A 111880-nucleotide genomic window follows, 5' to 3' on the forward strand; every position below is an offset into this window, starting at 1 on the left:
TTGTGTTCAACGGCTGTTTGCATGGTTCATTTTCCTTTCCAGGACACGGGCGCAGAGACTGATCGGGAAGCACAGCGCGAAGTACATCAACGCCAGGCAGCTGTACACGACGAAGGGTTTGAAGGTGGCGTTCGAAATCATGCTGCCGGCCTTGGTCAGCTCGACGAAACCGATGACCGAAGCCAGCGCGGTGCCCTTGACCACTTGCACCAGGAACCCGACGGTCGGCGCGACCGCCAGCCGTGACGCCTGCGGCAGGATGATGTGGCGCAGTTGTTCGCCGAATGACATCGCCAGGCTGCCGGAGGCTTCCCACTGGCCTTTTGGCACTGCCTCGACGCAGCCGCGCCAGATGTCGGTGAGGTAGGCGCTGGTGTAGAGCGTGAGCGCCATGGCGGCCGACACCCACGGCGAGGTGTCGATACCGAACAGCGCCAGTCCGAAATAGGCCAGGAACAACTGCATCAGCAGGGGGGTGCCCTGAAAAAGCTGCACGTAGCCGATGACGAAGCGGCGTGCATATTTGCCGCGTGCCAGGCGCAGCACCAGCAAGGCCATGCCGACGATGCCGCCGCCGATGAAGGCGACCAGCGACAGGGCGATGGTCCAGCGCGCTGCCAGCAGCAGGTTGCGAAGAATGTCCCAGATGGTGAATTCGATCACGGGGTGTCTCCTTAGCGGCCGAAGATGAGCCGCGGACCGGCCCAGTTGAGCAATTTGCGCAGCGATATCGCCAACACCAGGTAGACCAGCGTGGCCACGATCGACGATTCGAAGGAGCGGAAGTTGCGGCTCTGGATCAGGTTGGCGGCATAGCTCAGCTCGGGCACCGATATCTGGCCGCAGACGGCCGATCCCAGCATCACGATGATGATCTGGCCGGTCATCGAAGGCCAGACCTTGGCCAGCGCTGGCGGCAGCACCACACGGGTGAAGATCTGCATGCGGCCCATGGCCAGGCTTTGTGCGGCCTCGATCTGTCCCTTGGGCGTGGCGGTGATGCCGGCGCGGATGATTTCGGTGGCGTAGGCGCTGAGGTTGATCACCATCGCGATGACCGCCGCCGTCTCGGGCGTCAGCTTGACGCCGGCGGCCGGCAGCCCGAAGAAGATGAAGAACAGCTGCACGATGAAGGGCGTGTTGCGGATCAGCTCCACATAGGTGCCGACCACCGCTTTCAGCCACATCGGCCCGCTGGCACGCGACCACGCGAAGGCGACGCCCAGCAGCAGCCCGATGAGGGTGGCGACGGCCGTCAGGCCGATCGTCCAAGCCACGCCGGTCAGCAGCAGCGGCCATTCGGCCAGCACCGCTGGAAAATCCAGTTGAATACGCATGCGCCCTCCCTCGGGTCTGTCGTTGTCGAGTTTGCAGACAGCCCCCGCAGGGGCGTGGATTCAAACGATCAGAGCGGCAGGTCGCCGACCGGACGGCCGAGCCACTTCCTGGACATCTTGTCGAGCGTGCCATCGGCCTTGGCCGCCAGGATGACTTCGTTGACCTTGGCCTTGAGTGCGTCCTCGCCCTTGTTCATGCCGACGAAACACGGACTGTCTTTCAGCAGCAGCTTGTATTCGGCACCGATCTTGGGGTTCTTGGCGATCATGTTGCCGGCCACCGATGCGCTGGTGGCGATGGCCTGGGTCTGGCCGGCCACGTAGGCCGCGATGGTCGCGTTGTTGTCCTCGAAGCGGCGCACGTCCACGCCGGTCGGGATCATCTTGTTGAGTTCCTGGTCTTCCATGGCGCCACGGGTCACCGCTACGGTCTTGCCGCTCAGGTCGGCGAAGGTCTTGACGTTCATGCTCTTCGGCGCGAACACGGCCTGGAAGAAGGGCGCGTAGGCAGCGCTGAAGTCCAGCACTTTTTCGCGCTCGGGGTTCTTGCCCAGGGTGGAGATCACCAGGTCGGCCTTGCCGGTCTGCAGGTAGGGAATGCGGTTGGCGCTGCTGACCGGAATCAGTTCGACCTTGACGCCCAGCTTGGCGGCGATCAGGCGGGCCATCTCGATGTCCAGCCCTTGCGGCGCCATGTCGGGGCCGACGAAACCGTAGGGTGGGTAGTCGGTCGGGATGGCGACCTTGAGGGTCCTGGACTTCATCACGTTGTCCAGCGCGGCCTGTGCGTGGGCGCCGGTGACACACAGCACCGATGCGGCAGCGATCAGGCCAAGAACGAGGGGACGGCGGGCGAAAGTCATAACAAAGCTCCCAGGTAGGTGGAGGGGGGATCGGAAAGAGGGACCTCGTCCGCCTTCCTGGCGGACGAGGTCTTGGGTGACTTGAGCGAGGAGGTGGCCAGCGGCGCCAGCGCGTCGCGCAGGCCGCTCAGCGGGTCCTCTTCGGGCGCGGCGGGTTGCAGGCGCAGGGCGTCCTTCACCGAGCCGATGTGGGCGGCCATCAGGCGGGCGGCCTCGGCACTGTCGCCGGCTTCGAGGGCGGCGACGATCTGCACATGGTCCTCGCAGGACTGCACCGCGTCGTGGGACGACTGGTAGAGCATGGCGATCAGCGTTGTGCGAGCGGTGAAGTCGCGCAGCGTGTCGGCCAGCAGGTGGTTGCCCAGGCATTCGGCCAGGCACACATGGAAGTCGCCCAGCAGGAAACTGCGGGCGCCGACATCGGTGCCGCGCACCGCGGCTTTTTCACGCTGCAGGTGCTGCCTGAGCTGCTTGATGGCGGGTTTGCCCATGGCGGGCATTTCTCGGATCAGGCCGACCTCGATCACCCGGCGGGCCTCGAAGGCCTCGCGGGCCTCGTCACGCGAAGGCTCGACCACGAACCAGCCGCGACGGGCGCTGACGGTGACGATGCCGCGGGTGGCCAGCCGTGTCAGCGCCTCGCGCACGATGGTGCGGCTGCAGTCGAACAGCATGGCCAGTTGCTGCTCGCCGAGACGGGTGCCGGGGGCGAGTTTCTGGGCCATGACGGCTTCGATGATTCGGCTGCTGATGTCGGCTGCTGAGGGCATGCAACTGATGAGCAGAAACCGTGCCACTGGTATACAAGACCTGTGCACCGGATGCGGGCTGCTTGATGCACCAAGGCCGGTGATCGTTCGGCCCGGTGCACCAAAACCAGAAAAAGCAAAGGCGCCGGAGCGCCTTTTTCAGTGTGAGCGGATACGTCCAGTCCGATCAGTCCAGCCGGGCGCCGGATTCCTTCACCGCCTTTTTCCAGCGCGGTGTCTCAGCTGCCAGGAACTTGCCGAAATCAGCACTGCCCATGAAGGCCGGATCTGCGCCCTGGGCAATCATCCGGGCTTTCAAGTCCGGCTGCGACATCACCTGGCCGAAGGCGTCGCTCAGTTTGGCCACGACGTCGGGCGGCGTTGCGGCCGGAGCCATGAATCCGTAGAAACCCACGACCTCGAAGCCTTTCAGGCCGGCCTCCTGTGCGGTCGGAACCTCGGGCAGGGCCGGATTGCGTTCGCGGCTGGTGACGGCCAGCGCTCGCACCTTGCCCTGCCTGGCATAGGACGCCGCCTGCGGAATGGATTCGGCCATGAACTGCACCTGGCCGCCGATCAGGTCGGTGAAGGCCGGCGCGCTGCCGCGATACGGGATATGCACCATGAACAGGCCGGTGGCGTTCTTGAACATCTCCGGGACGAGGTGCGAGATGCCGCCGTTGCCAGCCGAACCGTAATTGACCTTGCCCGGTTCCTTGCGGGCATAGGCGATGAATTCTCCGAGCGTCTTCGCCGGCACTGCGTTGTTGACCAGCAGTGCGAGCGGTTGTTGAGCGGTGCGGGCAATGGGCACGAAGTCGCGCAGCGTGTCGTACGAAGGTTTCTGGTAAAGGGCACCGTTGATGACCAGCACGCCGGTGTTGGCCAGCATCAGGGTGTAGCCGTCGGCCGGGCTGCGGGCGACCGTTTCTGCGCCGACCGAACCGCCGGCGCCGGGTTTGTAGTCCACGATGATCGGTTGGCCCAGCACCGCCTGCAGCCGGTCGGACAGCAGCCGCACATGCTGGTCGAGCGGCCCGCCCGCAGGGAAGCCCATGATCACCTTGATCGGTTTTTCCGGGAACGCGGCCTGGGCCTGCAGGCCGCAGGCCATCAGCGCGGCGCAGGCGAGCGCCTGCAGGGTGCGGGAAATCTTCATGTCTGCCTCGTGTTGTTATCGACGATGCAGATGATAAGAAATCACCCGTTCTGCGTTGGCGGCTTTTCGGACGGGGTCCGCTGGTGGCCGGGCGCCGGATGCTGAACGCCGACCACGATGCGCGCAGCCCGCTGGAACTGGAAATAGGCCGAAGCCCAGTCCAGCAACACGCCGATGCGGTTGCGGAAGCCGATCAAAAAGTAGATGTGGGCGAACAGCCAGAACAACCAGGCCGAGGTGCCCGAAAAACGCAGCGGCCCCCAGGGCGCCGCCAGGTCGACGACGGCCGCGCGGCGGCCGACGGTCGCCAGGTTGCCGTAATCGGCGTAGTGGAAGGGCAGGGTGGGTTTGCCTTCCAGTCGGCGCAGCAGGTTGGCGGCGGCAGCGCGGCCCATCTGCTTGGCACCGGGCGAAACGCCGGGCACCGGTTTCGGGGTTTCCCCATCCTTGTGGCTGAGGGCCGCGGCCATGTCGCCGACTACCGATATTTCCGGGTGGCCCGGCAGCGAAAGATCGGGCTCGACCGCCACCCGGCCGGCACGGTCCACCGTGGCGCCGGTCGCCGTGCCCAACAGCCGCGCCAGGGGCGAAGCCGCCACGCCCGCAGCCCATACCATGCAGCGGCTGGGAATCCGATAAGTGCTCCCGTCAGGCGCAGTGACTTCCAGGCCGTTGCGGTCGATGTGGGTCACGCGGGTGCCGGTCCGCACCTCGACGCCCAGGTGCACCAGTTGCAGCCGGGCTTTTTCGGACAGCTCTTCCGGAAAGCTTGCCAGCACCCGGGGTCCGCCTTCGATCAGCAGCACCTGTGCCGAGGCGGGGTCGATGTTGCGGAACTCGCCGGGCAGCGTGAGCCGGGCGATCTCGGTCAGCGTGCCGGCCATTTCGACACCGGTCGGGCCGGCGCCGATCACCACGAAGGTCAGCAGCGCCTTGCGGGCAACCGGGTCGGTTTCGCGCTCGGCGGCTTCATAGGCCAGCAGCACGCGGCGGCGGATCTTGAAGGCGTCGTCCAGCGTCTTGAGGCCGGGTGCGTAGGCGGCCCATTCGTCGCGGCCGAAATAACCGTGGCCCGCGCCGGCCGCCACGATCAGCTGGTCGTAGTGCAGCGAGGTGTTGTCGGCCAGCGAAACGGTGCGTTTGTCCGCATCGATCCCGGTGGCTTCGGCCAGCAGCACGGTGACGTTGGGCTGGTGGCGGAACAGGTTGCGGATGGGCGCCGAAATCGAAGGTGCCGCCAGTCCGGCGGTGGCCACCTGGTAGAGCAGGGGCTGGAACAGGTGGTGGTTGGCGCGGTCGATCAGGGTGACGTCGACAGGTGCGTCGCGCAGGGCCCGGGCGGCCTCGAGGCCGCCGAAACCGCATCCGATGATCACCACGTGCGGCCTTGACGGCGCCGACCTGACCAGGGCGGTGGATGCGGAAGACGAATTAGGGTTTACGTTAGCTTGCATTTTGTCCTGGATGGTGCCACTGCTGATGACGCACTGCAACATGACGTTTTGTCTCACCCCATCGCTGTATGCTGCTGCGCCTTCGAATAAATAGAGACTGTCTTGAACCCGCCCACCGTACCCAGTCCCGCGCCCAGGTCGATGCGCCGGGTGTTCTGCCTCGACGACCTGGAGGCGGAAGCCCGCCGTTTCCTGCCTCCCGCCATTTTTTCGTATGTGGTGAGCCCGGCCGAAACCGGCGCCACGCTGGACGACAACCGCCGGGTGTTCGACGAAATCCGTTTTGTGCCCAGAGTGTTGCGCAACGTGGCCGAACGTTCCATCTCCACCACACTGATGGGGCAGGAATACGCCGCTCCGTTCGGCATTGCGCCGATGGGTGTCAGCGCCCTCACCGCCTACCGCGGCGATGTAGTGCTGGCCGAATCCGCGGCGCGGGCCGGCATCCCGATGGTGATGAGCGGATCGTCGCTGACCCGCATGGAAGACGTGGCCCGCGCCGCACCCGGGAGCTGGTTCCAGGCCTATCTGCCGCCTACACCCGAACGCATCGCCGCACTGGTCGACCGCGCGGCGCGTGCAGGTTTCGGCACTCTGGTGGTGACGGTCGACGTGGCGGTCCGCGGCAGCACCGAACACTACGAACGTGCCGGTTTCAGCAGTCCGCTCAAACCCGATCTTTCCTTGCTGTGGGGCGGCATCACCCATCCACGCTGGGCGCTGGGCACGTTCGTGCGTACCGTGCTGACCAGCGGTCTGCCGCATTTCGAGAACAGCGACAGCGACAAACGCATCGCCGTGATGGCGCGCAATGTCGTGCGTGAATTCAGCGGTCGCGCGCATCTCGACTGGACGGCCATGCGGCGCATCCGCGAACAGTGGAAGGGCAAGCTGGTCATCAAGGGAGTGCTGCACCCCGACGACGCGGTGACGGCGCGCAACGAAGGCATGGACGCCATCGTGCTGTCCAACCACGGCGGCCGGCAGCTGGACGGGGCGACCTCGCCGATGCGGGTGCTGCCGGCGGTGCGTGCCGCCGTCGGGCCGCAGATGCCGCTGCTGGTGGACAGCGGTTTCCGGCGCGGCACCGATGTGCTGAAGGCGCTGGCACTCGGCGCCGATTTCGTGCTGGTCGGCCGGCCCTTCAACTATGCCGCGACTGTCGGCGGAGCGGCCGGCGTGGCGCATGCGGCCGGCCTGCTGGCGCGTGAGGTCGACATGGCGCTGGGCATGCTCGGTGTCAACCGGCTCGCCGAGTTGTCTGCACAATCGCTGATGCTGCAGCCGGACACCTTCTACCGGACGCACCCAGCCTGAACGTTTTCCGCTTTCGATATTTGCCATGTCCAACACTTTCTCGCCTCCCTGGACGCCGCTGGAGCGGCTCGATTCACAACTGAAGGAGCGCGGTTTCGCGGTACTCGGGCCGGCAGATGTATCTGCATGGGCGGGCGTCGACATGGCGGGGCTCGAAGCATTACGCGCAGACTGGTCCGAACTGCCGCCCGACGAGTACCTGAAGGACGGCGGCAACTACCGCCGACGCCGGCATGCGTGTTTTGTGGTGGACGGCGCCCGCATCGAACAGACGCCGCCGCGCCCGCACTGGCAGCCGGTCGAATACAACGCGCTGCACGGCGGCATGCAGCGCTGGTTCGCGCCGATGATCGACGCCACGGTGGTCCAGCCGGCCTGGCGCGGCCTGCTGCAAGCGATGGCCCGGGCCGCGACGGCCCTGCGCGGCGCACAGCCGTGGTTCCTGGAGGCGCATCAGTTCCGCATCGACACCACCGACGGCATCGGCCGCCCGACACCCGAAGGCGCGCATCGCGACGGTGTGGACCTGGTGGCGGTTTTTCTGGTGTCACGTCACGGCATCAAGGGCGGCGAAACCCGCGTGTTCGAGGCCGACGGCCCGGCCGGCCTGCGTTTCACGCTATCCGAACCCTGGTCGCTGCTGCTGCTGGACGACCCGCGCATGATCCATGAATCGACACCGATCCAGCCGCTGGATGCCGGCGGCGGCTGGCGCGACACCCTGGTCCTGACCTGCCGGGCGCACGGCTTCCAGGGCGACTGAGCGGGGGAGAGGCAGGGAAATCACCGGTGGGGTTGTCAAAACCGCTTACGTCCGCCGGCGGGGCAGGGCGCATAAAGTGGGCTCGCATCAATCACAAGAAGGAGTTCCGCCATGTTCAAGAAAATCCTCGTGCCGATCGACGGTTCCGACACCTCCATCGCAGCCCTGCGCCGGGCGATCCGGCTGGCCAAGCTGACCGACGGTTCGGTGACCGCGGTTTCGGTGATCGATCCCTATCCCTTCACCGGTGTCGGCACCGACATGGCTTATGGCCAGGAGCAATACCTGGTGGCGGCCAACAACGAAGCCAGCGCGGCCCTGGACCAGGCGCACGCATCGGCGGAAGCGCTGGGATTCGAACTCGAAACCGTGGTGGTCGAGGGCCATGCGATTCACCGCGGCATCGTCGAGACGGCGGACAGCATCGAGGCCGACCTGATCGTGATCGGCTCGCACGGCCGGCGCGGGCTCGAAAAACTGGTGCTGGGCAGTGTCACCCAGCGGGTGCTGGGCGACGCCACCATCCCGGTGCTGGTGACACGCAACTGAGCCGCGCAGCCGGAGTTCAGCCCCGCACGTCGGCCAGCGGTTCGGCGCCGAAGTCGGGGCGCTGCAGATAGGCCAGAACCGCGCGCGCGGCGTCGGCCGGTGAGGCCAGGCTGCCGGACGCGTGCAGGCCGGCAAAACGGCCGATGTCCGGGAACGCCGCTGCATCGGCTCCACGCAGTTGCTGCTGCATTCCGGTGTCGATCACGCCCGGCGCCAGCGAGCAGAGTTGCGCTCCGTTAGGCAAGGTGGCTTCGTCCAGCGCAGCACAACGGGTGAACATGTCCATGCCGGCTTTCATCGTGCAATAGGCCGATTGCGAGGCCATCGGCCGCCGTCCGAGTCCGGACGAGATATTGAGCACCTTGCGCGGCATCTGCCAGTCTCGTGTGGCCGACAGGAAGGCCGATGTCAGCAGCATCGGCGCTTCGAGTCCGACCCGCATCGCCGTCACGATGTCGGCAGCGGACGCATCGCGCAGCGGTACCAGCGGCGGCATCAGCGCTGCGTTGTTGATGAGCGTGACGCTGGCGAAGCGGGCTGCGTCCTGTTCGCCCAGCCACTGTGAAAGGCGAGCCGCGGCGCCAGCGCCGTCCGCCAGATCCACCGGCCATTGCGCGACGGCGAAGCTGTTCCTGAGGGCTGCTTCTTCCAGGCTGGCGTCGGTGCCGCGGGACATGCAGACCAGTGTATGGCCCGCCTGCAGCAACTGGTGCGCCATGGCCTGGCCCATGCCTTTCGAAGCGCCGGTCAGGATAAAAAGATGGGTGGTTTCGGTCATGTTCCAGCTCTTGGTTCAGAAGGGCGGTTCGGCATCGAAGCGCAGTGGTTCACGGGTGATGGGATGCGCCAGCGCCAGTGTCTGCGCATGCAGCAGCAGGCGCGGCGCGCGGGCAGCCACGTCGGGTTCGGCGTATAGCGCATCACCGACGATGGCATGGCCCTGGGCCAGCAGGTGCACCCGCAGCTGGTGGGTGCGGCCGGTCAGCGGCTGCAGCCAGACGCGTGTGGTGCCGGCCTGCGGGTCGTGCGCCAGCACCCGCCATCGCGTGCTGCTGGGTTTGCCTTCGGCCGCGTCGACCTTCTGCAGCGGCCGGCGTGGCCAGTCGGCCGCCAGCGGGAGGTCGATCATCGACCAGCCTTCGTCGTCCAGCGTGTCTTCCGCCTGCCGCAGCCGGCCGTCGACCACCGCCACATAACGCTTGAAGACCCTGCGTGCGGCGAACTGCCGGCCGAGCGCCGCCTGCGTCGCGGCATCGCGCGCGAAGATCATCAGGCCGGACGTCGCCATGTCCAGCCGGTGCACCAGCAGCGTTTCGGGTCGGTCGATGTGAAGGCGGGCGATCAGGCAGTCCTGCTTGTCCTCGCCCCGGCCGGGCACGGCCAGCAGGCCGGCGGGCTTGTCGACCACGAGCAGGTGGTCGTCCACGAACAGCGGCGTCAAGAATGTTCGCCCTGCACCAGGCGTTGCACGGTGGCGCACAACTCTTCGACGTCGTTCGGCTTGTGGATCAGCGCGCGTGCGCCTTCCTGCCTGGCCGCCGCCTCGATCTCGGCGGTGACGTAACCCGAAGCCAGCGCGACCGGCAGGTCGGCGCGGATCATCCGGGCCTCGCGGGCCAGGTCCAGACCGCTGTAACCGGGCATGTTGTAGTCGGTCACCAGCAGGTCGAATGCGGCGGGGTCGGCCCGGAGTGCGGCTTCGGCGGTGCGCGGATCCGAGAAACCGCTGACCCGGAAACCGCGTCGCCGCAACAGGCGTTCGACCAGGAACACCAGGGCCTTGTCGTCGTCCACGTACATGACGTGTCGGCCGTGGCCTTCGGCGACCGGCGACGGGTCGATCCGGCGTTCGGCCTTGCCGGTGGGCGCTCCGTCGGCCGCCATCGCCGCCGGGAAATAGAGGGTGAAGGTGCTGCCCTGTCCGGGCACGCTGCGCACGTCCGTGGCGCCCTGGTGAGTCCGCATCACGCCATGCACCACGGACAGCCCGAGGCCGGTGCCCTGGCCCACTACCTTGGTGGTGAAGAAAGGTTCGAAGATGCGCTCGAGGGTGGCCTTGTCGATCCCGCTGCCGCTGTCGCTGACCATCAGCGCCTCGTAGGCGCCGGGCGCCAGGCCCAGCCTTTCGCAGGTGCGCTGGTCGGGATGGGCCATGTCCAGCCGCACGGTGACCGAACCGCGGGCGTCGCCCACGGCGTGGATGGCGTTGGTGCACAGGTTGAGCAATGCCTGCTCGACCTGGGTGGCGTCGGCCATCACCGGGGGCAGGTTGCCGGCGAGGTCCAGCCGCAGTTCGACGGTCGGCGGCAGCGTGACCCGCAGCAGGCGTTCGGTTTCGTGCACCACCTCCGACAGCGACACCGGCGCGCGCTGCGTGGGTTCGTTGCGGCTGAACGTGAGGATCTGCCGCACCAGGTCGCGTGCACGTCGGCCGGCCTTGCCGATTTCCTGGAGGCTTTCCTGTGCGGGCGCGCCTTCCGGCAGGTCGGCTCCGGCCAGTTCGACATTACCGAGGATGGCCGCCAGGATGTTGTTGAAATCGTGCGCGATGCCGCCGGCCAGCGTGCCCATGGCCTGCATCTTCTGCGACTCGCGCAACTGCGCTTCCAGCACCGCCCGGTGCGCCTCGGCCTTCTTGCGGCCGGTCAGGTCTCGGGCGAACACGGTGGTGCTTTCGCCGGCCGCGTGGCGCTCGAAAGACACGCTGATCTCCACCGACAGTTCACGCCCTGAAGCGGTGCGGGCGGTGCGTTCGCCCAGCATGGCCTGGGTGGAGATCTGGGCAAATGCCAGGGCCTGGGCGGCGTCGGGCAGGAAACGCTCCAGCGGGCTGCCCAGCGCGTTGCCGGCGCTGCACTGGAACAGCGCGGCGGCGGTCGGGTTGAAGACGGTGATGCGGCTGTTCTGGTCGACGCAGATGATGGCGTCCAGCGCGGAATTGATCACCGCCTCGAGCCGGCGTTCGCCCAGGAAAAGCTGCTCGTTGCGCTCCTGCAGCGCCATGGCGCTCTGCTGCAGCGCGCGCCGCTCCGCCAGCAGCGGGCCCTGGTCCACCACCGCGCAGATGAATTGCACCACCGGCTCGCCGTCTTCCTGGAGGGTTTCGATGCGGCGGATGTGCAGGTCGCCGGTCAGCGTGGCGTGGTCGCCGATGGAAAACACCACCTCCGACGTTTCGCTGTGGCCGTTGCGCAGGGCCTCGCGGAAACCCTGCATCACCTTGGACACATGTCCGACGCTAACAAAAGGCATCAGCGACACCAACGGGCGGTCGCGTTCGGAGGGCTGGAAGAGCCGGTGCGCCATGGCATTGCCCTGGACCACCATGTCGTGCTCGTCGACCACCATCAGTGCCAGCGGCACGCTGGCAAAAAGCGTCTCGAATCGCTCCGAGGCGCTTTCGGCGGCCGCGTTGCTGTAGCGCAGAACCTTGTTCTGGGCTTCCAGCTCCGCCACCCGGCGCTCCAGCGTTTGAATGCTGGAAGCGGACGGCTGACCCCGTCGGCGTGGCTCTTGAGGTTTGCGTTTGGAGGCTTTGGCCATTCTGGGCATGCATTCTGCCTGCGCCTTCGCCGGCCAGCCAGCGGCACTCGCCGAATCCCGCGGCGCGGAACCCGCTTTCCGCGGTACAGGCGACCCGGGAATCGGTAACACCATGGAAACGAGCCGCTTGTTCATGAACAATCCTCGAAGTGACTGCCGATACGGCGGTGATCACCAAGGAGTCAATATGTTCGAAGGATTTGCCACCCACGATGTGGCGGTCGACGGGGCGACCATTCATGCCCTGGTAGGCGGCCACGGGCCTGCCGTGCTGCTGCTGCACGGCCATCCGCAGAACCACACCATGTGGCATCGGGTGGCCGAAGGGTTGTCGATGCGTTTCACCGTGGTGGTGGCCGACCTGCGTGGTTACGGCGATTCGTCACGGCCCGAGGCCGGCATCAACAACACGGCTTATTCGAAGCGGGTCATGGCGCAGGACATGGTCCAGCTGATGTCGCACCTGGGGTTCGAGCGTTTTCTGCTGGGCGCGCATGACCGTGGCGCACGGGTGGCGCACCGGCTGGCGCTCGATCATCCGGAGCGTGTCGAAAAACTCATGCTGCTCGATATCGCGCCCACGCTGGACATGTACGCCGGCACCAATGAGGACTTCGCCAAGGCCTACTGGCACTGGTTCTTCCTGATCCAGCCGGCCCCTTTGCCCGAACGCCTGATCGAGGCCGACCCGGTCGCATACGTGCGTGAGGTGATGGGCCGGCGCCATGCCGGCCTGGCTCCGTTCGCTCCGGCCGCCATGGCCGACTACGAACGGTGCATCGCCATACCCGGGACGGCGGCCAGCATCTGCGCGGACTATCGCGCGTCGGCCGGCATCGACCTGGACCACGACCGTGACGACCGCGAGGCCGGCAACAAGCTGACCATGCCGGTGCGGGTGATGTGGGGCGCCGACGGCGTGGTGCACCGCTGTTTCGACGTGCTGGAGCTGTGGCAGGCCCAGGCCGAGAACATCAGCGGCGCACTCACCGGATGCGGTCATTATCTGGCCGAGGAAGATCCGGCGGCGGTGCTGGGCCAGATGCACGATTTCTTCAAGAGCGAGAAATCGGGCGACTGACCCGGCCTGACTTTCAGGACTTGGCCTTGCGGTTGAAAATCTTGCCGACCACCAGCCATTTGCCCTCGATCTTCAGCAGGTTGAAATAATCGACGAACTGATGGGTGGGGTAATCGATCGTCAGTTTGGCGCTGGCCGCCGTGCCTTCGATGTCGATGTGGTCGATTTTCACGGTACGGGACTGCACGACTCCCGCCGGAATGTAGTTGGACAGGAAGTTCGCGACCGACTCGTCCACCAGATGATTTTCACGGACGAACTTCACGCTGGCGGACGGATGGAACGCCCTGGCGACGGTGGCTGAATCACCGGCGGTTCCGCCGTCCGCATAGAAACCGATCACCTGGCGTATGGCGTTGCTGTCTTCCACTATCCTCCTGACAGCCTGCAGGCCGCTCGAATACACACCGTTGACGGCTGCAATTGCGGCCGCATCGTCCTTGCCTGCCGCCGGCCGGGCCGTCCGGTCTGCCCGGCTGAATGTGCCGGTCCAGCTGAACAGCGCCTTCTCGCGGTCCGGCAGTGCCTTGATTTCGATGGTGGTCAGGTAATCGGTAACCGGAAACGCCCCCCCGGTGATCGTGTAACGAAGCAAACGGTTTTGCGGCTCGTAGGCAGTCAGCCTTTCGTCCAGCGTGCCGCCATCGACGAATCGCAGCCGGCGAATGGCGCCTGGCACGTTGTTGGTTCCGTGGGTGATGTCCGTGGCGACCACCACCGGGTGCCAGTCCTGCAATCTGCCGAAATCGGAGACGATGGCCCAGACGTCGGCGGGCGACATGTCGAGTTCGATTTTTTGCTCGACATGGAGATTCGCCTTGTCGGTTTGAATGGCCTTTTCGGCTTGGGCAGGTGTGGTCATGAATATGGCTCCCGGAATGATGAGTAAGTTGAAGAAGGAAACGAAAACCTTCTTCTTGATTTCGCCGGAACGGAGCGTTTTTATGGCATTTGCCATCAGCAGCGATTTGCATGGATCGGGCAGCGCCTCGACTGAGATGGTGGCGGGATAAGTGAAGTGGTACCGGAGCATCCGGTATTGCAGCTCCTGGGCCAACAGGGTGCCAACCATGCTTTGGAGTCTTGTCTCTGCGACGTGGGCAGGGTCGTTCATTGGAGTGGCCTTCAAAATGATTGAGGCGAAAATACGATTCAAAAACAGATGAATGTATTCGGCGGTGAAAAATGTGTAGGCTCTGTTACGCCAATGGCTCCACGCGGATACCGGGAATATCGATGCAGGTGAATGGCTTTCCAGAGTTGAAAATTCATTATTGCCCCCCGTCGTCCGGCCTTGAATAATCAACGGAATCGGAATATGTGGTAAGTGTGCGCGCACACCATTCGGGCGGGTGGCGGCGTGATAACTTCCGCTTTTTGCCCCAGGAGTCCTCCATGCCGCAAGGCCGTACCTTCCACCGTCCCGCTCTGGTTGCCGTCGCGGCTGCCGCCACGCTCGCTTTCGTTTCCGTCGCGCACGCTGCGCCCGTGGCCGCCATCCAGGAAGCCGCCAGGGCTCAGCAGCAGGGGATGCTCGACACCATGCGCGACCTGGTGAACATCGAATCGGGCAGCAAGGACATCGAAGGACTGGGCAGGATCGCGGCGCTCATCGGCGACCGCCTCACGGCGCTGGGCGGCAAGGTCGAGCTCATCACGCCGACGGATGTCTTCCGCATGGACGACACGCCCGAAAAGGTCGGCCAGGTGGTGCATGCCGAGTTCAAGGGCACCGGTACCAAGAAGATCATGCTGATCGCGCACATGGACACCGTGTACCTAAAGGGCATGCTGAAAGACCAGCCCTTTCGCGTCGAAGGCGACAAGGCTTACGGCCTGGGCATCGCCGACGACAAGCAGGGCGTCGCAGCCATCATCCACACGGTGACGATGCTGCAGAAGATGGGTTTCAAGGACTACGGCACGCTCACCGTGCTGATCAACGGCGACGAGGAGATCAGCTCGCCGGGCGCCCGCAGCACCATCGTCAAGTACGGTGCCGAGCAGGACGCGGTGCTGTCCTTCGAAGGCGGCGGCAGCGACGGCAGCCTGCGGCTGGCGACCAGCGGCATCGGTGCCGCCTACCTGAACGTCGTCGGCAAGACATCGCATGCCGGCGCGCGTCCGGAAGGCGGCGTCAATGCGCTGTACGAGATGTCGCACCAACTGCTGCAGATGAAGGACCTGTCGCAGAACGATCGCGGCCTCAAGCTCAACTGGACCGTCGCCAAGGCTGGCACCAATCGCAACGTGATTCCCGGCGAGGCCAGTGCCCAGGCCGATGCCCGCGCACTCAAGGTGGCCGATTTCGAAGCCCTCGAAAAGGCGCTGCAGGAAAAGGTCCAGAACAAGCTGCTGCCCGAATCGAAGGTGTCGGTGAAGTTCGAGGTGCGTCGCCCGCCGCTCGAAGCCAGCGACGCCGGCCGCAAGCTGGCCAACCACGGCCGTGCCGTCTACGAAGAACTGGGCATCCCGATGAAGGTGATGGACGTCGCGACCGGCGGCGGCACCGACGCCGCCTTTGCGGCGCTGAAGTCCCGCGGCGCGGTGATCGAAGGCATGGGCCTGAGCGGTTTCGGCGCGCATTCGAACGACGCCGAATATGTCCAGATCAACACCATCGTGCCGCGCCTGTACCTGGCCACCCGTCTGGTCATGGACGTGTCGCAAGGCAAGGTGAAATAAGGAGCAGGCGGCATGCGTGCACTGTTCGGCATCGTCGGGATCCTGCTGGTCGTGCTGGTGGTGGCGCTGTCGGCTCGCCAGCAGCTGGAAGCCAGGGCACCGGGCGTACCCATCGTGCCGGCTGCGTCCGGCGCACCGGGTGTCACCACGGCCGCGCCGGTACACCCGGAGGCGCAACAGGTGCAGCAGGTCCAGCGTGCGCTCGACCAGGCGGCAGCCGAGGCACGCAACCGCCTCGATTCGGCCGAGAAAGCCCCCTGAGGTGAACGACGAACAGGCGATGCGCCTGGCCATGGACCAGGCCCGCGCCGCCCAGGCGGCCGGTGAGGTGCCGGTAGGTGCGGTTCTGGTACGGGACGGCCAGGTTTTTTCCGCCGGTGCCAATGCGCCGGTCGCACTGTCCGACCCTACCGCCCATGCCGAAATCGTCGCCCTGCGCGCCGCCGCGGCCGCCACGGGCAACTATCGGCTGGACGGCTGCACCCTCTACGTCACGCTCGAGCCCTGCCCGATGTGCGCGGGCGCACTGCTGCATGCGCGGCTGGCTCGTGTGGTCTACGGAGCGGCCGATCCACGGACCGGCGCCGCCGGATCGGTGGTCGACCTGTTCGCCGAAGCACGCCTGAACCATCACACGAGCATCCAGGGCGGCGTGCTCGCCGACCAATGCGGCGAACTGCTCAGCAGCTTCTTTCGCGAACGCCGTGCGGTGCAGGCGCGTGCCGCCGAACCGCTGCGGGAAGACGCCCTGCGCACACCGCGCCGCGCCTTCGGTGATGCCTGGGAAGGCGCCTATCGGAGCGACCTTCCGGCCCTGGAAGGCCTGCGGCTGCACTACCTGGACCTGGGATTCGGCTCGGCGGCCGCCGACGCACCGGTCTTCGTCTGCCTGCACGGCCCCGCCGACTGGAGCCAGCGTTTTGCCGATGTCGCGGCCGGGCTGGCCGGGCAGGGCGCGCGGGTTCTGGTGCCCGACCTGATCGGTTTCGGTCGCAGCGACAAACCCAAACGCGAGGACTTCCATCGGCTCGACTGGCATGTGCTGGCCCTGCGCGACTGGTGCCTGGGCCTGGTTCGCGGCCGCATCGTGCTGGTCTGCGACGGCGCTGATACCGGCCTGGCCGACGCCCTGGCTGCGGCGCTGGGGGAACAGTGCGCCGGCCGGCTCCTGCTGCCGTCGCCGATGCATGAAACGCTGCGCAAGCTGCCATATCCGGACCGGGGACACGCAGCCGCGGCGCGGGTGTTTTCGGGAGGCTGGCGAGCACCCTCAGACAGCGGCGCCGCCGCCCGTGCGCCCAAACCATTGCGGAGCCTCAGCCTGCCGGACGAAAACGTGCCTGCGCTGAGGGGGGCTGTGGAATACTTCCGCGCCTGAATCCGTCCATCCCTTTGACGAGGCGGCCCGACCTGGGCCGACATCCCGCTTGCCTTCCACGCCTGACCATCCGGAACATTCGGACCACTCGCAGCATGATCACCAGGATCATGACCACGCCCACTGCACGCATCCGGCGCACGACCATGGCCCGAAGACCATCTACGTTTATTCGCCTTCCGGCGCGGTGCGCGACAAGCCGGCATTCCGCCGTGGCGTGAAACGCCTGCAGGCGCTTGGCCACACGGTAGAGATCGACGCCGACGCACTCACTTCCCACCAGCGTTTCGCCGGCGACGACGCCACCCGCGTCACCGCCATCGAGCGGGCCTGCGCCAGTGGTGCGGATGTCGCGCTGATCGCTCGCGGCGGCTACGGCCTGACCCGCATCCTGCCGTCGATCGACTATCCGATGCTCGAAAAAGCCATCGGCGGCGGCATGAAGTTCATCGGACTGAGCGACTTCACCGCCCTGCAGCTGGCGGTGCTGGCAAAGACCGGCGCCACCACCTGGGCCGGCCCGGCGCTGGGGGCGGACTTTGGCACGCCGGAGACGCCTGACGACATCATGGAAGCCTGTTTCGATGACCTGCTGACCGGCCACGGCGAAGGCGCCGGCTGGCGCATGCCGGCCACGCCGCGCAGCGCCACCAGCGTGGCACCCGACGACCTCTACCTGCAGAAGGCCACCTTGTGGGGCGGCAATCTGGCGGTGGTGTCGGGCCTGGTCGGAACGCCCTACCTGCCGTCGGTTAAAAACGGAATCCTTTTCCTGGAAGACGTCAACGAGCATCCGTACCGGGTAGAACGCATGCTCACCCAACTGCTGCTGTCGGGTGTGCTGGGCAGACAGAAGGCCATCGTGCTGGGCCAGTTCTCCGCCTACCGCCTGACTTCCCACGACAAGGGTTTCAAGATGCAGACCGTGGTCGACTGGTTGCGTTCACAGACCGACGTACCGGTGCTGACCGGCCTGCCGTTCGGCCACGTCGCCACCAAGGTGCTGCTGCCGGTGGGCGGCAGGGTTTCGTTGTCCGTGGAAGGCCGTGACGCACTGATCTATTGGGGCCACGTCCACTGAAAGACTATTCGGCCACCGCCTGCGGGTAGAGCCCGTGGGCCCGGCCGAACAGCCGAGCCAAGCCCAGCAGGGCGTCGATCGAAGGTGTCGGCACACCGGCCCGCCGGGCGATCTCGTGCACCGCCGTGACGATACCGTCGAGTTCCATCGGCCGCCCGGCTTCCACGTCCTGCAGCATCGAGGTCTTGAAGGCCCCCAGCTTGCGGGTGATGAGGTGGCGTTCTTCGGGTGTCTGTTCGATGGGGCAGCCGATGCGTGCACCGACGGCCTGGCATTCACGCATTGCGTCGGTGCAGAACTTGCGCACCAGCGGGTCATCCAGTACGCGGTCGCTGGTGGCGCCGGTGATGGCGGTCAGCGGGTTCATGGTGAGGTTGCCCCAGAGCTTGTACCAGAGGTGATGCCGGATATCGGGCACCGCCCTGGCGTCGAAACCGGCATCTTTCAGCAGTGCCGCGATCTGTCCGGCGCGTTCGCTCGAGCCGCCCTGCGGTTCGCCGACGATCAGCCCGGCGCCCATCGCGTGGCGGACCAGGCCGGGTTCGGCGGTGGCGGTGCTGGCGTGCACCACGCATGCCACCACCTGCGAAAACGGCAGTGCGGTGGCGATACGGCCGCCCGGGTCCACGCTGTCGAGGGGCCGGTCGCCGATGGCCGGAACGCCATGGCCGAACCACCAGGGGACGCCGTTCATGGCGGGCAGCAGCACCGTGTCCGGGCCGATCATCGGGCGGATCCGTTCGGCTGCTTCGGCCAGCGCGGGCGCCTTGACGGCGACGACGATCAGGTCCTGTTCGCCGAGTATCGCCGGATCGTCAGAAGCCTGTCGGACCGGGGCCTGGATCAGTTCGCCCTGCTGCTGCAGCCGCCAGCCGTGTTCACGCAGGGCATGCAAGGTCGCGCCGCGGGCCAGCGCACTGACCTGCCGATCCTGGCCCCGCCCCGCCGCCGCCAGCCGTGCGCCGATGAAACCGCCGATGGCCCCTGCGCCGACGATTGCGATACGTTTGAAACCCGTCTCCGCCATATCCGATGTCTCCTTTTGAGGAGCCGGATTTTGCGTCAGTTCAATGCACCCGCACGCCCATGCTGCGCAGCATCTCCGCGGCCTGGTCGGAAGAGATGACCGCGCCCTTCAGCAGCTGCGCCACCGCCGTGATGCGCATTCCGCCCAGGTCGACCGAACGCAGGTCGGCGCCGTCGAACCGGGTGTTCTTGAGGTTGGCATCCCGCAGGCTGCCGCCGTTGAATACGGCATCGCGAAAATCGCAGCCGCCCAGGTCGGCATCACTCATGTCGAGCTGTTCGAGTTTCTGTTTGCGGAATGAAAGGCCGCGCAGATCGGCGCCCACCAACAATGATTCCCTGAAACTCAGGCCCAATCCCTGGCATTCCCGGAAATTGGCGCCGGTGAGTTTGACTTCGGAAAACAGCGCCGACGACAGGCGGGCCGCACCCCAGAAGGTATTGTTCAGGTCGCATTGCCAGAACCGTGCATCGGTCAGGTCGGTCGCCTGGAAGTCGGCTTGCCGGGCGCGGCAGTCCTTCCAGCGCGAACTGCTCAGTTTTGCGCCCTTGAACCCGGTCTCCGCAAAGTTGCATGCGGTGAAGACGCAGCCACGCAGGTCGAGGCCGGACAGGTCGGCGCCTTCAAAATCGCAGCGTTCGAAGCTCAGGGCCGGCGGTTTTCCTGCCAGCAAGGCGGCCAGGGCATCGCGATCGAAAGTGATGTCCTGATGGTGGGATTCGGTCATGTGCGCCAGCGGTTTCGATTATTCAGGGGCGGCGATCTTATTCGCCGTCACGGTGCTGCCACGCGCCACCAGTTCGTAAGGGAGTTCGACACAGCTCTGCGGCACCGCGCGGCGCTGCATCAGCTGCAACAGCATGGTGGCGGCGCGGGTGCCGATCTCGCCGCGCGGGGTGCGCAGGCTGGTCAGCGGCGGGACCATCTGGTCGCTGCCCGCCAGGTCGTTGAAACCCGCGACGGCCACCGTGCCCGGAACCGATATGCCCAGTCGCAACGCGGCCAGCAGCGCGCCCTGTGCCAGGTCGTCGTTGCAGAAGAAGATGGCGTCGGGCGGCGAGGGCAGGGCCATGAAGTCTTCGAACATGCGCGCGCCCAGCGCAATCGAAGAAGGTTCCGGTCTAAGGAACTCAAGCTCGGGCCGGTAACAGCCCGCGAGCTGCAGTGCATGCCGATAACCGTTGGCCCGCTGGATGACTCGCGAATCCAGTTGCGCGCCGGCAAAGGCGATGCGGCGCGCACCGCCCGCCAGCAGATGCCGCGTCATGGCCTGACCGGCGTCCTGCTGCGAAAAACCCACGCAATACACCTGCGGTGCATCACTCACCTCCATCGTGTGGACGCAGGGCAGTCCGCTTGCGGCGATCAGCCGGCGGGTCGCGTCGCTGCGTTCGAAGCCGGTCACCACCAGGCCCGCCGGGCGATGCGCCAACTGTTCGCGCAGCAACTGTTCCTCTTCCTTGAGGTCGTAGTGGGTGATGCCGATCAGCGTCTGGAAACCCGCAGGCCGCAAGGCGCGCTGGATGTTCTCGACCAGGTCGACGAACAAGGTGTTGGACAGCAGGGGAATCAGCACTGCGACATGGCTGCTGTGGCTGGACGCCAGTGCGCGTGCGGCGGTGTCCGGAACGTATCCCAGCGCATCTGCGGCGGCGCGCACGCGTGCCACCAGGTCGGGTGCGACCGCCCGTTCGCCACGGAGTGCGCGCGACACGGTGATGGGGCTGACGCCGGCCTGCTCGGCGACATGCTGAAGAGTGATGCGGCCTTTGGACCGCGTTTTTGGCGTACTCATGCTTGCTTGTAAAGGTGGTGACGGTTCGCCGCGACCTAGTGCAAACCCGTATACGGGGTCAGGAGGCAGGCGATTAGGATAGCGCTGTCCGATGGTGGGCCGGCTTGTTCCGGCCTTCTGCCGTCCGACTTTTCCGGGCCGTACCTCATGACAGCGACTTTCGACAATTCAGATAACGACCAAAAGAACGATGCCCGCCGTCCGGCAGCGACCTGGTGGGTGGTGATGGGGGTTTCCGGGTGCGGCAAGTCCAGCCTGGGCACCCGGCTGGCTGCCAGTCTGGGGTTGCCCCTGATCGAAGGCGATGATTTTCACCCCCCGGCGAACATCGAGAAGATGCATTCCGGCATCGCGCTGACAGATGCCGACCGCGCCGGATGGCTGATCGCCCTGGGCGAGGCGATGGCGGGGCACGAGGACGGCGCGGTGCTGACCTGCTCGGCCCTCAAGAAGGCCTACCGCGACACCTTGCGTGCCGCCGTGCCCGGCCTGCGTTTCGTCTTCATGGAAATCAGCCCGCAAGAGGCGCTGGACCGCGTCGAGGCGCGCAAGGCAAGCCATTTCTTTTCCAGCAGCCTGGTCGACAACCAGTTCGCCACGCTGCAGGACCCGACGGGCGAAGACGGCGTGCTGCCGGTCCCGGCAACCGATTCCATCGACCAGCTGGTGCAGCGCGTGTCGGCCTGGTCGGCTGGGCAGGGCGACTGAGACCCGCTCGCCGCCGCCCCGCCTCCCATCATCAAGTTCAAGTACCGCTTCTTCGAAAGATAGTCATGGCATTTCTCGACGGCCAGAAAGTACCCAACCGCCGCTGGCGCATCGGCGGCCTGCTGGGCATCGGCGTATTGGTCAATTATCTCGACCGGCTCAGCCTGTCGGTGGCGGCCCCGCAGATCAGCCACGATCTGAACCTGTCGCCCGAACAGGTCGGCATCTTCCTGTCGGCCTTCTTCTGGTCGTACGCCTTGCTGCAGGTGCCGGCCGGCATGCTGCTCGATCGTTTCGGCCCCACCCGCATCGGCCGCTGGGGCGCCTTTGCATGGGGCGTGGCTTCGACCATCACCGCTTTCGCCGGCGGCTGGGGCGGCATCTTCGCGGCGCGCATGTTGCTCGGCGTGGCCGAGGCTCCGGGTTTCATGGTCAGTTCGAAGGCAACCGGCTACTGGTTCCCGCGCGGTGAACGTTCCTTCGCAACCGCGCTGTTCGATGCGGCGGCCAAGTTCTCGAACGTGATCGGCGTACCGATGGTGGCTTTCGTGGTCGTCGGCATGGGCTGGCGCTGGGGTTTCGCGCTGACGGCGGCGATGAGCTTCGCCTACTTCTTTGCCTTCCTGTTCATCTACCGCGACCCGAGCGCCGACACGAAGCTGTCGCCCATCGAACGCCGCTACATCGTCGAAGGCGGCGCGGCCCCCGAAGGCGTACCGCCGGTCAGTGCCAGCGGCATGCTGGGTTACCTGTTGCAGCAGCGCAAGGTCTGGGGCCTGACCATCGGTTTCGCGGCCTACGGTTATTCGTTCTACCTGTTCCTGACCTGGCTGCCGGGTTACCTGGTGCAGACCATGCACATGAGCATCATCAAGTCGGCCGGTTTCGCCGCCATCCCCTGGATGGTCGCCACCATCTCCGACCTGGTGGTCGGCGGCTGGCTGATCGACCACCTGATCGGCAAGGGTCACGAGGAATCGAAGGTCCGCAAGACGGTGCTGGTGTGCGGCATGGTGCTGGGCCTGGCGGTTTTCGGCGCCACGCAGACCACCGACCCGGTCTGGGCCATCACCTGGATCTCCATCGCCCTGGGCGGCCTGGCCGCGGCGGCACCGGTGGGCTGGTCGCTGCCTTCGCTGATCGCTCCGCGCGGCGGCGTGGGGACCGTCGGCGGCCTCATGAACTTCGGCAACAACCTGATGGGCGCGGCCGCTCCCATCGCCACCGGTTTCATCGTCGGTGCCACCGGCTCGTTCGGCAACGCCTTCCTGCTGGCCGGTGTGATCTTGTTGGTGGGGATCTTCTCGTTCGTGTTCCTGATGGGGCGTATCGAGCCGATCCCCGAGCCGAAAGGCTGACCAGGCCGCGGCAGGGGGGGCCAGCGTCTACACCTGGCCCAGGTAGTCGTTCTTGCCGACAGGCGCGCCGTTGTGACGCAGGATCGCGTACGCGGTGGTGATATGGAAGAACAGGTTGGGCAGGGCGAAGTGCAGCAGGTAGTCCTGGCCGTTGAACCGGCGCTCACGCTCGCCCGATCCCACGGTCACCGCCCGCTCCTCGCTGCCTTCGAAGGCGCCGGGCGGCACGGTCTTGATGAATGCCAGCGTCCTGGCGATGCGTTCGGCCAGCTGCTCGAACGTGGTCTCGTTGTCCTCGAAGGGCGGGGCGGTCTGGCCGCTCAGGCGGGCCACCGCCAGCTTGGCGGTGTCGCAGGCGATCTGCACCTGCTTGGCCAGCGGCAGCATGTCGGGCGCGAGGCGGGACTGCACCAGCACGGTCGGCTCGATCTTTCGGGCGACGGCATCGGCAAGGGCCCTGTCCAGCACGAAGGCCAGCCGGCCCAGGCTGTGCTGGAAAACTTTGGAAGAAGCGTCGTACATCGACAGGGACATGGGATGCTTTCTGGTTATCAGCTTATGAGGGTCGCCATGCTATCCAGCGGCAGCCCGCGGTGCCACCGGGTTCGCCGTAGCCCCATGCATCCCCGGTGATAGCCACCGGCTACTCGGCCTCGATGCCGGCTGCCTTTACGATGCGGCCCCATTTTTGCGATTCGGCCGCCTGGAACTTCGCCAGTTCTTCGGATGTGGTGGTGTACACCTCGGTGCCGGTCGGTTCGTAGAACGCGGTGCGTGCGGCTTCGCCGTGCGCGGCCCTCACCAGCATCTCGTTGAGTTTCTTCACCACCGCCGGGGGCGTTTTGGCCGGCGCGTAGGCGGCGAACCAGTAGCCCATTTCATAACCCGGCACACCGGCTTCGGCGATGGTCGGCACGTCGGGTGCCAGCGGCGATCGCTTGGCGCTCGACATGCCCAGCGCCCGCAGCTTGCCGGCACGCACCTGGGGCAGCCCGGTCGCGGTGTCGGTGATCATCATGCTGATCTGGCCGCCCAGCAGGTCGGTGACCGCCAGGGTGTTGCTCTTGTAGGGCACGTGCAGCAGTTTGGTGTCGGTCATCTGCTGCAGCAGTTCGCCGGCCATCCGCGACGACGAACTGCCGCTGCCGAAGGAATATCTGCCCGGCTCTTTTTTGGCGAGCGCGATGAACTCACCCACCGACCTGGCCGGGAATGCCAGGTTCACCACCATGATCTGCCCGCCCTTGCCGAGCGCGGCGATCGGTGCGAAGTCCTTCACCGGGTCGTAGGGCAGTTTCTTGAACAGGTGTTCGTTGGCCGCGTGGGTGGTGTTGGTGGTGATCAGCACGGTGTACCCGTCGGCCGGTGCCTTTGCGACCTGCTGCGAGGCGATGAAACCGCTGGCGCCGGCGCGGTTGTCGATGACCACCGGCTGTTTGGTTTCGGTGGTCACGCCGTTGGCCAGCGCGCGGGCGATCTGGTCGGTGGCGGTGCCGGCGGCGAAGGGCACGACGAAGGTGATGGCCCTGTCCGGAAAACCCTGTGCGAATGCCGGTGCGGCGACCAGGGCCGCGATGGCCGCCAGGGCGGTGCGTCGGGGAAGTGAATGCAGGTTGAATCTCATGTTTTTGTCTCCGTTGTCGTTGTCGAAAAAAGGGTGCGTCAGTCGGTTCCCACCAGTCGGTGCGCCAGTGCGGCGGGCACCTGGATCGGCAGTTCGAGCAGCAGGAAGGACAGTGCCTTGCCGTGGGTATCGAGGTTGAGTGCGTCGTTCACGCCGCCGTCCAGCACACCGTCCAGCACGATGTTCATTGCCTGCAGCCTGGGCAACACGAAACGCTGCACATCGGTCGGCCGCCGATGGCCGAAGTGCGCCGCCACCGCATAGGTGGTGACCTGTTCTACCAGCAGCGGCCAGAGCTCGGCGTGCCAGGCAATCACGCTGATATTGGATCGGTCGCCCTTGTCTCCGGTACGGCCATGGGCCAGCCGGTACAGCGGAACGGTGAGCATGTCGGCTGTTTCGGTCATGCGGTTTCCTCGGTGATGAAACGAAAACCGGTGGGCACCGCATCGCGCGGCAGCAGGCACGACACAGTGTTGAGCCTCGCGGTGAGGCTGGTGCGCACGCCGCCGCCGCCAGCCGGGCCGCAGGTGTAGAGCGCGGTGACCTCGCGGCCCAGGCGCTCGGCCTGCGCCCGGTCGGCATGGGTGGCGGCCACCCGCAGGCGGATGTCGCGCCGGCCGAGGTCGGCGCTGGCGGCCAGCAGGCGGCCGTCGTCGTCGCCGAGGATGCTGGTCGCACCGATCAGGTCCACCCGCAATTTAAGCCCGGGCAGGCGCTGGCGCAGCACGTCGGCCGCCAGCCGGGCGCGGGCCTCGGCGCGGGGGCCGGCATAGGAGATTTCGCCTTCGGCCAGCCAGCCGCCTTCGTGGCAGACGTTGACCTTATAGCTGGCGGTACGCGGATGGCCGGTCACGCCCTGCAGCGTCACCTGGTCGATGCCGGCCTGGCCGACGGTGGCGTTGGTGATGTCGGCGACCACGTCGGGCGTCAGGTAGGCGGAAGGATCGTGGACCTCGTACAGCAGTTGTTCCTTCACCGTGGCCTCGGTGACATAACCGCCGGTGCCGGCCGACTTGCCGATGGTGCAGCTGCCATCGACATGGATCTCGACAATGGGGAAACCCACTTCCGCCAGGCCTGGAACATCCTTGTAGCCGGGGTCGGCGAAGTAGCCGCCGCACACCTGGCTGCCGCATTCGAGCAGGTGGCCGGCCATGGTGGCGCGGCCGAGTTTCTGCCAGTCGTCCGCCGCCCACCCGAAGTGCGAAACGGCCGGGCCGACCGCCAACGACGGGTCGGCCACCCGGCCGCAGACGACGATCTGCGCGCCCGCGTCCAGCGCGGCGGCAATGGGTTCGGCACCGATGTAGGCATTGGCGCTGACCACCTCGCCGCTGGCCAGCCGCACGCCGAGTTCGGCGCGCAGCAGGTCCATCGCGGAGGTGCCGCGCAAGTCGTCGCCCCACACCACGGCGACCCTGGGTGCCGCGGCACCCAGTTCCGCCGCCATCCGCAAGACCTGGCGGGCCGCTGCCTCGGGGTTGGCCGCGCCGAAGTTGCCGACGATGCGGATGCCGTGCGCCAGGCAGCGTTTCAGCACCGGCCGCAGCATGGCGTCGAGCAGGGGTTCGTAGCCGGCCTCGGGGTCGGCCCGGCGGCGCAACTGCGCCAGCGCCAAGGTGCGCTCGGCCAGCGTCTCGAAGATCAGGAAGGCGCGCCGGCCTTCCGGTCCGCCTGCCAGCCTTTCGATCAGCGTGTCGACCACCGGGCCGGCGGCGTCGGTGCGGTCGCCTGAAAAACCGGCCGCGCAGCCGATCAGCAGCGGAAGTCCTGAACTTGTCATCTCACCCTCCTTGTCTCGTCGTTTGGCCGCACTTTAGGCAAGCCTGGACAATCCGTAAAATTGAAAATCCGGATCGATTCATCCAACAGGCAGATCAATGGGAAATGTCCAGCCCGACCTCTCCACGCGGCAGCTGCGCGCCTTTCTGGCACTGGCGGATGCGCGGCATTTCACCCGCGCGGCAGAGGCCTGTTACCTGTCGCAGCCGGCCTTCAGCGCGCTCATCCGCGCGCTGGAATCCTCGCTGGGTGCCCGGCTGTTCGACCGCAACACCCGCAGCGTGCAGCTGACCCCGGAGGGCCGGCTGTTCGAGCCCTCCGCACGGCGGCTGCTGGCCGATGTGGGCGATGCCCTCAAGAGCCTCGACGACCAGGTCGAACGGCGGCGCGGCCGGGTGCATGTTGCGGCACTGCCGTCGCTGTCGGCGGGATGGTTGCCGGCCATCCTGGCGGAATTCCACACGCATTGGCCGGGCGTCGAACTGGTGCTTTCGGATCGGCTGTCGGACGCCTGCATGGGCCTGGTGCGCGGCGGCCAGGCCGATTTCGCGCTGGCTTCGGTCGCCATGCCGGCTGCCGAATCAGCGGGGCTTCACCTGCATGCGCTGCACGCGGACCGTTTCCATCTGGTGTGCCGAACCGACCATCCGCTGGCGATCGGGCCGCTGCCGTCGTTGAAACGTATTTCGGCCTATCCGTTCGTGCACATGGCGCGCAACACCAGCGTGCGGCAGGCGCTGGAAGCAGCGCTGCATCCGCTGGTGATGAACACGGTGCTGGAAGTGGAGCAGCTGGCGACCGTGACCGGGCTGGTGGACGCCGGGCTGGGTGTCAGCATCGTGCCCACCCTCACGCTGTACCAGTTTCAGCGGCCGACGCTGGTGACCCGGGCCTTGAACCTGCCCAGGTACACCCGGCCGGTGTACCTGGTGCGGCGGAAGGAAGGCAGCCTGTCGGTCGCGGCGCAGACGCTGCACGACCTGGTGGTGCAGCGCATGGCCCATACGAAATGGGTCTAGCCCCGACACGCCGGCGCAGCGCAGCGCGCAGCGGGGTTTTTTCTTATTCGGCCTGCACGCCCGAGGCCTTGATGACCTTGCCCCACTTGTCCATCTCGGACGCCAGCAGGTTGCGCAGGCTCTCTGGCGTGACCTTGTCGGGCGACACGATCTCGCTGCTGAGTTCGGCCAGCCGAACTTTCACCGTCTCGTCCTGCAGTGCGGCGCGCAGGGCGGTGTTGATGCGACTGGTGGCTTCCTTCGGTGTGCCCTTGGCCACGTACATGCCATGCCAGACCTTCACGTCGAAACCCTTCAGGCCCTGCTCGTCCAGCGTCGCAAGGTTAGGGAAACTCTTGAGGCGCTGCGGTGTGGTCACGCCGAAAACCTTGACACGGGTGCCGTCCTTGATGACCGGGCCGGTCGATGTGGTCTGGTCGCACAGCACGTCGACTTGGCCGCCCATCAGGTCGTTCAGCGCCGGGCCGGCGCCCTTGTACGGAATCTGGGTGGGTGTGGTGCCGGTCTGGCTGGTGAACAGCAGGGCGCACAACTGCGACACGGCGCCGATGCCGGCATGCGCCATCGACACCTTGTCGCCGTTGGTCTTCATGTACGCCAGCAGTTCCTGGAAGTTGTTGACCGGCAAATCCTTGCGCGACAGCAGGGTCATCGGCACGTCCATCACCTGGCCGATGTATTCGAAATCCTTCAGGGGGTCGAAGCTGAGTTTTTTATAGAGCGAAGGCGCGGTGGACATGCCCATGTGCTGGAACAGCACCGTGTAGCCGTCGGGCTTGGAACGCGCCACCCGCGCGCCGGCCAGCGTGCCACCGGCCCCCACCGTGTTCTCGACCACCACCGTCTGGCCCAGCGACTTGCCCATGGGCACGGCCAGCACCCGCGCCACCACGTCGGTGGGGCCGCCGGCGGAGTAGGGCACCACCAGCGTGATGGGTTTTTCGGGCCAGCCGTTCTGCGCCCGGGCGGCAGTCTGCAGGCCCAGGCCGAGCACGGCGGCGGTGGCCAGCAGGGCAAGGCGGCGTGGCTTGAGTGTCCTGGAAAGATGCATGTCGGTGTCTCCTTTGTAGGTCTTCAGATACAGGCTGATATTTGACCGCTCTCAGGCGGTTTGCCGGCTTCGCGCAAGCACCCGTTGTGCGGTGACGATGACCGGTGTATCGACCATGCGGCCGTCCACCGTGCAGACGCCGCCACGGCTGGTATCCACTGCCGCCAACACACGCCGTGCCCAGTCCTGGCGGTCGGCGGTGGGTGTGAAAGCGGCATGCACCCGCGCTACCTGAGCCGGATGGATGCACAGTTTTCCGCCAAAACCCTGGCGTAGCGCACGGGCCGCGTCGCGGTCGGTGGCGGACAGGTCGCGGGTGTCGGTGGTCACGCTGTCGACCGGCGGCGGCAGGCCGTGGCGGCGGCTGGTGCGCACCATGTCCCAGCGGGCAGGGGCGATCTCGGATTCATCAGGACCGCAGCTGATGCCCAGGTCGTTCTGCAGGTCGAGATGGCCCAGGCAGAGCCGCACCACGCCAGCGCCCGGGGCGATGCTGTCGAGCGCGTCCAGCCCCGCGCCGCTTTCGATCTGCGGCAGCAGCGGCAGGCCGGGGCAGGCGGCGGCGATGGTGGCGAGCAGCGCGGCGTCTTCCACCTTCGGCACCATCAGACCGCCGAGCGACGCTTCGGGCAGACCGGCGATGAAAGCCAGGTCGTCGCCGAACCAGGTGGTGTCCCGGGCATTGATGCGCACCATCACACGCAACCGGTCGGCCGCGGACAGGCCGGCCAGGCTTTGCGCCAGGGTCTGCCGTGCCTCGGCTTTGGCATCCGGCGCCACGGCGTCTTCCAGGTCGATGATCACCACGTCGGCACCACTGACCAGCGCCTTGGCATGGCGTTCGGGCCGGTCGGCCGGCACGAAGAGCAGGCTGCGGGCATTCGTCGGCAGCAGGCTCATGCGGTCGCTCCGGTCAGCGCGGCGATGGCGGCGTCGTCCAGCCCGGCCTCGCGCAGCAAGGCTTCGGTGTGTTGGCCGATGCGTGGCACCGCGTCCATGCGCGCCTCCCAGCGATCGCTGCGGCCGGGTGGCAGCAGCGCCGGAATGTCGCCCGCCGGGCTGCCCACCGTGCGCCAGCGCTGGCGGGCCTTCAGTTGCGGATGGGCCCACAGGCCGGCCATGTCGTTCATGGTGGCGTTGGCGATGCCGGCGCGGTCCAGACGCTCCAGTACCTGCGTGGTGTCCAGCGTCGAAAAGGCGGCGACGATGATCGCCTTCAGCACCTCCCGGTTGGCATTGCGTTTCGAGTTGGTGTCGAAACGCGGATCGGTCGCCAGCGCCGGGTCCTGCAGGGCCAGGTCGCAGAAGAGTTTCCACTCGCGTTCGTTCTGCAGTCCCAGCATCACCGTGCCGCCGTCGCCCGCCGGGAACGGGCCGTACGGGTAGATGCTGGCATGCGAAGCCCCGGCGCGGGGCGGAGGGGCGGCGCCTTCGTAGGCGTAGTACATCGGGAAACCCATCCACTCGGCCAGCGACTCCAGCATCGACACGTCGATGTGTGCACCCTCGCCGGTATTGGCCCGCCGCAGCAGCGCCGCCAGGATGTTGGTATAGGCGTACATGCCCGCCGCGATGTCGGCGATGGAATTGCCCGACTTGCTGGGCTGCTCGGCCGTGCCGGTGACCGACAGAAAACCCGCCTCGCTCTGGATCAGCAGGTCGTATGCCTTCCTGTCGCGATAGGGGCCGTCGGCGCCGTAGCCGGAGATGTCGCAGACGATCAGCCGCGGATGGTCGTTCTTCAGGGTGTCGTAACCCAGGCCCATGCGGGCGGCGGCACCCGGCGCGAGGTTCTGCACCAGCACGTCGGCCTTGGCGATGAGCTGCCGCAGGGCGGCCAGCGCGTCCGGGTTCTTCAGGTCCAGCGTCAGGCTTTCCTTGCTGCGGTTGGTCCAGACGAAATGCGATGCCTCGCCGTTCACCCGCTGGTCGTACGCGCGGGCGAAGTCGCCCACGCCCGGCCTTTCGACCTTGATGACCCGTGCGCCCATGTCGGCCAGCTGGCGGGTGCAGAAGGGCGCGGCGATGGCGTGTTCCAGGGAGACGACGGTGATGCCTTCGAGTGGCAATGACATGGCGTGCCTCTTTCAGTAAGACCGCGGCAGACCCAGCACATGCTCGGCGACATAGCTCAGGATCATGTTGGTGGAGATGGGAGCCACCTGGTAGAGCCGGGTCTCGCGGAACTTGCGCTCTACGTCGTATTCGTTGGCGAAACCGAAACCGCCGTGGAACTGGATGCAGGCGTTGGCCGCCTCCCAGCTCGACTTGGCGGCCAGGTACTTGGCCATGTTGGCCTGCGCACCGCAGGGCTGGTGGGCATCGAACAGGCGGCAGGCTTCCCAGCGCATCAGGTTGGCGGCCTCGACCTCGACATAGGCCTCGGCGATGGGGAATTGGACACCCTGGTTCTGGCCGATGGGCCGGCCGAAGACCACCCGCTCCTTCACGTATTTGCTGACCCGGTCGATGAACCAGTAGCCGTCGCCGATGCACTCCGCCGCGATGAGGGTGCGCTCGGCGTTCAGCCCGTCGAGGATGTACCTGAAACCCATGCCTTCCTCGCCGATGAGGTTTCCGGCCGGGATTTCCAGGTTCTCGAAAAACAGCTCATTGGTTTCGTGGTTGACCATGTTGGGGATGGGCCGCACCGTGAGCCCGGTCTTTTCGGCCTCGCGCAGGTCGACCATGAAAATCGACATGCCTTCGGACTTCTTCTTCACTTCGGCCAGCGGTGTGGTGCGCGCCAGCAGGATCATCCAGTCGCTGTGCTGCACCCGGCTGATCCAGACCTTCTGGCCGTTGATGACGTATTTGTCGCCCTTCTTCACCGCGGTCGTCTTGATCCTGGTGGTGTCGGTGCCGGTGGTCGGTTCGGTCACGCCCATCGCCTGCAGCCGCCATTCGCCGCTGGCTATGCGCGGGAGGTAGAAATCCTTCTGCTGTTGCGAGCCGTGGCGCAGCAGGGTGTTCATGTTGTACATCTGGCCGTGGCAGGCGCCCGAGTTGCCGCCGCTGCGGTTGATCTCTTCCATCACCACGGAAGCCTCGGCCAGGCCCAGGCCAGAACCGCCGTATTGCTCGGGGATCAGCGTGGCCATCCAGCCGGCCCTGGTCAGGGCGTCGACGAACTCTTCCGGGTAGCCGCGTTTCTCGTCGACCTTGCGGTGGTATTCGTCCGGGAACCGGGAACACAGGTCACGCACCGCATCGCGGATGTCGACATAGGGATCGATGGATGTCTGGCTCATGTTCTTTTTTCAGGCGAGGGTGGCGGTGGCTTGCATGGTCAGGAAACCTTGGTGGTCCTGGCCCCAGAGGCGAATGCTCTTGCCGTCTTCCGACGGTTGGCCGTTGAGGCGGAAAGGGTGGATGTCGAACGTCGGCCGCACTGCACGGAACTCGAAGGCCGCCAGCTGCCGGCCGGGCAGGTGGCGATGCACCAGATCGACCAGCAGGGTGGCGATCAGCGGGCCGTGGACGATCAGGCCGGGATAGCCTTCGACGCCGGTCACGTAGCTGCGGTCGTAGTGGATGCGGTGGCCGTTGAAGGTCAGTGCGGAATAACGGAACAGCAGCACCGGGTCGGCCTGCAGGTCGCGCTGCCAGGCCGCGCCGGTCTCGGCGCTTGCCGGCGGCGGCGCGGTTTCGCCGGGTCCGGCGGCGGCGCGGTAGACGATGTCGTGTTCTTCCGATACCGCCAGGCCGTTCTGGTTGTGCAGTTCGTGGCGCACGGTGACGAACACCAGTTCGCCGCTGCGGCCTGCCTTGTGTTCGACCGACACGATGTGGGAGCGCCTTTCGACCTTCTGGCCGACGGTGACCGGGTTGCCCGCCGCCCACCGCAGCCGGCCCCCTGCCCACATGCGGCGAGGCAAGGGCACGGGCGGCAGGAAACCACCACGTTTGCCGTGGCCGTCGGGCCCGATGTCCGACTGTCTCTGGTGCGGCAGAAAATAGAGCCAGTGCCAAAGTTCGGGCAGCACGGTGCCCGCTGCGGGCGTGTCGGCCTCGATGTCCATGGTGGCATTCATGGCCACCACCGGGCCGGCGGATATATGGTCCGTCGCGGTTTCGCTGCGGCCCTGCCAGCCTCGCAGGTGTTCGATTTCAGTGGGGTTCAGCATGCCCCTGATTCTGGGCAGCCGGCCTCGTCAAGGCCATCGGGATTAGGTCAAGTGGGGCTTGCCGAAATTCGAGGTCCGGGGATACCCCCGGCGGCAACGCCCGCAGGTGTCGCCGGGTTTTCAGCCCGGATGGGGCGCTGTCAGCAGGCCCAGCAGCAGGGTCAGCGACACCGGGCGCGGCCGGTCCTTCTTGATGCAGGCCAGCATGCGGCGGTCGGCCCAGGGCTCGGCCAGCGCGCGCACCTGCAGGCCCATGCTCTGGCTCATGGCGCTCGCCGCCTGGTAGGGCAGGATGCCGATGCCCAGCCCGGCCTGGACGAATTTGCAAACCACCTCAAAACCCCGCACCTGAACCCGCAGCTTCAGCCCCTTGCCGGCGTTGACCGCGTGTTCGGCCAGCAGATTCATCATGGTCGAGCTCGATTCGAGTGCCACCAGGTCGTAGTCGAGGACATCGGAAAAACGGGCGGTCTCGCCGTCGGCCAGCGGGTGGCCCGGCGGCACAACCACCGCCAGCCGGTCGCTGCGGTAATCGAAACATTCCAGGCCCTCGGTCGCCGCGCCTTCCATCACGATGCCGATGTCGGCCTCGCCGGCCAGCAGCATCGCCACGATCTGCGCGCTCCAGCGTTCGTCGACGATCAGCCGCACATCGGGATGAGCCGCGCTGAAACGGGCCAGGTCGTCCGGCACGAACTGCGTCATGGCCGAGGTGCTGGCGAGGATGCGCAACTGGCCGCGCCGCCCCGCGCCGTGGTCGGCCATGTCGGTCTGCATCTGGTTGATGTGCAGCAGCATGGCGCGCGCGTGCTGCAGCAGCGTGGTGCCTGCGGGAGTGAGTTCGACACCCTTGGGCGAGCGTTCGAACAACTGCGACTTCATGCGGTGTTCGAGCAGCGATATACGCCGGCTGGCCGCTGCCAAACCCATGTGCTGCGACTCGGCGGCGCGGGTGATGCTGCGCAGTTCGGCGGCCTTGACGAAGAGGGCGAGGGAATCGTTGTCGGGCAGCATGCGCAATTATGGTCAGTCAGCCGAGCGCTTCGAAAAACAGGGCGCGGAAGTCTTCGCGGGACGCGGGTCGCGGATTGGTCGGCGTCGAATGGTCGGACATCGCGCCATCCAGGATGTCTTCGACCACGGCTTCGGTGACGCCCATCTGCCGCAGCGTCGCCGGCATGCCGATGCGGTAGTTCAAGACTGCCACGACATCGGCCAGGTCCGTGCCCGCGGCCAGGCCCAGGGCCTGGCGCAGCCGGGCGTACTTGTCGCCGACATGGCCGTCGTTGAACCGAAGGACGACGGGCAACAACACCGCGTTGACCGTGCCGTGGTGCAGCATGGGGTCGGTCAGCGCACCCAACGGATGCGCCAGCGCATGCACCGCACCGAGGCCTTTCTGGAAGGCCAGGCCGCCCTGGATGCCGGCCATCATCATTTCCCAACGGGCCTGCCGGTCCTGGGGATGCGACACGGCTCGTTCGATCCAGCGCCAGGCCCTGGCGGCACCGTCGAGGGCGATGGCTTCGGCGGGTGGATTGATGCGCGGCGACAAGAAAGTTTCGACGCAGTGGGTGAACGCGTCCATGCCGGTACCGGCCGTCAGCGGTGCCGGCAGGCCCAGGGTGAGGTCGGGGTCGCAGAGCGCGCGCTTCGGCAGCAGGTGCGGGCTGACGATCACGCGCTTGCGCCCGTCGTGCAGGCAGATCAAGGCGCCGCGCCCGACCTCGCTGCCGGTGCCCGATGTGGTCGGGATCGCGATCATGGGCACCGCCTCCGGCCCGATCAACGGCATGGCCTCCATGCCGGCATAACGGGACAGGGGTCCCGGATGGGTCGCAAGCACGGCTATGCCCTTGGCCAGGTCGAGCGGAGAGCCGCCGCCCAGGGCGACCAGGCCGTCGCAACGGTTGGCGCGGTAGACGGCAGTGGCCTTTTCTACCGCTGCTTCCGTGGGGTTGGGAGGCGTGTCCTGAAAGACGGCGATATCGCCGGGCGATTCCAGATAATCCGCAACGCGTTCTAGAAGGCCCGCTTTCACGATGCCCATATCCGTCACGAACAGGGGGCGGCGAATGCCAAGGTCGGCCAGGGCGCGCGGCAGCAGGGCGATGGCGCCGGAATCTATTTCAATCGTGGTGAGAAAGTTGATGGTGGCCATTGAATATCCTCACCGCGCGGCCGCTGCAGCGGCGGTTCGTGCTTTCTTGATGTTCGCGGAAACGTGTGAAACCACCGCCGCGGTGGACGCCGGATAACCGGCCTCGGTATGGACGATGTGTGCCGCCAGGATCTTGTTCAGCCGGGGCAAGGCATGGAACGGCACGGCCGGATAAGCATGGTGTTCGACGTGATAAGGCATGTTCCATGCAAAGAACCTGACGAACGCGTTGGTATAGGTGGTGCGCGTGTTCTCCAGCATGTTGGCAGTGTTCGCACAGCCGGTATGCTCGGACAGCAGGTACGGCCGGAGAAACCATTGGCCTGCCATGACGGGAACGACCCAACACCAGATGACGGCCGATGAGTGGGTGGCAACGGATAATCCCGCAACGGCTGCATATGCGAGCAGATAAAAACGGGCTTCTCTTGCAATCAGGCCGCGCTTGTTTTCGGGCACCCAGCGTTTGGTCACCCGGCCATGGATACCGTGGGTAACCAGCATGCGGACCCGGTCGATCCAGGTAGGCACACCCGTCAGAAACCAGGCCAGGCGCGGCAGCGTCGTCGGAAGCGGGCGGGCTAGTTCAGGGTCGTTCGCCGGGTCGTTGGTGTGTCGGTGGTGATCCCAATGGAATACCCGGTAATACTCGTAAGGCAGCATGATTGCAAAACCGGATAAATGCCCCATGGCATGGCTGAATGCCCGGGTCCTGAATGCGGTGTGGTGTGCCATTTCGTGTTCCGCCGTGAACAGGAAGGCAATCAGGTACCCTTGCAGAAACGTCAGCGGCAGCATCCACCACGTTCCGATGAAATGCAGCAGCGCGGTGCCGACCACTGCAATGGCGCCCAGGTGGCCGGCGGCATGCAATATCCCCGGTAGATTGCTTTTGGCCGACAAGGGCAACAGCTCCCGCGCTGGAATCCGGAATTGTTCTGGTTTATGCATGGTGGTCAATCCGATTATTCGGCAAGCAAGGCCTTGACATTCGTTTCGATGAATTCGCGGTCTGCCGGCTGGTTGACCGGATTACCTGCGCGATGGCCCCACGCCGAAGGAATGGGGCACAGCCTTGCGTTCTTCAGGTGCGGTAATTCCTTCTGGTTATCGGCAACCTGAAAATACAGATCCTGTTCGCCCGGCATCAATAATGTCCTTGCCGTGATGCTCGAAAGCGCCAGGGCAAGATCTCCCCGGTAAAGCTCATTGGCGCTGATGTCGCCGTTCTGCCAAGTAAACATCTGCGCCAGCAGATCACGCGGGTCCCGGCGCGCAAAGTTGCTTTCCCAAAAGGTGACCAGGTAATCTTCCAGCGATGTCGCCCCCAGCGCCCGCCACATTTCTTCTCGGTAGAAAGTCTGAGACAGCGCCCAGCCGGCATAAACCCGACCCATGGCCCGAAAACCCCGCTCCGGCCGGCTCACGAACACGCCGTCCTGGTAGGCCGCATCGGCGGTCAGCGCGTGCCGTACGCCCTCGAGAAAAACCCGGTTATGAGGCGCGCAGCGGGCAGAGCCGCAGATCACGGCGATTCTTTCCACGGCATGCGGGAACAATGCAGCCCAGTGATAGGCCTGCATGGCCCCCATCGACCAGCCGTAGACCAGCGCGAGTTTCTCGATTCCCCATAATTCGGACAGCATGCGGCGCTGCACATGCACCGCGTCGTAATAGGTGACGTCCGGATACCGCGTTCCTACATCCGGCCAGGGTGTGTTCGACGGTGAGCTGGAAAGCCCGTTGCCGAGCAGGTTGGGGATGACGATGAAGTATCTGGACGGGTCCAGCGCACCACCTTCACGCACCATGAACTCTGTGTCGTGGTGCTGGGCCGCGTACGAGGTCGGATAAAGGATGGCGTTGGACTTGTCCGCGTTCAGCGTCCCGTAGGTCTTGTACGAGATGAACATGTTGCGGAAGGTCCGTCCGGACTGGAGAACGACATTCCCGGCCTGGAAAACGGAAGGTGGGTTCGTGTGCATGGGAGGTCCGATCTGCAATTACTATACGATTAGTATAGAAAATATCAAGCAGGTTCCGTACCTGGTGCCAAGCACCGGAAAGCAGCTCGGTTAAAGTTGAAACCCGTGTTTTTCGAGGTGTTTCCGTGACCGAACCAGATGCCGCGTCGGGAGCCGAAGTCGAGCAGGTGCGCCGGCGCCCGGGCCGTCCGCGTTCGGAAGAAGCCACCGTGGCCGTGCTCGAGGCAGCCTACCGGCTGGGTGCATCACGTGGCCTGAAGGGCGCCACGCTGCAGGCCATCTCGGACGACACAGGCGTTTCGAAGATGACCATCTACAAATGGTGGGGCAACCGGCTGCAACTGCTGATCGATGCCTACCTGCGGCAGGCCAGCGCCGCATTGCCCATCTCCGACACCGAGCCGCCGGTGCAGGCCGTGCAGGCCCATGCGGCGCGGTACGTGCAGGCCCTGCAAGGCGACCTAGGCCGCTTCCAGCTTGCGGTGCTCGCCGAATGCCTGGCGGAGACCGGCGGGTCGGCCTTGTTCGTGGAGCGCTATCTCAGCGTGCGGCGCGGCCTGGGGCTCGACGTCATCCGGCGCGGCCAGGCGGACGGCAGCATCACCAAGGCCGGCACGGCCGAAGAGCTTTACGACCGCATCTACGGAACCATCTTCTACCGCTACCAGTTCTCGCTGCCGGGGCTGGACCTGGGCTTCGTCCAGAAGCTGGTGACCAACACGCTCGAAGCAGGAATGTCCGACGCCTGATTTCCGTTCGTGCTGACAGGCACCGCGCCTCGGAAAAGCATGCTGGGGGGTTGTTCAACAGCATCAGCGAAGCGAGAAATCATGGCCCGGAACGTTGCCGAATTCGTCTGGAAACGCCTTTCTGAATGGGGCCTGTCGCGTGTCTACGGATACCCGGGCGACGGCGTCGGCGGCCTGGATGTGGCACTTGAAAAAGCCAGGGACTTCATGCACTACACCCAGGTGCCGCATGAAGAGATGGCCGCTTTCATGGCGACCGCGCATGCAAAATTCACCGGTCGGGTGGGTCTCTGTTATGCGACCTCCGGCCCCGGTGCCATCCATCTGCTGACCGGGCTTTACGACGCCAAGGCCGACCACGTTCCCGTGGTCGCCATCGTCGGCCAGCAGGCACGCAGCGCGCTGGGTTCGAACTACCAGCAGGAGGTCGACCTGCAGAACCTGTTCAAGGATGTGGCGTCCGACTACGTGATGACCGCCGTCGTCCCCGAGCAGGTGCGCACCGTCATCGACCGGGCGGTGCGCATCGCCCAGGCCAGGCGCTGCGTCACCACCGTGATCCTGCCGAACGATGTGCAGCTGCTGCCCTACGAAGACCCGCCGATGGCACATGGCGCGACCCATACGGGCGTCGGTTTCCCGGGTGAATCCCTGGTGCCCGAGGCCGCGTCGCTGCAGCGCATGGCCAACATCCTGAACAGCGGAAAGAAGGTGGCGATGCTGGTCGGCGCCGGTGCCCTGCAGGCGACTGACGAAGTGATCGCGGTGGCCGAGCGGCTGCAGGCCGGCATCGCAAAGGCGCTGCTGGGCAAATGCGCAGTGCCCGACGACCTGCCGTTCGTCACCGGCTCCCTGGGCCTGCTGGGCACCAAACCCAGCTGGGACCTGATGAAGGAATGCGACACCTTGCTGATGGTCGGCTCTGCCTTCCCCTACAGCGAATTTTTGCCCAAGCCGGGTGATGCCCGCGGCGTTCAGATCGACATCAACGGCGCCAACCTGAGCCTGCGCTACCCGATGGAATTTTCGGTGGTAGGCGACAGCAAGGCGACGCTGGCCGCGCTGCTGCCACTGCTGGAACAGAAGGCTCCCGGCAGTTGGCGCAAGCAAATCGAAGGCAACGTCGCCGACTGGTGGAAAGTGCTCGAGGCACGTGCCATGCACGCAGCGGAGCCGATTAACCCGCAGCGTGTTTTCTGGGAACTGTCACCCCTGTTGCCGGATGACGTGATCATGACCGGCGACAGCGGCTCGGTCGCCAACTGGTATGCGCGTGACATCAGGGTCCGCCGCGGCATGATGGGATCCCTGTCCGGCGGCCTGGCCTCGCTGGGCGCCGCGACGCCATATGCGGTGGCCGCCAAGATCGCCTATCCGCACCGTCCGGTCATCGGTTTCATCGGGGACGGCGCGATGCAGATGAACGGACTGAACGTGATGATCACCGTCGGCAAGTACTGGAAGGAATGGTCCGACCCGCGATTCATCATGATGGTGCTCAACAACGAGGACCTGAACCAGGTGACCTGGGAAGAGCGGGTGCAACTGGGCGACGGCAAGACACCTTCGACCCAGACCATCCCCAACTTTCCGTATGCGCGTTATGCCGAACTCGTCGGCCTGAAGGGCATCTACTGCGACAACCCGGACAAGGTGGCCGATGCCTGGAAGGAAGCCCTGGCGTCGGACCGGCCGGTGATCATCGAATTCAAGACCGACCCCAACGTGCCGCCGCTGCCGCCGCACATCACTTTCAAGGACGCGAAGAACTTCATGACCATGATGGCCGACGAACCCGAGTTGGGCAGCGTGCTGAAGAACAGCTTGAAGGAAATCATCGCGACGGTGCTGCCGGGGAAAAAATAAGCGATGGCTGGGTCGCCGGCGGCTGCACCTGGGTTGGTTCCACCCGCCGGGTCAGGTAGTCGACCGCGCTGAGGCCGCCCAGCACCAGCAAAGTCCACAGCGCCACCGCGACCGCAAGCCGCGCAGACGCGTGGCTGCGACCCAGCTGCATGTAGACGAGCCCGACCAGGGTGGCCTTGACGCCCGCGATCAGCAGGCCGGCCGCCGCCTTCCACGCCGCGTCCATGGGCAGGTAGGCGACGTACAGGCTGAACAGCATGAGGCCGAGCAGCACCGCCCAGATCCATACCAGGCGCCGCCGCTGGCCGGCCCAGTTTTCGCGGGCCTTCACGGTCGGCCCACCAGGTAGAGCAGCGGGTACAGGCCCAGCCACACCACGTCGACGAAATGCCAGTAGAGGCCGACCGTTTCCAGGCGCGAGCTCCGCAGCCAGTCGCTGCCCGTGTCCCGCGCGTTCCAGGCGTAGAGGGCCAGCGCGACGATGCCCACGATCATGTGGACCGCATGCAGAAGCGTGGCGGTGAAATACAGCATGAAGAAGGTCTGGGCGCCGGGCTGCGCCAGCGCGAAACGAGGGCCCGGCACCAGGTTTTCGATCCAGTCCCTGCGGTATTCGAAACCCTTCACCGCCAGGAACAGGCAGCCGAGCGTAGCCGCCGCCCAGAGGAATCGTGGAGCCAGCCGGCGCTGGCCGTGCGAGGCGGCTTCGACCGCCAGCGCCACGCACAGGCTGCTGGTCAGCAGCACGGCGGTGTTGACGGTGCCCAGCAGCACGTCTGTATGCCGCCCCGCATCGGCGAAACCGGCGGGTGCGCTGATCCGACCGTGGGCGTAGGCGAAAAACAGGCCGCCGAAGAACAGCATTTCGCTGGCAACGAAGATCCACATGCCGAAACGCGCCACGCGGCGACGCTGCACCGCGTCGAGATCCGGCGGATCGATGCCATCGTCCAGCACGGCGTCGGTCATGGCGAAACCTTCTGCGCGCCGGGCCCGGTCGGGGGATGTTCGGGTGTGTAGCCGTAGACATCGGCCGGGGCTGCCGGCGGCGTGTCGAAGTTGTGCGTGGGCGGCGGCGAACGGGTCGACCATTCCAGCCCAGTGGCGCTCCATGGGTTCGGCCCCGCGTTGGCACCCCGCCGCAACGACCAGGCCAGGTATACCAGCGGCATCAGGTAACCCACGGCCAGCACCGCGGCTCCGGCCGACGAGAACAGGTTCAGCACCTGGTATTCGGGCGGATAGGCGTGGTAGCGGCGCGGCATGCCCTGGAAACCCAGCACGTACTGCGGGAAAAAGGTCAGGTTGAAACCCACGAAGATCATCACCGCCGCAATGCGCGCCCACACCTCCGAAAACATACGGCCGGTCACCTTGGGCCACCAGAAATGCAGGGCGCCGAAATAGGCCATGACCGCGCCGCCGACCATGATGTAGTGGAAGTGCGAGACCACGAAATAGGTGTCGGTCAGGTGCACGTCCAGCGCGATGGACGCCAGAAACAGCCCGGTCAGCCCGCCGATGGTGAACAGGCCGACGAAACCCAGCGCGTACAACATCGGCGCGTCGAACCGGATGGCGCCCTTGTAGAGCGTGGCGGTCCAGTTGAAGACCTTGATGGCCGACGGCACCGCCACCACGAAACTCAGCAGCGAGAACACCAGGCTGGCGGCAGGTGACTGGCCGCTGACGAACATGTGATGGCCCCACACCAGGAAACCCAGCGCCGCGATGCCCAGCACCGCGTAGGCCATGAAACGGTAGCCGAAGATGCGTTTCTTGGCGAAGCACGGAATGATCTCGCTCACCACACCCATGGCCGGCAACACCATGATGTAGACCGCCGGATGCGAATAGAACCAGAACAGGTGCTGGAACAGCAGCGGGTCGCCGCCGTGCGACGGGTCGAACACACCGATGTGGAACAGCCGTTCGGCGATGGTCAGCAATGCGGTGATGGCCAGCACGGGTGTGGCCAGCACCAGGATGATGCTGGTCGCATACAGGCTCCACACCAGCAGCGGCAGCTTGAACCAGCCCATGCCGGGCACGCGCAGCAGGTGCACGCTGACGATGAAGTTCAGCCCGGTCAGGATGGATGAAAAACCGGTGATGAAGATGCCGGTGAGCGTCAGCACCACGTAGCCGTTGCTGAACATGGTGGAGTAGGGTGTGTAGAAGGTCCAGCCGGTGTCCACCCCGCCCAGGAACAGCGCCCACAGCGTGACCAGCCCGCCGATGACGTACAGGTACCAGCTCAGCAGGTTCAGCCGGGGGAAGGCCAGGTCACGCGCGCCGAGCATCAACGGGATGATGAAATTGCCGACCACGCTCGGGATGGACGGGATCAGGAACAGCCACACCATCACCACGCCGTGCACGGTGAAGAGTTTGTTGTAGGTGTCGTTGCTGACCAGGTCACCGGCGGGCGTGGCGAGTTCGAACCGGATCAGCGTGGCCGCCGCGCCGCCGATGAAAAAGAAGGCGGTGATGGCGATGGCATAGAGGATCGCGATGCGTTTGTGGTCGACCGAAGTCAGCCACGACCAAAGCGTGACGCCGTCGTCGAGGTAGCTGGGCGCGAGGGGTGGCGGGGCTTGGCTCATGCGTTGGTCAGTCCGGTTTCGGGGATGCCGCCGGTGTCGGCGATGCTGGCGGTTGGCGCAGGTAGGCGATCAATGCCTGGATGTCTTCCTCGGACAGCTGGCCGGCATAACTGGGCATCGACGGCTGGTAGCCTGCAACCACGTCCTTGGCCGGCAGCACCATCGCGTCGCGCAGGTAGGTTTCGTCGGCGGTCAGCAGCCGGCCGTCCTGCAGCGCGACACGGCGGCCGAAGATGCCGCGCAGGTCGGGCGATCGCACCGTCGATGCGGCGTCGTGGCAGCCCACGCAGCCGTTCTCCCGGAACAGCCGCGCACCGCGTTCCGCCAGGCCTGGTTCGGCGGGCCCGGCGGCCAGCCAGCGGGCATAGTCGGCGGGCGCCATCACCACCACCCGGCCGACCATCGCCGAATGTTCGCTGCCGCAATATTCGGCGCAGAACAGGCGGAAGTCGCCCAGCTCGGACGCCGTGAACCACAGTGTGCTGTAGCGCCCGGGCACCACGTCCTGCTTCACCCGGAATGCCGGCACGTAGAAGCTGTGGATCGCGTCTTCCGACGTCATCACCAGCTTGACCGGCCGGCCCAGCGGAACATGCAGTTCGTTGATTTCGCGCCGGCCGCCGGAATGCTGAAGTTTCCACATCCACTGCTTGCCGGTCACATACACCGGCAACGCGCCGGCCGGCGGCTGGCGTTGCGCCACGTACACCCAGGCGGCCCAGGTGAACACGCCGAGGAACAGCAGCAGCGGCAGGATGGTCCAGGCGGCTTCCAGGCCGTTGGCATGCGAGGGCGGGGCGCTGCGGTCGGCGGTCGATCCCGCCCGGTAACGCACGGCGAAGAACACGATGACCGCCGCCAGGAGCAAGGCCATGCCGCCGCACAGCAAAACCATGACAAAAAACAGGGCGTCGGTCTGGGTGCCGGCGATGGATGCGCTCATGGGGCGGGTCTCCGGGGCCGGCGATGGCGTAGCATCCACAGGCCGAGGGCGCACACCAGCAATACGCCGCCGACACGCAAGCCCTGCATCACCGGCTGGCTGAACCGGCCCTCGACCGGGTCGAAGTGGGTGCAGAGCATGGCAAAACCCCGCATCAAGGCGCTGGCCGGCGGTTTGCCTTCGACAGCGGACGTGATGGCCGAGCGCAGCTCGCCGGCATCGAAACGCACGCCCTGGAAAACCTGCACGATGCGGCCGCCGGGCGACGCCACCACGAAACCGGAGGCATGCGCCCAGCGGTCGGCCGGGTCTTCCGCAGCAGTGCGACGCCAGTCGAATCCGATGGTGCCGGACAGCGTGGCATCGCCCAGCAACAGGTGGAGGTCGGGCGGCGGCAGTTCGCCCGACCGGGTGGCCCGGCTGCCGTAGGCGGTGGCGTATTCGAGGTCGGAGCGCTGGCGGGCGGCGGCGTCCCGCGGGGTCTCGGCCGGGTCCACCGAAAAGCCCACCACCGTGTAACTGCTGCGGGGCAGGCCGGTGTCGGCGGCGGCTTCCAGGATGCCCTGCATCAGCGTGCCGCAGAGGGTGCGGCATTGCCAGTAGCCGGGCACCAGCAGCACCGCGCGGCCAGGCTGGAACAGGGTGCCCAGGCGTACCGGCCGGCCTGCCGCATCGCGCAGCACGGTGTCCAGCGGCAGCGCGTCGCCGGTCCGGTCGATCACCGGCAGATCGGGCGGAACGGCGCGGGCGAATCCGCCGGCATGGGCGATGCCCGCCAGGGCCAACAGCATGCAGATGGAGAGCCGTTTCATCGCACGCCCTTTCCGGCAGCCACCAGGTCCATCGCATCCGGCACCGGGATGCGGGCGATGCCGTTCTGCCGGTCCACCCAGACGACCGCGTCCATCGCATGGCGCTGTTCGGCGCGGAACTGCGCCAGGTCGACCTGCGGGGCGGACTGCAGACGGGGCGCGGGCACGGCCTGCAACTGGGCCGAGTCGGCCGGTGCACCGGAGGGCGATATGCGCCAGTGCCGCATCAGCAGCAGCACCGCGACGATGGCGACCACGATCAGCGACGCCAGGGCAGCGCCGGTCCAGCCCAGGCGGCGCATGTCGATCCGGTCAGGGGCGGCCATGGCGCAACTCCTTCACGATGCCCGCGTAGACCAGCCAGGCCATACCGGCCGCCAGCGCGGCCGACAGCAGCGGCGCCAGGGCGGAATGCGGCACGGACGACGGCAGTACCTGCCAGGCACTGTCCAGCCACTGGGCCGCCCAGGCCAGCGTGGCGACACCCGCCAGGCCGGCACGGCTGTCCTTCACCGCGCGGAACAGCAGCAGCAGGAGCGGCAGCGCGAACTGCAGCAACAGCAGCGCCGCACCGCCCGCCCACCACGGCCCGCGCAGGCGCGGCAGATACCAGGTAATTTCTTTGGGCAGGTTTTCGGCCCAGATGATCAGCAGCTGCATGAAACCAAGATAGGCCCACAGCATGGTCGCCATCAGCAGCAGGTTGCCCAGGTCGCGACCAGGCAACGGTCGGCCGCAGCGCAGGGTCAGGCAGGTGCAGGCCGCGGTGCCGGCGACGAGCTGGCCAGACAGCAGGGTCAGGGCGAACACACTCGAGTGCCAGGTGGGCAGCAGTCCGCCGATGGCGTCCACCGCGGCGGCCGAGCCCAGCGACAGGTACAGCAGCAAGGCAACCGCCGAACGCCCCGGTCCGGCTGCGGCCAGGCCGACCGGCCGGGCCAGCAGCCAGGCCGCGATGCCGTAGCCGGCAGCGCGGGCAATGAAGAACCATGGCGTGAACCAGGCCTGCAGAAAGGCCGGCCGGTCGATGCCATGCAGCCAGGCGCTGCCGCCGCCGGCGAACGGGTAGATGGCGGACAGGCCGAGCAGCAGCGGCGTCCACAACAGCAGCACACGCGGCATACGCCGGCAAAGGGCTTGCGCCGCCGGCAATATCGTCGGGCCCCATGCGCCACCGGTCAGCCGATGGATGGCGACCAGGACGGTCGCGCCCAGCATCGGCCCGGTGCACCACCAGACGGCCGACAGCCAGGCCGACCAGAACACGGTGGCGCTCATCGGGCGGGCTCCGGCTTCGACTCGTCGGGTGTCACCCGCCAGCCATCGGAGACCGGCGCGGGAGGCGCATCCAGCCGTGCGGTGATACGGGTTCGCGCTTCCGGCGACAGGTCGGCCAGCCGGGCGGCGCGGCTGGTCTGCAGGGCTCGCAGGTAAGCCACGATGGCCCAGCGGTCTGCCGGCTCCACCCGGTCGGCGAACGGGTACATCACACCGGAACCCTGGGTGATCACGTCGTAGAGATGGCGGTCGGTGGCTGTGCGCTGGCGCGGTTCATGGAAGGCGAGCGGCGCCGGGAAACCGCGCCGTACCACCATGCCGTCGCCGTCTCCGGTGGCGCCGTGGCAGGGCAGGCAATAGATGGTGTAGCGCTCCTGGCCGCGCAGGAGCAGGGCGCGGCCGGGCACGGTGGGCAGGGCTTGCTGAAGCGCGGCGGCGTCCTGGCCCCGGGCCTCGGCCTCGCCCTGTGCACCGCCGCTGACACCGGCCTCGATGCCGACCGCACGGGGCACGCTGCCGGGCGGAGGCGGGCGTGAAGCCAGGCGGTCGGCGAACATCTCGCTGGCATCGCCCGGCCGTTTGACCGGCTGGTCGTACATGTTGCGCATCACACGTTCGCAGCCGGCCAGGCTCAGCAAGGCCGGCAGGAGGCAGGCGCAGAGCAGGCGTTTCATGGCCGCACCTCGTCGAGCGGGTGCAGCGCCACCGGCTTGAGTTGCGTGAGCAGTCGGTGAGCCCCGGTCTCGTTCCAGGCCGGGTCGTCGGCCCGCAGGCAGAGGAAAAAACCATCGCGGGTGGCATGTTCGAAACCCGGTGCACCGAACACCGGGTGGTCGAGCGAAGGCAGCCGGCTGCCGAACATGAAGGCCAGGATTGCCGCCAGCGCGCCGCCCAGGATGGTCATTTCGAAAGTGACGGGAATGAACATCGGCCAACTGTGGTCCGGCCGGCCGCCGACGTTCAGCGGCAGGTCGACGACCGCTGCGTACCACTGCAGGAAATAGCCGGCGAGCCCGCCGACCAGGGCGCCCGCCAGCGTGGCGGCGGCGGTGCGCGGACGGGGCAGGCCGAGCGCCTTGTCCATGTCCTCGATGTCGAAGGGCGCATAGGTTTCTGCCTGGCCATAACCGGCGGCGCGCACCGCCCTGGCGGCGGCCACCAGGGACTCGACCGAGTCGAACTGCGCCAGAAGCCCCCAAGGTTTCATGGTCTGGCCTCCGCTTCGGATGCCCGTGAACTGGCATGCACCAGGCCCCGCATCTCGGCGATGCTGATGGCCGGCAGAAGTCGCACGAATACCAGAAAAAGCCAGGCGAAGGTGCTGATGGAACCCGCCAGGAACAGCCAGTCCCAGCGTGTCGGCACATACAGGCCCCAGGCCGACGGGACGTAGTCGTGGTAAAGGCTGGTGACGACGATCATCACCCGCTCGGCCCACATGCCGACGTTGACCACCAGCGACAACACGAACAGCAGTGCGAGATTGCGGCGGTTGGCACGCCACCAGAGCAATTGCGGCACGAGGATGTTGCAACAGACCATGCCCCAGTAGACGAAGGCGTAAGGCCCGGTCCAGCGCTGCAGGGTGACGGCGATCTCGTAGCGGTCGCCGCTGTAGAAGGCGGTGAAGATTTCCATCACGTAGCCGTAGCCCAGCAGGCAGCAGGTGGCCAGCACGACCTTGGCCGCATTGTCGAAATGCTGCGGCGTGATGACCGCCTGCAGTCCGAAGAAGTAGCGCAGCGGCACCGCCAGCGTGATGACCATGGCAAAACCCGACAGCAGAGCACCGGCCACGAAAAAGGGCGGGAAGATGGTCGAGTGGTAACCCGGCGTGTTGCCGATGGCGAAGTCCAGCGACACCACCGAATGCACCGACACCACCAGCGGCGTCGCCAGTCCGGCCAGCAGAAGGTAGGCCGTGCGATGGGTGGACCACTGGCGCGCCTCGCCCCGCCAGCCCATGGCCAGCACACCGAAGGTGATGGCCTTCCAGCGCTGGCGGGCCCGGTCGCGCATGCTGGCCAGGTCGGGCACCAGGCCCAGGTACCAGAACAGCAAGGACACGGTGAGGTAGGTGGCGATGGCGAAAAAATCCCACACCAGCGGACTGCGCCATTGGGGCCACAACTCCATGCGGTTGGGGTAGGGCGCCAGCCAGTAGGCGAACCACGGCCGCCCCAGGTGCAGCACCGGGAAAAGCCCGGCCATGCTTGCGGCAAAGAGTGTCATCGCTTCGGCAAAGCGGTTGATCGAGGTGCGCCAGCGCTGCCGGGCCAGCAGCAGCACCGCTGATATGAAGGTGCCCGCATGGCCGATGCCGATCCACCAGACGCAGTTGGCGATGGCGAAACCCCAGGCCACCGGTATGTTGATGCCCCAGATTCCGACACCGATGTAGAACAGCCAGCCGATGGCGCCGAGAAACACCAGCATGCCGATGCCGCTGACCGAGAAGGCGATCCACCAGATGCGGCCGGTGCGGTGGTCGAGCACCTTGCCTTCGATCAGTTCGCCGATCGATTGGTAGGTCTGGCCGGCCTGCAGCACACCGATGTCGGTGGAGACCGGATATGCGGTGGCAACCGGTGCCGTGCTCATCGGCCGCCTTTCACCCGGTCGTCGACCACACGCGCCAGATAGGTGGTGCGCGGCCGGGTGCCCAGTTCTTCGAGCATCGCGTAATGGCGCTCCGACTTGCGGGCCTGCACCACCGCGCTGTCCTTCAGCATCAGGTCGCCGAAACGGATGGCCTGCGTCGGGCAGGCGCTCTGGCAGGCGGTGCGCACGTCGCCGTCGGCCAGCGGTTTGCCGCTTTTCTCGGACATCAGCCGGGCCTGCGACAGCCGTTGCACGCAGAAGGTGCACTTCTCCATCACGCCGCGCCGGCGCACCGTCACCTCCGGGTTGCGCAGGTGCTGCAGGGTTTCCAGGCCGCTTTCGCTGTCGCCGTCGTGCGCCAGGAAGTTGAAGCGCCGTACCTTGTAGGGGCAGTTGTTGGAACAGAACCGGGTGCCTACGCAGCGGTTGTAGACCTGTACGTTGAGGCCTTCGCTGTCGTGCACTGTGGCGCCGACCGGGCATACCACCTCGCAGGGCGCGGTCTCGCAATGCATGCAGGGGACGGGCTGGAAGCTGCTGCTTCCGCTGTCGGGGTCGTCGTAGCGGTCGACCCGGATCCAGTGCATCTCGCGGCCCGCGGCGACCTGTTCGGGACCTACCACCGGGATGTTGTTTTCCGACTGGCAGGCCACCGTGCAGGCATTGCATCCGATGCAGGTGTCGAGGTCGATGTTCATAGCCCAGGCGTGCTGGCCGCCGTCGTCCCGCGGCGGATAGAGCGATGGCAGCTCCGGCGGTCGCGGCAGGCGGGGCGCGGACAGCGGCACGCTGCGAGCCAGGTCGCGGCCTTCCTGGTCCATGCGCTGCTGGGTGACCGCGAACGCGTGGCGGCGTCCCGTGGGCTGGAGGGTGACACTGCAGGCGCTCATGTCGAACGTTTGCAGCGCCGACACGTCCACGCCGACGCCGTTGCCGGTGCGGCCCGCATCGCGCCGGCCGTAGCCGAGGGTCAGCGTCACGCAAGCATCCGCGTGGCGGGGCTCCACCCAGACCGGTATCTCGACCGGTGGCGCGCCCGGACGGGCAAGCCGCACGATGTCGCCGGTCTTCAAGCCGAGGCGGCCGGCCGTGTCGGTGCCCAGCGTGGCGGCGTTGTCCCAGGTCAGCTTCGAAAACGGGCGTGGAAGCTCCTGTAGCCAGCCGTTGTTGGCATGACGGCCGCCGGCGGTGCTGGGGTCGGGCAGAAAAAACGCCTCGAGCGAATTCATCGTCGTGCCTGTGGCCGGCTTCGCAGGCGGCGTGAGGGGCGAAAGTATTTGCGGATTCAGCGGCGCCGCCGCGCTGCCGGGCAAGAAGCCATCCCGCAATGCCTGACGCCACGCGGCATCGGTCAGCTTCCACTGCTGCCGTACCCACGCGTGTCCGTCACGTTCGACCGACTGGGTGACGAGGGCGAGGCATTCGATCGCAGACCGGGTGTCGTACAGCGGTGAGATCGCCGGTTGCAGCACGGTCGCGCTGCCATCGGCGGCACGAGCATCGCCCCAGGCTTCGTAGGCATGGCTCATCGGCAGGTGCCAGGTGCATGCCACGGCGGTTTCGTCGCGGTAAAGGCCCAGGTGGGCGCTGAACGGAACGTGCGAGAGCAGGGTTGCGATATCCGTCGCGCCGGCCGTTTCAAAGGCGGGGTTGGCGTCCAGCACGATCAGGTCCTGCACCTCGCCGCGACGCAGCGCGGCGCAAAGGCCCGCCATGCCTTCTGCCGCCGATGACGGCTGGGCCGGCGACTCGATCAGGTCGACCGTCCGGCCGGATGCACCCAGCCTCCGGTGCAGCGCATGCACCAGCGCATGGCCGTGCGGAGACAGGCCCGGGCCGGGTATCAGCAGCGCGTCCGGGCCGGCGGAGTGCAGTGCGGCGACCAGGTCAGCCTCGGCCTGGGGCGCCGGGCCGTAGCCTTGCGGCTGCGGGGCCAGATCGGGCGCGAGCCGGTATGCAACGCGCCACAGCAGATCTTCGATGGCGGAGGGTTTCAAGGCCAGACGTCGGGCTGCCTGTGCCCCGAACAGCCCGGGGGCGGTTTCAAACGCCCAGGTCGATGCCGGTGCCCTGCCCGCCGCGAGGTCCGCGCGCCGCACCTGCGCCCAATCGGCGGCTTGCGTCGCGGCTTCTGGGCCGTGAGAGAAAGGGTCGGCCCCGAAAGCGACGATCAGCCGGGCGCGGTCCAGGTGACGCACCGCACGCAAATCCCGTCCGAAGGCGCGTCGTGCGCCCTGGCTGGCGGCGGCCTCTTCCACCGGAGCGGTACACCAGCGGCGGGCTTCCGGGTAGGCCGCCATCAGCGCGGCCATCTGTGCCTGCTGGGTGGGCGAAGTCACCGCGCCGGTCAGCAGGTGCAGGCCCTTGCCGCGCGCCGCCTTCAGGACCGGTTGCCGGTCCAGCCATGCGGCCTGGAAGTCGTCCCAGGTCGCAGGCGTGGCCGCGCCGCCGCGCAGCCTCCGCCAAACGGTCTGCGACCGGTCCGGATCCCAGAGCTCCAGCACCGATGCCTGTACGAACACGTCGGTGCCTCCGCCGCCTGCCGGATGGCGCGGGTTGCCTTCGATCTTCACCGGCCGGCCCTCGCGGGTGCCGACCAGTACACCGTGGGCATAACCGTTGCGCACATAGGCGCTGGCGTAATACACCGGCAAGCCGCCCAGCCCGGCCTCGGGCATGTGCACGTATGCATGCAGCCGTTCGTCCGGCGCGCGGGTGCAGGCGCCGGTTGCCAGCGCAGCGGATGCCGCCATCAGCTGAAGCAGCCGGCGGCGCTGCGGCTCGGCCGGCTGCTGGCCCTCGGCCTGGATCGGGATGACGGTGCGTGGTGCCATGGCTCGTCTTTTTTTTGTTCTAGCGGTGGCAGGTCGAGCAATCGGTCAGGCGGCGGGTGTCCTGCAATCGCAACGCCTGGGCCAGCAATCGGGCATCGGCCTCGGGCAGCGGATCGGCGGGCATGGCGAATACCTGCTCCCTGGGATGCAGGTGCGGTGCCGGGTCGCGGTGGCAGGACACACACCAGCCCATTTCCAGTTTCTGGGTCTTCCACTCCAGCGGCATCTGGTCCACGCGGCCATGGCATTCGGCGCAGGCGACGCCCTTGGCGACATGGATGCTGTGGTCGAAGTAGACGAAGTCCGGCAAGAAGTGCACCCGGCTCCAGGCCAGCGGTTTGTTCTCGGCCTCGCTGCGGCGCAGGGCGGCAAGGATGGTCTGCTGCGCGAACAGCTGCGAATGGCAGGTCAGGCAGGTGCGGGTGGCCGGCATGCCCGGAAACGCGGTCTTTTCGACCGTGGTGTGGCAGAAACGGCAGTCCAGGCCGATGTCGCCGACATGGTGCTTGTGGCTGAAGGGTATGGGTTGCGAGGGTGACTCGCCGATGGCCTCGTAGCCGTCTGCCAGCGAAACCAGCAAGGCGAAAGCCGCTCCGGCGGCCAGGAACAGCGCTAGAAAAACAAGTTTGACCGCCAGCTCCGCCCGGCGTCTGAACTGGGGTTGCGTCACCGCAAGGCTTTCCGATTTTTTAGGATTTGAGACGCCTCTCAAGTCGCTTCGGAGATCATGGGCGGGCGTCCTTTTGCCTCGAAGATGGCACAAGCTGTGCGGCCATTGGAAGCAGAACGTAACCAACCGAAAAAGCTGACGGCCGCAAGGCCGTCAGCCGGCGGCACCCCCCCGGACGCCGCCTGGAAACACACCCGCCAAATTACTGCGGCGTGATGTTGTTGTCCTTGACGAACTTGGCATAGTCGGCCGATTCCCTGGCCAGGAACTTGCCGAAGTCGGCCGAAGAACCACCCACCACGTCCAGCGAAATCTCGCCGATCTGCTTGCGAACGGCAGGGTCGGCCAGCACCTTCTGCATTTCTGCATTGAGCTTCGCGACGATGGCCGGCGGGGTGCCGGCCGGCGCTGCCATGCCGATCCAGGTGACCGAATGGAAACCGGGCACGCCGGCTTCGGCGATGGTCGGCACTTCGGGCAGGTTGGCGATGCGTTTGTCGGTGGTCACGCCCAGTGCGATGAGTTTGCCGGTCTTGGCGTAGGGCACGGCGGTCGGCGAGGTCTCGAACATGATGTCGATCTGGCCGGCGAGCAGGTCGGACAGGGCCGGAGCACCGCCACGGTAGGCCACGTTCAGCATGTCGGTGCCGGTCGAGCTCATGAACAGGCGGGCCGCCACGTCCTGCGCGCCGCCCACGCCGGCGGTGCCGAAACTCACCTTGCCGGGGTTGGCCTTGGCATAGGCGATCAGCTCCTTGACGTTCTTCACCGGCAGCTTGGGGTTGACGATCAGCACCGCCGGCTGGTCGGCGATGCGGATGATGGGTGCCAGGTCCTTCTGCGGATCGAACGGCAGCTTGGCGAACAGGTGCTGGTTGGCGGCCATGCCCGAAGGTGCGACCAGCAGGGTGTAGCCGTCCTTCGGAGCCTTGGCCACGACGTCCATGCCGATGTTGCCGCCAGCACCGGCGCGGTTGTCGACCAGCACCGGCTGGCCCAGCGCTTCGGAAAGCTTCTGGCCGACCAGGCGGCCGATCATGTCGACGCTGCCGCCCGGCGGGAAGGGCACGATCATCTTGACCGGCTTGTTGGGGTAGTCCTGCGCGAAGGCAGGCGCGGCCAGGCAGGCGATGCTGGCGACGGCGACGAGGGTCAGGGCGCGGAAGAGGTTTTTCATGGTTTCAAGAAGTCCGGAATTGCAGGTTGGGGCGCGGCTCGCTCATGGCGAACCGCTTCTTTTGGGTTGGTCTCCTCGGCGCTCCTGCTGCTTGGCTTCTTTTCAGGCTTGCCAGCGGATTTCGTGCCAGTCGGTGGCCGACTGGAAAGCGCAGGCGATATCCATAAGCTGGCGGTCGTGGCCTTCGGCTGCCGCGATCTGCAGGCCGATGGGCAATTGCTGCCGGTCGTAGCCCAGCTGCACCGACACGCCGCACAGATCCAGCAAATTCACCGCGCGCGTGTACTTGACCGGCGGCTTGCCGTGATCCACCTCGGCGATGGGAGTGGCGGTGTGCGGTGTGGCAGGCGTGACGAACGCGTCGAACCGCTCCAGCACCGTGCCGATTTCACGTTTGAGGGCATCGCGCTGGCGCAGCGCGTCGTAGTAACGGACGGCGCTGATGGCGCCGCCGCCGATCAGGCGAGGCCGCACCGCGCTGTCCATCGGCAAGCTGGCATCGGACGCCTTGGCGCCCCAGAAGCTCGCACCCTCGGGCAGCATGATGGCGGCCGCGATGTCGGCGAAGCTGTCGAAGGAACCGGTCAGCGCGATGGGATCGAGCCGCGCTCCATTGGCACGCAGCACTTCCAGCGCGGCGCGGTAGGCGTCCAGCACCTCCGGCTGGACGCCTTGCAGGTCGGCATCGCCCAGGTAGCCGATGCGTTTGCCTTCCAGGCCTGTCTGCGCGATGGCGGCCTCGTCGGTCAGCGCGGTATAGGCCAGCGATGCATCGGCTGCGGTCTGGGTGAACAGGCCGACGCTGTCGAGCGTGGTGCTGAGCGGCACGACGCCTTCGGTGCTCAACTTGCCGACCGTCGGCTTGAGGCCGGTGATGCCGCAGAACGACGCCGGCATGCGCACCGATCCGCCGGTGTCGGTGCCGATGGACAGCGGCACCATGCCGGCGGCCACCGCCACGGCCGAACCGCTGCTGGAGCCACCCGGTGCGCGGTGCACGTCGCGGCCCCAGGGGTTACGCGGCGCACCCATCTGGTCGTTGGTGCCCCAGGCGCCCAGGGCGAACTGCACCATGTGCGTCTTGCCGACGATGACCGCGCCACTGGCCAGAAGCCTTTTGGCGATCCAGGCGTTTTCGGTGGCGATGCTGTCTGCCAGCAGCGGCGAACCGGCGGTGGTGGCGCGGCCGATCAGGTCCACGTTGTCCTTGATGGCGACCGGGATGCCGTGCAGCGGACCCAGGTCGAAACCGCCGGCCAGCAGCTTGTCGGCGGCCTCGGCGGCCAGCAGCGCCTCGTGTTCGAACACGCTGATGAAGGCATGCAGTTCGCCGTCGAGCCGTGCGATGCGCGCCAGGCTGGCACGCACCAGATCGACCGAGGTGCAGCGGCCGTCGCGCAGCTGCGCGCCCATTTCCGCGATGCCTGGGAAGCCGTCTTCGAAAACCGCGCTCATGCCAGCCCCATGGCCTTCTTGATAATGCCGGTGGTGCCCATGATGTCCGGGTATTTCTCGCCGGCATCGAGGCGGCGCAGCGTCGTCTTTTCATCCAGCTGCATCTGGATCGCGCGTTTGGCCGACGCCTCGATATCGGCCGGCGGCAATACCAGGATGCCGTTTTCGTCGGCCAGGATCGCGTCGCCCGGATTAACAGCGACTCCGCCGCAGGTGACCGGAATACAGAACTCGCCGCCCAGTCCCAGCGATTTGACGGTGACCGCCGAAGTGCCCTTGGACCAGACCGGCACGCCGTACTGGCGGAGTTCTCCCAGGTCGGTGACCAGCCCGTCGACGATGAAACCGGCCACGCCGATCACCCTGGCGGCGTATGCCACGGCGCCGCCCAGCGATGCGATGGACATTTCGCCGCAGCGGTCCATGACGATGATGTCGCCCTTGCGGGCCTGGCCGATGGCGTAATGGACCATCGAGCCGTCCATGCCCGGCACCCGCACGGTGACCGCGGTGCCCACCACCCGGCGGTCCTGGAAATGCGCCTTGATGTCCGGCGACATGAAACCGGTATATCGGAAATGGCCGATGACCGCGGGTTCGGCCTGCACCAGCAGGTCCAGCAGGGCCGGGTCGACCTGGGGCGGAAGGGAATTGAGATGGAACAAGGCGGCGACTCCGAAAAGAATTCGATAACAGGCCGCAAAGCTATCAGCCGCATCCGCTGCGACAAAATTGATTATTCGAAAGCGGGTTGATAAAATAAATGGATGACCCGTTTTACCTTCCGGCAAATCGAAGCCTTTTATTGGTGCGCGATGCTCGGAACCGTGCATGCCGCTGCACAACACCTGCATATAAGCCAGCCCGCGGTATCCACCCGCATTAAGGAATTGGAAGAGGCGCTGGGCCTCACCCTTTTCTCGCGCAGTCACCAGCGAATAGAGCTCACTCCGGCGGGCCGCAAGGCGCTGTCGTACGCCGAGCGAACCCTGCGTGCCGGACACGAGTTCCAGCAGCTCGGCGGCAGCCGGACACCGATGCGCGGCGTGCTCCGTTTTGGTGCAGACGAAACCGCCGCGATGGTGGTTGCCACCGAATTGCTGCGGCAGATCAAGCTCTTGCATCCGGGCCTGAAGGTCGAATTGACCCTGGAGGTCAGCAAGGTTTTAAGTGAAAAACTGGCTCGCGGCGAGATCGATGTGGCGCTGCACGGCACCGCCTTGCACCGGCCGAACGTGGTCGACGAGTTGCTGGGCCGCATTCCGCTGGCCTGGATCGCCGCAGCCGGTTTCGATGTCGGCAGCCAGCCGCTGACACCTGAACAGGCGGCCACGCTTCCCATCGTGACCAATCCGCCGCATTCCATCCTGCATGGCCTGGTGAAAGAATGGCTGAATGTGTCGGGTTATGAATTCAATAACTTCAATTCATGCAATTCCATATCGCTGATGATCCGGCTGGTGCAATCCGGGCATGCTATTGCGGCATTACCCATGCCGGTGATCCGCGAGGCATTGAACAGCGGGGCCATTCGCCTGATCGAAACCCGGCCGCCATTACCGACGATGGCTTATTACATATCCTATGTCGACGATAAAACCGATTCGGATATCGCCGATATTGTCGCCCTGGCAAAAGGCGTATTACATACGGCGCAGTTTTTCGGCGAACTGATCCCGCATTGATGCCCGGTCCACCGGTCTGCCGCAAATGCCTTTTCACGGTGCATGTGGTTGGCACACGGATTGCTTGACTTTTGTGTACCCAGGGTACAGAAATGTGCATCGCATCCGACAAAGGCCGACCGCATGAACGCAGATTCCCCAGGCACCGAAAGAGTGGTCCACGGCGCCTGCCCGCACGACTGTCCCGACACTTGCGCGATGCTCATCACCGTCAGGGACGGAGTTGCCGTCAAGGTGAAGGGAGATCCTGCGCACCCGACTACCCAGGGCGCCCTCTGCACCAAGGTTTCGCGTTACCTGGAGCGGACCTACAGCCCCGACCGTGTGCTGTATCCGATGCGGCGTGTCGGGCCCAAGGGGCCGGGGCAGGGGCAGGGGCGATATGAACGCATCGGCTGGGACGAGGCGCTGGACACCATCGCCGAGCGTTTGAAGGCGATAGCGGCCGAGGACCCGCAGGCCATCCTGCCGTATGCCTACTCGGGCACGCTGGGCCTGGTCAACAACTTCGGAATGCCGCGCCGGTTCTTCCACCGGCTGGGTGCGTCGCTGCCGGAACGGGTGCTGTGCGCCACGGCGGGGCGCACCGGCTACAACACCGTGATCGGCGCGCAGGTGGGCGTCGACATCGTGCATTTCGCCGAGTCGAGACTGATCATCCTGTGGGGCACCAACCCCATCGCGTCCAACCTGCATCTGTGGACCCGCATTTCCGAGGCCAGACGCCAGGGCGCACGAGTGATCGCCATCGATCCCTATCGCTCCCAGTCGGCAGAAAAGGCCGACTGGCATATCGCGCCGCTGCCCGGCACGGACGGCGCACTGGCCTTCGGCCTGATGCACCTGCTGATCCGCGACGGCCGGATCGACCGGGACTACATCGACCGCCACACGCTGGGCTTCGACGCGCTGGCTGCCCGCGCGGTCGAATTTCCGCCCGAGACGGTGGCCGGCATCACCGGGCTTCCGGTCGAAACCATCCTGCAATTGGCGAGCGAATACGGCGCCGAACGCCGCTCCGCGATCCGCGTCAACTTCGGCCTGCAGCGCCATGCCGGCGGCGGCAATGCCATGCGCGCCATCGCCTGCCTGCCCGCCCTGACCGGCGCCTGGCGCGAAGTCGGCGGCGGCGTGCTGATGGACGTGGCGGGCGCCCACGCCATCGACCTCGCAAAACTGGACGGGCGGCACATGCTGCCGAACCCGCCACCACGGTCGGTGAACATGGCGCAGATCGGCCGGGCGCTGACGGAACTGAACGATCCGCCGATCAAGGCGCTGTTCGTCTATGCATCCAACCCGGTGGCGGTTGCGCCCAACAACGGCCTGCTGCGCGAAGGCCTGCTGCGGCCCGACCTGTTCACCGTCGTGCACGAGATCTTTTTGACCGACACCTGCGACTACGCAGACATCGTGCTGCCCGCCACCACCCAGCTGGAGCAGTTCGACATGCACCGCCCCTACGGAACCCTCTACACCATGCTCAACCAGCAGGCGATAGCGCCGCTGGGCGAGGCTTGTTCAAACGCCGAGCTGTTCCGCCGGCTCGCCGAACGCATGGGTTTCGACGATGCCTGCCTGCGCCAGTCCGATGAAGAGATCGCCCGCGAGGCCTACGACATGTCGGCACCGGTCAACGCCACGCTGGACTTCGATGTGCTGCACGAACAAGGCTGGCAACGGCTGAACCTGCCGGAACGCCACGCGCCTTTTGCCGAGGGCAACTTTCCCACGCCTTCCGGCAAGTGCGAATTCGAAAGCCGGTCCGCCGCGGAGCAGGGCTGGAGCGCGGTTCCCGAATTCATCGCGCCGCGCGAGTCTTCGCTGGGCAACCCCGAACTGGCGAAGAAATTCCCGCTGATGCTGCTGACCCCACCGGCGCGGCACTACCTCAATTCGAGCTTTTCATCGGTCGAGTCGCTTGTGCGCGATGTCGGCGAACCCTGGGTCGACATCAGTCTGGGCGACGCAGCCGCACGCGGCATTTCGGACGGCGACCGGGTGCGGGTCTTCAACCATCGCGGCGCGTTTTCGGTCATCGCCAAGGTGGGCGACAAGACCCGCGACGGCGTGCTGGTCGCACCCTCGATCTGGTGGCTGAAGAAGACCTCCGACGGAGAGAACGCCAATGCCGTCACATCCGACGGCCTGACCGACATCGGCCGCGGAGCAACTTATTACGACACCGCGGTCGAGGTGCAGAAGCTCGCCGCCTTCCTTTAGCCACTCCCTGGACCAGCATGAAAAAACGTGAATTCCATAAGTTCGTATTGGCAAGCGGAGCCATCGGGCTGGGCTTGCACCAGAGCCCGGCACTCGCCCAGAGCAAGGGCGGCACGCTGAACGCCATCCTGAACCCGGAGCCCGCCATGCTGAACCTGGCGGTGAACCAGCAGACACCGACGCAGACCATTTCCGGAAAGATCTTCCTGGGGCTGCTGACCTATGACTTCAACCTGAAACCGCTGCCCAGCCTGGCGAAAAGCTGGACCGTGTCACCCGACGGCCTGACCTACACCTTCAACCTCGAACCCGCCGCCAAGTGGCACGACGGCAAACCCCTGACGTCGGACGACGTGCTCTACACGGTGAAGGAGTTTTTGCCGCTGACACATCCGCGCGCCAAGGCGATCTTCGGCCGCTGCGAGTCGATCACCGCGCCCGATGCACAGACGGTGGTCTTCAAGCTGGCCGCGCCTTTCGGCCCTTTCCTGGGTGCGTTCGACATCTCGAACCTTCCGGTGATGCCCAAACACATCTACGCCGGCACCGACCCTTTCAAGAACCCCAACAACATGGCGCCCATCGGTTCGGGGCCCTTCAAGTTCAAGGAGTGGGTGAGGGGTTCGCACATCCACCTGGTGCGCAACGAGCTGTACTTCAAGCCCGGCCTGCCTTACCTGGACGCGCTGATCTATCACATCATTCCGGACGGCGCCTCGCGCGCCGTCGCCCTGGAAAACGGTACGGTGCAGCTGTCGCAGTGGACCGACCTGGAACTGTTCGACGCCCAGCGGCTGGCCAAGTCGCCCAAGCTCACCATGACCACCAGGGGTTATGAATATTTCGCGCCCATCATGTGGCTGGAGATGAACAACCGCACCGCGCCGATGAACGACAAGCGGTTCCGGCAGGCCGTCATGCATGCGATCGACCGCAACTTCATCAAGGACCGCATCCTCTATGGATACGGCAAGGTGGCCACCGGACCGATCAATTCCAAGACCAAGTTCTACGACAGCAAGGTCAAGACCTACGATTTTTCGGTCGCCAAGGCCATCGCGCTGCTGGACCAGATGGGCCTGAAACCCAACGACAAGGGCATACGGGCGACCTTGAAACTGCCGGTCGGCCCTTTCGGCGAGATGTCGGTGCGGGCCTGCGAATACGTGCGTCAGTGCCTCGGCAAGATCGGCGTGACGGTGATCCTCGAAACCGGGGACGCCGGCAGCTACGCGGCGCGCATCAGCAACTGGGACTTCGACCTGAACCTGTCGTGGCTCTACCAGTTCGGGGATCCGGCGCTGGGCGTCACCCGCAACTATGTGTCGACCAACATCCGCAAAATCATGTTCACCAACACCGAGGGTTACGTGAACCCCGAGGTAGACCGGCTGGCCGACGCCGCGGCGGCAGAAGTGACCGACGCCAAGCGGCAGCCGCTCTATAGCGAGATGCAGAAAGTGCTGGTCGAGGATGTGCCCATCGCCTGGCTGGTGGAGATGGAGTTCCCGACCATCTACGACAAGCGCCTGCAGAACGTGGTGACGACGGCCATCGGCATCCACGAAAGTTTCGATTCGGTGTACTTCGCCAAGGGCTGATCAAAAGCGGCTTCACCTACAAGGGGCGCCGCCCCGTTCTGACGGGCGTTTCCGGGGGGTTGGGCGAAAACGTGGGCATGAGCACACAACCCAAATCCCCCGACGTTTCATCCAGCGGTTCCGAGGAGCCCAAGCCTCATCTCAGCGAGGACTCCATTCCCCAGGACGAGGGCACGGACAACGAGTGGCAGATGGAGCCGCTGACCGAGGAAAGGCAGGAGGCCGCCAAATGATCAAGTTCCGCCACTCAGCACTGGCCCTTGCGGTAATGCTCGGCACCGGTCTGGCCCACGCCGCCGGCGCCTTCGACCAGACCGACAAACGTTTCGTGACCGATGCGGCCAATGCCGGCGTCTACGAAGTGCAGGCCGCCCAGGTCGCCGCTAAAAAAGCGCAGGACCCCAAGGTCCGCGCATATGCCGAAATGCTGGTGAAGGACCACACCCGGGTCAACGACGAACTCACCCAGCTGGCCGCGACACGTTCGATGGAGCTGCCCCGCGAACTGCCGCACGACCTGCGGGGCCGCGTGCAGGGACTGGAACGCGAAAAGAGCGAATCGTTCGACCGCGACTTTCTGCAGAAAGTCGGACTGGACGACCACAAGAAAGACATCGAACTGTTCGAGAAGGCCCAGGACAAGGCCACCGATCCTGACCTGAAGGCCTTCGTCAGGAAGACTTTGCCCGGCCTGAAGGAGCACCGGGCGCAGGCAGAAAAACTGATGGTAGGCCTGCCTCGCTGATTCTTCGTCCTTCGCTGCGCCCGCATCGCCGGAAACGGTCATGCGGGCGCAGCTTTTGATGGGTTTGAAAATAAGTTTCCGATCCTGACTTACCCTTGAAAGTGTTGACACTTGATTGATAATTGAAAACACTGCGGCTTAGAAAGTTCTTCAGTCAACAGAGCCCACCCATGCCGCACATGCCAGCTTCCCAGGCCTTGAAACGTTTCCGGGTCATCGACCTGACACAAGTCCGTGCCGGCCCGACCTGTTGCCGCCAGCTGGCGGACTGGGGGGCCGACGTGGTACAGGTGCAGATGCCCGAACACATGCGTGGCGACGACACGCTGGGCGGCCAGGACGGGTCGGACTACCAGTACACCCACCGCAACAAACGCTCCATCACCCTCAACCTGAAGGAGCCGGAAGGCATCGAGACACTCAAGCGCCTGATCGCCACCGCCGACGTGGTGGTCGAAAACTTCCGGCCCGACGTCAAGTTCCGCCTGGGTATCGACTACGAATCGCTGTCGATTGAAAACCCGGGCCTGGTCTACGCCAGCATCTCGGGCTTCGGCCAGACCGGGCCGCTGGCCAAACGCCCCGGTTTCGACCAGATCGCGCAGGGCATGGGCGGCCTGATGTCGGTCACCGGCCAGCCGGGCGAGGCGCCGATGCGGGTGGGCATCCCCATCGCCGACCTGTGCGCCGGCATCTTCGCGGCGCAGGGCATCCTGGTCGCCCTGCTGGAGCGCGACAGCTCGGGCCGCGGCCAGTGGCTACACACCTCGCTGCTGGAGTCGATGGTCTACATGATGGATTTCCAGACCTCGCGTTACCTGATCGACGGCGAGATCGGCACCCAGGCCGGCAACTTCCACCCGACCAGCATTCCGACCGGCGTCTACAAGGCCCGCGACGGCTACATGAACATCGCAGTGTTCGGCTCCAAGATCTGGGAACGCTTCTGCAACATCCTCGGCGCGCCCGAGTGGATCGACGACCCGCGCTACCACGACAAACCGTCGCGCTCGGTCAACCGCGAAGACCTCAACGCCGAGATCAACCAGCGCCTGGCCGCGCAGGACCGCGAACACTGGATCCGCGAGTTCAACGACGGCGGCGTGGCCTGCGGGCTGATCAGCAACGTGCGCGAAATGCTGGAAGAACCGCAGGTCGAACACCTCGGAATGATCAAGGACGTGGTGTCGGCCCGGCTGGGACCCCAACGCATGGTCGGCCAGCCGGTGCAACTGGAACGCACGCCCAGCAGCATCGTCCGATCGGCGCCTCGCCGGGGTGAACACACCGAAGAAATCCTCACCGAACTCGGCCTCGGCGCCGAAGACCTGAGCCGCATGAAAGCCACCGGAGTCTATTGAGATGATTGAAAAGAGCGACCAGAAAGAAGACCGGAACCTGCCCGCATACGCCTCGACCACCGAACGGGTGCAGTCATGGCTGGACGGCAGCACCCTGCATATCCGTTTCAACAACCCGGCTCGCCACAACGCGCTGTCGGTCGATATGTGGGAAGCCGTGCCGCCGCTGTTGCGGACCGCAAGGGACGACGACCGGGTGCGTCTGGTGGTGTTTTCCGGCGCCGGCGAAAAGGCGTTCGTCTCGGGCGCCGATATCTCGCAGTTCGAGGACATGCGGGCCGCCAGGGAAGCCGTCACGCGTTACGAGGCGATGGCGGAAGAGTCGCTGATGAGCATCCACGACTTCCCGAAACCCACGCTGGCCTGCATCCGCGGTTATTGCATCGGCGGCGGGGTGAACGTGGCGATCAGCTGCGACATCCGCATCGCCACCGCCGACTCGGTGCTGTCGATTCCGGCCGCGCGGCTGGGGCTCGGTTACCGGTATTCGGCGATGAAGAACCTGGTTGATCTGGTCGGCCCCGGCGTGGCGAAGGACCTGTTCTTCACCGCCCGCCGTATCGACGGAACGGAAGCTCAGCGGGTTGGCCTGGTCACCCGGGTCTGCCCACCGGACGGGCTCGACGCGCTGCTGGCCGAATACACCGGCGCCATGGCCGAGAACGCGCCACTGACCATCGCGGCGGCCAAGGCCATTACCCGCGAAATCATGAAACCGTCGACCGACCTGGACATGGGCCTGTGCACCACGCTCATTCGGGGTTGCTTCGAAAGCGCCGACTACACCGAAGGCCGCAGCGCCTTCATGCAGAAACGCAAGCCGGTCTTCACCGGTCACTGATCAAGAGGACGACCGATGAAAAGCTACTGGATGCAGATGACCGAAACGGGCACCGTGCTAGAGCTGCGCGACACGCCGCAGCCTGAAGCGGGTGCCCGGCAATTGCTGGTGCGTATGCGCGCCGCCTCGCTCAACCGGGGCGAGTTCGTCATCGGCCACGGCCTGCACGGCGCGGCCGGCAGCTGGAAAGCCATCGGCGGCGAGGGCGCTGGCGAGGTGGTTGCGGTGGGCGCGGAAGTGACCGGCTTCAAGGCCGGTGACCGGGTGATGGGCCGTTGTTCCGGGGCTTTCTCGGAATACGCGCTGATGGAAGTGGACGAGGCGATGCACATGCCCGAAAACCTCGGTTTCGAGCAGGGCGCAAGTGTGCCGATGACCTTCCTGGTGGCTTTCGACATGCTGGTGTTGCAGGGCCGGCTGCAGGCGGGCGAATGGCTGTTGATCAACGGTGTTTCTTCCGGCGTCGGCGTGGCCTCGCTGCAATTGGGCAAGGTGCTGGGCGCGAAGGTGATCGGCACCTCGGGGTCGGCCGACAAGCTCGAACTGATGAAAGGCCTGGGTCTGGATGTCGGTATCCAGACCCGGGCTCCCGACTTCGCCGGGCGGGTGATGGAAGTCACTGAAAAACACGGTGCCGACATGGTGGTCAACGCGGTGGGCGGAACGGTCTTCGCCGAGAACATCCGAGCGATGGCTTTCCAGGGCCGGCTGGCCACCGTGGGTTATGTCGACGGCGTCGTCAAGGCCGAGATCGACCTGGACGCACTACATGCCAGGCGGCTGACCCTGTTCGGCGTTTCCAACAAGCTGCGCACGCGCGCGCAGCGGGCCGCCGCCGTGCCGCGTTTCGTGGCCGAAGTCATGCCGCATATCGCCGCCGGACGCATCCGGCCGCAAATCGACCAGGTGATGCCGCTGGCGCAATTGCCGCAGGCCAAGGCACTGATGGAAGCCGGCGGCCATGCGGGAAAGATCGTGCTGCGGATGGACTGAGCACTTCCATAAAAAAGACGGAGACAGACAACATGAAGAAACGCAATTTCGTCCTTGCCGCCTGCGTGGCCGCCGCCGCGCCACTGGCCTTCGGGCAGGGTTCTGCCTATCCCGCGAGGCCGATCCGGCTGGTGGTCGGTTTCGCGCCGGGTGGTGCCGCCGACCTGGTGGCGCGCGCCATGAGCGACGCGCTGGCCAAGGCGCTCGGCCAGCCGGTGCTGGTCGACAACAAGCCCGGCAACGGCTCCAGCATCGCGGCCGACATCGTCGCCAAGGCGCCGGCCGACGGCTACACATTGCTGATCGCCAGCCCCAGCAGCATGTCGGTCAACCCGGCGCTCAACCCCAAGCTGGGTTATTCGCCCAGGGACCTGATGGCGGTCACCAAGATCACCACCTCGCCGCTGGTGCTCGCCGTCAATCCGGCAACCGGCATCAAGACCGTGCCCGAACTCATCGCCGCGGCGAAGAAGGACCCCGGCAAACTCAACTATTCGACCTCCGGCAACGGTTCGGCGCCACACCTGGGGGCTGCGCTTTTCAGCCAGGTGACCGGTGTCGAGATGACCCATATCCCCTATCGCGGCGGCAGCCTGGCCATCCAGTCGGTGATGGCCGGCGACACCCAGCTGACCTTCGGCACATCGCCGTCGGTGCTGCCGCAGGCCAGCGGCGGCAAGCTGCGGGCGCTGGCGGTGAGCACGAAGGACCGTTCGCCGCTGGTGCCAGGCATTCCGGGCATGGCCGAGGCCGGTTTGCCGGGTTACAGCATCGAGTTCTGGTACGGCATGTTCCTTCCGGCCGGCACGCCCGCACCCATCGTCAGGAAGGTCTACGAAGCCACGGTTGCGGCCATGCAGCAGCCCCAGGTGAAGGCCACGCTCGCGCGCGACGGCACCGAGGTTTCCGTCTCCGAGTCTCCGGAGAAATTCGATGCATTCCTGGCGGAAGACGGCAAGTTCTGGACGCATCTGGTGAAGAGCGCCAACGTCAAGGTCGAATGAGCGTGCAGGGGCTTGTCGCGCGCAGGTAGCATTTGCCCATGGCGATCTCACCCCCCATCACGCGCGGCCCCGGCCTTTCGCACACCATCGCGGCCGAACTGAAGGCGCTCATCTATTCCGGCGAATACCAGCCCGGCGAGCGCATCAACGAAGCCGCGCTGGCGCTGCGCATGGGCACCAGCCGCGGGCCCATCCGCGAAGCTATCAAGGTGCTGGCAGGCCTCGGCATCGTCACGGCCGTGCCCAACAAGGGTGTCTTCGTACGGCAGTTGTCCTTGCGCGAGATGCTGGAGATCTACGAACTTCGCGCCCTGGTATTCGGTTATGCCGCCGACCGTGCCTGCGAACACCTGACCGAAGGCCACCGGCAGAAGTTCGAAAAACTGCTCGACGCCATGGACGCGGCCTGCGAGGCCGGCGACGGCACGCTGTACTACGAACTCAACCTGGAGTTCCATGCGCTGATCCTGGTGCTGTCCAACAACCAGCGCGCCCGGCAGGCCTACGACGACTACGTGAAGGAGCTGCACCTGGTGCGGCGCAAGTACTTCAACGCGCCCGGCAACATGCGCCGTTCCAACGTGGAGCACCGCGCCATCTACGACGCCATGGTGGCGTCGAATCCGGCCAAAGCCCGCGCGGCAGCCGAGCGCCATGTGCAGGCCGGCCGCGTGCGACTGCTGTCGCACTTCGACCCGGCGCCCCTGGCCCCCTGAACATCGGCCTCAGGCCGGTCGCGCCAAGGCCGCCAGTGCGCGCACATCGGGTGCATCGCCCAGGCCCCAGCAGGCGTCGAGCAATTGTCGCGTGCGGTCTGCGCCCAGGATGGCGTCCGACATTCCGCTGAACTTGGCTTCCAGCCGTGCGTCGCTCAGCGGCCTCTGCATCGAGCCGATGGCGTGTTCGACGAACACATGCACACGCCGGCCGTCGGCCAGCACCGCCGTCACGTCTGCGCTGGCCTCGTCGATGCTGTCGTCCACCGTGGCGACCACCTTGCGGCGCAGTGCCACCATGTCGGCGCGGTTGACGATGTCGTCGGCATATTCGTCTTCGGTCGCCTTGCCGAAGATCAGGCCGGCAGCGCAGCCGTGGTAGACGCTGAACTTGCCCTGCAGGCCGTCGGCCGGTTCCTTCTTGCCGGTGAGCTCCAGCACCAGCGAGTGCACCCGCAACTCGATGCCGGCCACGTCTTCGGCCCGCACGCCCTGGTCGCGCAGCTGCACGCAGGCGTCGATGCTGGGGTGGATGACGATGCCGCAGGCGAAGGGTTTGTAGCTGTTGAAGGAGATCTCGAAACGCTGGCCGAGTTCGTCGGTCACCTCGCTCCAGGCGGTCTTGGGCGACACCACCTGGGCAAAACCGCGCGGCGCTTCCAGCGCGCGAGGGCTGGCGGTAAAGCCATGCTGCGCCATCAGCGCCGACATCAGGCCGGCCCGTGCCGCGCCGCCGGGGTGGAAGGGTTTGGTCATGGTGCCGAACTGCTCGCGCAGGCCCACCGGCTGCGATGCGGCGATGCCCAGCGCCATGCGTGTGCGGTCCACGTCAAGGCCCAGCAGCCGGGCGCAACCGGCGGCCGCGCCCAGCATGCCGGTGGTGCCGGTGATGTGCCAGCCGCGGTCGTAGTGGTCGGGATAGATGGTGTTGCCCATGCGGCAGGCGACGTCGATGCCGATGACGAGCGCGTCGATCACCTGCCGGCCGCTGGCGCCCGTGTGTTCGGCCAGCGCCAGCAAGGCGGATGCAACCGGGCCGGCCGGATGGATGATGGTCTTCAGGTGGGTGTCATCGAAATCGAAGGTGTGCGAACTGATGCCGTTGAGCAGCGCGGCGCTGGCGATGTCGACCTTTTCGGTGCGGCCGGCGACGGTGGCCTGGGCCGAAGGCTGCAGCACCTGCACCGCCGCCAGCGCGGCTTCGACCGCTTCGTGGTGCGCAGCGCCGACAGCGCAGCCGAGCCAGTTCAGGAAGGTTCGGTGGGCTTCGCGATCCACCGCGTCGCTCCAGCCGCGCGAGGGATGGTTGGCCACGAATTCCGCCAGGATCTGCGTGATGGGCGGGGCGTTGTGGTCGGCCTGGACCTGTGTGTTGCGTGCCATGTCTGTGAGGTTTTCCGAGGTTTTGGATGGGTCAGTCGAGCGAGATGTTCTGTGCCTTGGCGAGCGCGGTCCAGCGGGCCACGTCCTTCTGGATGTAGGCGCCGAATTCGGCCGCCGACATCACCATCGGCTCGACCGCCTCCCCGCTCAGCTTGTCGCGGAGGTCGGGTGCATGCAGCACGGTGGCCAGGGTTTCGTTGAGTTTCTGCACGACGGCAGGCGGCATGCGGGCGGGCCCGACGACGCCGTACCACTGCACTGCGTCGAAATTCTTCAGGCCCAGTTCGTCGAGCGTCGGCACGTCTTTCAGCTGCGGCGCGCGGGTGTTGCCGGTGACGGCGATGGCGCGGACGCGGCCGCCGCGGATGTGGGGCAGGGCCGCTGCAAGTCCGGGGAACACCGCCTGCGTCTGGCCGCCCATGGCGTCGGTCAGGGCGGGCGCGATGCCGCGATAAGGCACGTGGACCATCGGCGTGCCCAATTGCTGGGCCATCAGTTCCATGGTCAGGTGGGTGAGCGAACCCGCGCCCGCCGAGCCGTAGCTCACCTTCCCCTGGTTGGCCTTGAGGTAGGCGACGAACTCCTTGAAGTCCTTTACCGGCAGCTTGGGATCGATGACCAGCACGTTGGGCGTTGCGCCGATCATGCCGATGGGTGTGAAGTCCTTCACCGGGTCGTAGGGCAGCTTGCGGGTGGCCGGGGCGGTGCCGTGGGTGGCCACGTAACCCTGCATCAGCGTGTAGCCGTCCGGCGCGGCGTTCATGGTGTTCTGGCAGGCGATGACGCCGCCCCCGCCGCCCTGGTTGTCCACCACGATGGTCTGGCCCAGCACCTTGGCCCAGCGTTCGGTGACGGTGCGGCCGACGAGGTCGCTGCCGCCGCCGGCCGCGACCGGCACGATGTAGCGGATCACCTTGTCGGGATAGCCCTGCGCGCGCGCCAGGCCTGTCAGGCCCGAGAGCGCTGGAAAGAGTGCGAGCGGGGGCACCGCCCGCAATAACGTGCGTCTCTGCATTTTTGTCTCCGTCTTCTTGTCGTCTTCTTCGTCTGCGCGGTCGCCCCATGCGGCCGCCCGGTATCCGTGGGGCCTGGCCCGGCTCTCAGCCGGTGGCGTCGTTCAACCGCCCGAAGGCGTCCTTGACGTGGGTGGCCAGCAGCTTTTCGCATCGGGCGGCATCACCGTCGCGCAGGGCGCGGGCGATGGCGGAGTGTTCGGCAATGGAGGCCTTCATGCCCATGTCCTGCGACAGGTTACGAAGGCGCGACAGGTGCAGCTTCTGAACCACGTTGCGATAGGTCTCGGCCACCGGCAGGTTGTCGGCGGCCTCGACCATCAGCCAGTGGAAACGCAGGTTCTCGGCGTAGTAGCGGGTGACGTCGCTCACCTTGGCGGCAGCACGCATGGTGGCGATGGAGGCGTCCAGGGCGTCGCACAGTGCGATGCGCGCGGGCAGAGGCAGGGCGGTCGCACGTCGGCCGGCATAACCGTCGAGCAGGGCGCGCAGGTCGTACAGGCCGCGAATCTCGTCGGCATCCGGCGCATGCACGAAGACGCCTGCATGTTTGCGGGAGACGACCAGTCCGGAGCTTTCGAGCTCACGCAACGCCTCCCGCACCGGCACCCGCGAAACACCCAGTTCGGCTGCCACCTCCGGCTCGCCGATGCGTTCGCCGGGCAGCAGTTCGCCGCGCAGGATGCGACCGAGGACATGCTCGCGCACCAGCTTCGAGAACGATGTGTCGCGTACGGCGGCCAGGTGGTTTTCGTCAGCAGTGGTTTGCCAGGGAAGCATGGTTTTGATCCGGTTGGGTGTACGTAATATCGTATACGTTAGCGATTTAAAAAATTCGGGTTTGCCTGGGTCGAGGCTCTCGATCCATCTGGCAGAGTGCGGCACGCCCCGATCCATGACCTTTTTCGAAGACATTCCATGCATCCTGAAATCCAGCGCCGCTCCACCCTGGCCGTCATGGCCGCTACGCTGCTCGCCGGCTGTGCCGGCACACCGAGCCCGACGCCCCCGCCGAATGCCTTCGAGGCCACGTCCGCCGTCGTCGCCGCACTGGCCCCGACCGGCCGCCTGCGCGCCTCCATCAACCTCGGCAACCCGGTGCTGGCCGGCCGCGACAAGTCGACCGGTGCCTTGTCCGGCGTTTCGGTCGACCTGGCCCGGGAACTCGGCCGGCGCCTGAACGTGCCGGTTGACCTGATGGCGGTGGATGCCGCCGGCAAGTCGGTCGAGGTGGTGCGCGGTGGCCATGCCGACATCGGTTTCTTCGCCATCGATCCGCTGCGCGGGGAGGGCGTTTCGTTCACCGCCGCCTATGTGGTGATCGAAGGTGCCTACATGGTCCGCGCCGACTCGCCGCTGCAACGCAACGAGGATGTCGACCGCGCCGGCCTGACGGTGGCCGTCGGCAAGGGCAGCGCCTACGACCTTTATCTGACACGCGAGTTGAAGAACGCCACGCTGGTCCGCACGCCGACGTCCGGCATGGTGGTCGACGAATTCATGAACAAGCGCCTGGACGTGGCCGCCGGTGTGCGCCAGCAGCTCGACTTCGATGCGAAGCGCTTCAGCGACGTGCGCCTGCTCCCCGGCCGTTTCATGGTCATCGAACAGGCGATGGGTGTGCCCGCCGGCCGGCCGCCGCTGGCGGTGCAAGCCCTGCGCGCCTATGTCGAGGAGATGAAGGCCAGCGGTTTCGTCGCACAGGCCTTGCAGCGGAACCGCATCGAAGGCGCACTGGTGGCACCGCTGAATTCCACCGTCCGGTGAACCCGTCCTGAATCCATCAAGGCATTCCATGAAAACAAAACCTTTTCTTGCGCCGGTCGTTTCGGTATCCCGTCGCGCCACCTTGCTGGCGGGCCTGTTCGTGGTCGGCCTGGCCGGTTGCACCGCGCCGCCTGCTGCCAGGGTGCCGCACCAGGTGACGATGATGACTTCCGGGGCCTTCGCAGCCACCGCGACCGAACTCAAGCCGGGCTATGAGGCGAGCACCGGCGACAGCCTCACCATCGTCTATGGATCGTCCATGGGCGGCGCGTCGGATTCCATCCCCGCACGGCTGGCGCGCAATGAGCCGGTAGACGTGGTCATCCTGGCGCGCAGCTCGCTCGACGAACTGGTCGCGCAGGGCAAGGTGGTGCCTGGCAGCCAGGTCGACCTGGTCAATTCCCTTATCGGTTTCGCGGTGCGCACCGGCGCGCCCAAGCCCGATGTCAGCACGGTCGCCGCGGTGCGCGCCGCCTTGCTGGCAGCACCGTCCATCGCCTATTCCGCGAGCGCCAGCGGCACCTATTACCAAAACGAGATGCTGAAGAACCTGGGCATCGAGGCGCAGGTGAAACCGAAGAGCAAACGCATCCTCAGCGAACGTGTCGGCACCGTCGTCGCGCGCGGTGACGCCGAACTGGGGCTGCAGCAGGTGAGCGAACTGCTGCCCATTCCCGGAGTCGATTTCGTCGGTGTGCTGCCGCCCGAACTGCAGCGCATGACGACGTTTTCCGCCGGCATCTCGACCACGGCAAAGGACGTCGCGGGCGCCAGGGCGCTGATCCGCTATTTCGCTTCGCCCGCCGTGGTGCCGGTGCTCGAACGCAACGGGCTGGAGTCGGCCTCGCGCCCCTGAAGCCGCGTCCGCCGGCTACCGGGCGGCGATGCGTACCTGGTGCGCCGCCCGGTGCAGGTGCGACATCAGGTGCCGGACCAGCGCCCGGGTCGCGACGTCGCCGCGGATGATCACGCCCACATCCAGGTCGAGTCCACGCTCTTCGACCGGTATCACCGAAACGAAGTTGCGAGACACCGGATGTTGCGCGATCTGCTCCGGCATCAGGGCCACGCAGTCGGTGCTGCTGACCAGCGACAGCAGCGATAGCGTCGAGTTGACGATGGCGCCTGCCGGGGGCGCCGGCAGCCCCTGTTCGTCGAACCACTGGCGGGCGTAACCGGTGGCTGCATTGGCGCCGGTGTAGACCCAGCGCGCCGGCTGCAGGTCTGCCAGCCGGCGGGCCGCCAGCCACGGACTGCCGATGCGGGCCACCGGCACCATGGTTGTCTTCACGAGCGGTTCGACCACGAATTCGTTGCGCGGCAGTTCGGGCGGCACGCCACCCACCATCAGGTCGACCTCACCCGAACGCAGGCGCTGCAGCTGCGCCACGTAAAGCTCTTCGCTCACCCGTATCTGCACCTCCGGATAACTCTGGCTGAAGGTGCGCAGAGTTTCCGGAATCAGCAGCATCACCGCCAGCGGCACCGCGCCGATATGCAACTGGCCGACCATGTCACCCCCCAGCCGGCGCACCGCGTGGGCGGCGTCCTCGAACTCGCGCAGCGCTTTGGCGGAGTGTTCGTAGACCACCCGTCCCTGCGCGGTCGAGGTGACTCCGCTGGGTGTGCGCATCAGCAGCGGCGCACCCATTTCAAGCTCCAGTTCACGCACCAGCTTCGAAAGCGCTGGTTGCGAGATGCCCAGTTTTTTGGCGGCCGACCGCAGGCTGCCTTCCTCGACGGCGGCCATCAGGCCCTTGATGCTGGTCAGTTTCATGCGGCCGATGCTATTCGGCCGATGCCGCTTTCCCAAACGTGATAACGCCAGGTTCTCGCCCCTTCGAACGCGCTATCTATCCGCGAAGGCCATGCCTCAACACAATCGCGCCGCATCGACCACAAGCGCTGCGGCGCAGGGGACAACATGGCCAGAATCATCGGGGGCATCGGCGCCTCCCACACGCCGACCATCGGCTTCGCCTTCGACCGCGCCAAGGAAGACGACCCGCAGTGGGGCCCGGTTTTCTCGGCCTTCAAACCGGCCCGCGAATGGCTGCAGGCGCAGAAACCGGACGTCATCGTGATGGTCTACAACGACCACGTCACCTCCTTCTTCTTCGACCACTATTCGGCGTTCGCGCTGGGCATCGGCGAACAATGGGCGGTGGCCGACGAAGGCGGCGGCGCACGAGACCTGCCCGCCATCGCCGGCCACAGCGCACTGGCGCGGCACGTCGGCCGCAGCATGACGGCGGAAGAGTTCGACCTGTCCTTCTTCCAGGACAAGGCGCTGGACCACGGCTGTTTTTCTCCGCTGTCGATGCTGTGCGACCACCGGCCGGACTGGCCCGCCCCCATCGTGCCGCTGCAGATCGGTGTGCTGCAGTCGCCGACGCCGTCGGCCAGACGCTGCCTGAAGTTCGGCCGTGCCCTGCGCCGTGCCATCGAGAGTTTTCCGGACCCGGACCTGCGGGTCGCCATCGTCGCCACCGGCGGTCTGTCGCATCAGGTGCACGGCGAACGTTCGGGTTTCAACAACCAGGAATGGGACGCCCGCCTGCTGGAAATGGTGCAGAACGACCCCGACCGGCTGGCCGAGCTGACGCTCGCCGAATACGCCGGCCTGGGCGGCTACGAAAGCGCCGAGGTTGTGATGTGGCTGGTGATGCGCGGTGCGCTGTCGGCCAGCGTGCGATGCCTGCACAAGTCGTACACGCTGCCGTCGATGACCGGCATCGCCACGCTGGTGCTCGAAAACCTGGCCAGCGATCCGGTGGCAGGCGAGGTGCGCCGCCACCGGGCCCTGATGGCCGAACAGGGGCAGGGGCCCGAACTGGCCGGCACCTATCCCTTCGACCTGGACCGCAGCGTGGCCTCGTACCGGATCAGCAAGTTTCTGCACGGCCTCATCCAGCCGGCGCGGCGCAAGGCCTTCCTGGCGGACGAAACCGCGATGCTGGCTGCCGCCGACCTGTCTGAGCAGGAGCGGGAATTGATCCGCACCCGCGACTGGCAAGGGCTCATCCACTACGGCGTCATCTTCTTCCTGCTGGAGAAGCTGGGTGCGGTCGTCGGCGTGCCCAACCTGGCCATTTATGCCGCCATGCGCGACCAGCCGCTGGAGGATTTCCTGCTGACGCGCCAGGTGCCGCTCAGCTATTCCGTCGCCGGCAAGGCAGAAGAGGAGACCGACGCCTGAACCTGTTCCCCGGACTGATCCATCCCCCAAAAACACAAAAGAGACATATGAAAAACACCAAACGCTTTCTCTGTAAATCCATTGCCATCACCGCGATGGGCCTGGCCGCGGGCCTGGCAGCCCAGGCACAGGAATTCCCGGCACGCGCCGTACGCCTCATCACCCCGTTCCCGGTAGGCAGCGGACCCGACGGCCTGGCGCGGCTGCTGGCCGACAAGCTGGGCCGGGCGTGGGGCAAGGCGGTCATCGTCGAGAACCGGCCGGGTGGCAACGGTTTCGTCGCCATCGACGCATTCAGGCGCGGCGCCACCGACGGCCACGACATGATCCAGCTGGACAACGTCCACCTCACCGCCTATCCGCACCTGTTCAAGAAGCTGCCCTACGACGCGACGAAGGACTTCGACGTGCTGATGCCGCTCAACAAGGCCTACTTCCTGTTCACCACGGCCAAGGCATCGCCGTACCAGAACCTGAAGGACCTGATCGCCGATGCCAAGGCCCGGCCAGGCCAGCTCAATTACGGATCGTGGTCGGTCGGCAACCCGGTGCACCTGGGGTCGGCCCGTTTCGCCGCAGCCACCGGCACCGACATGGTTCACCTGATCTACAAGGAAACCAGCCAGCTCTACACCTCGGTGGCCAACGGCGACCTGTCGTTTGCCATGGGTTCCAGCGGCTCCACCCTGCCGCTCTACCAGGCGGGCAAGATCCGTTACCTGGCGGTGGCCGCACCTCACCGGCTCGCGGCCCTGCCCGAGGTGCCGACAATGGCCGAGGCCGGTGGCCCGGGCGACTTCGAAGTCAGCGGCTGGACGGCGCTTGCATTGCCGCCGGGCCTGCCCGCAGCCGTGACCAACAAGGTCCGCCGCGACGTGGCCGCCGCGCTGGCCGACCCCGCCATCCAGGCCAAGTACACCAGCTTCGGTTACGTGCCTTTCGTGATCGCGCCGGACGCGTTCCGCCAGTACATCAAGGACGAATCGGCATCCATGGGCCGGGTCATCCAGCAGACACGCGCATCGCTGGACTGAAGGCTGCCGGCCTTCTTCGAAAAATACCAAACCACCCCGAGGAGACAACATGAAAGTCAGAAGCAATGCCCTGCGGGCAGGCGCAGCCCTGGTCGCAAGCGGCGCCTTAGCAGGCATCGGCAGCCCCGCCCGGGCGCAGAGCAGCGTGAGCATCTACGGCAGCCTGGACCTGGGCGTCTATTCGAAACAGCTCAGCGGCGAGTCACGCACCCAGACACTGACCAGCGGCCTGATGAACGCATCGCGCTGGGGCGTCCGCGGGACGGAAGACCTGGGCGGCGGATTGAAGGCCCGCTTCGACATGAGCAGCTACATCCGGGTCGACACGGGTGAATACGGCCGCTCGGCCACCGATGCCTACTGGGCGCGTTATTCGTGGGTGGGCCTGGAAAACCAGGCGGGCCTGCTGCGCCTGGGCCGCATCTCCACGCCCAACTTCATCAACACCATCCGCTTCAACCCGTTTGCGGATTCGTCGCTGGCCCCGGTCTTCATGGCGACCTACCTGCCGAGCGCCGCGCAGCCGCTGATGACCAGCCACGGCGTGACCGACTCGGCCTGGAGCAACAGCATCGCCTACAACACGCCAAGCTGGAACGGCTGGGAAGGCGCGCTGCAATACGCCATGGCCGAGGGCACGACCTCGGGCCGGCGCTTCGGCGGCAGTGCCACCTACCTGAGCGACGGGCTGTCGCTGGGCCTGTCGGTCGAAAGCCTGTCGGGCATGGCGCTGAGCTATTCGAAGCCGCCGGCGGTCATCAACATCAATACCGACCGGGCAGCGCAGCTGGCCGCGGCCTATGACTTCAAGTTGCTCAAGGTCTACGGCCAGTACCAGCGCAGCAAGCTCGAGGCGCCCGGCGTGGACATCAGGCTCGGCACGGCTCAGGTGGGTGTCTCGGTGCCCTTCGGTGCGGGCAAGGCACTGGCCAGTTATGCCCACACCGACAAGGAACAGACGGCCATCGCCGATGTGAAGCGGTCCACGGTTTCGGTGGGCTACGACTACGCCTTGTCCAAACGGACCGATGTGTATGCGGTGCTGCTGACCGACAAGGTGACCAACACCGCACGCGGCAACGGCCTGGCCGTGGGCATTCGCCATAACTTCTGAAACGACAGCGGAGACAAGCAATGAAAACCACACTTACACGCCGCGGCCTCATCACCGCCATGCCCGCACTGGCTTCGGCCGGTGTGCTGGCCGGTTGCGGCGGCGGCAATTCGGCCGTGGTGGCGGATACGCCTGCGGCGGCCACGGCACCCGTGGCCACGGTGACACCCAACCCGAACGACGTGGCCCTGAAGTTCGACGCCGCCGCCTACACGACGGTCAATGTCACGCTGGACGGCGTGGCCCTGGCGGTGCGGCAGTACCGCATCGTTTATGTCGCCAAGCCGATCCGTTTCGCCATGACGCAGACCAGCCTGACCGGTGCCGCCACCACGCTGGCCGACCCGTTCGCGTACCAGACCATGATCGTCTCGGTAGCCGAAAGCCTGGTCGCGGACCAGACGCGGCCGATCTACATGGTGGTGAACAACGCCGGCTGGTTCAACAGTCCGGTCGCCACCACGATCAACGCCGGCGCCACCTTCGTCAGCACCAGCAACACCGACGCCATCGGCGCCGCACTGAAGGCCGGTTACGTGGTGGTCAACGTCGGCAGCCGTGGACGCGGTGCGCGCGCCGCGGACGGCCGCTGGGCCGGCAAGGCACCGGCCGCCATCGTCGACACCAAGGCGGCCATCCGCTACCTGCGGCTCAACGACAGCCTGATGCCGGGCACCACCAACCGCATCGTGCTGACCGGCACCAGCGGCGGCGGCGGACTGGTGTCTGCCGTGGCGGCCAGTGGCAACAGCGCCGATCACCTGCCTTTCCTGGCAGATATCGGCGCCGCCGGTGTCACCGGATCCGGCAGCACCGCGGCCAGCACGCTGAACGACGACCTGTTCGCCGTGGTCGCCTACTGTCCGATCAACAACCTGGGCAATGCCGACGCCGGCTACGAGTGGGAATACAACCCGGTCCGCAGCGACGGCAACACCGGCGCGTTGAACGCCATCGCCTATTCCGCGGGCCCGCAACCCGCCGCGTCGGCCGCCATCGCCGCGACGTTCCCGGCCTACCTGGCCGGCCTGAACCTCACCCGGGAGGACGGCTCCGCGCTGACCGCGGCCAACCTGCGCGACAGCACGCAGGCCCAGGTCAAGCGAGAGATCGAGGCACAGATCGCCAAGGGCACGGCGGTGCCGGCGCTGGGCGGCAACTTCACCATCGCCGGCACCATGGGTGCGGCCAGCACCACGGTAGTCAACGACTGGCTGACCCTGAGCGGCAGCGGCACCACCGCGACGGTGGCCGCCATCGATTACAACAAGTACCTCAAGTTCATCACGACCATCAAGGCGCTGAAGACGGTGGTAGCCTTCGACGCGACGGGTGTCACCGGCAACACGGCGGTCAGCGGCGAGACCAACCTGTTCGGCTCCGATGCGTTCGCCTATTCGAACTTCACCGAATGGAGCTGGAACAACAACCAGGTGCGCGGCGACGGCTCCGGCGCCGACGACACCGGCATGAGCTTCAGCGACTACATCGCCGCCAACGTCAACAACCTCGCGACGCAGCTCAAGCTGATCAACCCGCTGGCCTACCTCAATACCGCTGCCGATACGGCACCGTACTGGTACGTGCGCCACGGCATGATCGACCGCGACACCTCGTTCGCCATGCAGCTGGTCCTGTACTACGCCATTCGCAAGGATCCGACGGTGAAGGAGGTGGATTTCAAGATCCCCTACCTGGTGCCGCATTCGGGCAACTACGACGTGCAGGAAGCCTTCACCTGGATCAAAGCCAAGCTGGCGGCCAATCCCTGATCGCAAGGCTTCGAAGCAAGGTTCCGGCAGGGTAATCCCCGAAGAATTCCGCCAGCCGGAACGGTCTTGCCGGCCCTCGGTGCGCCTCCTATATTTCGCGCCATCGACGCCTCCAAGAGACAACAAAGACAAGGCGTCGAGGGCAGTTCACCTGCCCGGCAAGGAGGCTTCCCGGCAGTCACGCACCGCCAGGAAGCAGGGGCCCCAAGGGGCTGCAAACCATCGAGGAGACCATGAAGAAACGACTCATCACCGTGGCATTTCTCTGCCCCGTCGCCACCTGGGCGCAGAGCAGCGTGACCATCTACGGCATCGCAGACCTGGGCGTGCGGCACAGCACCGGCCTGAGTGCCGCACACGCGCCCGACCCCGGCACCACCAACGCCCTGACCAGCGGCATCGACAACACCAGCCGGCTGGGATTTCGTGGTGTCGAAGACCTGGGCGGCGGCATGAAGGCGCTGTTCAACCTGGAAACGGGCCTCAACTTCGACGCGGGCACCACGGTCAACACCGCCAAGTTCTTCGACCGCGCTTCCTTCATGGGGCTGGGCGGGGCCTGGGGCACGCTGACGGCCGGGCGTCACACCAACCTGCTGGCCGACGCCATCGGGCCGGTCGACGCGGTGGGCATGCGTTTCGCCAGTTTCAATCCCAACATCGTGACCACCGCGGTCAGCACGCACGGCCTCGGCATCGAATACGGAACCAGCGGTTCCACCACCGGTTCGTACCGGCTGGACAACTCGCTGAAATACACCGGCGTGTTCGGCCCCGTCACGGCCAAGGCGATGTACAGCTTCGGCGAGACCACCAATGCGACCTCTGCCAAGTCTTCCGCAGGCCTGGGAGCGCAATATCAGGTCGACCGACTGGTGGTCTCGGGTGCTTACCAGAACTTCAAGTCGGCGACCTTCCAGGATCTGGAAGCCGCCACGCTGGGCGCGTCGTACCAGCTCAGCGCACTGCGCCTTGCGGCCAACTACGGCCGCAACAAGGGCCAGACATCGGGTACGGCCAACACGGTGCAGAAAGTCGGCTCGTTCGGCGGCACCTGGGCCGCGTCCTCGGCGATCGACCTCACCGCGTCTTTCTACAAGCTCGACCGCACCCGAACCGGCGCGGCGGACGACGGCTATTCGCGCGTGATCCTGTTCGCCGAATACAAGTTCTCCCGCCGCACCCGGCTCTACGCCGAAGCCGACTACACCCGCTGGAAGAACAACTACCAGGGCGTCGCCAACAAACCGAAGGGCACCGGGGCGACGCTGGGCGTGATGCACAGCTTCTGAGCGCGACGTCTCAGTCGATATAACGCAGGCCGGCCCTGGCCAGACCGGGCCGCATGTCGTACATGTCCAGGCCCAGCACGCCGCTGGCGAGCCGGTCGCGTTTTTCGGCCTCGAGGGCCTCGCGTTGCCGGGCCTTCTCCAGCGTGGCAGCGGCGAGCCTGCGCGGCACGTTGACCACGCCGTCGTCGTCGGCCACGATCACATCGCCGGGCTCGACCAGCATGCCGGCACACACCACCGGAATGTTCACCGAGCCCAGCGTGGCCTTCACGCAGCCCTTCGCGCTGATGGCCTTGCTCCACACCGGAAAGCCCATTTCCTGCAGCACCTTCACATCACGCACACCCGCGTCGATGACCAGCGCCCGGGCGCCACGCGCCTGGAAACTGGTGGCCAGCAGGTCGCCGAAAAAGCCGTCGCCGTTAGGCGCGCTGAGCGCGGCGACCACGATGTCGCCGGGCTGGATCTGCTCGGCCACCACATGCAGCATCCAGTTGTCGCCGGGGTGCAGCAACACCGTCACGACCGTGCCGGAAACCTGCTGCCCGGGGTAGATCGGTCGCATGTAGGAAGCCAGCAGGCCGACGCGGCCCATCGCTTCATGAACCGTGGCCGAGCCCAGGCTGGCCAGTGCATCGGCGACGGTGCTGTCGGCGCGTTCGATGTTCCGGTAGACGACGCCGAGTTCATGCATGGCGGGTTTCCTCGAGGTTCTTGATGCGGGCGTCGAGCCGTGGAAACACCCGGCGGGCATTGCCTTCGTAGACCTGGTCGCGCGCCACCGTGCCGAGCCGGCTGGCCTCGATGTAGCGCTTCGTGTCGTCGTAGTAATGGCCGGTCTGCGGATCGATGCCGCGCACCGCGCCGATCATCTCGGAGGCGAACAGCACGTTCTTCACCGGCATCACCTGGGTCAGCAGGTCGATGCCCGGCTGGTGGTACACGCAGGTGTCGAAGAACACGTTGTTCAGCAGGTGCTCGTCGAGCAGGGGTTTCTTCATCTCCTGCGCCAGCCCGCGGAAGCGGCCCCAGTGGTAGGGCGCGGCGCCGCCGCCGTGCGGCACGATGAACTTCAGCGTGGGGAAGTCCTTGAACAGGTCGCCCTGGATCAGCTGCATCACCGCCGTGGTGTCGGCGTTGAGGTAGTGCGCGCCGGTGGTATGGAAACACGCGTTGCAACTGGTGCTGACGTGGATCATGGCGGGGATGTCCAGCTCGACCATCTTTTCGTAGATGGGGTACCAGTGGCGGTCGTACAGCGGCGGGCTGGTCCAGTGGCCGCCCGACGGATCGGGATTCAGGTTGATGCCGACGCAGCCCAGCTGATTCACGCTGCGCTCCAGTTCGGGGATACAGGTGGCCGGGTCCACGCCGGGCGACTGGGGCAGCATGGCGGCCGCGGCGAAACGGTCGGGGAACAGGCCCGCGACACGGGCGCACAGGTCGTTGCAGATGGCGGCCCAGGCCTGCGACACGGCAAGGTCGCCGATGTGGTGGGCCATGAAACTCGCGCGCGGGCTGAACACGGTGACGTCGATGCCGCGTTCGTCCATCAGCCTGAGCTGGTTGCCTTCGATCGACTCGCGCAGTTCGTCTTCGCCGATCTGCAGCTCGAACGCGCTGGGCGGAGGCGTGCCGTTGTCGAAGGCCTCGATCTGGCGCTTGCGCCAGGCCTCGAGTGCCGGCGGTGCGGTGGTGTAGTGGCCGTGGCAGTCGATGATCATGGGAAGAATCGAAGTGTGTGCTTGTGGGCTTGTGTGGATGGGTGAGTCGTGTGCGGGGGCAGGGGGCGCCGGCTCAGTCGACGGTGACCTTGGCCTGCCGGACCACCTGCGTCCAGCGGGCGAGGTCCTTGTCGATCAGCTGACCGAAGGCCTGCGGCGTGGTGGGCGTGGGCTCGGCGCCTTCGGCGGCCATGCGCCTGGAGACCTCGTCGGAATTGAGCGATGCGTTGATCTGCGTGTTGAGCCTGGCGACGATGTCTGCCGGCGTGCCGGCCGGTGCCACCAGTCCGTACCACTGGTCGGCCTCGAAACCTGCCGTGCCGGGCACGCCCGATTCGGCCACGGTGGGCACGTCGGGCAGCACCTGGATACGTTTCGGGCTGGAGATCGCGATGGGGATCATCTTGCCGCTCTTGATGAAGGGCATCAGGGCGGGCGCGCCGGTGAACAGCATCTGCAACTGGCCGGCCAGCAGGTCGTTGACCGACGGCGCGGTGCCGCGGTAGGGAATGTGCAGGGCCGAAGTGCCGGTCTGCATCTTCAGGTATTCCATGGTGATGTGCGCCGCGCTGCCGTTGCCGCCGGAACCATAGGAAAGCGCGCCGGGCCGGGCCTTCATCAGGGCCACGAGTTCCTTGAGGTTGCGCGCCGGCACCGACGGATGCACCACCAGGATGTTGGGCACACGGGCGACCCATGCGACCGGCGTGAATGCGCGGTTGGGAACCAGCCCCATCTTCGGATACAGCGATGGGTTGACCGCCAGCGTGCCGGTATGGCCCATGAACAGCGTGTAGCCGTCGGCCGGCGACCTGGCCGCCCGTTCGGTGGCGACGGTGCCGCCGGCTCCCGCCAGATTCTCGACCACCACCGGCTGGCCGAAGGCCTTGCCGATTTCGGTGCCGATGGAGCGGGCCAGCAGGTCGGCCGAGCCACCGGGCGTGAAGGGCACCAGGATTTTGATCGGGCGTGCCGGGTAGCTCTGCGCCGATGATGGGCCGGCAGTGCCAAGCAGTGCGGTGCCGAGCAGGGCGCCGCACAGGTCGCGCCGGTTCAGTTCAGGGAATTGCATCATCTTCTGTGTCTCCGAATGGATTTTCTGAGCAGCATAGGTTTCGGGATGACCACCGGCAAGGTCGTTTCATTGGGTGGAACGACCGCTGAATTCGGCGGTGAACGAGGTAAAAACCGCCGCATGAATCGTCCTGAATCCATCACACGCCTGCGCTGCATCTCGTCGATGGCGACGCGCCGACTGCTGCAGGAACTCGCGGCGCTATACATCGCCGCCGGCGACGTGCGCATCGAGATCGAATCGGTCGGCGGCGTCGATGCCGCGCGCCGGGTGGCGGCTGGCGAGGCCTTCGATGTGGTGGTGCTTGCCGGCGATGCGATGGCGGGCCTGCGGGCCTCGGGTGCGCTTCTGCCCGACAGCCAATCGGTGCTTGCGCGATCGTCGGTTGCGATGGCCCTGCCGGCCGGAGGCGTGGCGCCCGCAGTCGATACCGTGCCGCAGTTGCTGGACATCCTGATGGCGGCCGGCGCCATCGGATATTCGACCGGGCCCAGCGGCAAGGCGCTGCTCGGACGGCTGGATGGCTGGGGCGTTCTGGATGCTCTGGCGCCGCGCCTGGTGCAGGCGCCGCCGGGCCAGCCGGTGGCCGACATGGTCGCGCGGGGCGAGGTGTCCATCGGCTTTCAGCAACTGAGCGAAATGATCCATTCGCCCGGCATCACGCTTCTGACGCGCCTGCCGGCCGGAGCCGAAATCGTCACGGATTTCGTGGCCGGTGTATGCGCTTCTTCGACGCAGGTCGAGGCCGCCAGGATGTTCATCGGTTTTCTCTGCTCGACCGCAGCCGGTCCGGCCAAATTGGCCGAAGGCATGCAGCCGGCCTGAGCCGGCGGGCCGGCCCCGCGCCTGCGAAGGCTGGGCAGCCCGTGGTTCTTCAGTCGGGCTGGATGTTGGCGGCGCGGATCACGCGCTCCCACTTGGCCGACTCGGTCTTCAGGAAGGCAGACGCCTCGGCCGGGCTCGACGGCGTGATGACCGCTCCCAGGCCGTTGAGGCGTTCACGCACTGCGGGATCGGCCAGGGCCTTGCGGGTTTCGGCATTCAAACGGGCCACTACGTCGGCGGCTGTTCCGGCCGGGGCCAGCAGCGTCCACCAGACGGTCGCCTCGAAGTTGGGCAGGCCGGCTTCGGCCATCGTCGGCACGTTGGGCAGCATCGGCGCGCGCTGGTCGCCGCTGACGGCCAGGGCCTTCAGCTTGCCCGACTGCAGGTGCGGAAGCACTTCGAGCGGGTTCAGCAGCATGAAGGAAACCCGCCCGGCGATCAGGTCGATCAACGCCGGCGAGCCGCCCTTGTAGGCGACATGGATGGCGTCGAACTTGCCGACCGATTCGAAGAGCGCGCCGGCCAGGTGGCCGGACGTGCCGTTGCCGGCCGAACCGTAGGTCATCTCGCCGGGTTTGGCCTTGGCCGCGGCGATGAGTTCCTTCACCGAGTTGTACGGCTCCGACGCGGCGGTGACCAATACCAGCGGCGCATAACCCAGTCGGGAAATGGGCGCGAAATCCTTCAGGCCGTTGAAACCCAGCTTGGGGTAGAGCGTGTTGTTGGTCACCACGCCGTTGGCCGCCACCAGCAGGGTGTAGCCGTCGGCCGGCGACCGGGCGACGTTCTCGGTTCCGATGTTGGCGTTGGCGCCCGGTTTGTTGTCGATCACCACCGGCTGGCCCATCTGGGTTCCCAGCTTTTCGCCGACGCTGCGGCCCACGGTGTCGACCGCACCGCCGGCGGCGAAGGGCACGACCAGCCGGATCAGCTTGTTGGGATAGGCGCCCTGGGCGGACGCGGACGTGGCGATCAGCGCCAGTAGCAGAGGCGCGAACGCACGGCGCATGGATACGAAAGTCGATTGCATGGGAAGTCTCCTTTTCCCGAGGATAGAAAGCGTCGGCCAGCGGCACAATCTCGTTTTGCCTGGCGGAATGGTTTATGCCGGGAAAACCCTGAATTCCTGTCGCATGACACCTTCCGATTCCGCCGCCCGCCCGCCTGCAACCGAAGACACCGTCAACGCGGTGACCCGATCGCTCGGCATCCTGGACGCTTTCGGGATGACCGATTCGCACTTGGCGCTGGCCGAACTGGCGCGGCGCACCGGCGTTCCCAAACCGACCGTGCTGCGGCTGGCGCGAACCCTTGCGCAGTCGGGTTACCTGGTGGCGCTCGATGGTGGCGCCTGGCGTCTGGGACCTGCGGCAGCGCGGCTGGGAGCGCGTTACCAGCGGGCCTTCGACCTGCGCAACCTGATCGAGCCGGCCTTGCAGAAACTGGCTGACGACACCGGCCGCAGCGCGTCCTTCTTTGCGCTCGAAGACCGCCAGCGGGTGCGGCTGCTGAGGGTGCGTGGCAAGGACGGTTTCGTCAGCCCGACACGGGTAGGGGAGTCGTTGCCGCTCGAGAAAGGGGCGGCGGGTCAGGTGATCCTGGCGTTTTCGGGCGGGCGGGGACATGCGCTGGCGGCCATCCGCGAACGCGGCTGGCACCTGACAGTCGGGGAGGCCGACGCGGGCTCCGCCAGCGTCGCCGCGCCGGTCTACGCAGGCCCGCGCACCCTGCTCGGCGCCATCAGCCTGGTGGCTCCGGCGGACGGCGCGGCGGTGCAGGAACTGGAGCGGCACGCCGCCTCGCTGACGGCGGCCGCGAACGAGCTTTCCAGGGCTTTCTCCAGCACCGCGTTCAAGGCGGTCGACCGTGTGACGATGCGGTCGCTCTGGTATCCGGAGTAGGTTCGCCAGGCCCGCAGGTATAAAGCAGCCGATGCATTTCCCGACCTTCCCGAAACCTTCCACGCACCGCACATGAGCGCCCCACGCAAGCGCCCCGCAACGCTCCGTGACGTCGCCCATGCGGCCGGCGTCTCGACCGCCACCGTCTCCAAGTTCATCAACGGCAACCAGCGTTTCACCACCGAGGTGGAAACCCGCATCGCCGATGCCGTGAGCAGGCTCGGCTATTCGCTGAACCCCATGGCGCGCGGCATGATCACCGGCCAGACCGGCAATGTCGGAATCGTCATCCTGGACATCCGCAACCCTCACTTCACCAGCCTGATCAAGGGCGCATCGCGGGTAGCCACCGCCGACGGGCTCAACCTCATCATCGCGGACGCCGCCGAAAGCACCTTGCCCGAACTGGCGGTGCTGCAGGCGCTCACCCGTCGTGTCGACGGCCTGATCGTCAGTGCGCGGTTGCCGGCGCCCGTGATCGACGGGCTGCTCGACAGCGGCACGCCGGTCGTGTTTTATGGAAAGTCGGCCGAATTCGCCGGCAGCCACAGCGTCGGCTGCGACAACATCACCGCCGGCCTGATGATCGGCCGCCACCTGCGCGAGCTGGGCCATCGACGCATCTGCTACCTGGGTTTCTCCGGCGCGCGCTGGAGCCACGAACGTGCGCTCGGCCTGCAGAAGGCATTCGAGGACACGCCCGGCGCGCGTGTGCGGGTGGTCGATGCCGCCGGGCCGTCCACGGAGGATGCAGAACGCATGGCATCCACCGTGTTGCTGTCCGACGAAAAGGACGATGCCATCGTGGCCTACAACGACCTGATGGCGCTCGGCGTGCTGCTCGAGGCCCGGTCGCTCGGCATCCGTGTGCCCGAGCAGCTTTCGGTCGCGGGCTTCGACAACATCGCCTACGGTCGCTTGTCCAGCCCGGCGCTCACCAGCGTGGACATGATGGGCGAGGCTACCGGTGAACTCGCCATGCGCAGGCTCATCGGGGTCATCAAGGGCGAACCGGCAGGGTCCGAAAGCGACATGCTGCCCAGCCGGGTCGTGGTACGCGAATCCACCGCGGCACGACATTCCGGGTAAACGATTAGCTGCCGATATTGACGAAAAGCCGAGCGGGGAAGAGCATCGAGACTCTGTATCCGCTCTGTTAACGCAACTCGGAGTTAAACGTTTACGCGATGGATTTCCCCACCAATCCAGATGGCCTGGCGACCAGGCCCCGACGTTTGTTGCTGACTGGCGCCGCCGGCGGACTGGGCCGGGTGCTGCGCGAGCGCCTGGCGCCCACGTCGGGCGATGGCCGGCTGCTGAGGGTGTCGGACATCGCCGACCTCGGCGCACCGCGCGGCCCGCACGAGGAAGTCGTGCAGTGCGATCTGGCCGACAAGGAGGCGGTAGACGCCTTGCTCGAAGGCTGCGACGCCGTGGTGCACCTCGGCGGCATCTCGGTCGAGCGGCCTTTCGAGGAAATCGTAGAGGCCAATATCCGCGGCACCTTTCACGTGTACGAAGGCGCGCGCCGCCACGGCGTGCGGCGGGTGGTGTTCGCCAGTTCCAACCATGTGATCGGTTTCTACCGGCAAAGCGAGGTACTCGACGCTGCAGTGCTGCGCCGGCCCGACGGCTATTACGGCCTGTCCAAATCCTTCGGCGAGGACCTGGCGCAGTTCTATTTCGACCGCTACGGCATCGAGACGGTCAGCCTGCGCATCGGTTCGTCCTTTCCGGAGCCGGCCAACCGCCGGATGATGAGCACCTGGCTGAGTTTCGACGACCTGACCGCGCTGGTCGAGCAGTCGCTTTCCACACCGGACGTCGGCCACACGGTGGTTTACGGCGCGTCGGCCAACCGCGATGTCTGGTGGGACAACCATGCCGCCGCCCGCCTGGGCTGGACGCCCCGCGACACCTCCGAAATCTTCCGACACAAGGTGGAGTCCCAGCCACCGGTGGCCGCCACCGATCCCAACGCCATCTACCAGGGCGGCGCCTTTACCGCCCAGGGCCCGTTCGGCGACTGAAGGCCGGGTCCCAACGTTTTCCTGCGCACCGTTCGATCAACAACACACGGACAAAAAGAGACAAGACATGAAACTGCGTTCCACCCTTCTGGTTTCTTCCCTGCTGGCCTCGGTGCTGGCCATGCCGCTCGCCTCGCGGGCCACCGAGTTCCGCTCGGCGGACATCCATCCGGACGGCTATCCGACGGTCGATGCGGTGAAGTTCATGGGCGAGCGCCTCAAGGCCATCTCAGGCGGCAAGAACACCGTCCGCGTCTACAACAACAGCGCCCTGGGCGGCGAGAAGGACACCATCGAGCAGGCCAAGATCGGCGCGATCCAGATGGTGCGAGTCAATGTCGGCGCGATGAACAACATCTGCCCCGAGACGCTGGTGCCGACCATGCCGTTCCTGTTCCGTTCGGTGGACCACCTGCACAAGGTGCTCGACGGTCCGGTCGGGGAAGAAATCCTGAAGGCATGCGAAAAACAGGGTTTCGTCGGCCTGGCCTTCTACGACAGCGGCTCGCGTTCGGTCTTCACCGCCAAGAAGCCGGTGAAGAGCCTTGCCGACATGAAGGGCCTGAAAGTGCGGGTGCAGCAGTCCGACCTGTGGGTCAGCACCATGGAAGCCATGGGCGCCAACGCCACGCCGATGCCGCAGGGCGAGGTGTACACCGGCCTCAAGACCGGCCTGATCGACGCCGCCGAGAACAACTACCCCACCTACGAAAGCTCGCGCGCCTTCGAGGTCGCCAAGTTCTACAGCCGTACCGAACATTCGATGGCGCCCGAAATCCTGCTGTTCTCGAAACGTGCCTGGGACAGGCTTTCGGCGGAAGAACAGACCCAGGTCCGCCAGGCCGCGAAGGAATCCGTGCCCTACATGCGCAAGCTGTGGGCCGACCGCGAGGTCAAGTCGCTCGAGATCGCCAAGGCCGGCGGTGCGGAAATCATCGATGTCGACAAGAAGCCTTTCCAGGCGGCGATGAAACCGGTGTACGACAAGTACATCACCGATGCCAAGCTCAAGGACCTGGTCAAGCGCACCCAGGACACGCAGTGACCGGGAAGCCCTCCATGTACTCGCGGCTCTGCCGTTCCCTGGCACGGTCGTGCATGTGGCTGGGCGTCTTCGGCCTGGTGGCGCTCATCTGCGCCGTCAGCTGGCAGGTGTTCGGCCGTTATGTGCTCAACAGCACGCCCACCTGGGCCGAAAGCCTGGCCCTGCTGCTGGTGCTTTACGTGACCATGTTCGGCGTGGCCGTCGGCGTTCGCGATGCCGGCCATATCGGGCTTGAATCCTTCCTGGTCCTGGCCCCCGACTGGCTGCGCACCCGGATGGAATTCCTGATCCACGGCCTGGTGTTGCTGTTCGGCCTGGCCATGGCCTGGAACTGCGCCTCGCTGGCGCATTCGGTCTGGGACTACCGGCTGCCGACGCTGCCGCTGTCCGAGGGCTGGAAATACGTGCCGGCCACCATTGCCGGCGTGCTGATCACGATGTTCTCCATCGAACACATCATCGCCCTCGCGCAAGGCCGCGAAGTCGAGCCCAGCTTCAACATCCACAAGCCATGACCGTCCCACTCCTGATCCTGAGCGTGTCGTTCACGCTGCTGCTGCTGCTGGGGGTGCCGGTCGCCTTCTCGATCGGCCTGTCGGCCCTGGCGACGCTGCTGTACGAAGGCCTGCCTCTGGAGGTGGGTTTCCAGCAGATGACGTCCGGCATGGGGGTCTTCTCGTTCCTGGCGATCCCGTTCTTCATCTTCGCCGGCGAACTGATGCTCTATGGCGGCATCGCCGACCGCATCGTCAACTTCGCCCGCAACCTGGTGGGCCATGTACGCGGCGGCCTGGGCATGTCGAACGTGGTGGCCTGCACGCTGTTCGGCGGCGTTTCGGGTTCGCCGGTGGCCGATGTTTCGGCCATGGGCGCAGTGATGATCCCGATGATGAAAAAGGAGGGTTACCACGCCGACTACGCAGTCAACGTGACCACCCATGCGGCCCTGGTCGGAGCGTTGATGCCGACCAGCCACAACCTCATCATCTATTCGCTGGCGGCCGGCGGAAAGGTGTCGATCGCGGCGCTGATCCTGGCGGCGCTGGTGCCGGCCCTGGTGCTGACCATCAGCAACCTGGCCGCGGCGTACTTCGTGGCGGTGCACCGGGGTTACCCGGCCGGCACCTTCCCCGGCTGGCACATCGTGGCTCGGTCCTTCGCGGCGGCGCTGCCGGGGCTGTTCATCGTCGTGCTGATCCTGGGCGGCATCCTGTCGGGCGTCTTCACCGCGACCGAGTCGGCGGCGGTGGCGGTGCTGTATGCGCTGGCGCTGACCGTACTGCTGTACCGAACGCTGAAGTGGGAACATTTCCTGAAGGCGGCCATGAAGGCGGTGCGGACCACCGGCGTCATCCTTCTGCTGATCGGCATCTCCAGCACCTTCGGTTATCTCATCAGCTTCTACGGCGTGGCCGAACTGACCGGCAAGCTGCTGTCGGAGATCACCACCACGCCCTGGATGATCTTCCTGCTGATCAACGTCATATTGTTCGTGCTGGGCACTTTCCTGGACATGGCGGCGACCATCCTGCTGTGCACGCCCATCTTTTTGCCGATCGCCCAGCATTACGGCATGTCTTCGGTGCAGTTCGGCATCGTCATGCTGATCAACTGCGCCCTGGGGCTCAACACGCCACCGGTGGGCACCACCCAGTTCGTGGGTTGTGCCATCGGCGGGGTGTCCGTCGGCGCGGTGATGAAGACCATCTGGCCCTTCTACGGCGCGCTGATCTTCGCGTTGATGCTGGTGACCTTCGTTCCGGCGTTCTCGACCTGGCTGCCGAGCATGTTCATGGTGGTGCGTTGACCGGAATGACGCACGGACCGGCGTCACGATGACCCGGTCCGGTGCACGCCGCCCTCTATTTTTCCCTTCGAAGCATGCCGTCCTTCCTCTGACGCCTTAAGAAAATTCCACTGGTATACCAATGGCATGCGACTTGCATACCGTTGGTATCGCTGCGCACAAGGCCTGTGTGCGGCGTCCTCGACCAGGGTGTTTCACGGGAGCGTTAGATGAAAAGCAAGTTTCTGAAGTTGGCGGCCAGCCTGCTGGCTGCATCGGTTCTTTCCAGCGGCGCGGTACACGCGGCCGAGCTGAATTTCGCCAGCTGGGGCGGCGCCTACCAGGGCGCCATCCGCGACGCCTGGCTCAAGCCTTTTGCCAAGGAAACCGGCATCAAGGTGATCGAGGACACCGACCCCCAGGTAGCCAAGATCCGCGCCATGATCGACACGAAGTCGATTGCCTGGGACGTGGTCAGCGAGAACAGCGCGCGTCTGGCGCGCGGCGTGAAGCTGGGTGTGTTCGAGAAGATCACGCCCGAGATGGTCGATCAGAAACACATGATCCCCGGCGCGCGCAACGACTACGGCGTGCCAACCGAAATCTTCGCCACGCTGGTGGCTTATTCGACCAAGGCCTTCCCGGCCGGCAAACCTCAGCCGAGCACCTTCGCCGACTTCTGGGATGTGCAGAAATTCCCCGGCAAACGCACGCTGCAGGACGATCCTTCCACCGTGCTCGAAGCTGCGCTGATCGCGGACGGGGTGCCGCCGGGCGATGTCTACAAGGTGCTTTCGACGCCTGCCGGTGTGGACCGTGCGATGAAGCAGATCGAGAAGATCAAGCCTTACGTAGCCACCTGGTGGAAGAACGGTGCCGAGCCGGTGAACACGCTGGGCAGCGGCGAAGTTGTCATGGCGCTGGGCTGGAACGGCCGGTTCGACGCCGGCATCGCGGCTGGTTTGCCGATCGCCATGGGCTGGGGCAATTCCGTTGCGCAAGTGGGTTACATGGCACTGGTGAAAGGGGCGCAGAACCGGCCGGAGGCCATCAAGCTGTTGAACTACATCGCCGTGCCGAAGAACCAGGCGGAGTTCAGCAAGTACATCGCCTACGGGCCCACGACCGAAGCTGCACTGCCCCTGATCGACGAGGCTCGCAAGCAGCGCTTGCCTTCCACTCCGGAGCGATTGAAGACCGCCGTGTTCATGGATTCCGAGTTCTGGGAAACCCACGGGCCGGCGATTGTGGAGCGGTACAACGCTATTCGGGCTCGGTGAGTCTTTTCTTCGGTGGTTGTTTTGCTGCTTCTTCCACTGCTTCGCAGGTGCGCCCGACCCCTCATGACCGCCATCCCTCACACAACCCGCCCCCGCGTGCGCACTGGCAAACCGACCGCCGCGGCACTGGCAGCGCTCCCCCTGCTGCTATTCCTGCTGGCGTTTTTCATAGGCCCCATCGCCGGGCTCATGAAAGAAGGTTTCCTGAAAGAGGGAAACCTGAGCCTGGCCCACTACCAGCATCTGCTCGACACGCCCATCTACCGGATCGTGCTCGGCAACACCTTCACCATCGCCGCAGCCGTCACGCTCAGCAGCGTGGTCATGAGCTACCCCCTGGCCTACCTCATGGCCAGCGTCAGCCCCCGCACCGCAAGACTGCTGTTCTTCGTCGTGCTTCTGCCTTTCTGGTCCAGCGCCCTGGTGCGGACATCCGCCTGGATCGCGCTGCTCGGCAAGAACGGCCCGCTCAATGCCTTGCTGACCGGCACCGGCCTGACCGACGCACCCATCGCGTTCCTCTACAACTTCACCGGCGTGATGATCGGCACCACCCACGTGCTGATGCCCTTCGTGCTGCTGCCGCTCTATGCCTCGTTCAAGGCCATGGACCATTCGGTGGTGCAGGCGGCCCAGAGCCTTGGCGCACGGTCGGTCGCCATCTTCTGGAAGGTGGTGATGCCGCTGACCAGCCCGGGTGTGGTGGCCGGCGGCATCATCGTTTTCATGAACGCGGTGGGTTACTACATCACGCCCTCGCTGATGGGCGGGCCGGGCCAGCGCATGGCTGCGGAACTGATCTCGCACAACATCACCGAAGACCTGAACTGGGGCCTGGCCGCCGCGCTGGCCGGCGTGCTGCTGGTCACCGTGCTGTTTCTGCTGTGGATGTTCAACCGCCTGTTCGGGCTGGACAAACTGATCAGCGGATCGGCCGGCAAGGGCAGCAGCCATGTGACGACCAGGCGCACGCCGGGCGGCCGGGTCTCGGTGATCGCGGGCATCGCCGGCGCCGTCTTCCTGATCCTGCCGATCGTCGTGGTGATACCGATGAGTTTCGGCACCTCGCAGTACCCGTCGTTCCCGCCGCCCGAATACGGCCTGCGCTGGTACAGCAGCTTTCTCGAGGAATCGAAATGGCTGGACGCCCTCTGGTCCAGTCTGAAGGTCGGGCTGGTGGTGACGGTGCTGGCCAGCGTGCTGGGCATCAGCGCGGCGCTGGGCGTGCACAAGATGAAGTCGCCCGCCAAGGTGTGGCTGGACGCGCTGTTCATCGTGCCGATGTCGGTGCCGGCCATCATCACCGGGGTGTCGCTGTATTACCTGACGGCACCGCTGGGCTGGGTCGCCAATTCGGTGGCGGTCATTCTGGGCCACACGGTGCTGGCCGCGCCCTATGTCTACATCACCGTCCGGGCGGCGCTGCGCAGCTTCGATCCGAGCCTGGAACTGGCCGCGTTGGGCCTGGGCGCCACCTGGCCGGTGATGTTCCGGCTGGTCATGCTGCCCGCGCTGATGCCCAGCCTGGCGGGAGCGGCCATCTTCGCCTTCGTCACCTCCTTCGACGATGTGGTGATGGCCTTGTTCCTGACCACGGTGCGCAACCGCACCTTGCCCAAACTCATGTTCGAAGGCCTGTCCACCGACTTCGACCCGACGGTGATTTCCGCGTCCTGCCTGCTGGTGGGCGCGACCGCCGTGATCCTCATCGCCAACCAGTTCCTCAGCCGCAAGAAGGCAGGTGCCTGACATGTCCGCAACCTTTTCCGAGACCGCAGCCCCCGCCACCGAACGCCAGGGCAAGGACGTTTCCCTGGCCGCCATCCGCAAGTCGTATGGCAAAACCGTCGCGCTTCCATCGGTCGACCTGTCGGTGGCGCGCGGCGAGTTCTGCACGTTGCTCGGCGCATCCGGCTCGGGCAAGACCACGCTGCTGAAGATCATCGCGGGCTTCGAGGCGCCGGACAGCGGCAGCGTGCGTATCGCCGGCCGCGACGTGACCGCCATGCCGATCGCCGACCGCAACATCGGGATGGTGTTTCAGAACTACGCGCTGTTTCCGCACATGACCGTCTTCGAGAACGTCGCCTTCGCACTGCGCATGCGCAAGCTCAACCACGAGGACATCCGCCGCAAGGTCGGCGATGCGCTGGAACTGGTGAGCATGGGTGCGCTGGCCGACCGGCTGCCGGGCGCGCTTTCGGGCGGCCAGCAGCAGCGGGCCGCACTAGCCAGGGCGCTGGTGTTCCGGCCCGACATATTGCTGATGGACGAACCGCTGGGGGCGCTCGACAAGAACCTGCGCCAGGCCATCCAGCTGCAGTTGAAGAAGCTGCACCACGACCTGGGCCTGACGGTGGTGTTCGTCACCCACGACCAGGACGAGGCCATGAATCTGTCCGACCGCATCGTCATCATGGACCAGGGCCGCATCGTCGAAAGCGGCACACCTGAAGGCCTGTATCGACGGCCGGCCTCCGCCTTCGTGGCGGGCTTCCTGGGCGAATGCAACTTCATCGAGCAGGGCGGGGAGCGCCTGGCGGTGCGGCCCGAACATGTGCGCACCGGCAGGCAGCTGACCGGCACCGACCTGCGCCGCGAGGGCAGGGTGGTGGCGGCCACTTTCTGCGGCCTGCACTGGAAACTGTTCATCGAGGACGCCGGCAACACGGTGGTCGCCTATGCCCCCATCGGCCTGCCCGAGGCTGACCGCCGGCCCGGCCAGCCGCTGGCCTGGGGCTTCGGCGCTGCCGACGCGATGGTGTTCGCCGATGCGTGAACTGGGGCCCATCGCGCCGGCCGAAGAGATTCCGGACCTGGCCGGCGATGCCTATCGCACGCTGCTGGAGATGATCCAGCTCGGCCGCATCGCACTGGACGAGCCGCTGCAGGAACGCACGCTGGCCGCCACGCTGGGCATTTCGCGCACGCCCTTGCGCGAGGCCATGAGCCGGCTGATCGGCGGGGGGTTTGCGGTGCGCACGCCGCGCGGCCAGCTGATGGTGCGCGAACCCACGCTGCGCCAGTACCTCGAGATCCTGCAGATGCGAATGCTGCTCGAAGGCGAGGCCGCCGCGGCCGCCGCGACCCGTATCGAACCGCATGAAGTCATCCGTGTGATGGCCCAGGTGCGTGCCCATCTGGCGACCGCCAACACCGACAAGGAAGAAAACCACCGCATCGACAACCTGGTGCACGACACCATCGCCCAGGCCGGCGGAAATGTGCAGATGGCGCAGGCCATCCACGACTTGCGCATCAAGGCCCGCACCTTCGACCAGAACGGTGCGCCGGCGCGGTTCGAGCCCGGTGTGGCCGAGCATGTACAGATCTTGCAAGCCCTGCTGGACCGCAACCCCGAAGCGGCCCGGGCCGCCATGCGCGGCCACCTCGAAAACGCGCGCGCCGGACTGGTCGCGCGCCTGACCAACATCTGAACCATGACAAAACCTTCCCGCATCGACGAATCCGCTACCGGCGTCTACATCATCGCCGCCACCCCCTTCACCGAAACCGGCGCGCTCGATCTGGCCAGCACCGACAGCCTGGTCGATTTCTACCTCGACAAGGGCGTCGCCGGCGTGACCATCCTGGGCATGATGGGCGAGGCCCACACCCTGACCGACGAGGAGTCGCAGACGTTCACCCGCCAGGTGCTGCGCCGTGTCGCGGGCCGGGTACCGGTGGTCGTCGGCGTGAGCCACGCAGCGCAGCAGCAGGTGGCGCGTTTGGCCGGCATGGCCATGGACAGCGGCGCTGCCGGCGTGATGGTCGCGCCCGCACCGGGGCTGCGCACCGACGGCCAGGTCCACGGCTATTACGCCGATGTCGCCCGCATGCTGGGCCGCGACGTGCCGATCTGCCTGCAGGACTTTCCGCAGTCGACCGGCGTGTGGACGTCGGTCGAAGTCGTGCACCGTCTGGTGGACGAGTTCGAGCAGGTCGTGATGTTCAAGCACGAAGACCTGCCGGGCCTCAAGAAGCTCAGCCGCCTGCGCAAGGAAAGCGAGGCCGCCGGCCGTCGCCGCATCAGCATCCTGGTGGGCAACGGAGGTTTGTTTCTGCCGCAGGAAATGGCCCGTGGAGCCGACGGTGCCATGACCGGATTCGCTTATCCGGAAATGCTGGTGCAGGTCTGCAAGCTGTATGCGCAAGGTCGACCGGCCGAGGCCGAAGACCTGTTCGATGCCTACCTGCCGCTGCTGCGCCACGAGTTCCAGTACGGCATCGGCCTGGCGCTGCGCAAGGAAACCCTGCGCCGCCGCGGAGCCATCGCCAGCGCCACGGTGCGCCGGCAGGGCGCCGGCCTGGACGCCACCGACCAGGCCGAGCTGTCGGGCCTGATCGGCCGGCTGGAACGCCGGCTCGAAGGCTTCGAGACGACGGCTGTTTGATTTCATGTCGGCATCCCAGACAACCGAATTCGACATCGTCGTCGTCGGCGCCACCGTGGTGGACGGCAGCGGCCGGCCGGGCTTCGTGGCCGATGTGGGCATCGCCGACGGCCGCATCGTGGCGGTAGGCCCCTTGCCGGCCGATGCCGGGCGTGAACGCATCGAGGCAGCCGGCCGGGTGCTGTCGCCCGGTTTCATCGACGTGCACACCCACGACGACCGGGCGCTTCTGACGCCCGGCGCGATGACACCCAAGCTGTCGCAGGGCGTCACCACCGTGGTGACCGGCAACTGCGGCCTGAGCCTGGCGCCGGGCCAGGTGCGCGGACCGATCCCGCCGCCGCTGGACCTGATCGCCACGCCCGAGTGGCTGCGGTTTCCCACCTTCGCCGACTACCTGCAGGCCATCGACGCCCAGGGCGCGGCCACCAACGCGGTGTGCCTGGTCGGCCACCTGAGCCTGCGCGCCAACGTGATGGACGACTTGCAGCGCAGCGCCACGCCGGCCGAATGCGACGCCATGCAGCGCCTGCTGGCCGAAGCGCTGAACGCGGGTGCGTTCGGCCTGTCGACCGGCACCTTCTATCCGCCGGCGCGCCATGCCGGCACTGACGAGATCGTGGCGGTCGGGGAACCGTTGCGCGCGCATGGCGGCATCTACGCCACCCACATGCGCAACGAAGCCGAGAAGGTGGTCGATGCGCTGGAAGAGACCTTCGAGATCGGCCGGCGGCTGGGCGTGCGGGTGCTCATCTCGCACCACAAGCTGGCCGGCGTAGCCAACCACGGGCGTTCGGTCGAGACGCTCAAACGCATTGCCGAGGCGATGGAGCGGCAGCCGGTTTCCATCGACTGCTATCCGTACAACGCGTCGTCCACCGTGTTGCGGCCGGAGTTCGTGGCAAGGGCTTCGTCGGTGCTGGTCAGTTGGTCCGAACCGATGCCGCAGCATGCCGGCCGCACGCTGGCGGACATCGCCGTCGAGATGGGTTGCAGCGACGAGGCTGCGGCCGAAAAGCTGATGCCCGCAGGCGCCATCTATTTCATGATGGACGAAGCCGATGTGCGGCGGATCCTGGCCTTCCCCAAGACGATGGTCGGGTCGGACGGCATGCCGCACGACGAACATCCGCACCCCCGGCTGTGGGGGACTTTCCCGCGTGTGTTGGGGCACTATGCCCGCGAGGAGAAGCTGTTCAGCCTCGAGACAGCCGTCCGCAAGATGAGCGGCCTGACGGCGGAAGAACTGGGCCTGGCCGACCGTGGACTGGTGGCGGTCGGCAAGGCGGCCGACCTGGTACTGTTCGACCCGCGGGCAGTGGGAGACCGGGCCACTTTCGCCGAGCCGCGCGCGCTGAGCGCCGGGGTCGAGAGGGTTTGGGTGAACGGGCGGTTGGCGTTTGCCGACGGGGTGCTGCGGGATGAGCACGCGGGGCGGGTTTTGCGGCGCTAGGCGTTGGCCGGGTGTTGTGGTTCGGCGGGTGGGGGTTTTGATCGGTCGTCTTGTGATCTCCGCTTCGCTCTGGTTCTTTCTTCTGCTACTCCGTAGGGGTGAGCCGCTTATGCGCGGGGCAGTCACTTTCTTTTCTGGCAAAAAAGAAAGTAACCAAAGAAAGTTGCCTTGGGAGCGGGGAATCGCATGAGCGATGGTCGGGACTTCGATCCGCTTCGCTCCCCTCTCGTCCTCACGGTGGCATTGATGACCGCACCCGGAAAGCCATTGCACGAGGTTCGGGACGCTCGTTCACCAAAAGCTTCACGCTCTGGCATCGGCCTTGTTTGATCGAACACCGCTGTACGGCTTGTGTGGGAAATACAGCTTGGCGCCAGAACGAGTACCTGGGGTGATGCCAACCACCGATGCCGGTTGAGAGCTCCCGGCCCACCGCCATTCGCCATTCGCCAGCAGATCGGCAGTGCGCACGATCCCGCTCCAAGCGGTGTTTTCGCCCAAGCCGTACGGCGGCGGTTGATCGAACATGGCCGATGCCAGAGCGTGAAGCTTTTGGTGAACGAGCGTCCCGAACCTCGTGCAATGGCTTTCCGGGTGCGGTCATCAATGCCACCGTGAGGACGAGAGGGGAGCGAAGCGGAGCGAAGTCCCGACCATCGCTCATGCGATTCCCCGCTCCCGAAGGCAACTTTCTTTGGTTACTTTCTTTTTTGCCAGAAAAGAAAGTGACTGCCCCGCGCATAAGCGGCTCACCCCTACGGATTAGTAAAAGAAGAAAACAGAGCGAAGCGCAGCTAACCCCCAAACCCAAACCTCAACCAGCCAACCCCAACCCAAGCGCCCCGAAAGCCCCTTTCACCATCGCCTGCACCGTAGGCGAAACAACCGAGGCCAGGTCCTCCCGCCAGCCGAAAGGCGCGGTCTCGTCCATATAAAGCTTCTGCGTCATCTCCAGTTGCACCGTATGAACCCCGTCAGCCGGCCTGCCGTAGTGGCGGGTGATGAAACCGCCCTTGAAACGACCGTCGGCGATCCAGCTGAACGGCCCTGCAGAAGTGGCAGAAACCACCGCTTCGCGCATGGCCGGAGCACACGAGGCGCCGGCGAAGGTGCCCACGTTCAGGCCCGGCAGTTCGCCCTCGAAAAGACGGGGCAGCAGGCTGGCGATGGAGTGGGCTTCCCATACCAGGACCTGGCCGTGCAGGGCTCGCATGCGGTCGATTTCGCCCTGAAGGGCATCGTGATAGGGCTTCCAGAACCGGTCTACACGGCGGGCCGTTTCGGCGGCGTCGGGCGGCGCGAACCCTTCTGCGTACAAGGGCTCGCCGCGGAAGGTTTCGGCCGGGCAGAGGCCGGTGGTGGTCTGGCCCGGATAGAGGCTTTCGCCGCTGCTCGGCCGGTTCAGGTCGATCACGTAACGCGAATAGTGGGCTCGCAACATCGAGCCGCCCATGGCCGTCACGAAGTCGTACAGCCGGGGCAGGTGCCAGTCGGTGTCCGCCACCAGGCGGGCGGCGGGGGTCATCTGCGCGGCAAAGGACTCGGGCAGGTTCTCGCCGCAATGAGGAATGGAAACGATCAGCGGGACGGTGCCCCGGGTGAGGGTGAAGACAGGTGGATTCATCGGAACTCAGGAAGAAACAGGACTGATGCTGCTGAAACGGCGGCGCGCCCAGACTTCGGGTCGCACCAGGTCGGATGGTTCCCGACCGGCCAATGCCGCCAGCACCTGGCGGGCGCACTGGCTGGCGGTAGCGTACAGCGCCTCTTGCGACGATCCGGCGATGTGCGGTGTCAGCACCACGTTGGGCAGCACCGAAAGGCGGGTGTTGGCAGGCAGGGGCTCGCTTTCGAAGACATCCAGACCGGCGCCGAACAGTCGGCGTTCGGCCAGGGCATCGGCCAGCGCGGCTTCGTCGATCAGGCCACCGCGAGAGGTATTGACCACGATGGCCTCGGGTTTCATCCGGCTTAGGGTTTCGGTGTTCAGCATGTGGCGGGTGTCGGCACGCAGCGGCCGGTGCAGGGACAGCACATCGCTGGCCACCAGCAGTTCGTCCAGCGACGCCACCGATTGCACACCCGCCGCCGCCAGTTCGAACGGATCGGCGCTGGGCGACCACACCAGGGTGCGCATGCCCAGGCCGCCGGCCGCCATCTCGCACAGCAGACGGCCGGTGCGGCCGAAGCCCGCGATGCCGAGCGTCTTGCCATACAGCCCGAAGGTCGGCTGCTGGTACTTATAGGCCCAGTGACCGCGCCGGGTGGCGGCGTCTGCGGATACCGCCTGGCGCGACACGGCCAGCATCAGCATCAGCGCGTGTTCTGCCACCGCGCGGGCGTTGGCGCCGGGTGTGCAGGTCACAGGAATGCCTTGATCGGCAGCATGGGCGACGTCGATCCGGTCGGTGCCGGTGCCGTGGTTGGCGATGACGGCCAGGCGCGGTGCGAGATCGATCAGCGAGGCAGAGATGCCGTCGCGCACGATGACGGCGTCGGCGCCGGGCAAGGCTTCGCGTAGCGCCGCCGGGCCGTTCGCTGCGAGGACGGTGACGCCGGCCCGCCGCAGCAGTTCTGCGCCGATGGGATGAATGGGCTGGGCGATGACGCAGGTGGCGTTCATGAAACGATGTCGGTGGTGTTCGGGTGCGCAGAAGCCAGGCCGGCACGCTCACCCAGCACCTGGCAGAGGACGGCGGCACCGAGGGCGAAGTCGGCCATGTCCATGGCTTCTTCCGGGTTGTGACTGCCGTTGGCATTGCGTACAAAAAGCATGGCCGACGGCACGCCGGCATTCGCGAAAGTGGCCGCGTCGTGGCCGGCGCCGCTGGGCATGGTGAACGCCGCCTGGCCGGCCTGCGCCAGTGCGGCGCGCAGGCTGTTCTGCAGGCCGGCATCCATGGCGGCGGGCTGACTGCCGCTCGGATCGCCGAAGTTGAAACCGACCCCGTGCGGCACCGCCTGTGCATTGGCGGTGGCGTGCAGGCGGCGGTCCATTTCGGCCAGCGTGGCCGGGCTGCGCGAGCGGATATCGATGCAGAAATCCACCAGCCCCGAAACCTTGCTGAAGTCGGCCTGGCGCGGGTCGGTGTTGACCTGGCCGAATGTGACGGTGAGTTCGTGGCCCTCGGACTCCATGGCGGCCCATTCGTACTGCATGTGGTGGATGAAGGCTGCCGTGGCCACCACCGCGTCCTGCCGGTGCCCGCGCGGGGTGGCGCCAGAATGGGCATAGCGGCCGGTGATGTGTGCCTGCCGGTAACGCAGGCTCCCGCAGATGCCGCTGACCACACCGAGCGCGTGGCCGCCGTCGATCAGCACCGGGCCCTGCTCGATGTGGAGTTCGACAAAACAGTCGATGGCCGCCGCGCTGATCTGCGGCTCGCCCGCGGCCAGCGACTCGGGTCGGCCGCCGCAGTCGGCCAGGTGTTCGGCCAGCGTGCGGCCGCTGTCGAAACGGCGGGCCGCCAGCGCGCCGGGGCCCAGCAGTCCGAAGGCCGCCTTGCTGCCGATATAGGACACCGGGAACCATGCGCTTTCTTCGGCGCGGATCGCCATCACGGTGACGTCGCGTTGCGGCACTACGCCGGCGGCGACCCATCCCGCCAGCACCGCCAGCCCGGCGACCACACCGGCCGCGCCGTCGTAGTTGCCGCCCAGTGGTACCGAATCCAGATGCGAGCCGGTCATCACGACCGGCAATGCGCGATCGCGGCCGGGCAGGGTGATGTAAAGGTTCAGCGCGGCATCGGTCCGCACCTGCAGGCCGAGAGCCCGGGCGGCGTCGGCCAGCAGCGCGTGGGCCTGTTGTTCACCCTGGCCGTAGGTGTCGCGGGTGATGCCGCCGGCCTGGCCGCCAGCGGCGCTCAACCGGTCGAAGAGCCGGGCGGCCAAAGCCAGGTCGGGCAGGGCGCGCGTCACGCGGTGACCGCCCTGGACGGGTCCCATTCGCGGCCCGGCATGGCGGCGATCAGCTGGCGTGTGTACGCATGCTGCGGTGCGTCGAATATCTGGGCCGGCGGGCCTTGTTCGACCAACTTGCCGCGATGCATCACCAGCAGGTGGTCGCAGATCTGTGCGGCCACCCGCAGGTCGTGGGTGATGAAGATCAGCGCGATCTGCAAACGCTGCTGGACATCGCGCAGGAGCTTCAGCACCTGGGCCTGCACCGACACGTCGAGCGCAGAAACAGATTCGTCGGCGACGATCAGCCTGGGTTCCATGGCCAGCGCGCGGGCGATGCCCACCCTTTGCCGCTGGCCGCCGGAAAACTCTCCGGGATAGCGGTCGAAGGCCGACACGTCCAGCTCGACCAGCTGCAGCAACTCACGCGCGCGGGCTTCGGCCTGACCACGCGGCACCCCCGCCGCCAACGGACCGTCGCACAGGATGCGGCCGACCGTCTGGCGCGGGTTCAGGGATGCGAACGGGTCCTGGAAGATCATCTGGATCTTGGGCCGCTTGGGACGGAACTCGGTCTCGGACAAAGGCACGATGTCCTCGCCGTCGAACAGCATGGTTCCGCCGTCGACCTCGGTGAGTTTGAGCAGGCATTTGCCGATGGTCGACTTGCCCGAACCGGATTCACCGACGATGCCCAGCGTCTGGCCGCGCCGCACGCTGAAGCTGACGCCGTCCACCGCGTTGACCACCCTTTTCGCCTTGAACAGCCCGCCGCCGCTGCGATAGGTTTTGCGAAGGTCGGAGACTTCGAGCACCGGCTTGCCTCGCACGGCGGCGCTGGCGGAACCGTCTGCACGGTGGTGCGGCACGGCTGCGATCAGCCGCCGGGTGTAGGGATGCCGCGGGTGGTTCAGCACCTGGCTCGCCGAACCCTGCTCGACCATCACGCCTTTTTCCATCACCACCACCCGGTCGGCGATTTCTGCGACCACACCGAAGTCGTGGGTGACGAACATCACGCCCATGCCTTTTTCGCGCTGGATGCGGGCGATCAGCGCCAGGATCTGCGCCTGGGTGGTGACGTCCAGCGCGGTTGTGGGTTCGTCGGCGATCAAAAGACGGGGCTCCAGAGCCAGCGCCATGGCGATCATCACCCGCTGCCGCTGGCCGCCTGACAGGCGGAAGGGCCAGGAATGGCGCAGCGTGGCCGGGTCGGGCAGGCCGACGAATTCGAGAAGCTCGAGCACCCGCTGTTCACGCGCCGGGCCGGGGTAGGCGCCGTGCACCCGCATCACTTCGGCGATCTGTTCGCCGACGGTCAGCAGCGGGTTCAGGGCCGAGAGCGGCTCCTGGAAGATCATGGCCATCTCGCGGCCGCGCATGTCGCGCAGCGTTTCTTCGTCGAGCTTGAGAAGGTCGCGGCCGTCGAGCAATATCTCTCCGCGCTGGGGCTGCAGGTAGTCGGGCAGCAAGCCCATGATGGCGTTGGCGCTCATCGACTTGCCGGAGCCGGATTCGCCGACGATGCAGACGATTTCCCCGGCGTGGATGTCGTAGCCGATGTCCTGGACGGCGAAGGCGCGGTCGCCGCCCCTGGGCAGGGCGATGCTGAGGTTCCTGATCGAGAGCAGGGGCATGTCCATGGTCATGCTCCGCGCTTGCGCAGTTGCGGATTGAGGGCATCGTTCAGTCCCTCGCCGATGAGGTTGATCGACAGCACGGTCAGCATGATCGCCAAGCCCGGCCAGAGGCTCATCCACGGAGCCTCGCGCAGCATGGTGCGTGAAGCGCCGATCATGAAACCCCAGCTCATCATGTTGCGGTCGCCCAGGCCCAGGAAGGACATGGAGGATTCGGTGAGGATGGCGGTGGCGGTCATCAGCGATGCGGTGACGATGATCGGCGAGGCTGCGTTGGGCAATATCTGCGAGAAGATGATCCGCGCCGGCGTCTGGCCGATGGTGATGGCGGCCTGCACGAATTCACGCTGCTTGAGGGTCATGAATTCGCTGCGCACCAGGCGTGCCACCGGCGGCCACGAAACCGCCGATATGGCTCCGACGATGGAGTAGATGGTGGGCTTGAAGATGGCCACGAGCACCAGTGCCATCGCCAGTTGCGGAATGGTCTGGAAGAACTCGGTGCCGCGCATCAGCAGGTCGTCGGTGCGGCCGCCGTGGTAGCCGGCCAGCGCGCCGACCAGGATGCCGAACAGCACCGCCACCGCGGTCGACACCACGCCGATGAGCAACGAGACCCGTGCGCCATACAGCAGTCCGGCGGCAATGTCCCGGCCCAGCATGTCGGTGCCCAGCGGATAGCTGCCGTCCTCGAAGGGCTTGATCAGCGGGTCGGCCACCATCGACCAGGGGGATTCGTCGAACACCAGGGAGGCGGATGCGCCGGCCAGGATGACGACGACGAGCAGGACGAGGCCCAGGGCCGCGCCGCGGTTGGCGATGAATCGCCGCATGAAAATCTTCACGATGGATAGTCCTTCAGGCGTCGCCGATTCGGGGATCGACGAACCGGTAAGCCAGGTCGGTCAGCAGGTTGAACACCACCACCAGGGTGGAAGTCACCAGGAACACGCCGAGCAGCAATTGGTAGTCGCGCTGCATGAGTGCGTCGAAGAGCAGCCGGCCGATGCCCGGCCACCCGAACACCGTCTCGGTCAGCACCGCGCCGCCGGCCATCTGCCCCAGCTGGATGCCGGCGAAGGTGACCACCGGCAGCAGGGCGTTGCGCAGTGCGTGGTGGCGGACGATCTCGCCGACCGGAACACCCTTGGCGCGGGCGGTCTTGATGAAGTCCATGCCCAGCACTTCGAGCATGGATGCGCGGGTCAGCCGGGCATACACAGCCATGAAAAAGCAGCCCAGCGACAGCGTGGGCAATATCAGGTGCACGGCCACGTCCCTGACGTGCGCCAGGCCGGTCAGGTTGGCGCCCACCGTCTCCATGCCGAAGGGCGGCAGCCAGCCCAGCTGCAGGCTGAAGAAGATGATGGCCAGCAGGGCCAGCCAGAATTGGGGCGTGGCGTAAATCAGCAGCGACACGGTCATCAGCGCGCTGTCCAGCGCCGGGAACCTGCCGCGGTACCTTGCGCGCGATGCGATCACCCCGACCAGCACACCCAGCACGATGGAGAACACGAAGGCGCAGCCCATCAGCAGCAGGGTGGCGGGCAGGCGGTCGAGGATGAGGTCGAACACCGGCAGCCGTTCGCGGTACGAGAAACCGAGGTCGAGCCGCAGCACGCCGCGCAGGTAGATGGCCAGTTGCATCCACACCGGCTTGTCGAGGCCGAACTCATGGCGCAACTGGTCGACATAGGCGGGGTCCGACGATCCGGATTCGCCCGCCATCACCGAGGCGGGGTCGCCCGGCGCCAGGCGGATCAGCAGGAAGTTGACGATCACCACACCCAGGACGACGAAGACCGCCTTTCCAAGTCGGGACATCAGGAAGGACAGGTTCTTCATCGCGGGTTTCCGGGGACAGGGCAGCGCTCGACTTACTTGTCGATGTAGACGTTGGCGAAGGTGTCGTTCAGGCCGATGGCGGTCTGGATCAGGTTGTGCACCTTGGCGCTGTACATGGTCGGGATTTCCATCTCGAACAGGTAGCCGTTGGCGACTTCCTCGACCAGCGTCTTCTGGATCGTGCTGTACAGGCGCTGGCGTTCTTCCACCGAGGTGGCGGCGGCGGCCTTGTCCCAGGCGACGTCCATCGCCGGGTTGTTGTAGCCCTGGTTGTTGACGAAGGCCGAGCCCTTGACCATGTTGCGCGCCAGGTAGAGGCGTGCCACGCCCAGCGCCGGATCACCGTACTGCGAGGTGAAGCTGAAGGTCATGTCGAAGTCGAAGTCGGACACTCGCTTGGCCCAGGTGCCGGCGTCGGCGGATTCGATCTCGACCTTGAAACCGACCTGTTCCAGCGCCTGGCGGGTGTATTCGCCCAGGCGGTCCCAGGTCGCGCCGTAGGGGTACGACAGGATCTTGATCGGGGTCTTCGAAACATCGACGCCCGATTCCTTGATGAGCGCGCGTGCCTTTTTCAGGTCGAAGGTGTAGGCCGGGACGTTGGCGTCGTAGAAAGGCGTGGTCGACGAGATGGGGCCGGTGGCGATCTTGCCCAGGCCGAAGAAGATGTTGTTGACCACGAACTTGCGGTTGACGGCCTCCATCACCGCCTGGCGCACCTTCACGTTGTCGAACGGCGGCTTGCGCATGTTCATCTGGATGTAGGCCTGCTTGGAGAACATCTCCCAGCCGGCGGTGGTGGTCAGCGTGTTGGGCACCTTCTTCAGGCGGGTCACGTCGACGTTGTCGACATCGTTGGCGCTGACCACCTGCACGTCGCCGCGTTCGAAGGCCACGGCGCGCGATGCGGCGTCGGGGATCACGTTGAAGACGATCTCGTCGAGGTAGGGCTTGCCCTTCTGCCAGTAGTCGGGGTTGCGCGTCAGGATGATGTAGGAGCCCTTCTTCCATTCCTTGAACCTGAACGGACCGGTGCCGACCGGCGTCTGGTTGGCCGGGTTGGTCTTGTAGTCGGTGCCGTCGTACAGGTGTTTGGGCACCATCGGCATGTTGTCGCTGACGAAGGACTTGAGGAAGGGCGCGAAAGGTTCCTTCAGGCGGATCTCGACCTTGTTCGGGCCGGTCGCCTTCACCGACTCGACGAACTGGTTGATGATGACCCGCGCCCGCGGATGCACCTCGCGCAGGAACTTGTCCACGCTGAAAACCACGTCGTCCGATGAGAACGGCTTGCCGTCGTGCCACTTGACGCCGCTCTGCAGTTCGAACGAATACAGCTTGCCGTCGGGCGACACGGTCCACGACTTCGCCAGGCCGGGCATCGGCTTGAGATCGGGTGTCCAGGTCAGCAGGCTTTCATAGATCTTGCCCGCCACGTACTGGGTGGGCGTCTGCTGGTTCAGGCCCAGCATCAGGGTCGGCGGCTCGGGCTGGGCAATGGCACGCAGCGTGCCGCCACGGGTCTGTGCGTGCACACCGGCGACGCCGAGCATCAGGGCAAGGCCGAGCGCGATGCCGGTCAGTACGGGGCGGGATTTCTGGCTGGAAAGCATGGATCTACCTTGGGGAAACGGGAAAGCGGATAAGAAATCGGGCAGGGGAGAGCGCGAGTCAGCAGGTCGTGACATCGATGCCGTCGGCTGCCAGGGCCGCACGGATGCGTTTGGCGAACACGGCCGCGCCGGGCTGGTCGCCATGGATGCACAGGGTGTCGGCGGCGATCTTCACGTCCTTGCCGGACAGCGAACGCACCACACCGTCGATCACCATGCGCTTGACCTGCGTGATGGCCTGATCCACGTCTTCGATCATGGCGTGAGGCAGGTTGCGCGGGGTCAGCGTGCCGTCGTCCTGGTAGCTGCGGTCGGCATAGACCTCGAAAGCCACCGGCAGGCCGAGCGTCTGGGCGGCTTCGGCCATGTTGGGGTTGGCCACATAGACCAGCAAACCGGGGTCGTAGTCGTGCACCGCCTGGGCACAGGCTCGGGCCAGCGCGGGGTCTCGCATGGTCATGTTGTAGAGCGCGCCGTGGGTCTTCACGTGGTGCAGCGACGAACCCTGGGTCTGGGCGAATGCCTGCAGCGCGCCGACCTGGTAGATGGTCAGGTTGTAGACCTCGGCCGGTGTCATGGCCATGGCGCGGCGACCGAAACCCTGCAGGTCGGGCAGGCCGGGGTGGGCGCCGACGGCGACGTTGCTGGCGATGGCCGCCTGCACCGTCTTGAACATCACGTCCGGGTCGCCCGCATGGAAGCCGCAGGCGATGTTGGCCGAGGTGACGTGGGCGAGGATCTCCAGGTCCTGGCCCATGTTCCAGGAGCCGAAGCTCTCGCCCATGTCGCAGTTGATGTCGATGGATGGCATTGGTCTTTCCTTCGCTGGTGGTCGGTGGGGTTCTTTGGATGGCGGTGTCAGAGCAGGGCGCGGGCAGCGTTGCCGCAGGCGCGCCGAAGCCGGGTTTCGAAGCTCGCCCAGAGCTGTTCGGCCGCGGCCTGCTCGATCGAGCTGAAACGCACGGCCTGGCCGGGCAATGCCTGGGCCAGCGCGGGCAGGTCGGCGCTGCAGACGTAGCCGACCTTCGGATAGCCGCCAGCGCTCTGCCGGTCGGCCATCAGCACGATGGGCTGGCCGTCCGGTGGCACCTGTATCGCGCCGAAGACCACTGCCTCCGACACCAGTTCGAGCGGCCTGCGCAGCTGGAGCGGGCTGCCGCTCAGGCGCTGGCCCATGCGGTCGGAGTCCTGGGTGATGGTGAAGGGCTCGTTGCAAAAGCTCCGCTGGGCATCGGCCGTGAAGGCGTCCCAGTGCGGGCCGGGCACGAAACGCACCGCGACGTCCGGGCCGTCGAGCAATGGCGGCAATGCCGGTGGGCGCGGCAGGTCGGCCAGCATTGGCAGGCCGCTTTCACGGCGCAGTTCTTCCAGCGGCAGGCATGCGGTGCCACGAATGGCGCCGACCGGCAATTGGTCGCCCTTGCGCAGGGCGCGTCCTTCGAAACCGCCGAGGGCGCCGCGCACATAGGTGCTGCGGCTGCCGAGCACCGGCAGCGTGTCGAAGCCGCCGCGTACCGCCAGGTAGACCCGCGCGCCGTCGACGCGGGGCCGAAGTCGAGCACCGCGCCGGCACGCACCATCACCGCCCTTTGCATGGGCACCGGCCGGCCTTCCACATGGGCCTGGAAGGTGGCGCCGCAAAGGGCGACCAGCGTGTCCTGCGAAAACGAGACACGCGGCCCGGTCAGGGTGCATTCCAGCACCGCCGCATCAGCGGCATTGCCCACCAGTGCGTTGGCCAGCCGGTGCGACCATTCGTCCATCGGCCCGTTGACCGACACGCCGTATTGCTGGTGGCCGAGACGGCCGAGGTCCTGCAGCAGGCTGAACATGCCGGGACGTTCGACCTTCATCAGGTGGGAGAGTGCGCGGCTCATGGGCGGGCCTCGCGGCGTTCGTTCAGTGCGTGGAATTCATCGATGCCGATGGGCCGGAACTGCATCCGGTCGCCGGGCTGCAGGCGGGTTGGCGGCATGGCCTTGACGTCGAACATGTTCCAGGGCGTGCGCGCCAGCAGATTCCAGCCGCCCGGCGATGTCGCCTGGTAGATGGACGTGATGCCGTTGGCGATGGCGACCGTCCCGGCTTCCACCCGGGTTCGCGGCGAACGGCGGCGCGGCACCTGCAGGCGCGGGTCCACCGGGCCGGCAAACGAATTGCCGGGCGAGAAGAAGAAGGCATAGACCGTCATGGCGACGCTGCTGTGCAGCGCGATCAACTCGTCGGGGTCGAGTCCGCAATGCCGTGCGACCTCTTCCAGATCGGGGCCGAAGTCTCCGCCGTAGCAGGCGGGAACCACGACCAGCCTGCCGTCGCCGGCCTGCTCCGGCACGCCGCCCGCCAGGGTATCGGCAATAGCGGCGGTCAGCTGGGCCGAAGGCAGGCCCTGCTTGAATGAGAACGCCATCGGATCGAAGTACACCGCCACGCTGGTGAAGGCCGGCACCACGTCGACCACGCCGTTCAGCGCCTTTTGCAACAGCAGCGCGGTGACCGCATGCACGAGGCGGCTGGTCCGCACCGAAACCTGCTCGCCGAGCCGGATCAGCAGGCAGCGTTCGCCGACAGGCTCGATGCTGTGATCGGGCACGGCATGAGCGGGCGTCGGAGTGTTCATGCGGCCTGGGTCTGTTCTTGCGGCAGCAGGGCCCGGCAGGCGGCGACGATGCGTTCGCAGGCCAGCCGCAGCCGTTCGTCCGACAGTGCGTAGGCCAGGCGTACATACGGCGACAGCCCGAAGGCCGCGCCATGCACCACCGCCACACCGGCTTCGTCCAGCAGGTAGGCGGCAAAGTCGGCGTCGTTGCCGAGCAGCAGGCCGCCCGGCGTGGTCAGGCCGATGGCGGCGGCGCAGTCCGCATACAGATAGAAGGCGGCCGGCGGCTTGCGGATGGACAGCAGCGGCGCGGCGGTCGAAAGGATGGACAGCGCCTCGTCGCGGCGGGCCTTCAGGCGGGCGCGCCAGCCGTCGAGAAAGTCCTGCGGACCTTCCAGTGCCGCGGCGGCGGCTGCCTGGCTGATGGCGCTCGGGTTGCTGGTGCTCTGCGACTGCAGCAGTTCGAGCGCCTTGACCAGCCACGCGGGTCCGCCGGCATAACCCAGGCGCCAGCCGGTCATGGCGTAGGCTTTCGAAACGCCATTCACCGTCAGCGTGCGTTCCTGCATGGCGGGCGCGGCCTGGGCGAACGAGCAGAACTCGCCTTCGAACACGATCTCTTCATAGATGTCGTCCGAAAGCACCAGCAGCCGGGGATGGCGGGCCACCACCTCGGCCAGTGCGCGCAGTTCGTCGGCGGTGTACAGCGCGCCGGAAGGATTGCCCGGCGCATTCAGCATCAGCCAGCGGGTGCGCGGTGTGATGGCGGCGGCCAGCAGGGCGGGCGTCAGCTTGAAGCCGTTGGCGGCGTCGGGCGTGACGACCACCGGTTCCCCGCCCGCGATGCGCACCATTTCGGAGTACGAAACCCAGAATGGCGCCACCACGATGACTTCGTCACCGGCCTCGACCGTCGCCAGCATGGCGTTGAAGAGAATCTGCTTGGCACCGGTGGCGGCAATGATCTCGTCCGGCCGGAAGTCCAGCCGGTTGTCGCGCAGGAACTTGGACGCCACTGCCTGCTTGAGGCGCGGCGTGCCGCCGACATCGGTGTAGCGCGTTTCGCCCCTGGCCATGGCCAGCGCCGCGGCCTGCTGGATATGTGCGGGGGTGTCGAAGTCCAGCTCACCCTCGCTCAGGCTGATGATGTCCCGGCCCTGGGCAGCCAGTTCGCGGGCGCGGGCCGAAGCGGCGCCGGTGGCAGAAGGGCGCACCAGCTGCAGGCGGGCAGACAGGCGGGTGTCGAGAGCGGGGCGTTCGGGAGGCTGGATCACGGGCAGGTTCTTCAATGTGGTGCACAACTGGTATACCAGCGGTATCTAGCAATCGCCGTGCCATCCGTGGACTGCATGCTCCATGCACAATCGCGGGCAAATGAGCAAAGTCAAAATGACCGAAGACATCCAGGGCGACAAAGAGACTGCGGCCGAGGCCGCGAGCGAGACCGAGATCGACGCCGGTTCAGCCCTGGGCAAGGGCCTGGCCAACCAGGCCTATGAATCGCTTGTCGATTTGGTGTTTTCGCGGGAGCTGAAGCAGGGCGAGCTGGTGCAGGAACGGTCTCTGGCCTTGCGGCTGGGCATCTCGCGCACGCCGCTGCGGGCGGCGCTGCACCGGCTGGAAGGCGAAAGGGTGCTGGAACGCAAGTCGAACAATCGGCTGTTCGTGCGTCTGGTGACACTGCAGGAAATCATGGAGGCGCTGCACGTGCGCCGCCTGCTCGAATCAGAGGCCGCGTCGCGGGCCGCCGGCAAGATTCCCGTGGCACAGCTGGCCGAGGTGCGGCGGAGAATCGAAACCCTGATGAGCCTGGACGACCCTGCCAGCCCGGAACATCAGCGACTGGATGCCGATCTGCATGGTGCGGTGGTCGAGTGGTGCGGCAACCAGATGCTGGGCGACATGATCGTGGAGGTGCGCCGCAAGACCCGCATGTTCTCGCTGAAACGCCTGGACAACCGGCTGATGCCGGTCTGCCTGGAACACCTGGCCATCGTCGAAGCGCTTGAGCGGGCCGATTCGACCGCAGCCGCGGCGGCCACCGCGGTGCATATCGACAATATCCGGCAGTCGATTATCGACAAACTCACCCAATACTGACGATATTAAGCCGGCGATCTAATGGAGCTTGAAGATATACCCGGCGCCACGCACGGTGCTGATCATCGATGTCGGGTCGGCGCCGCAATTGAGTTTCTTGCGCAGGCGCGATACCAGCAGGTCGACCCCGCGTGGTGCGTCCAGGCTGGAATTCTGCCGAACCAGACCTCCGAGCTGTTCACGGCTGATGATGCGGTTGGGTGATGTCAGGAATATATCCAGCAGCCGATATTCGGAACCCGAAAGCTGCACTTCGATGGCGTCCGGGGTTTTCAGGCTGCGTTTGCTGCGGCTCAGTTCCCAGCGGTTGAAACGGACAGGCGAGTCGGACTCATGCTGCTCCGTCTTGCTGGCGGCGGCGCGTCGCAGCACCGAATGGATGCGGGCCACCACCTCGCGCGGCTCGTACGGCTTGCCGATGTAGTCGTCGGCACCGAATTCAAGTCCGAGTATCCGATCATGCGACCCACTGCGTGCCGAGAGAATGATGGTAGGCAGCCGCCATTGGTCGCAGATTTCGCGCATCAATAACAGGCCATCGGCCTGCGGAAGCGCCACTTCGAGGATCACCAGGCTGATGCGATTTTCGGCGATGATTTTCTGCATTTGCCTGGCATTGGTCGCCGAACAAGTGGAAAAACCAAAACCGGTCAGATACTTGGCAAGCAGGTCGATATTTTCCTGGTCGTTGTCTACTATTAGAATTTCGGGGCGCTCACTCATCCCCCAAGTATGGAACAAGCAGCAGGGGCGCATTGCTTGCCAATCGTGGGATAAGGGGGTGAAACGCCGGCCAGTTCCCGCGTTCGGCGACTCTGGAAAACGCTGCCTTTTGCGGGCACGGCCGGATTTTCAGCAGCGTGCCCGGTCCAGCAGTGAGCCAAGGCCGGCCAGCCAGGTTCGACAGCATCCAACATACAATGCAACTATACATAATATACATCGTATAAAGTATTAAAACAGATGAGCAGGATGCATCCATATCAAGACCTTCGCCGTAGCGAAGGCCCCGATCACCAGCGTTTACGAGGCGCGCCCGCAACGGGCTTGCGATAGCTGGCAGCCACCTTGTCGAGTTGCGCGCCCAGCGGTTCGCGTTCGGCCAGTCGGGCAAAGTCGCCCGCGGTGAGGCCTTGTTCATTGCGCAGCGTCGGGTCGGCGCCTTCGTCGAACAGCAGCTTGACCGCATCTTCGCCGCCGTAACGCGCGGCCATCATCAGGGGCGTCGTCTTGTTGGGCGATTCGGCGTCGATATAGGCGCTGGCGTCGAGGAGCAGTTTCACGATCTCGACCTGCTGCGGGCCGCTGGCACTGACCGCGTAATGAAGCGGTGCCCAACCGGTCTTGTTGACGTCGGCATCCTTGGCGATGAGCGCCTTGACGACATCGACCTGGCCCTTGATGGCAGCCATCATCAGCGGACTTTCTCCGGCAGCGTTGCGCACTTCGGCCTTGGTGCCGGGCCAGGCCAGCAGCACCTTCAGCGATCGGGGCGACGGCTCCTTGATGGCCAGGATCAGGCCGCCCTCGCCTTTTTCTCCATGCACGTTCGGGTCGAAGCCGGCCTTGAGCATGCGTTCGACGGCACCCGCGTTGTCGCGTTTGATGGCGGTGAAGAAATCGTCGGTCGGGCCGGCGGACGCACATCCGGTGCCGACGGCGGCGGCCAGCAAGACCAGACTGAATACATGGCGGCGCAGGACGGTCATGCGGGATCCTTCAGGAAGAGTCGGTTGAAGTTCTGGCTTGTGGCGACTGCGATTTCCTCGACGGTCACGCCTTTCAGCTCGGCCAGTTGCCGTGCCACGTAGGGCACGTAAGACGGGTTGTTGGTCTTGCCGCGGTAAGGCACCGGTGCCAGGTAGGGGCTGTCGGTCTCTATCAGCGTGCGGTCGAGCGGCACGAAGGCTGCGACATCGCGGATGTCTTGCGCCTTCTTGAAAGTCAGGATGCCCGAGAAGGAAATGTAGTAACCCAGGTCGAGCGCGGCCCTGGCGACGTCCATCGTCTCGGTAAAACAGTGGAAGACGCCTCCGGCTGCGCCCTGCCCCCCGGTTTCACCCTCTTCCTTCAGGATGGCGATGGTGTCGTCGGATGCGCTGCGGGTGTGGATCACAAGCGGTTTGCCGCATTGCCGTGCGGCGCGGATGTGGATACGAAAACGGTTCCGTTGCCATTCCAGATCAGGGATGCTGCGGCCGCCCTTGCGGTCCTCCATGCCGTAATAGTCCAGGCCGGTTTCGCCGATGGCGATGACTTTCGGCCGGGCGACACGTTGCAGCAGGTCGTCGAGCGTCGGTTCCTGCAGGCCTTCGGTGTCGGGATGGACACCCACCGTGGCCCAAAAGTTGTCGTATCGGGCGGCCAGCGCCTGCACCGAGTCGAATTCTTCCAGCGTGGTGCAGATGCAGAGCGCCCGGTCGACGCGGGCCTCGGCCATGGCGTTGCGGATGGCCGGCAATTGCGCGGCAAGCTCGGGCATCGAGAGATGACAGTGGGAGTCGGTAAACATGTGGGAACCTGGAAATTCGGACGACCGTGGGCCGGACGCCGTGGGCCAGTATCGGCGCCGCCGGGCGCCAGGCGGTATCAGATCGTCTGCGTCGCGCGGTCGGACGAGAGATGCGCACCCAGCAGCTGTTCGATGCGGATCTTCAGTTCGCGCGACTTGTCGTCGGCAGGGAACTGGATGCCGACGCCCTGGGTGCGGTTGCCGGATGCGCGGGCCGGCGTCACCCACGCCACCTTGCCCGCGATCGGGTAGCGCACCGGGTTCTCGGGCAGGCTCAGCAGCACGTAGACGTCTTCGCCGAGCCGGTACTCGCGGGTGGTGGGGATGAACATGCCGCCCTCGGTGAACAAGGGAATGTATGCCGCGTACAGGGCCGCCTTTTCCTTGATGGCGAGCTGAACGACGCTCGGGCGGGGGGCGTTGGGCGGTGTACTCATGTGGGGCGTTTGCTGCCGGCAGAGTTTAGGGTGTTTTGCGCTGCGCTAACAAGCGACTCGAGCATCAGTCCGGGGTTGAACGGATGATCCGCCGTGCGCGCTTCGGTCGCCAACGCCTTCGACCAGCGTGTCAGCGCCATCCAGCTGGGGGCGGGCGGCAGGTCGGCGGCCGAGAAATAACGCGGCGCCGCGCCGGCCCTCTGCGCGAACAGGTCGTGGCAGAGCTTTTGCAAGGCCTCGATCACCTCCGGTGGCGACCGGTCGGACAGTGCCGAGACATCGCCGCGCAAAACTGCCTTGGGCAACAGCGCCCAGCGTGCCGGGTCGTGGCCGGCCCGACCGGCTTCCAGCGCATCCTGCGGTCGACCGCCCGCGGCCCGCAGCAGCG

General features: G+C 66.0%; 110 protein-coding genes and 1 pseudogene (2 of these 111 running past the window's edge). 44 read left to right on the plus strand and 67 right to left on the minus strand.

Annotation, left to right across the window (positions count from 1 at the left end; genetic code table 11):
- The 7 genes from AC3ANW_RS09770 to AC3ANW_RS09800 all read right to left on the minus strand — a co-directional run.
- Window positions 1–23: the 5' end (the start) of an amino acid ABC transporter ATP-binding protein gene (locus AC3ANW_RS09770; protein ID WP_488344976.1), read on the minus strand. Its footprint begins 772 nt before the window's first position; 23 of the gene's 795 nt are visible here — the first part of the coding sequence; the start codon lies at window positions 21–23; its stop codon lies off the left edge, out of view.
- Complete coding sequence (locus AC3ANW_RS09775) at window positions 7–663, minus strand: amino acid ABC transporter permease (protein ID WP_488344977.1); 657 nt, start codon at window positions 661–663, stop codon at window positions 7–9. Before AC3ANW_RS09775 ends, AC3ANW_RS09770 begins: the two co-directional genes overlap by 17 nt.
- A gap of 11 nt (window positions 664–674) precedes the next feature.
- Complete coding sequence (locus tag AC3ANW_RS09780; RefSeq protein ID WP_488344978.1) at window positions 675–1337, minus strand: amino acid ABC transporter permease; 663 nt, start codon at window positions 1335–1337, stop codon at window positions 675–677.
- Window positions 1338–1405: 68 nt separating this feature from the next.
- Window positions 1406–2200 (minus strand): transporter substrate-binding domain-containing protein, encoded by a 795-nt coding sequence (locus tag AC3ANW_RS09785; RefSeq protein ID WP_488344979.1) that lies wholly within the window; start codon window positions 2198–2200, stop codon window positions 1406–1408.
- On the minus strand, window positions 2197–2970 hold the full coding sequence (locus AC3ANW_RS09790; RefSeq protein WP_488344980.1) for a GntR family transcriptional regulator: 774 nt from the start codon (window positions 2968–2970) through the stop codon (window positions 2197–2199). The genes AC3ANW_RS09785 and AC3ANW_RS09790 overlap by 4 nt, the downstream gene beginning before the upstream one ends.
- Window positions 2971–3136: 166 nt before the next feature.
- Window positions 3137–4108 carry a Bug family tripartite tricarboxylate transporter substrate binding protein gene (locus AC3ANW_RS09795; protein ID WP_488344981.1) on the minus strand — a complete coding sequence of 324 codons (972 nt, stop codon included), beginning with the start codon at window positions 4106–4108 and terminating at the stop codon, window positions 3137–3139.
- Window positions 4109–4149: 41 nt separating this feature from the next.
- Window positions 4150–5562, minus strand: coding sequence for an NAD(P)/FAD-dependent oxidoreductase (locus tag AC3ANW_RS09800; protein ID WP_488344982.1), 1413 nt, complete (start codon window positions 5560–5562; stop codon window positions 4150–4152).
- A 141-nt stretch (window positions 5563–5703) separates the two neighbouring features.
- On the opposite strand from AC3ANW_RS09800, the gene AC3ANW_RS09805 reads away from it, so the two are divergent.
- From AC3ANW_RS09805 to AC3ANW_RS09815, 3 genes are all read left to right on the plus strand, one after another.
- A complete protein-coding gene (locus tag AC3ANW_RS09805; protein WP_488345395.1) occupies window positions 5704–6879 on the plus strand; it encodes an alpha-hydroxy acid oxidase in 1176 nt (391 codons plus the stop codon).
- A 25-nt stretch (window positions 6880–6904) separates the two neighbouring features.
- Window positions 6905–7642: a 2OG-Fe dioxygenase family protein gene (locus AC3ANW_RS09810; protein ID WP_488344983.1), complete on the plus strand. Its 738-nt coding sequence runs from the start codon at window positions 6905–6907 to the stop codon at window positions 7640–7642.
- 111 nt (window positions 7643–7753) lie between these two features.
- A complete protein-coding gene (locus AC3ANW_RS09815) occupies window positions 7754–8191 on the plus strand; it encodes a universal stress protein (protein WP_488344984.1) in 438 nt (145 codons plus the stop codon).
- Between the two features lie 16 nt (window positions 8192–8207).
- Here AC3ANW_RS09815 and AC3ANW_RS09820 read toward each other — a convergent pair whose 3' ends face one another.
- The 3 genes from AC3ANW_RS09820 to AC3ANW_RS09830 are packed head-to-tail and all read right to left on the minus strand — an operon-like array spanning window position 8208 to window position 11743.
- Complete coding sequence (locus tag AC3ANW_RS09820) at window positions 8208–8969, minus strand: SDR family NAD(P)-dependent oxidoreductase (RefSeq protein WP_488344985.1); 762 nt, start codon at window positions 8967–8969, stop codon at window positions 8208–8210.
- A gap of 15 nt (window positions 8970–8984) precedes the next feature.
- Entirely contained in the window at window positions 8985–9632 is a 648-nt protein-coding gene (locus tag AC3ANW_RS09825; RefSeq protein WP_488344986.1) for an RluA family pseudouridine synthase, read from the minus strand.
- Window positions 9629–11743, minus strand: coding sequence for a PAS domain-containing hybrid sensor histidine kinase/response regulator (locus AC3ANW_RS09830; RefSeq protein ID WP_488344987.1), 2115 nt, complete (start codon window positions 11741–11743; stop codon window positions 9629–9631). Before AC3ANW_RS09830 ends, AC3ANW_RS09825 begins: the two co-directional genes overlap by 4 nt.
- Before the next feature lie 178 nt (window positions 11744–11921).
- Between AC3ANW_RS09830 and AC3ANW_RS09835 the strand changes: the two genes are divergently transcribed.
- Window positions 11922–12815, plus strand: a complete 894-nt coding sequence (locus AC3ANW_RS09835; protein WP_488344988.1) for an alpha/beta fold hydrolase — start codon at window positions 11922–11924, stop codon at window positions 12813–12815.
- A gap of 13 nt (window positions 12816–12828) precedes the next feature.
- On the opposite strand, the gene AC3ANW_RS09840 is transcribed toward AC3ANW_RS09835, so the two are convergent.
- Window positions 12829–13887, minus strand: a complete 1059-nt coding sequence (locus AC3ANW_RS09840; protein ID WP_488344989.1) for an SRPBCC family protein — start codon at window positions 13885–13887, stop codon at window positions 12829–12831.
- Between the two features lie 323 nt (window positions 13888–14210).
- Between AC3ANW_RS09840 and AC3ANW_RS09845 the strand changes: the two genes are divergently transcribed.
- The 4 genes from AC3ANW_RS09845 to AC3ANW_RS09860 are packed head-to-tail and all read left to right on the plus strand — an operon-like array spanning window position 14211 to window position 17959.
- Window positions 14211–15500 carry a M20/M25/M40 family metallo-hydrolase gene (locus tag AC3ANW_RS09845; protein ID WP_488344990.1) on the plus strand — a complete coding sequence of 430 codons (1290 nt, stop codon included), beginning with the start codon at window positions 14211–14213 and terminating at the stop codon, window positions 15498–15500.
- A gap of 12 nt (window positions 15501–15512) precedes the next feature.
- A complete protein-coding gene (locus AC3ANW_RS09850) occupies window positions 15513–15761 on the plus strand; it encodes a hypothetical protein (protein ID WP_488344991.1) in 249 nt (82 codons plus the stop codon).
- A gap of 19 nt (window positions 15762–15780) precedes the next feature.
- Window positions 15781–16878, plus strand: coding sequence for a tRNA adenosine(34) deaminase TadA (gene tadA / locus AC3ANW_RS09855; protein ID WP_488345396.1), 1098 nt, complete (start codon window positions 15781–15783; stop codon window positions 16876–16878).
- Window positions 16879–16927: 49 nt separating this feature from the next.
- Window positions 16928–17959 carry an LD-carboxypeptidase gene (locus AC3ANW_RS09860; RefSeq protein ID WP_488344992.1) on the plus strand — a complete coding sequence of 344 codons (1032 nt, stop codon included), beginning with the start codon at window positions 16928–16930 and terminating at the stop codon, window positions 17957–17959.
- Window positions 17960–17963: 4 nt separating this feature from the next.
- Here AC3ANW_RS09860 and AC3ANW_RS09865 read toward each other — a convergent pair whose 3' ends face one another.
- The 3 genes from AC3ANW_RS09865 to gntR are packed head-to-tail and all read right to left on the minus strand — an operon-like array spanning window position 17964 to window position 20781.
- On the minus strand, window positions 17964–18986 hold the full coding sequence (locus AC3ANW_RS09865; protein WP_488344993.1) for a 2-dehydropantoate 2-reductase: 1023 nt from the start codon (window positions 18984–18986) through the stop codon (window positions 17964–17966).
- 40 nt (window positions 18987–19026) lie between these two features.
- Window positions 19027–19713, minus strand: a complete 687-nt coding sequence (locus AC3ANW_RS09870; RefSeq protein ID WP_488344994.1) for a pentapeptide repeat-containing protein — start codon at window positions 19711–19713, stop codon at window positions 19027–19029.
- Between the two features lie 18 nt (window positions 19714–19731).
- Entirely contained in the window at window positions 19732–20781 is a 1050-nt protein-coding gene (gene gntR, locus AC3ANW_RS09875; RefSeq protein ID WP_488344995.1) for an HTH-type transcriptional regulator GntR, read from the minus strand.
- A gap of 147 nt (window positions 20782–20928) precedes the next feature.
- Here gntR and AC3ANW_RS09880 point away from each other — a divergent pair, with 147 nt between their 5' ends.
- Together AC3ANW_RS09880 and AC3ANW_RS09885 are read left to right on the plus strand one after the other, a co-directional pair.
- On the plus strand, window positions 20929–21489 hold the full coding sequence (locus AC3ANW_RS09880; protein WP_488344996.1) for a gluconokinase: 561 nt from the start codon (window positions 20929–20931) through the stop codon (window positions 21487–21489).
- Between the two features lie 65 nt (window positions 21490–21554).
- The gene (locus AC3ANW_RS09885; protein ID WP_488344997.1) at window positions 21555–22847 is read left to right on the plus strand and encodes an MFS transporter; all 1293 of its coding nucleotides are present in this window, start codon (window positions 21555–21557) and stop codon (window positions 22845–22847) included.
- 27 nt (window positions 22848–22874) lie between these two features.
- Here the strand turns inward: AC3ANW_RS09885 and AC3ANW_RS09890 are convergent, their stop codons facing one another.
- The 4 genes from AC3ANW_RS09890 to AC3ANW_RS09905 all read right to left on the minus strand — a co-directional run bounded on the left by AC3ANW_RS09890 (window position 22875) and on the right by AC3ANW_RS09905 (window position 26257).
- Window positions 22875–23381: a DUF1993 domain-containing protein gene (locus AC3ANW_RS09890; protein WP_488344998.1), complete on the minus strand. Its 507-nt coding sequence runs from the start codon at window positions 23379–23381 to the stop codon at window positions 22875–22877.
- A 109-nt stretch (window positions 23382–23490) separates the two neighbouring features.
- A complete protein-coding gene (locus tag AC3ANW_RS09895) occupies window positions 23491–24471 on the minus strand; it encodes a Bug family tripartite tricarboxylate transporter substrate binding protein (RefSeq protein ID WP_488344999.1) in 981 nt (326 codons plus the stop codon).
- A gap of 38 nt (window positions 24472–24509) precedes the next feature.
- Complete coding sequence (locus AC3ANW_RS09900) at window positions 24510–24878, minus strand: AtuA-related protein (protein WP_488345000.1); 369 nt, start codon at window positions 24876–24878, stop codon at window positions 24510–24512.
- The gene (locus tag AC3ANW_RS09905) at window positions 24875–26257 is read right to left on the minus strand and encodes an acyclic terpene utilization AtuA family protein (RefSeq protein ID WP_488345001.1); all 1383 of its coding nucleotides are present in this window, start codon (window positions 26255–26257) and stop codon (window positions 24875–24877) included. The genes AC3ANW_RS09900 and AC3ANW_RS09905 overlap by 4 nt, the downstream gene beginning before the upstream one ends.
- Before the next feature lie 97 nt (window positions 26258–26354).
- Here AC3ANW_RS09905 and AC3ANW_RS09910 point away from each other — a divergent pair, with 97 nt between their 5' ends.
- Window positions 26355–27275 (plus strand): LysR family transcriptional regulator, encoded by a 921-nt coding sequence (locus AC3ANW_RS09910; protein WP_488345002.1) that lies wholly within the window; start codon window positions 26355–26357, stop codon window positions 27273–27275.
- 43 nt (window positions 27276–27318) lie between these two features.
- On the opposite strand, the gene AC3ANW_RS09915 is transcribed toward AC3ANW_RS09910, so the two are convergent.
- The 9 genes from AC3ANW_RS09915 to AC3ANW_RS09955 all read right to left on the minus strand — a co-directional run bounded on the left by AC3ANW_RS09915 (window position 27319) and on the right by AC3ANW_RS09955 (window position 36617).
- Window positions 27319–28326, minus strand: coding sequence for a tripartite tricarboxylate transporter substrate-binding protein (locus AC3ANW_RS09915; protein ID WP_488345003.1), 1008 nt, complete (start codon window positions 28324–28326; stop codon window positions 27319–27321).
- Between the two features lie 51 nt (window positions 28327–28377).
- On the minus strand, window positions 28378–29226 hold the full coding sequence (locus AC3ANW_RS09920; protein WP_488345004.1) for an HpcH/HpaI aldolase/citrate lyase family protein: 849 nt from the start codon (window positions 29224–29226) through the stop codon (window positions 28378–28380).
- A complete protein-coding gene (locus AC3ANW_RS09925; RefSeq protein ID WP_488345005.1) occupies window positions 29223–30401 on the minus strand; it encodes a CaiB/BaiF CoA transferase family protein in 1179 nt (392 codons plus the stop codon). Before AC3ANW_RS09925 ends, AC3ANW_RS09920 begins: the two co-directional genes overlap by 4 nt.
- Window positions 30402–30413: 12 nt before the next feature.
- On the minus strand, window positions 30414–31577 hold the full coding sequence (locus tag AC3ANW_RS09930) for an acyl-CoA dehydrogenase family protein (protein WP_488345006.1): 1164 nt from the start codon (window positions 31575–31577) through the stop codon (window positions 30414–30416).
- Between the two features lie 9 nt (window positions 31578–31586).
- On the minus strand, window positions 31587–32453 hold the full coding sequence (locus tag AC3ANW_RS09935) for an HTD2 family dehydratase (protein WP_488345007.1): 867 nt from the start codon (window positions 32451–32453) through the stop codon (window positions 31587–31589).
- Window positions 32454–32573: 120 nt separating this feature from the next.
- Complete coding sequence (locus AC3ANW_RS09940; RefSeq protein WP_488345008.1) at window positions 32574–33467, minus strand: LysR substrate-binding domain-containing protein; 894 nt, start codon at window positions 33465–33467, stop codon at window positions 32574–32576.
- A 16-nt stretch (window positions 33468–33483) separates the two neighbouring features.
- Window positions 33484–34614: an iron-containing alcohol dehydrogenase gene (locus tag AC3ANW_RS09945; RefSeq protein WP_488345009.1), complete on the minus strand. Its 1131-nt coding sequence runs from the start codon at window positions 34612–34614 to the stop codon at window positions 33484–33486.
- Window positions 34615–34623: 9 nt separating this feature from the next.
- Window positions 34624–35565 (minus strand): fatty acid desaturase, encoded by a 942-nt coding sequence (locus AC3ANW_RS09950; protein WP_488345010.1) that lies wholly within the window; start codon window positions 35563–35565, stop codon window positions 34624–34626.
- Between the two features lie 14 nt (window positions 35566–35579).
- Window positions 35580–36617 carry an alpha/beta fold hydrolase gene (locus AC3ANW_RS09955; protein ID WP_488345011.1) on the minus strand — a complete coding sequence of 346 codons (1038 nt, stop codon included), beginning with the start codon at window positions 36615–36617 and terminating at the stop codon, window positions 35580–35582.
- A 107-nt stretch (window positions 36618–36724) separates the two neighbouring features.
- Here AC3ANW_RS09955 and AC3ANW_RS09960 point away from each other — a divergent pair, with 107 nt between their 5' ends.
- The gene (locus tag AC3ANW_RS09960; protein ID WP_488345012.1) at window positions 36725–37348 is read left to right on the plus strand and encodes a TetR/AcrR family transcriptional regulator; all 624 of its coding nucleotides are present in this window, start codon (window positions 36725–36727) and stop codon (window positions 37346–37348) included.
- 81 nt (window positions 37349–37429) lie between these two features.
- Complete coding sequence (locus tag AC3ANW_RS09965; RefSeq protein ID WP_488345013.1) at window positions 37430–39214, plus strand: thiamine pyrophosphate-requiring protein; 1785 nt, start codon at window positions 37430–37432, stop codon at window positions 39212–39214.
- On the opposite strand, the gene AC3ANW_RS09970 is transcribed toward AC3ANW_RS09965, so the two are convergent.
- The 15 genes from AC3ANW_RS09970 to AC3ANW_RS10040 form a co-directional block, all read right to left on the minus strand.
- Window positions 39183–39545: a cytochrome C oxidase subunit IV family protein gene (locus AC3ANW_RS09970; protein WP_488345014.1), complete on the minus strand. Its 363-nt coding sequence runs from the start codon at window positions 39543–39545 to the stop codon at window positions 39183–39185. The two genes, AC3ANW_RS09965 and AC3ANW_RS09970, sit on opposite strands and share 32 nt — an antisense overlap.
- Complete coding sequence (locus AC3ANW_RS09975; RefSeq protein WP_488345015.1) at window positions 39542–40183, minus strand: cytochrome c oxidase subunit 3; 642 nt, start codon at window positions 40181–40183, stop codon at window positions 39542–39544. The genes AC3ANW_RS09970 and AC3ANW_RS09975 overlap by 4 nt, the downstream gene beginning before the upstream one ends.
- Complete coding sequence (gene ctaD / locus AC3ANW_RS09980; protein WP_488345016.1) at window positions 40180–41820, minus strand: cytochrome c oxidase subunit I; 1641 nt, start codon at window positions 41818–41820, stop codon at window positions 40180–40182. Before ctaD ends, AC3ANW_RS09975 begins: the two co-directional genes overlap by 4 nt.
- Window positions 41821–41827: 7 nt before the next feature.
- Window positions 41828–42763 carry a cytochrome c oxidase subunit II gene (gene coxB / locus AC3ANW_RS09985; RefSeq protein ID WP_488345017.1) on the minus strand — a complete coding sequence of 312 codons (936 nt, stop codon included), beginning with the start codon at window positions 42761–42763 and terminating at the stop codon, window positions 41828–41830.
- The gene (locus AC3ANW_RS09990; protein WP_488345018.1) at window positions 42760–43575 is read right to left on the minus strand and encodes a thioredoxin domain-containing protein; all 816 of its coding nucleotides are present in this window, start codon (window positions 43573–43575) and stop codon (window positions 42760–42762) included. The genes coxB and AC3ANW_RS09990 overlap by 4 nt, the downstream gene beginning before the upstream one ends.
- Window positions 43572–43901 carry a hypothetical protein gene (locus AC3ANW_RS09995; RefSeq protein ID WP_488345019.1) on the minus strand — a complete coding sequence of 110 codons (330 nt, stop codon included), beginning with the start codon at window positions 43899–43901 and terminating at the stop codon, window positions 43572–43574. The genes AC3ANW_RS09990 and AC3ANW_RS09995 overlap by 4 nt, the downstream gene beginning before the upstream one ends.
- Complete coding sequence (locus AC3ANW_RS10000; protein ID WP_488345020.1) at window positions 43888–44853, minus strand: hypothetical protein; 966 nt, start codon at window positions 44851–44853, stop codon at window positions 43888–43890. Before AC3ANW_RS10000 ends, AC3ANW_RS09995 begins: the two co-directional genes overlap by 14 nt.
- Window positions 44850–45527 carry a c-type cytochrome gene (locus AC3ANW_RS10005; protein WP_488345021.1) on the minus strand — a complete coding sequence of 226 codons (678 nt, stop codon included), beginning with the start codon at window positions 45525–45527 and terminating at the stop codon, window positions 44850–44852. The genes AC3ANW_RS10000 and AC3ANW_RS10005 overlap by 4 nt, the downstream gene beginning before the upstream one ends.
- The gene (locus tag AC3ANW_RS10010; RefSeq protein ID WP_488345022.1) at window positions 45524–46060 is read right to left on the minus strand and encodes a DUF3341 domain-containing protein; all 537 of its coding nucleotides are present in this window, start codon (window positions 46058–46060) and stop codon (window positions 45524–45526) included. Before AC3ANW_RS10010 ends, AC3ANW_RS10005 begins: the two co-directional genes overlap by 4 nt.
- On the minus strand, window positions 46057–47454 hold the full coding sequence (gene nrfD / locus AC3ANW_RS10015; RefSeq protein ID WP_488345023.1) for an NrfD/PsrC family molybdoenzyme membrane anchor subunit: 1398 nt from the start codon (window positions 47452–47454) through the stop codon (window positions 46057–46059). Before nrfD ends, AC3ANW_RS10010 begins: the two co-directional genes overlap by 4 nt.
- A complete protein-coding gene (locus AC3ANW_RS10020; RefSeq protein ID WP_488345024.1) occupies window positions 47451–50288 on the minus strand; it encodes a 4Fe-4S dicluster domain-containing protein in 2838 nt (945 codons plus the stop codon). The genes nrfD and AC3ANW_RS10020 overlap by 4 nt, the downstream gene beginning before the upstream one ends.
- Before the next feature lie 19 nt (window positions 50289–50307).
- A complete protein-coding gene (locus AC3ANW_RS10025; protein ID WP_488345025.1) occupies window positions 50308–50958 on the minus strand; it encodes a cytochrome c3 family protein in 651 nt (216 codons plus the stop codon).
- A 202-nt stretch (window positions 50959–51160) separates the two neighbouring features.
- Complete coding sequence (locus tag AC3ANW_RS10030; RefSeq protein ID WP_488345026.1) at window positions 51161–52135, minus strand: Bug family tripartite tricarboxylate transporter substrate binding protein; 975 nt, start codon at window positions 52133–52135, stop codon at window positions 51161–51163.
- Between the two features lie 102 nt (window positions 52136–52237).
- On the minus strand, window positions 52238–53590 hold the full coding sequence (locus tag AC3ANW_RS10035; protein WP_488345027.1) for an amidase: 1353 nt from the start codon (window positions 53588–53590) through the stop codon (window positions 52238–52240).
- Complete coding sequence (locus AC3ANW_RS10040; protein ID WP_488345028.1) at window positions 53587–54255, minus strand: RraA family protein; 669 nt, start codon at window positions 54253–54255, stop codon at window positions 53587–53589. The genes AC3ANW_RS10035 and AC3ANW_RS10040 overlap by 4 nt, the downstream gene beginning before the upstream one ends.
- Before the next feature lie 102 nt (window positions 54256–54357).
- Between AC3ANW_RS10040 and AC3ANW_RS10045 the strand changes: the two genes are divergently transcribed.
- The 10 genes from AC3ANW_RS10045 (at window position 54358) to AC3ANW_RS10090 (ending at window position 64759) form a co-directional block, all read left to right on the plus strand.
- On the plus strand, window positions 54358–55275 hold the full coding sequence (locus tag AC3ANW_RS10045; protein ID WP_488345029.1) for a LysR family transcriptional regulator: 918 nt from the start codon (window positions 54358–54360) through the stop codon (window positions 55273–55275).
- A 123-nt stretch (window positions 55276–55398) separates the two neighbouring features.
- Window positions 55399–57498 (plus strand): molybdopterin-containing oxidoreductase family protein, encoded by a 2100-nt coding sequence (locus tag AC3ANW_RS10050; protein ID WP_488345030.1) that lies wholly within the window; start codon window positions 55399–55401, stop codon window positions 57496–57498.
- Between the two features lie 17 nt (window positions 57499–57515).
- Entirely contained in the window at window positions 57516–59099 is a 1584-nt protein-coding gene (locus AC3ANW_RS10055) for an ABC transporter substrate-binding protein (protein WP_488345031.1), read from the plus strand.
- Window positions 59100–59176: 77 nt separating this feature from the next.
- Entirely contained in the window at window positions 59177–59332 is a 156-nt protein-coding gene (locus AC3ANW_RS10060) for a hypothetical protein (RefSeq protein ID WP_488345032.1), read from the plus strand.
- Window positions 59329–59844: a DUF4142 domain-containing protein gene (locus tag AC3ANW_RS10065; protein ID WP_488345033.1), complete on the plus strand. Its 516-nt coding sequence runs from the start codon at window positions 59329–59331 to the stop codon at window positions 59842–59844. The genes AC3ANW_RS10060 and AC3ANW_RS10065 overlap by 4 nt, the downstream gene beginning before the upstream one ends.
- Window positions 59845–60014: 170 nt before the next feature.
- Entirely contained in the window at window positions 60015–61205 is a 1191-nt protein-coding gene (locus AC3ANW_RS10070) for a CaiB/BaiF CoA transferase family protein (protein WP_488345034.1), read from the plus strand.
- A gap of 1 nt (window position 61206) precedes the next feature.
- Window positions 61207–62046 carry an enoyl-CoA hydratase gene (locus AC3ANW_RS10075; RefSeq protein ID WP_488345035.1) on the plus strand — a complete coding sequence of 280 codons (840 nt, stop codon included), beginning with the start codon at window positions 61207–61209 and terminating at the stop codon, window positions 62044–62046.
- Between the two features lie 15 nt (window positions 62047–62061).
- The gene (locus tag AC3ANW_RS10080) at window positions 62062–63039 is read left to right on the plus strand and encodes a quinone oxidoreductase family protein (protein WP_488345036.1); all 978 of its coding nucleotides are present in this window, start codon (window positions 62062–62064) and stop codon (window positions 63037–63039) included.
- 32 nt (window positions 63040–63071) lie between these two features.
- Entirely contained in the window at window positions 63072–64043 is a 972-nt protein-coding gene (locus AC3ANW_RS10085) for a tripartite tricarboxylate transporter substrate binding protein (RefSeq protein WP_488345037.1), read from the plus strand.
- Window positions 64044–64081: 38 nt separating this feature from the next.
- On the plus strand, window positions 64082–64759 hold the full coding sequence (locus AC3ANW_RS10090) for a GntR family transcriptional regulator (RefSeq protein WP_488345038.1): 678 nt from the start codon (window positions 64082–64084) through the stop codon (window positions 64757–64759).
- 9 nt (window positions 64760–64768) lie between these two features.
- Here the strand turns inward: AC3ANW_RS10090 and AC3ANW_RS10095 are convergent, their stop codons facing one another.
- The 3 genes from AC3ANW_RS10095 to AC3ANW_RS10105 all read right to left on the minus strand — a co-directional run bounded on the left by AC3ANW_RS10095 (window position 64769) and on the right by AC3ANW_RS10105 (window position 67935).
- The gene (locus tag AC3ANW_RS10095; protein ID WP_488345039.1) at window positions 64769–66142 is read right to left on the minus strand and encodes an MmgE/PrpD family protein; all 1374 of its coding nucleotides are present in this window, start codon (window positions 66140–66142) and stop codon (window positions 64769–64771) included.
- 31 nt (window positions 66143–66173) lie between these two features.
- Entirely contained in the window at window positions 66174–67157 is a 984-nt protein-coding gene (locus AC3ANW_RS10100; RefSeq protein ID WP_488345040.1) for a Bug family tripartite tricarboxylate transporter substrate binding protein, read from the minus strand.
- An 85-nt stretch (window positions 67158–67242) separates the two neighbouring features.
- Window positions 67243–67935, minus strand: a complete 693-nt coding sequence (locus AC3ANW_RS10105; protein WP_488345041.1) for a GntR family transcriptional regulator — start codon at window positions 67933–67935, stop codon at window positions 67243–67245.
- A gap of 138 nt (window positions 67936–68073) precedes the next feature.
- On the opposite strand from AC3ANW_RS10105, the gene AC3ANW_RS10110 reads away from it, so the two are divergent.
- Together AC3ANW_RS10110 and AC3ANW_RS10115 are read left to right on the plus strand one after the other, a co-directional pair.
- Window positions 68074–68922 (plus strand): ABC transporter substrate-binding protein, encoded by an 849-nt coding sequence (locus AC3ANW_RS10110; protein ID WP_488345042.1) that lies wholly within the window; start codon window positions 68074–68076, stop codon window positions 68920–68922.
- Window positions 68923–68950: 28 nt separating this feature from the next.
- Entirely contained in the window at window positions 68951–69778 is an 828-nt protein-coding gene (locus tag AC3ANW_RS10115; protein ID WP_488345043.1) for a substrate-binding domain-containing protein, read from the plus strand.
- A gap of 15 nt (window positions 69779–69793) precedes the next feature.
- Here AC3ANW_RS10115 and AC3ANW_RS10120 read toward each other — a convergent pair whose 3' ends face one another.
- The gene (locus AC3ANW_RS10120) at window positions 69794–70699 is read right to left on the minus strand and encodes a LysR family transcriptional regulator (protein ID WP_488345044.1); all 906 of its coding nucleotides are present in this window, start codon (window positions 70697–70699) and stop codon (window positions 69794–69796) included.
- A gap of 147 nt (window positions 70700–70846) precedes the next feature.
- Between AC3ANW_RS10120 and AC3ANW_RS10125 the strand changes: the two genes are divergently transcribed.
- The 5 genes from AC3ANW_RS10125 (at window position 70847) to AC3ANW_RS10145 (ending at window position 77333) form a co-directional block, all read left to right on the plus strand.
- Complete coding sequence (locus AC3ANW_RS10125; protein ID WP_488345045.1) at window positions 70847–72121, plus strand: gallate dioxygenase; 1275 nt, start codon at window positions 70847–70849, stop codon at window positions 72119–72121.
- A gap of 47 nt (window positions 72122–72168) precedes the next feature.
- Window positions 72169–73155 (plus strand): tripartite tricarboxylate transporter substrate binding protein, encoded by a 987-nt coding sequence (locus AC3ANW_RS10130; RefSeq protein WP_488345046.1) that lies wholly within the window; start codon window positions 72169–72171, stop codon window positions 73153–73155.
- Between the two features lie 49 nt (window positions 73156–73204).
- Complete coding sequence (locus AC3ANW_RS10135; RefSeq protein ID WP_488345047.1) at window positions 73205–74269, plus strand: porin; 1065 nt, start codon at window positions 73205–73207, stop codon at window positions 74267–74269.
- Window positions 74270–74289: 20 nt separating this feature from the next.
- On the plus strand, window positions 74290–76041 hold the full coding sequence (locus AC3ANW_RS10140; protein WP_488345048.1) for a subtype B tannase: 1752 nt from the start codon (window positions 74290–74292) through the stop codon (window positions 76039–76041).
- Window positions 76042–76274: 233 nt separating this feature from the next.
- Entirely contained in the window at window positions 76275–77333 is a 1059-nt protein-coding gene (locus tag AC3ANW_RS10145; protein WP_488345049.1) for a porin, read from the plus strand.
- A gap of 10 nt (window positions 77334–77343) precedes the next feature.
- On the opposite strand, the gene ligK is transcribed toward AC3ANW_RS10145, so the two are convergent.
- The 3 genes from ligK to AC3ANW_RS10160 all read right to left on the minus strand — a co-directional run bounded on the left by ligK (window position 77344) and on the right by AC3ANW_RS10160 (window position 80132).
- A complete protein-coding gene (gene ligK, locus AC3ANW_RS10150; RefSeq protein WP_488345050.1) occupies window positions 77344–78027 on the minus strand; it encodes a 4-carboxy-4-hydroxy-2-oxoadipate aldolase/oxaloacetate decarboxylase in 684 nt (227 codons plus the stop codon).
- Entirely contained in the window at window positions 78020–79057 is a 1038-nt protein-coding gene (locus tag AC3ANW_RS10155) for an amidohydrolase family protein (protein ID WP_488345051.1), read from the minus strand. Before AC3ANW_RS10155 ends, ligK begins: the two co-directional genes overlap by 8 nt.
- Window positions 79058–79130: 73 nt before the next feature.
- On the minus strand, window positions 79131–80132 hold the full coding sequence (locus AC3ANW_RS10160; protein ID WP_488345052.1) for a Bug family tripartite tricarboxylate transporter substrate binding protein: 1002 nt from the start codon (window positions 80130–80132) through the stop codon (window positions 79131–79133).
- A 120-nt stretch (window positions 80133–80252) separates the two neighbouring features.
- Here AC3ANW_RS10160 and AC3ANW_RS10165 point away from each other — a divergent pair, with 120 nt between their 5' ends.
- A complete protein-coding gene (locus AC3ANW_RS10165) occupies window positions 80253–80957 on the plus strand; it encodes a substrate-binding domain-containing protein (RefSeq protein WP_488345053.1) in 705 nt (234 codons plus the stop codon).
- A gap of 49 nt (window positions 80958–81006) precedes the next feature.
- On the opposite strand, the gene AC3ANW_RS10170 is transcribed toward AC3ANW_RS10165, so the two are convergent.
- Window positions 81007–81987: a Bug family tripartite tricarboxylate transporter substrate binding protein gene (locus AC3ANW_RS10170; protein WP_488345054.1), complete on the minus strand. Its 981-nt coding sequence runs from the start codon at window positions 81985–81987 to the stop codon at window positions 81007–81009.
- Window positions 81988–82090: 103 nt separating this feature from the next.
- Between AC3ANW_RS10170 and AC3ANW_RS10175 the strand changes: the two genes are divergently transcribed.
- The 12 genes from AC3ANW_RS10175 (at window position 82091) to AC3ANW_RS10230 (ending at window position 94846) form a co-directional block, all read left to right on the plus strand.
- Window positions 82091–82858, plus strand: coding sequence for an IclR family transcriptional regulator (locus AC3ANW_RS10175; protein ID WP_488345055.1), 768 nt, complete (start codon window positions 82091–82093; stop codon window positions 82856–82858).
- 72 nt (window positions 82859–82930) lie between these two features.
- Entirely contained in the window at window positions 82931–83947 is a 1017-nt protein-coding gene (locus tag AC3ANW_RS10180; RefSeq protein WP_488345056.1) for a LacI family DNA-binding transcriptional regulator, read from the plus strand.
- A 98-nt stretch (window positions 83948–84045) separates the two neighbouring features.
- Complete coding sequence (locus AC3ANW_RS10185; RefSeq protein WP_488345057.1) at window positions 84046–84888, plus strand: NAD-dependent epimerase/dehydratase family protein; 843 nt, start codon at window positions 84046–84048, stop codon at window positions 84886–84888.
- Between the two features lie 67 nt (window positions 84889–84955).
- Window positions 84956–85933, plus strand: coding sequence for a TRAP transporter substrate-binding protein (locus tag AC3ANW_RS10190; RefSeq protein ID WP_488345058.1), 978 nt, complete (start codon window positions 84956–84958; stop codon window positions 85931–85933).
- A gap of 14 nt (window positions 85934–85947) precedes the next feature.
- On the plus strand, window positions 85948–86448 hold the full coding sequence (locus tag AC3ANW_RS10195) for a TRAP transporter small permease (RefSeq protein WP_488345059.1): 501 nt from the start codon (window positions 85948–85950) through the stop codon (window positions 86446–86448).
- Window positions 86445–87740 (plus strand): TRAP transporter large permease, encoded by a 1296-nt coding sequence (locus AC3ANW_RS10200; protein ID WP_488345060.1) that lies wholly within the window; start codon window positions 86445–86447, stop codon window positions 87738–87740. Before AC3ANW_RS10195 ends, AC3ANW_RS10200 begins: the two co-directional genes overlap by 4 nt.
- A gap of 209 nt (window positions 87741–87949) precedes the next feature.
- Complete coding sequence (locus AC3ANW_RS10205; protein ID WP_488345061.1) at window positions 87950–88999, plus strand: ABC transporter substrate-binding protein; 1050 nt, start codon at window positions 87950–87952, stop codon at window positions 88997–88999.
- A gap of 63 nt (window positions 89000–89062) precedes the next feature.
- Window positions 89063–90748, plus strand: a complete 1686-nt coding sequence (locus AC3ANW_RS10210) for an ABC transporter permease subunit (protein ID WP_488345062.1) — start codon at window positions 89063–89065, stop codon at window positions 90746–90748.
- 1 nt (window position 90749) lies between these two features.
- On the plus strand, window positions 90750–91778 hold the full coding sequence (locus AC3ANW_RS10215) for an ABC transporter ATP-binding protein (protein ID WP_488345063.1): 1029 nt from the start codon (window positions 90750–90752) through the stop codon (window positions 91776–91778).
- On the plus strand, window positions 91771–92436 hold the full coding sequence (locus tag AC3ANW_RS10220) for a GntR family transcriptional regulator (protein ID WP_488345064.1): 666 nt from the start codon (window positions 91771–91773) through the stop codon (window positions 92434–92436). The genes AC3ANW_RS10215 and AC3ANW_RS10220 overlap by 8 nt, the downstream gene beginning before the upstream one ends.
- Window positions 92437–92439: 3 nt before the next feature.
- On the plus strand, window positions 92440–93393 hold the full coding sequence (locus AC3ANW_RS10225) for a dihydrodipicolinate synthase family protein (protein ID WP_488345065.1): 954 nt from the start codon (window positions 92440–92442) through the stop codon (window positions 93391–93393).
- 4 nt (window positions 93394–93397) lie between these two features.
- Window positions 93398–94846, plus strand: coding sequence for an N-acyl-D-amino-acid deacylase family protein (locus AC3ANW_RS10230; protein ID WP_488345066.1), 1449 nt, complete (start codon window positions 93398–93400; stop codon window positions 94844–94846).
- Window positions 94847–95149: 303 nt separating this feature from the next.
- Here AC3ANW_RS10230 and AC3ANW_RS10235 read toward each other — a convergent pair whose 3' ends face one another.
- From AC3ANW_RS10235 to AC3ANW_RS10290, 12 genes and pseudogenes are all read right to left on the minus strand, one after another.
- Window positions 95150–95374, minus strand: a complete 225-nt coding sequence (locus tag AC3ANW_RS10235) for a hypothetical protein (protein ID WP_488345067.1) — start codon at window positions 95372–95374, stop codon at window positions 95150–95152.
- A 286-nt stretch (window positions 95375–95660) separates the two neighbouring features.
- Window positions 95661–96470 (minus strand): N-formylglutamate deformylase, encoded by an 810-nt coding sequence (hutG, locus tag AC3ANW_RS10240; RefSeq protein ID WP_488345068.1) that lies wholly within the window; start codon window positions 96468–96470, stop codon window positions 95661–95663.
- Between the two features lie 6 nt (window positions 96471–96476).
- Window positions 96477–97469: a hydroxyacid dehydrogenase gene (locus AC3ANW_RS10245; protein WP_488345069.1), complete on the minus strand. Its 993-nt coding sequence runs from the start codon at window positions 97467–97469 to the stop codon at window positions 96477–96479.
- On the minus strand, window positions 97466–98767 hold the full coding sequence (locus AC3ANW_RS10250; RefSeq protein ID WP_488345070.1) for a Zn-dependent hydrolase: 1302 nt from the start codon (window positions 98765–98767) through the stop codon (window positions 97466–97468). The genes AC3ANW_RS10245 and AC3ANW_RS10250 overlap by 4 nt, the downstream gene beginning before the upstream one ends.
- Entirely contained in the window at window positions 98764–100398 is a 1635-nt protein-coding gene (locus AC3ANW_RS10255; protein WP_488345071.1) for an ABC transporter ATP-binding protein, read from the minus strand. The genes AC3ANW_RS10250 and AC3ANW_RS10255 overlap by 4 nt, the downstream gene beginning before the upstream one ends.
- Window positions 100395–101234 carry an ABC transporter permease gene (locus AC3ANW_RS10260; RefSeq protein ID WP_488345072.1) on the minus strand — a complete coding sequence of 280 codons (840 nt, stop codon included), beginning with the start codon at window positions 101232–101234 and terminating at the stop codon, window positions 100395–100397. Before AC3ANW_RS10260 ends, AC3ANW_RS10255 begins: the two co-directional genes overlap by 4 nt.
- Before the next feature lie 13 nt (window positions 101235–101247).
- Window positions 101248–102234 carry an ABC transporter permease gene (locus tag AC3ANW_RS10265; protein ID WP_488345073.1) on the minus strand — a complete coding sequence of 329 codons (987 nt, stop codon included), beginning with the start codon at window positions 102232–102234 and terminating at the stop codon, window positions 101248–101250.
- A gap of 32 nt (window positions 102235–102266) precedes the next feature.
- A complete protein-coding gene (locus tag AC3ANW_RS10270; RefSeq protein WP_488345074.1) occupies window positions 102267–103847 on the minus strand; it encodes an ABC transporter substrate-binding protein in 1581 nt (526 codons plus the stop codon).
- Window positions 103848–103905: 58 nt separating this feature from the next.
- Complete coding sequence (locus AC3ANW_RS10275; protein WP_488345075.1) at window positions 103906–104658, minus strand: LamB/YcsF family protein; 753 nt, start codon at window positions 104656–104658, stop codon at window positions 103906–103908.
- 47 nt (window positions 104659–104705) lie between these two features.
- Window positions 104706–105724 (minus strand): annotated as a pseudogene (locus AC3ANW_RS10280) (5-oxoprolinase subunit C family protein).
- Window positions 105721–106464 carry a 5-oxoprolinase subunit PxpB gene (pxpB, locus tag AC3ANW_RS10285; protein ID WP_488345076.1) on the minus strand — a complete coding sequence of 248 codons (744 nt, stop codon included), beginning with the start codon at window positions 106462–106464 and terminating at the stop codon, window positions 105721–105723. The pseudogene AC3ANW_RS10280 and the gene pxpB overlap by 4 nt, the downstream one beginning before the upstream one ends.
- Entirely contained in the window at window positions 106461–107717 is a 1257-nt protein-coding gene (locus AC3ANW_RS10290; RefSeq protein ID WP_488345077.1) for a pyridoxal phosphate-dependent aminotransferase, read from the minus strand. Before AC3ANW_RS10290 ends, pxpB begins: the two co-directional genes overlap by 4 nt.
- Window positions 107718–107817: 100 nt before the next feature.
- On the opposite strand from AC3ANW_RS10290, the gene AC3ANW_RS10295 reads away from it, so the two are divergent.
- Window positions 107818–108543, plus strand: a complete 726-nt coding sequence (locus AC3ANW_RS10295) for a GntR family transcriptional regulator (RefSeq protein WP_488345078.1) — start codon at window positions 107818–107820, stop codon at window positions 108541–108543.
- Between the two features lie 18 nt (window positions 108544–108561).
- Here AC3ANW_RS10295 and AC3ANW_RS10300 read toward each other — a convergent pair whose 3' ends face one another.
- The 5 genes from AC3ANW_RS10300 to AC3ANW_RS10320 all read right to left on the minus strand — a co-directional run.
- On the minus strand, window positions 108562–109299 hold the full coding sequence (locus AC3ANW_RS10300; RefSeq protein ID WP_488345079.1) for a response regulator: 738 nt from the start codon (window positions 109297–109299) through the stop codon (window positions 108562–108564).
- 257 nt (window positions 109300–109556) lie between these two features.
- Entirely contained in the window at window positions 109557–110252 is a 696-nt protein-coding gene (locus AC3ANW_RS10305; RefSeq protein WP_488345080.1) for an ankyrin repeat domain-containing protein, read from the minus strand.
- Window positions 110249–111055, minus strand: a complete 807-nt coding sequence (locus AC3ANW_RS10310; protein ID WP_488345081.1) for a TatD family hydrolase — start codon at window positions 111053–111055, stop codon at window positions 110249–110251. Before AC3ANW_RS10310 ends, AC3ANW_RS10305 begins: the two co-directional genes overlap by 4 nt.
- Window positions 111056–111132: 77 nt before the next feature.
- Window positions 111133–111492 carry a PilZ domain-containing protein gene (locus AC3ANW_RS10315; RefSeq protein ID WP_488345082.1) on the minus strand — a complete coding sequence of 120 codons (360 nt, stop codon included), beginning with the start codon at window positions 111490–111492 and terminating at the stop codon, window positions 111133–111135.
- Window positions 111489–111880 carry the 3' end of a DNA polymerase III subunit delta' gene (locus AC3ANW_RS10320; protein ID WP_488345083.1) on the minus strand. The gene runs 649 nt beyond the window's last position, so only the last 392 of its 1041 coding nucleotides appear in the window; its start codon lies off the right edge, out of view; the stop codon is at window positions 111489–111491. The genes AC3ANW_RS10315 and AC3ANW_RS10320 overlap by 4 nt, the downstream gene beginning before the upstream one ends.

The organism is Xylophilus sp. PBN-3R (assembly GCF_057747805.1).

Bases quoted from the DNA above. Each gene is read 5' to 3' on its own strand.
- AC3ANW_RS09780 (WP_488344978.1), bottom strand. From the start codon at position 1,337: ATGCGTATTCAACTGGATTTTCCAGCGGTGCTGGCCGAATGGCCGCTG.
- AC3ANW_RS09785 (WP_488344979.1), bottom strand. From the start codon at position 2,200: ATGACTTTCGCCCGCCGTCCCCTCGTTCTTGGCCTGATCGCTGCCGCA.
- AC3ANW_RS09790 (WP_488344980.1), bottom strand. From the start codon at position 2,970: ATGCCCTCAGCAGCCGACATCAGCAGCCGAATCATCGAAGCCGTCATG.
- AC3ANW_RS09795 (WP_488344981.1), bottom strand. From the start codon at position 4,108: ATGAAGATTTCCCGCACCCTGCAGGCGCTCGCCTGCGCCGCGCTGATG.
- AC3ANW_RS09800 (WP_488344982.1), bottom strand. From the start codon at position 5,562: ATGCAAGCTAACGTAAACCCTAATTCGTCTTCCGCATCCACCGCCCTG.
- AC3ANW_RS09805 (WP_488345395.1), top strand. From the start codon at position 5,704: ATGCGCCGGGTGTTCTGCCTCGACGACCTGGAGGCGGAAGCCCGCCGT.
- AC3ANW_RS09810 (WP_488344983.1), top strand. From the start codon at position 6,905: ATGTCCAACACTTTCTCGCCTCCCTGGACGCCGCTGGAGCGGCTCGAT.
- AC3ANW_RS09815 (WP_488344984.1), top strand. From the start codon at position 7,754: ATGTTCAAGAAAATCCTCGTGCCGATCGACGGTTCCGACACCTCCATC.
- AC3ANW_RS09820 (WP_488344985.1), bottom strand. From the start codon at position 8,969: ATGACCGAAACCACCCATCTTTTTATCCTGACCGGCGCTTCGAAAGGC.
- AC3ANW_RS09830 (WP_488344987.1), bottom strand. From the start codon at position 11,743: ATGCCCAGAATGGCCAAAGCCTCCAAACGCAAACCTCAAGAGCCACGC.
- AC3ANW_RS09835 (WP_488344988.1), top strand. From the start codon at position 11,922: ATGTTCGAAGGATTTGCCACCCACGATGTGGCGGTCGACGGGGCGACC.
- AC3ANW_RS09840 (WP_488344989.1), bottom strand. From the start codon at position 13,887: ATGGTTGGCACCCTGTTGGCCCAGGAGCTGCAATACCGGATGCTCCGG.
- AC3ANW_RS09845 (WP_488344990.1), top strand. From the start codon at position 14,211: ATGCCGCAAGGCCGTACCTTCCACCGTCCCGCTCTGGTTGCCGTCGCG.
- AC3ANW_RS09850 (WP_488344991.1), top strand. From the start codon at position 15,513: ATGCGTGCACTGTTCGGCATCGTCGGGATCCTGCTGGTCGTGCTGGTG.
- tadA (WP_488345396.1), top strand. From the start codon at position 15,781: ATGCGCCTGGCCATGGACCAGGCCCGCGCCGCCCAGGCGGCCGGTGAG.
- AC3ANW_RS09865 (WP_488344993.1), bottom strand. From the start codon at position 18,986: ATGGCGGAGACGGGTTTCAAACGTATCGCAATCGTCGGCGCAGGGGCC.
- AC3ANW_RS09870 (WP_488344994.1), bottom strand. From the start codon at position 19,713: ATGACCGAATCCCACCATCAGGACATCACTTTCGATCGCGATGCCCTG.
- gntR (WP_488344995.1), bottom strand. From the start codon at position 20,781: ATGAGTACGCCAAAAACGCGGTCCAAAGGCCGCATCACTCTTCAGCAT.
- AC3ANW_RS09880 (WP_488344996.1), top strand. From the start codon at position 20,929: ATGACAGCGACTTTCGACAATTCAGATAACGACCAAAAGAACGATGCC.
- AC3ANW_RS09885 (WP_488344997.1), top strand. From the start codon at position 21,555: ATGGCATTTCTCGACGGCCAGAAAGTACCCAACCGCCGCTGGCGCATC.
- AC3ANW_RS09890 (WP_488344998.1), bottom strand. From the start codon at position 23,381: ATGTCCCTGTCGATGTACGACGCTTCTTCCAAAGTTTTCCAGCACAGC.
- AC3ANW_RS09895 (WP_488344999.1), bottom strand. From the start codon at position 24,471: ATGAGATTCAACCTGCATTCACTTCCCCGACGCACCGCCCTGGCGGCC.
- AC3ANW_RS09900 (WP_488345000.1), bottom strand. From the start codon at position 24,878: ATGACCGAAACAGCCGACATGCTCACCGTTCCGCTGTACCGGCTGGCC.
- AC3ANW_RS09905 (WP_488345001.1), bottom strand. From the start codon at position 26,257: ATGACAAGTTCAGGACTTCCGCTGCTGATCGGCTGCGCGGCCGGTTTT.
- AC3ANW_RS09910 (WP_488345002.1), top strand. From the start codon at position 26,355: ATGGGAAATGTCCAGCCCGACCTCTCCACGCGGCAGCTGCGCGCCTTT.
- AC3ANW_RS09915 (WP_488345003.1), bottom strand. From the start codon at position 28,326: ATGCATCTTTCCAGGACACTCAAGCCACGCCGCCTTGCCCTGCTGGCC.
- AC3ANW_RS09920 (WP_488345004.1), bottom strand. From the start codon at position 29,226: ATGAGCCTGCTGCCGACGAATGCCCGCAGCCTGCTCTTCGTGCCGGCC.
- AC3ANW_RS09925 (WP_488345005.1), bottom strand. From the start codon at position 30,401: ATGTCATTGCCACTCGAAGGCATCACCGTCGTCTCCCTGGAACACGCC.
- AC3ANW_RS09930 (WP_488345006.1), bottom strand. From the start codon at position 31,577: ATGAGCCAGACATCCATCGATCCCTATGTCGACATCCGCGATGCGGTG.
- AC3ANW_RS09935 (WP_488345007.1), bottom strand. From the start codon at position 32,453: ATGCTGAACCCCACTGAAATCGAACACCTGCGAGGCTGGCAGGGCCGC.
- AC3ANW_RS09940 (WP_488345008.1), bottom strand. From the start codon at position 33,467: ATGCTGCCCGACAACGATTCCCTCGCCCTCTTCGTCAAGGCCGCCGAA.
- AC3ANW_RS09945 (WP_488345009.1), bottom strand. From the start codon at position 34,614: ATGGCCACCATCAACTTTCTCACCACGATTGAAATAGATTCCGGCGCC.
- AC3ANW_RS09950 (WP_488345010.1), bottom strand. From the start codon at position 35,565: ATGCATAAACCAGAACAATTCCGGATTCCAGCGCGGGAGCTGTTGCCC.
- AC3ANW_RS09965 (WP_488345013.1), top strand. From the start codon at position 37,430: ATGGCCCGGAACGTTGCCGAATTCGTCTGGAAACGCCTTTCTGAATGG.
- AC3ANW_RS09975 (WP_488345015.1), bottom strand. From the start codon at position 40,183: ATGACCGACGCCGTGCTGGACGATGGCATCGATCCGCCGGATCTCGAC.
- ctaD (WP_488345016.1), bottom strand. From the start codon at position 41,820: ATGAGCCAAGCCCCGCCACCCCTCGCGCCCAGCTACCTCGACGACGGC.
- coxB (WP_488345017.1), bottom strand. From the start codon at position 42,763: ATGAGCGCATCCATCGCCGGCACCCAGACCGACGCCCTGTTTTTTGTC.
- AC3ANW_RS09990 (WP_488345018.1), bottom strand. From the start codon at position 43,575: ATGAAACGGCTCTCCATCTGCATGCTGTTGGCCCTGGCGGGCATCGCC.
- AC3ANW_RS09995 (WP_488345019.1), bottom strand. From the start codon at position 43,901: ATGGCCGCCCCTGACCGGATCGACATGCGCCGCCTGGGCTGGACCGGC.
- AC3ANW_RS10000 (WP_488345020.1), bottom strand. From the start codon at position 44,853: ATGAGCGCCACCGTGTTCTGGTCGGCCTGGCTGTCGGCCGTCTGGTGG.
- AC3ANW_RS10005 (WP_488345021.1), bottom strand. From the start codon at position 45,527: ATGAAACGCCTGCTCTGCGCCTGCCTCCTGCCGGCCTTGCTGAGCCTG.
- AC3ANW_RS10010 (WP_488345022.1), bottom strand. From the start codon at position 46,060: ATGAAACCTTGGGGGCTTCTGGCGCAGTTCGACTCGGTCGAGTCCCTG.
- nrfD (WP_488345023.1), bottom strand. From the start codon at position 47,454: ATGAGCACGGCACCGGTTGCCACCGCATATCCGGTCTCCACCGACATC.
- AC3ANW_RS10020 (WP_488345024.1), bottom strand. From the start codon at position 50,288: ATGGCACCACGCACCGTCATCCCGATCCAGGCCGAGGGCCAGCAGCCG.
- AC3ANW_RS10030 (WP_488345026.1), bottom strand. From the start codon at position 52,135: ATGAAAAACCTCTTCCGCGCCCTGACCCTCGTCGCCGTCGCCAGCATC.
- AC3ANW_RS10035 (WP_488345027.1), bottom strand. From the start codon at position 53,590: ATGAGCGCGGTTTTCGAAGACGGCTTCCCAGGCATCGCGGAAATGGGC.
- AC3ANW_RS10045 (WP_488345029.1), top strand. From the start codon at position 54,358: ATGACCCGTTTTACCTTCCGGCAAATCGAAGCCTTTTATTGGTGCGCG.
- AC3ANW_RS10050 (WP_488345030.1), top strand. From the start codon at position 55,399: ATGAACGCAGATTCCCCAGGCACCGAAAGAGTGGTCCACGGCGCCTGC.
- AC3ANW_RS10055 (WP_488345031.1), top strand. From the start codon at position 57,516: ATGAAAAAACGTGAATTCCATAAGTTCGTATTGGCAAGCGGAGCCATC.
- AC3ANW_RS10060 (WP_488345032.1), top strand. From the start codon at position 59,177: ATGAGCACACAACCCAAATCCCCCGACGTTTCATCCAGCGGTTCCGAG.
- AC3ANW_RS10065 (WP_488345033.1), top strand. From the start codon at position 59,329: ATGATCAAGTTCCGCCACTCAGCACTGGCCCTTGCGGTAATGCTCGGC.
- AC3ANW_RS10070 (WP_488345034.1), top strand. From the start codon at position 60,015: ATGCCGCACATGCCAGCTTCCCAGGCCTTGAAACGTTTCCGGGTCATC.
- AC3ANW_RS10075 (WP_488345035.1), top strand. From the start codon at position 61,207: ATGATTGAAAAGAGCGACCAGAAAGAAGACCGGAACCTGCCCGCATAC.
- AC3ANW_RS10080 (WP_488345036.1), top strand. From the start codon at position 62,062: ATGAAAAGCTACTGGATGCAGATGACCGAAACGGGCACCGTGCTAGAG.
- AC3ANW_RS10085 (WP_488345037.1), top strand. From the start codon at position 63,072: ATGAAGAAACGCAATTTCGTCCTTGCCGCCTGCGTGGCCGCCGCCGCG.
- AC3ANW_RS10090 (WP_488345038.1), top strand. From the start codon at position 64,082: ATGGCGATCTCACCCCCCATCACGCGCGGCCCCGGCCTTTCGCACACC.
- AC3ANW_RS10095 (WP_488345039.1), bottom strand. From the start codon at position 66,142: ATGGCACGCAACACACAGGTCCAGGCCGACCACAACGCCCCGCCCATC.
- AC3ANW_RS10100 (WP_488345040.1), bottom strand. From the start codon at position 67,157: ATGCAGAGACGCACGTTATTGCGGGCGGTGCCCCCGCTCGCACTCTTT.
- AC3ANW_RS10105 (WP_488345041.1), bottom strand. From the start codon at position 67,935: ATGCTTCCCTGGCAAACCACTGCTGACGAAAACCACCTGGCCGCCGTA.
- AC3ANW_RS10110 (WP_488345042.1), top strand. From the start codon at position 68,074: ATGCATCCTGAAATCCAGCGCCGCTCCACCCTGGCCGTCATGGCCGCT.
- AC3ANW_RS10115 (WP_488345043.1), top strand. From the start codon at position 68,951: ATGAAAACAAAACCTTTTCTTGCGCCGGTCGTTTCGGTATCCCGTCGC.
- AC3ANW_RS10120 (WP_488345044.1), bottom strand. From the start codon at position 70,699: ATGAAACTGACCAGCATCAAGGGCCTGATGGCCGCCGTCGAGGAAGGC.
- AC3ANW_RS10125 (WP_488345045.1), top strand. From the start codon at position 70,847: ATGGCCAGAATCATCGGGGGCATCGGCGCCTCCCACACGCCGACCATC.
- AC3ANW_RS10130 (WP_488345046.1), top strand. From the start codon at position 72,169: ATGAAAAACACCAAACGCTTTCTCTGTAAATCCATTGCCATCACCGCG.
- AC3ANW_RS10135 (WP_488345047.1), top strand. From the start codon at position 73,205: ATGAAAGTCAGAAGCAATGCCCTGCGGGCAGGCGCAGCCCTGGTCGCA.
- AC3ANW_RS10140 (WP_488345048.1), top strand. From the start codon at position 74,290: ATGAAAACCACACTTACACGCCGCGGCCTCATCACCGCCATGCCCGCA.
- AC3ANW_RS10145 (WP_488345049.1), top strand. From the start codon at position 76,275: ATGAAGAAACGACTCATCACCGTGGCATTTCTCTGCCCCGTCGCCACC.
- ligK (WP_488345050.1), bottom strand. From the start codon at position 78,027: ATGCATGAACTCGGCGTCGTCTACCGGAACATCGAACGCGCCGACAGC.
- AC3ANW_RS10155 (WP_488345051.1), bottom strand. From the start codon at position 79,057: ATGATCATCGACTGCCACGGCCACTACACCACCGCACCGCCGGCACTC.
- AC3ANW_RS10160 (WP_488345052.1), bottom strand. From the start codon at position 80,132: ATGATGCAATTCCCTGAACTGAACCGGCGCGACCTGTGCGGCGCCCTG.
- AC3ANW_RS10165 (WP_488345053.1), top strand. From the start codon at position 80,253: ATGAATCGTCCTGAATCCATCACACGCCTGCGCTGCATCTCGTCGATG.
- AC3ANW_RS10170 (WP_488345054.1), bottom strand. From the start codon at position 81,987: ATGCAATCGACTTTCGTATCCATGCGCCGTGCGTTCGCGCCTCTGCTA.
- AC3ANW_RS10175 (WP_488345055.1), top strand. From the start codon at position 82,091: ATGACACCTTCCGATTCCGCCGCCCGCCCGCCTGCAACCGAAGACACC.
- AC3ANW_RS10180 (WP_488345056.1), top strand. From the start codon at position 82,931: ATGAGCGCCCCACGCAAGCGCCCCGCAACGCTCCGTGACGTCGCCCAT.
- AC3ANW_RS10185 (WP_488345057.1), top strand. From the start codon at position 84,046: ATGGATTTCCCCACCAATCCAGATGGCCTGGCGACCAGGCCCCGACGT.
- AC3ANW_RS10190 (WP_488345058.1), top strand. From the start codon at position 84,956: ATGAAACTGCGTTCCACCCTTCTGGTTTCTTCCCTGCTGGCCTCGGTG.
- AC3ANW_RS10195 (WP_488345059.1), top strand. From the start codon at position 85,948: ATGTACTCGCGGCTCTGCCGTTCCCTGGCACGGTCGTGCATGTGGCTG.
- AC3ANW_RS10200 (WP_488345060.1), top strand. From the start codon at position 86,445: ATGACCGTCCCACTCCTGATCCTGAGCGTGTCGTTCACGCTGCTGCTG.
- AC3ANW_RS10205 (WP_488345061.1), top strand. From the start codon at position 87,950: ATGAAAAGCAAGTTTCTGAAGTTGGCGGCCAGCCTGCTGGCTGCATCG.
- AC3ANW_RS10210 (WP_488345062.1), top strand. From the start codon at position 89,063: ATGACCGCCATCCCTCACACAACCCGCCCCCGCGTGCGCACTGGCAAA.
- AC3ANW_RS10215 (WP_488345063.1), top strand. From the start codon at position 90,750: ATGTCCGCAACCTTTTCCGAGACCGCAGCCCCCGCCACCGAACGCCAG.
- AC3ANW_RS10220 (WP_488345064.1), top strand. From the start codon at position 91,771: ATGCGTGAACTGGGGCCCATCGCGCCGGCCGAAGAGATTCCGGACCTG.
- AC3ANW_RS10225 (WP_488345065.1), top strand. From the start codon at position 92,440: ATGACAAAACCTTCCCGCATCGACGAATCCGCTACCGGCGTCTACATC.
- AC3ANW_RS10230 (WP_488345066.1), top strand. From the start codon at position 93,398: ATGTCGGCATCCCAGACAACCGAATTCGACATCGTCGTCGTCGGCGCC.
- AC3ANW_RS10235 (WP_488345067.1), bottom strand. From the start codon at position 95,374: ATGTTCGATCAACCGCCGCCGTACGGCTTGGGCGAAAACACCGCTTGG.
- hutG (WP_488345068.1), bottom strand. From the start codon at position 96,470: ATGAATCCACCTGTCTTCACCCTCACCCGGGGCACCGTCCCGCTGATC.
- AC3ANW_RS10245 (WP_488345069.1), bottom strand. From the start codon at position 97,469: ATGAACGCCACCTGCGTCATCGCCCAGCCCATTCATCCCATCGGCGCA.
- AC3ANW_RS10255 (WP_488345071.1), bottom strand. From the start codon at position 100,398: ATGACCATGGACATGCCCCTGCTCTCGATCAGGAACCTCAGCATCGCC.
- AC3ANW_RS10265 (WP_488345073.1), bottom strand. From the start codon at position 102,234: ATGAAGAACCTGTCCTTCCTGATGTCCCGACTTGGAAAGGCGGTCTTC.
- AC3ANW_RS10270 (WP_488345074.1), bottom strand. From the start codon at position 103,847: ATGCTTTCCAGCCAGAAATCCCGCCCCGTACTGACCGGCATCGCGCTC.
- AC3ANW_RS10275 (WP_488345075.1), bottom strand. From the start codon at position 104,658: ATGCCATCCATCGACATCAACTGCGACATGGGCGAGAGCTTCGGCTCC.
- pxpB (WP_488345076.1), bottom strand. From the start codon at position 106,464: ATGAACACTCCGACGCCCGCTCATGCCGTGCCCGATCACAGCATCGAG.
- AC3ANW_RS10295 (WP_488345078.1), top strand. From the start codon at position 107,818: ATGAGCAAAGTCAAAATGACCGAAGACATCCAGGGCGACAAAGAGACT.
- AC3ANW_RS10300 (WP_488345079.1), bottom strand. From the start codon at position 109,299: ATGCGCCCCTGCTGCTTGTTCCATACTTGGGGGATGAGTGAGCGCCCC.
- AC3ANW_RS10305 (WP_488345080.1), bottom strand. From the start codon at position 110,252: ATGACCGTCCTGCGCCGCCATGTATTCAGTCTGGTCTTGCTGGCCGCC.
- AC3ANW_RS10310 (WP_488345081.1), bottom strand. From the start codon at position 111,055: ATGTTTACCGACTCCCACTGTCATCTCTCGATGCCCGAGCTTGCCGCG.
- AC3ANW_RS10315 (WP_488345082.1), bottom strand. From the start codon at position 111,492: ATGAGTACACCGCCCAACGCCCCCCGCCCGAGCGTCGTTCAGCTCGCC.